General features: G+C 31.0%; 116 protein-coding genes, 2 tRNA genes and 1 other annotated feature (2 of these 119 only partly in view). Of the genes, 102 read left to right on the top strand and 16 right to left on the bottom strand.

From position 1 onward, the window contains the following. From BN1865_RS11150 to BN1865_RS11320, 37 genes are all read left to right on the top strand, one after another. Positions 1-1,460 carry the 3' portion of a PP2C family serine/threonine-protein phosphatase gene (locus BN1865_RS11150; RefSeq protein ID WP_050637316.1) on the top strand. Its footprint begins 727 nt before the window's first position, so only the last 1,460 of its 2,187 coding nucleotides appear in the window; its start codon lies beyond the left edge, outside the window; it ends in the stop codon at positions 1,458-1,460. Positions 1,461-1,532: 72 nt separating this feature from the next. After that, positions 1,533-2,768 (top strand): tRNA lysidine(34) synthetase TilS, encoded by a 1,236-nt coding sequence (gene tilS, locus BN1865_RS11155; protein WP_050637317.1) that lies wholly within the window; start codon positions 1,533-1,535, stop codon positions 2,766-2,768. Positions 2,769-2,798: 30 nt separating this feature from the next. Continuing rightward, positions 2,799-3,329: a hypoxanthine phosphoribosyltransferase gene (hpt, locus tag BN1865_RS11160; protein WP_050637318.1), complete on the top strand. Its 531-nt coding sequence runs from the start codon at positions 2,799-2,801 to the stop codon at positions 3,327-3,329. Positions 3,330-3,342: 13 nt separating this feature from the next. Beyond that, a complete protein-coding gene (gene ftsH / locus BN1865_RS11165; RefSeq protein WP_050637319.1) occupies positions 3,343-5,310 on the top strand; it encodes an ATP-dependent zinc metalloprotease FtsH in 1,968 nt (655 codons plus the stop codon). Between the two features lie 131 nt (positions 5,311-5,441). Continuing rightward, the gene (gene hslO / locus BN1865_RS11170) at positions 5,442-6,320 is read left to right on the top strand and encodes an Hsp33 family molecular chaperone HslO (RefSeq protein ID WP_050637320.1); all 879 of its coding nucleotides are present in this window, start codon (positions 5,442-5,444) and stop codon (positions 6,318-6,320) included. A 452-nt stretch (positions 6,321-6,772) separates the two neighbouring features. Next, positions 6,773-7,774, top strand: coding sequence for a tRNA dihydrouridine synthase DusB (gene dusB, locus BN1865_RS11175; RefSeq protein ID WP_050637321.1), 1,002 nt, complete (start codon positions 6,773-6,775; stop codon positions 7,772-7,774). Positions 7,775-8,060: 286 nt separating this feature from the next. Further along, positions 8,061-8,621 (top strand): hypothetical protein, encoded by a 561-nt coding sequence (locus BN1865_RS11180; RefSeq protein WP_050637322.1) that lies wholly within the window; start codon positions 8,061-8,063, stop codon positions 8,619-8,621. Positions 8,622-8,751: 130 nt separating this feature from the next. After that, positions 8,752-9,594, top strand: a complete 843-nt coding sequence (gene licT, locus BN1865_RS11185; protein ID WP_050637323.1) for a BglG family transcription antiterminator LicT — start codon at positions 8,752-8,754, stop codon at positions 9,592-9,594. Positions 9,595-9,698: 104 nt separating this feature from the next. Further along, a complete protein-coding gene (locus BN1865_RS11190; protein ID WP_050637324.1) occupies positions 9,699-11,549 on the top strand; it encodes a beta-glucoside-specific PTS transporter subunit IIABC in 1,851 nt (616 codons plus the stop codon). A 14-nt stretch (positions 11,550-11,563) separates the two neighbouring features. After that, the gene (locus BN1865_RS11195) at positions 11,564-12,400 is read left to right on the top strand and encodes a PHP domain-containing protein (protein ID WP_050637325.1); all 837 of its coding nucleotides are present in this window, start codon (positions 11,564-11,566) and stop codon (positions 12,398-12,400) included. After that, the gene (locus BN1865_RS11200) at positions 12,397-13,155 is read left to right on the top strand and encodes a tyrosine-protein phosphatase (RefSeq protein ID WP_050637326.1); all 759 of its coding nucleotides are present in this window, start codon (positions 12,397-12,399) and stop codon (positions 13,153-13,155) included. The genes BN1865_RS11195 and BN1865_RS11200 overlap by 4 nt, the downstream gene beginning before the upstream one ends. 22 nt (positions 13,156-13,177) lie before the next feature. Continuing rightward, on the top strand, positions 13,178-13,825 hold the full coding sequence (locus tag BN1865_RS11205; protein WP_050637582.1) for an MgtC/SapB family protein: 648 nt from the start codon (positions 13,178-13,180) through the stop codon (positions 13,823-13,825). A gap of 69 nt (positions 13,826-13,894) precedes the next feature. Continuing rightward, positions 13,895-14,126 (top strand) — a binding site (T-box leader). Positions 14,127-14,161: 35 nt separating this feature from the next. Beyond that, positions 14,162-15,649, top strand: coding sequence for a lysine--tRNA ligase (gene lysS, locus BN1865_RS11210; RefSeq protein WP_050637327.1), 1,488 nt, complete (start codon positions 14,162-14,164; stop codon positions 15,647-15,649). 388 nt (positions 15,650-16,037) lie between these two features. Next, complete coding sequence (locus tag BN1865_RS18970) at positions 16,038-16,160, top strand: hypothetical protein (RefSeq protein ID WP_255351761.1); 123 nt, start codon at positions 16,038-16,040, stop codon at positions 16,158-16,160. 375 nt (positions 16,161-16,535) lie between these two features. After that, positions 16,536-16,706, top strand: a complete 171-nt coding sequence (locus BN1865_RS18415; RefSeq protein ID WP_157844120.1) for a hypothetical protein — start codon at positions 16,536-16,538, stop codon at positions 16,704-16,706. Positions 16,707-16,720: 14 nt separating this feature from the next. Continuing rightward, on the top strand, positions 16,721-17,089 hold the full coding sequence (locus tag BN1865_RS11215) for a hypothetical protein (protein ID WP_050637328.1): 369 nt from the start codon (positions 16,721-16,723) through the stop codon (positions 17,087-17,089). Positions 17,090-17,302: 213 nt separating this feature from the next. Then, positions 17,303-17,512, top strand: a complete 210-nt coding sequence (locus BN1865_RS11220) for a DUF4177 domain-containing protein (protein WP_050637329.1) — start codon at positions 17,303-17,305, stop codon at positions 17,510-17,512. Between the two features lie 36 nt (positions 17,513-17,548). Then, complete coding sequence (locus tag BN1865_RS11225) at positions 17,549-18,058, top strand: hypothetical protein (RefSeq protein ID WP_050637330.1); 510 nt, start codon at positions 17,549-17,551, stop codon at positions 18,056-18,058. A gap of 61 nt (positions 18,059-18,119) precedes the next feature. Further along, positions 18,120-18,599: an imm68 putative immunity domain-containing protein gene (locus BN1865_RS11230; protein ID WP_050637331.1), complete on the top strand. Its 480-nt coding sequence runs from the start codon at positions 18,120-18,122 to the stop codon at positions 18,597-18,599. Positions 18,600-19,065: 466 nt separating this feature from the next. After that, positions 19,066-19,515, top strand: coding sequence for a GNAT family N-acetyltransferase (locus BN1865_RS11235; protein ID WP_050637332.1), 450 nt, complete (start codon positions 19,066-19,068; stop codon positions 19,513-19,515). A 43-nt stretch (positions 19,516-19,558) separates the two neighbouring features. After that, positions 19,559-20,074 (top strand): GNAT family N-acetyltransferase, encoded by a 516-nt coding sequence (locus BN1865_RS11240; RefSeq protein ID WP_198527276.1) that lies wholly within the window; start codon positions 19,559-19,561, stop codon positions 20,072-20,074. 79 nt (positions 20,075-20,153) lie between these two features. Continuing rightward, positions 20,154-20,783, top strand: a complete 630-nt coding sequence (locus tag BN1865_RS11245; RefSeq protein ID WP_050637333.1) for a CPBP family intramembrane glutamic endopeptidase — start codon at positions 20,154-20,156, stop codon at positions 20,781-20,783. Between the two features lie 98 nt (positions 20,784-20,881). Beyond that, on the top strand, positions 20,882-21,292 hold the full coding sequence (locus tag BN1865_RS11250) for a DUF3795 domain-containing protein (RefSeq protein ID WP_050637334.1): 411 nt from the start codon (positions 20,882-20,884) through the stop codon (positions 21,290-21,292). Positions 21,293-21,526: 234 nt separating this feature from the next. Further along, positions 21,527-22,015, top strand: coding sequence for a hypothetical protein (locus BN1865_RS18765; RefSeq protein ID WP_232780379.1), 489 nt, complete (start codon positions 21,527-21,529; stop codon positions 22,013-22,015). Between the two features lie 206 nt (positions 22,016-22,221). Then, positions 22,222-23,019 (top strand): MurR/RpiR family transcriptional regulator, encoded by a 798-nt coding sequence (locus BN1865_RS11260; RefSeq protein ID WP_050637335.1) that lies wholly within the window; start codon positions 22,222-22,224, stop codon positions 23,017-23,019. 110 nt (positions 23,020-23,129) lie between these two features. Continuing rightward, the gene (locus BN1865_RS11265; protein WP_050637336.1) at positions 23,130-24,524 is read left to right on the top strand and encodes a glycoside hydrolase family 1 protein; all 1,395 of its coding nucleotides are present in this window, start codon (positions 23,130-23,132) and stop codon (positions 24,522-24,524) included. Then, positions 24,524-25,825 carry a PTS sugar transporter subunit IIC gene (locus tag BN1865_RS11270; RefSeq protein ID WP_050637337.1) on the top strand — a complete coding sequence of 434 codons (1,302 nt, stop codon included), beginning with the start codon at positions 24,524-24,526 and terminating at the stop codon, positions 25,823-25,825. The genes BN1865_RS11265 and BN1865_RS11270 overlap by 1 nt, the downstream gene beginning before the upstream one ends. Next, positions 25,818-27,086 (top strand): glycoside hydrolase family 1 protein, encoded by a 1,269-nt coding sequence (locus BN1865_RS11275; protein ID WP_050637338.1) that lies wholly within the window; start codon positions 25,818-25,820, stop codon positions 27,084-27,086. Before BN1865_RS11270 ends, BN1865_RS11275 begins: the two co-directional genes overlap by 8 nt. A 210-nt stretch (positions 27,087-27,296) precedes the next feature. Then, positions 27,297-28,181 (top strand): MurR/RpiR family transcriptional regulator, encoded by an 885-nt coding sequence (locus BN1865_RS11280; protein WP_050637339.1) that lies wholly within the window; start codon positions 27,297-27,299, stop codon positions 28,179-28,181. Between the two features lie 128 nt (positions 28,182-28,309). Continuing rightward, positions 28,310-29,764, top strand: coding sequence for a glycoside hydrolase family 1 protein (locus tag BN1865_RS11285; protein WP_050637340.1), 1,455 nt, complete (start codon positions 28,310-28,312; stop codon positions 29,762-29,764). A 69-nt stretch (positions 29,765-29,833) separates the two neighbouring features. After that, a complete protein-coding gene (locus BN1865_RS11290) occupies positions 29,834-30,115 on the top strand; it encodes an ArsR/SmtB family transcription factor (RefSeq protein WP_050637341.1) in 282 nt (93 codons plus the stop codon). 71 nt (positions 30,116-30,186) lie between these two features. Beyond that, positions 30,187-31,191, top strand: coding sequence for a permease (locus BN1865_RS11295; RefSeq protein ID WP_050637342.1), 1,005 nt, complete (start codon positions 30,187-30,189; stop codon positions 31,189-31,191). A 13-nt stretch (positions 31,192-31,204) separates the two neighbouring features. Beyond that, on the top strand, positions 31,205-31,540 hold the full coding sequence (locus BN1865_RS11300) for a thioredoxin family protein (RefSeq protein ID WP_050637343.1): 336 nt from the start codon (positions 31,205-31,207) through the stop codon (positions 31,538-31,540). Between the two features lies 1 nt (position 31,541). Continuing rightward, entirely contained in the window at positions 31,542-31,943 is a 402-nt protein-coding gene (locus tag BN1865_RS11305) for an arsenate reductase/protein-tyrosine-phosphatase family protein (protein WP_050637344.1), read from the top strand. 82 nt (positions 31,944-32,025) lie between these two features. Further along, positions 32,026-32,784: a hypothetical protein gene (locus tag BN1865_RS18770; protein ID WP_232780380.1), complete on the top strand. Its 759-nt coding sequence runs from the start codon at positions 32,026-32,028 to the stop codon at positions 32,782-32,784. A gap of 1 nt (position 32,785) precedes the next feature. Continuing rightward, positions 32,786-33,241 carry a GNAT family N-acetyltransferase gene (locus tag BN1865_RS11315; RefSeq protein WP_050637345.1) on the top strand — a complete coding sequence of 152 codons (456 nt, stop codon included), beginning with the start codon at positions 32,786-32,788 and terminating at the stop codon, positions 33,239-33,241. Positions 33,242-33,354: 113 nt separating this feature from the next. Continuing rightward, positions 33,355-33,939, top strand: a complete 585-nt coding sequence (locus BN1865_RS11320; protein ID WP_050637346.1) for a helix-turn-helix domain-containing protein — start codon at positions 33,355-33,357, stop codon at positions 33,937-33,939. Between the two features lie 193 nt (positions 33,940-34,132). On the opposite strand, the gene BN1865_RS11325 is transcribed toward BN1865_RS11320, so the two are convergent. Then, positions 34,133-35,005 (bottom strand): LysR family transcriptional regulator, encoded by an 873-nt coding sequence (locus tag BN1865_RS11325; protein WP_050637347.1) that lies wholly within the window; start codon positions 35,003-35,005, stop codon positions 34,133-34,135. Between the two features lie 127 nt (positions 35,006-35,132). Between BN1865_RS11325 and BN1865_RS11330 the strand changes: the two genes are divergently transcribed. From BN1865_RS11330 to BN1865_RS11350, 7 genes are all read left to right on the top strand, one after another. After that, a complete protein-coding gene (locus BN1865_RS11330) occupies positions 35,133-35,363 on the top strand; it encodes a hypothetical protein (RefSeq protein ID WP_050637348.1) in 231 nt (76 codons plus the stop codon). Positions 35,364-35,375: 12 nt separating this feature from the next. Continuing rightward, positions 35,376-36,554, top strand: coding sequence for an iron-containing alcohol dehydrogenase (locus BN1865_RS11335; RefSeq protein WP_050637349.1), 1,179 nt, complete (start codon positions 35,376-35,378; stop codon positions 36,552-36,554). A gap of 307 nt (positions 36,555-36,861) precedes the next feature. After that, a complete protein-coding gene (locus tag BN1865_RS18775) occupies positions 36,862-37,533 on the top strand; it encodes a flavodoxin (RefSeq protein WP_050637350.1) in 672 nt (223 codons plus the stop codon). Positions 37,534-37,568: 35 nt separating this feature from the next. Beyond that, positions 37,569-37,694, top strand: a complete 126-nt coding sequence (locus tag BN1865_RS18975; protein ID WP_255351762.1) for a hypothetical protein — start codon at positions 37,569-37,571, stop codon at positions 37,692-37,694. A gap of 2 nt (positions 37,695-37,696) precedes the next feature. Beyond that, positions 37,697-37,873, top strand: coding sequence for a hypothetical protein (locus BN1865_RS18780; protein ID WP_232780381.1), 177 nt, complete (start codon positions 37,697-37,699; stop codon positions 37,871-37,873). After that, complete coding sequence (locus tag BN1865_RS18785; RefSeq protein ID WP_050637351.1) at positions 37,852-38,121, top strand: aldo/keto reductase; 270 nt, start codon at positions 37,852-37,854, stop codon at positions 38,119-38,121. The genes BN1865_RS18780 and BN1865_RS18785 overlap by 22 nt, the downstream gene beginning before the upstream one ends. Before the next feature lie 57 nt (positions 38,122-38,178). Continuing rightward, positions 38,179-39,114, top strand: a complete 936-nt coding sequence (locus BN1865_RS11350; RefSeq protein WP_050637352.1) for an AEC family transporter — start codon at positions 38,179-38,181, stop codon at positions 39,112-39,114. A gap of 81 nt (positions 39,115-39,195) precedes the next feature. On the opposite strand, the gene BN1865_RS11355 is transcribed toward BN1865_RS11350, so the two are convergent. The 5 genes from BN1865_RS11355 to BN1865_RS11375 form a co-directional block, all read right to left on the bottom strand. Next, positions 39,196-39,828, bottom strand: a complete 633-nt coding sequence (locus tag BN1865_RS11355) for a CatB-related O-acetyltransferase (RefSeq protein ID WP_050637353.1) — start codon at positions 39,826-39,828, stop codon at positions 39,196-39,198. A 120-nt stretch (positions 39,829-39,948) separates the two neighbouring features. Beyond that, positions 39,949-40,215 carry a CD3324 family protein gene (locus tag BN1865_RS11360; protein WP_050637354.1) on the bottom strand — a complete coding sequence of 89 codons (267 nt, stop codon included), beginning with the start codon at positions 40,213-40,215 and terminating at the stop codon, positions 39,949-39,951. Between the two features lie 346 nt (positions 40,216-40,561). Further along, complete coding sequence (locus BN1865_RS11365; RefSeq protein ID WP_050637355.1) at positions 40,562-41,749, bottom strand: ABC transporter permease; 1,188 nt, start codon at positions 41,747-41,749, stop codon at positions 40,562-40,564. Then, a complete protein-coding gene (locus BN1865_RS11370) occupies positions 41,746-42,648 on the bottom strand; it encodes an ABC transporter ATP-binding protein (RefSeq protein WP_050637356.1) in 903 nt (300 codons plus the stop codon). The genes BN1865_RS11365 and BN1865_RS11370 overlap by 4 nt, the downstream gene beginning before the upstream one ends. Beyond that, entirely contained in the window at positions 42,648-43,559 is a 912-nt protein-coding gene (locus tag BN1865_RS11375) for an ABC transporter ATP-binding protein (protein ID WP_050637357.1), read from the bottom strand. Before BN1865_RS11375 ends, BN1865_RS11370 begins: the two co-directional genes overlap by 1 nt. Positions 43,560-43,692: 133 nt before the next feature. On the opposite strand from BN1865_RS11375, the gene BN1865_RS11380 reads away from it, so the two are divergent. The 24 genes from BN1865_RS11380 (at position 43,693) to BN1865_RS11490 (ending at position 74,887) form a co-directional block, all read left to right on the top strand. After that, on the top strand, positions 43,693-44,283 hold the full coding sequence (locus tag BN1865_RS11380) for a TetR/AcrR family transcriptional regulator (RefSeq protein WP_050637358.1): 591 nt from the start codon (positions 43,693-43,695) through the stop codon (positions 44,281-44,283). A 122-nt stretch (positions 44,284-44,405) separates the two neighbouring features. Next, positions 44,406-45,245 carry a Cof-type HAD-IIB family hydrolase gene (locus BN1865_RS11385; protein WP_050637359.1) on the top strand — a complete coding sequence of 280 codons (840 nt, stop codon included), beginning with the start codon at positions 44,406-44,408 and terminating at the stop codon, positions 45,243-45,245. A 170-nt stretch (positions 45,246-45,415) separates the two neighbouring features. After that, positions 45,416-46,231 (top strand): helix-turn-helix domain-containing protein, encoded by an 816-nt coding sequence (locus tag BN1865_RS11390; protein WP_050637360.1) that lies wholly within the window; start codon positions 45,416-45,418, stop codon positions 46,229-46,231. Between the two features lie 241 nt (positions 46,232-46,472). After that, on the top strand, positions 46,473-46,715 hold the full coding sequence (locus BN1865_RS18420; RefSeq protein WP_157844121.1) for a hypothetical protein: 243 nt from the start codon (positions 46,473-46,475) through the stop codon (positions 46,713-46,715). Next, positions 46,684-47,502, top strand: a complete 819-nt coding sequence (locus BN1865_RS11395) for a tyrosine-type recombinase/integrase (RefSeq protein ID WP_232780382.1) — start codon at positions 46,684-46,686, stop codon at positions 47,500-47,502. Before BN1865_RS18420 ends, BN1865_RS11395 begins: the two co-directional genes overlap by 32 nt. A gap of 461 nt (positions 47,503-47,963) precedes the next feature. After that, the gene (locus BN1865_RS11400) at positions 47,964-48,773 is read left to right on the top strand and encodes a LytR/AlgR family response regulator transcription factor (RefSeq protein ID WP_050637362.1); all 810 of its coding nucleotides are present in this window, start codon (positions 47,964-47,966) and stop codon (positions 48,771-48,773) included. A gap of 14 nt (positions 48,774-48,787) precedes the next feature. Continuing rightward, on the top strand, positions 48,788-48,979 hold the full coding sequence (locus tag BN1865_RS11405) for a hypothetical protein (protein ID WP_050637363.1): 192 nt from the start codon (positions 48,788-48,790) through the stop codon (positions 48,977-48,979). Between the two features lie 30 nt (positions 48,980-49,009). Next, the gene (locus tag BN1865_RS11410; RefSeq protein ID WP_050637364.1) at positions 49,010-50,782 is read left to right on the top strand and encodes an EAL domain-containing protein; all 1,773 of its coding nucleotides are present in this window, start codon (positions 49,010-49,012) and stop codon (positions 50,780-50,782) included. A 22-nt stretch (positions 50,783-50,804) separates the two neighbouring features. Next, positions 50,805-51,437, top strand: a complete 633-nt coding sequence (locus BN1865_RS11415; protein ID WP_050637365.1) for a signal peptidase I — start codon at positions 50,805-50,807, stop codon at positions 51,435-51,437. Between the two features lie 94 nt (positions 51,438-51,531). Continuing rightward, entirely contained in the window at positions 51,532-52,170 is a 639-nt protein-coding gene (locus tag BN1865_RS11420) for a hypothetical protein (protein ID WP_050637366.1), read from the top strand. A 133-nt stretch (positions 52,171-52,303) separates the two neighbouring features. After that, a complete protein-coding gene (locus BN1865_RS18790; protein ID WP_050637367.1) occupies positions 52,304-53,818 on the top strand; it encodes a carboxypeptidase-like regulatory domain-containing protein in 1,515 nt (504 codons plus the stop codon). Continuing rightward, a complete protein-coding gene (locus BN1865_RS11430) occupies positions 53,815-54,321 on the top strand; it encodes a signal peptidase I (protein ID WP_050637368.1) in 507 nt (168 codons plus the stop codon). Before BN1865_RS18790 ends, BN1865_RS11430 begins: the two co-directional genes overlap by 4 nt. Beyond that, complete coding sequence (locus BN1865_RS11435; protein ID WP_157844122.1) at positions 54,299-54,817, top strand: hypothetical protein; 519 nt, start codon at positions 54,299-54,301, stop codon at positions 54,815-54,817. Before BN1865_RS11430 ends, BN1865_RS11435 begins: the two co-directional genes overlap by 23 nt. A gap of 14 nt (positions 54,818-54,831) precedes the next feature. Continuing rightward, a complete protein-coding gene (locus tag BN1865_RS11440) occupies positions 54,832-55,671 on the top strand; it encodes a hypothetical protein (RefSeq protein ID WP_050637370.1) in 840 nt (279 codons plus the stop codon). Positions 55,672-55,681: 10 nt separating this feature from the next. Next, the gene (locus BN1865_RS11445) at positions 55,682-63,568 is read left to right on the top strand and encodes a leucine-rich repeat protein (RefSeq protein ID WP_050637371.1); all 7,887 of its coding nucleotides are present in this window, start codon (positions 55,682-55,684) and stop codon (positions 63,566-63,568) included. A gap of 188 nt (positions 63,569-63,756) precedes the next feature. Continuing rightward, on the top strand, positions 63,757-64,896 hold the full coding sequence (locus BN1865_RS11450; protein WP_050637372.1) for a glycerate kinase family protein: 1,140 nt from the start codon (positions 63,757-63,759) through the stop codon (positions 64,894-64,896). 104 nt (positions 64,897-65,000) lie between these two features. Next, positions 65,001-65,312 carry an ArsR/SmtB family transcription factor gene (locus tag BN1865_RS11455; protein WP_050637373.1) on the top strand — a complete coding sequence of 104 codons (312 nt, stop codon included), beginning with the start codon at positions 65,001-65,003 and terminating at the stop codon, positions 65,310-65,312. Positions 65,313-65,391: 79 nt separating this feature from the next. Continuing rightward, positions 65,392-66,333, top strand: a complete 942-nt coding sequence (locus BN1865_RS11460; RefSeq protein ID WP_050637374.1) for an alpha/beta hydrolase — start codon at positions 65,392-65,394, stop codon at positions 66,331-66,333. A gap of 214 nt (positions 66,334-66,547) precedes the next feature. Continuing rightward, the gene (locus tag BN1865_RS11465; RefSeq protein ID WP_050637375.1) at positions 66,548-69,619 is read left to right on the top strand and encodes an ABC transporter ATP-binding protein/permease; all 3,072 of its coding nucleotides are present in this window, start codon (positions 66,548-66,550) and stop codon (positions 69,617-69,619) included. A gap of 324 nt (positions 69,620-69,943) precedes the next feature. Continuing rightward, complete coding sequence (locus BN1865_RS11470; RefSeq protein ID WP_050637376.1) at positions 69,944-70,618, top strand: LytR/AlgR family response regulator transcription factor; 675 nt, start codon at positions 69,944-69,946, stop codon at positions 70,616-70,618. 520 nt (positions 70,619-71,138) lie between these two features. Beyond that, positions 71,139-71,873, top strand: coding sequence for a sensor histidine kinase (locus BN1865_RS18425; RefSeq protein ID WP_198527277.1), 735 nt, complete (start codon positions 71,139-71,141; stop codon positions 71,871-71,873). 81 nt (positions 71,874-71,954) lie between these two features. Then, positions 71,955-72,233, top strand: coding sequence for a lactococcin 972 family bacteriocin (locus BN1865_RS11480; RefSeq protein ID WP_255351765.1), 279 nt, complete (start codon positions 71,955-71,957; stop codon positions 72,231-72,233). Between the two features lie 12 nt (positions 72,234-72,245). Then, entirely contained in the window at positions 72,246-74,258 is a 2,013-nt protein-coding gene (locus tag BN1865_RS11485; RefSeq protein ID WP_050637379.1) for a hypothetical protein, read from the top strand. After that, the gene (locus tag BN1865_RS11490; RefSeq protein WP_050637380.1) at positions 74,255-74,887 is read left to right on the top strand and encodes a putative bacteriocin export ABC transporter; all 633 of its coding nucleotides are present in this window, start codon (positions 74,255-74,257) and stop codon (positions 74,885-74,887) included. Before BN1865_RS11485 ends, BN1865_RS11490 begins: the two co-directional genes overlap by 4 nt. A 24-nt stretch (positions 74,888-74,911) precedes the next feature. On the opposite strand, the gene BN1865_RS18430 is transcribed toward BN1865_RS11490, so the two are convergent. Next, on the bottom strand, positions 74,912-75,283 hold the full coding sequence (locus BN1865_RS18430; RefSeq protein ID WP_082189979.1) for an SWIM zinc finger family protein: 372 nt from the start codon (positions 75,281-75,283) through the stop codon (positions 74,912-74,914). Positions 75,284-75,431: 148 nt separating this feature from the next. Further along, entirely contained in the window at positions 75,432-75,575 is a 144-nt protein-coding gene (locus tag BN1865_RS18435; protein WP_157844125.1) for a hypothetical protein, read from the bottom strand. Between the two features lie 206 nt (positions 75,576-75,781). On the opposite strand from BN1865_RS18435, the gene BN1865_RS11495 reads away from it, so the two are divergent. From BN1865_RS11495 to BN1865_RS11510, 4 genes are read left to right on the top strand one after another with little or no spacing between them, the layout of a single operon-like run. After that, the gene (locus BN1865_RS11495; RefSeq protein WP_232780383.1) at positions 75,782-76,216 is read left to right on the top strand and encodes a nucleotide triphosphate diphosphatase NUDT15; all 435 of its coding nucleotides are present in this window, start codon (positions 75,782-75,784) and stop codon (positions 76,214-76,216) included. A 1-nt stretch (position 76,217) separates the two neighbouring features. Next, positions 76,218-77,057, top strand: a complete 840-nt coding sequence (locus BN1865_RS11500; protein ID WP_050637381.1) for a Cof-type HAD-IIB family hydrolase — start codon at positions 76,218-76,220, stop codon at positions 77,055-77,057. Further along, on the top strand, positions 77,047-77,580 hold the full coding sequence (locus BN1865_RS11505) for a methylated-DNA--[protein]-cysteine S-methyltransferase (RefSeq protein ID WP_050637382.1): 534 nt from the start codon (positions 77,047-77,049) through the stop codon (positions 77,578-77,580). The genes BN1865_RS11500 and BN1865_RS11505 overlap by 11 nt, the downstream gene beginning before the upstream one ends. A gap of 1 nt (position 77,581) precedes the next feature. After that, entirely contained in the window at positions 77,582-77,893 is a 312-nt protein-coding gene (locus BN1865_RS11510; RefSeq protein WP_050637383.1) for an MGMT family protein, read from the top strand. Between the two features lie 3 nt (positions 77,894-77,896). On the opposite strand, the gene BN1865_RS11515 is transcribed toward BN1865_RS11510, so the two are convergent. Next, positions 77,897-79,795 carry an EAL domain-containing protein gene (locus tag BN1865_RS11515; protein WP_050637384.1) on the bottom strand — a complete coding sequence of 633 codons (1,899 nt, stop codon included), beginning with the start codon at positions 79,793-79,795 and terminating at the stop codon, positions 77,897-77,899. Between the two features lie 252 nt (positions 79,796-80,047). Between BN1865_RS11515 and BN1865_RS11520 the strand changes: the two genes are divergently transcribed. The 4 genes from BN1865_RS11520 to BN1865_RS11535 all read left to right on the top strand — a co-directional run bounded on the left by BN1865_RS11520 (position 80,048) and on the right by BN1865_RS11535 (position 87,478). Continuing rightward, a complete protein-coding gene (locus BN1865_RS11520; protein ID WP_050637385.1) occupies positions 80,048-80,584 on the top strand; it encodes a hypothetical protein in 537 nt (178 codons plus the stop codon). Between the two features lie 29 nt (positions 80,585-80,613). Further along, complete coding sequence (locus BN1865_RS11525; protein WP_050637386.1) at positions 80,614-81,963, top strand: transglutaminase-like domain-containing protein; 1,350 nt, start codon at positions 80,614-80,616, stop codon at positions 81,961-81,963. Positions 81,964-82,031: 68 nt separating this feature from the next. After that, on the top strand, positions 82,032-83,192 hold the full coding sequence (locus BN1865_RS11530) for a winged helix-turn-helix domain-containing protein (RefSeq protein WP_050637387.1): 1,161 nt from the start codon (positions 82,032-82,034) through the stop codon (positions 83,190-83,192). A 65-nt stretch (positions 83,193-83,257) separates the two neighbouring features. After that, positions 83,258-87,478 (top strand): EAL domain-containing protein, encoded by a 4,221-nt coding sequence (locus BN1865_RS11535; RefSeq protein ID WP_050637388.1) that lies wholly within the window; start codon positions 83,258-83,260, stop codon positions 87,476-87,478. Here the strand turns inward: BN1865_RS11535 and pdxR are convergent, their stop codons facing one another. After that, positions 87,479-88,873 carry a MocR-like pyridoxine biosynthesis transcription factor PdxR gene (gene pdxR, locus BN1865_RS11540; protein ID WP_050637389.1) on the bottom strand — a complete coding sequence of 465 codons (1,395 nt, stop codon included), beginning with the start codon at positions 88,871-88,873 and terminating at the stop codon, positions 87,479-87,481. It abuts the gene before it with no gap. 116 nt (positions 88,874-88,989) lie between these two features. Between pdxR and BN1865_RS11545 the strand changes: the two genes are divergently transcribed. Together BN1865_RS11545 and BN1865_RS11550 are read left to right on the top strand one after the other, a co-directional pair. Beyond that, on the top strand, positions 88,990-89,577 hold the full coding sequence (locus BN1865_RS11545; RefSeq protein ID WP_050637390.1) for an ECF transporter S component: 588 nt from the start codon (positions 88,990-88,992) through the stop codon (positions 89,575-89,577). Positions 89,578-89,614: 37 nt separating this feature from the next. Continuing rightward, positions 89,615-89,691, top strand: a tRNA-Thr gene (locus BN1865_RS11550). A 346-nt stretch (positions 89,692-90,037) separates the two neighbouring features. On the opposite strand, the gene BN1865_RS11555 is transcribed toward BN1865_RS11550, so the two are convergent. Beyond that, on the bottom strand, positions 90,038-90,370 hold the full coding sequence (locus BN1865_RS11555) for a hypothetical protein (RefSeq protein WP_050637391.1): 333 nt from the start codon (positions 90,368-90,370) through the stop codon (positions 90,038-90,040). A 644-nt stretch (positions 90,371-91,014) separates the two neighbouring features. Between BN1865_RS11555 and BN1865_RS11560 the strand changes: the two genes are divergently transcribed. From BN1865_RS11560 to BN1865_RS11585, 6 genes are all read left to right on the top strand, one after another. Next, a tRNA-Thr gene (locus BN1865_RS11560) sits at positions 91,015-91,091 on the top strand. A gap of 197 nt (positions 91,092-91,288) precedes the next feature. After that, on the top strand, positions 91,289-91,627 hold the full coding sequence (locus tag BN1865_RS11565) for a hypothetical protein (RefSeq protein WP_050637392.1): 339 nt from the start codon (positions 91,289-91,291) through the stop codon (positions 91,625-91,627). 51 nt (positions 91,628-91,678) lie between these two features. Then, the gene (locus BN1865_RS11570) at positions 91,679-92,176 is read left to right on the top strand and encodes a DUF3795 domain-containing protein (protein ID WP_050637393.1); all 498 of its coding nucleotides are present in this window, start codon (positions 91,679-91,681) and stop codon (positions 92,174-92,176) included. Between the two features lie 72 nt (positions 92,177-92,248). After that, the gene (locus BN1865_RS11575; protein ID WP_050637394.1) at positions 92,249-92,614 is read left to right on the top strand and encodes a hypothetical protein; all 366 of its coding nucleotides are present in this window, start codon (positions 92,249-92,251) and stop codon (positions 92,612-92,614) included. A gap of 189 nt (positions 92,615-92,803) precedes the next feature. Then, on the top strand, positions 92,804-93,196 hold the full coding sequence (locus tag BN1865_RS11580) for a MarR family winged helix-turn-helix transcriptional regulator (protein WP_050637395.1): 393 nt from the start codon (positions 92,804-92,806) through the stop codon (positions 93,194-93,196). Between the two features lie 111 nt (positions 93,197-93,307). Then, on the top strand, positions 93,308-94,147 hold the full coding sequence (locus BN1865_RS11585; protein WP_050637396.1) for an HAD family hydrolase: 840 nt from the start codon (positions 93,308-93,310) through the stop codon (positions 94,145-94,147). Between the two features lie 146 nt (positions 94,148-94,293). Here the strand turns inward: BN1865_RS11585 and BN1865_RS11590 are convergent, their stop codons facing one another. Next, entirely contained in the window at positions 94,294-95,478 is a 1,185-nt protein-coding gene (locus tag BN1865_RS11590; RefSeq protein ID WP_232780384.1) for an O-antigen ligase family protein, read from the bottom strand. A gap of 106 nt (positions 95,479-95,584) precedes the next feature. Here BN1865_RS11590 and BN1865_RS11595 point away from each other — a divergent pair, with 106 nt between their 5' ends. Next, on the top strand, positions 95,585-96,514 hold the full coding sequence (locus BN1865_RS11595; RefSeq protein ID WP_232780385.1) for a TRM11 family SAM-dependent methyltransferase: 930 nt from the start codon (positions 95,585-95,587) through the stop codon (positions 96,512-96,514). A gap of 35 nt (positions 96,515-96,549) precedes the next feature. Beyond that, a complete protein-coding gene (locus BN1865_RS11600) occupies positions 96,550-97,407 on the top strand; it encodes a diacylglycerol/lipid kinase family protein (RefSeq protein ID WP_050637399.1) in 858 nt (285 codons plus the stop codon). A gap of 9 nt (positions 97,408-97,416) precedes the next feature. On the opposite strand, the gene asnB is transcribed toward BN1865_RS11600, so the two are convergent. From asnB to BN1865_RS11615, 3 genes are all read right to left on the bottom strand, one after another. Next, positions 97,417-99,249: an asparagine synthase (glutamine-hydrolyzing) gene (gene asnB / locus BN1865_RS11605; RefSeq protein WP_050637400.1), complete on the bottom strand. Its 1,833-nt coding sequence runs from the start codon at positions 99,247-99,249 to the stop codon at positions 97,417-97,419. 94 nt (positions 99,250-99,343) lie between these two features. Then, complete coding sequence (locus BN1865_RS11610; protein ID WP_050637401.1) at positions 99,344-99,535, bottom strand: hypothetical protein; 192 nt, start codon at positions 99,533-99,535, stop codon at positions 99,344-99,346. 76 nt (positions 99,536-99,611) lie between these two features. Continuing rightward, on the bottom strand, positions 99,612-100,052 hold the full coding sequence (locus tag BN1865_RS11615) for a GNAT family N-acetyltransferase (RefSeq protein ID WP_050637402.1): 441 nt from the start codon (positions 100,050-100,052) through the stop codon (positions 99,612-99,614). Between the two features lie 284 nt (positions 100,053-100,336). Here BN1865_RS11615 and ftsE point away from each other — a divergent pair, with 284 nt between their 5' ends. Continuing rightward, positions 100,337-101,029, top strand: coding sequence for a cell division ATP-binding protein FtsE (ftsE, locus tag BN1865_RS11620; protein ID WP_050637403.1), 693 nt, complete (start codon positions 100,337-100,339; stop codon positions 101,027-101,029). Beyond that, a complete protein-coding gene (gene ftsX, locus BN1865_RS11625) occupies positions 101,016-101,921 on the top strand; it encodes a permease-like cell division protein FtsX (protein WP_050637404.1) in 906 nt (301 codons plus the stop codon). Before ftsE ends, ftsX begins: the two co-directional genes overlap by 14 nt. Before the next feature lie 135 nt (positions 101,922-102,056). On the opposite strand, the gene BN1865_RS11630 is transcribed toward ftsX, so the two are convergent. Further along, positions 102,057-102,524: a chemotaxis protein CheW gene (locus tag BN1865_RS11630; RefSeq protein ID WP_050637405.1), complete on the bottom strand. Its 468-nt coding sequence runs from the start codon at positions 102,522-102,524 to the stop codon at positions 102,057-102,059. A gap of 366 nt (positions 102,525-102,890) precedes the next feature. Here BN1865_RS11630 and BN1865_RS11635 point away from each other — a divergent pair, with 366 nt between their 5' ends. The 14 genes from BN1865_RS11635 to ppaX all read left to right on the top strand — a co-directional run. Continuing rightward, positions 102,891-103,397: an AAA family ATPase gene (locus BN1865_RS11635; RefSeq protein ID WP_050637406.1), complete on the top strand. Its 507-nt coding sequence runs from the start codon at positions 102,891-102,893 to the stop codon at positions 103,395-103,397. A 65-nt stretch (positions 103,398-103,462) separates the two neighbouring features. Further along, entirely contained in the window at positions 103,463-104,020 is a 558-nt protein-coding gene (locus BN1865_RS11640) for a CDP-alcohol phosphatidyltransferase family protein (RefSeq protein ID WP_050637586.1), read from the top strand. Positions 104,021-104,087: 67 nt separating this feature from the next. Next, positions 104,088-105,029 (top strand): ABC transporter ATP-binding protein, encoded by a 942-nt coding sequence (locus tag BN1865_RS11645; RefSeq protein WP_050637407.1) that lies wholly within the window; start codon positions 104,088-104,090, stop codon positions 105,027-105,029. Further along, positions 105,029-105,766 carry an ABC transporter permease gene (locus tag BN1865_RS11650; protein ID WP_050637408.1) on the top strand — a complete coding sequence of 246 codons (738 nt, stop codon included), beginning with the start codon at positions 105,029-105,031 and terminating at the stop codon, positions 105,764-105,766. Before BN1865_RS11645 ends, BN1865_RS11650 begins: the two co-directional genes overlap by 1 nt. A 2-nt stretch (positions 105,767-105,768) precedes the next feature. Beyond that, on the top strand, positions 105,769-106,707 hold the full coding sequence (locus tag BN1865_RS11655) for an ABC transporter permease (protein WP_232780394.1): 939 nt from the start codon (positions 105,769-105,771) through the stop codon (positions 106,705-106,707). Positions 106,708-106,723: 16 nt separating this feature from the next. Then, entirely contained in the window at positions 106,724-109,225 is a 2,502-nt protein-coding gene (locus BN1865_RS11660) for a helix-turn-helix transcriptional regulator (protein WP_050637410.1), read from the top strand. Positions 109,226-109,274: 49 nt separating this feature from the next. Beyond that, positions 109,275-109,676: a hypothetical protein gene (locus tag BN1865_RS11665; RefSeq protein WP_050637411.1), complete on the top strand. Its 402-nt coding sequence runs from the start codon at positions 109,275-109,277 to the stop codon at positions 109,674-109,676. A 30-nt stretch (positions 109,677-109,706) separates the two neighbouring features. Then, on the top strand, positions 109,707-109,889 hold the full coding sequence (locus BN1865_RS11670) for a hypothetical protein (RefSeq protein WP_050637412.1): 183 nt from the start codon (positions 109,707-109,709) through the stop codon (positions 109,887-109,889). 103 nt (positions 109,890-109,992) lie between these two features. Next, a complete protein-coding gene (gpmI, locus tag BN1865_RS11675) occupies positions 109,993-111,510 on the top strand; it encodes a 2,3-bisphosphoglycerate-independent phosphoglycerate mutase (protein ID WP_050637413.1) in 1,518 nt (505 codons plus the stop codon). Between the two features lie 99 nt (positions 111,511-111,609). Further along, positions 111,610-112,119, top strand: a complete 510-nt coding sequence (locus BN1865_RS11680; RefSeq protein ID WP_050637414.1) for a thioredoxin family protein — start codon at positions 111,610-111,612, stop codon at positions 112,117-112,119. 3 nt (positions 112,120-112,122) lie between these two features. Continuing rightward, positions 112,123-112,929 carry a zinc ribbon domain-containing protein gene (locus BN1865_RS11685; RefSeq protein WP_050637415.1) on the top strand — a complete coding sequence of 269 codons (807 nt, stop codon included), beginning with the start codon at positions 112,123-112,125 and terminating at the stop codon, positions 112,927-112,929. 85 nt (positions 112,930-113,014) lie between these two features. Beyond that, entirely contained in the window at positions 113,015-113,803 is a 789-nt protein-coding gene (locus tag BN1865_RS11690; RefSeq protein ID WP_050637416.1) for a Cof-type HAD-IIB family hydrolase, read from the top strand. Further along, positions 113,803-114,861 carry a histidinol-phosphate transaminase gene (gene hisC, locus BN1865_RS11695; protein ID WP_050637417.1) on the top strand — a complete coding sequence of 353 codons (1,059 nt, stop codon included), beginning with the start codon at positions 113,803-113,805 and terminating at the stop codon, positions 114,859-114,861. Before BN1865_RS11690 ends, hisC begins: the two co-directional genes overlap by 1 nt. Positions 114,862-114,937: 76 nt before the next feature. Beyond that, positions 114,938-115,343, top strand: partial view of a pyrophosphatase PpaX gene (gene ppaX / locus BN1865_RS11700; RefSeq protein ID WP_050637418.1) — the 5' portion only. The gene runs 239 nt beyond the window's last position; the window shows 406 of its 645 coding nt (coding positions 1-406); its start codon is at positions 114,938-114,940; its stop codon lies beyond the right edge, outside the window.

The raw sequence follows: 115,343 nt of genomic DNA on the forward strand, positions 1-115,343 counted from the left end.
CAGCTCTGTATTTTGTTTCACATTTAATTTTGCCTTTCTTTTTAGAATTTTCGTATACATATCATGGTCTTATAGTTGCGATGAGTGGGTTTATTTTCTTAATATTACCTATTCATAAAACAAAGCCATTATTATCATCGAGTTATCAGGAAATGACCATGAAACAGCAGTTATCAAAACAAGTGGATTCTTTTTGTCGTTTATTTGAACAGATGACATCATTATTTACACAGACACCTTCTCATAATCATTCTTTAGAGTATATTGGATATGTTTATGAAGATATGTGTCAGAATTGTTCTAGTCAGGAAACATGTTTTAATAAGAAATACGGACCAAATCGACTTGTGAAGTTAATGAATAAAGGATTAAAAGAAACATATAATGCTCATGATGAAGATTTTATTTATCAATATTGTTTAAAACCAGAACAATATCTTGAAACAATGAAAGGTTATCAAAAAGATTATCGTAAGCTTAGTCGAGTTCAAGAAGAATATATGACTATGAAAAAAGATCTTTATCATCAGTTCTCATTGTTAAATAATGTTTTTCATCAGTTTTCTTCACAATTAAAAATTGGACATATTGAAGAAACACATATTTATGAACATATGGAAGGTTATCATTTTCAGATAGCCCATCTTAAAAAATATTATGAATCTCAATCTGTATACTATATAGAAGTTGGTCTTTATGAAACAACACGAGAAGAAGTAGAGAATGAATTTATCCCAATTTTAGAGGATTATCTTAATGAATCACTAGATATTGAAGTCATCAAAACACCGATGCATCAGTTGGGTTATACTTATTTGGTTCTTAAACATCATGCACGCTATTATGTTCAATATGGTATTTCACAATGTGCAAAAGATTCAGTGGCTTGTGGTGACAGTTATAGTGTATTTGCAATGGATGAAAATCAGTATTTTGCTGTGAGTGATGGTATGGGACAAGGACAAAAAGCAAGTGATGATTCTTCTTTGACACTAGATGTTATGAAACAATTGATTGTTAATGGTATTTCTTTAGAAGATACGCTTCAGTCGGTTAATGCTTTATTAAAGATTAAGAATCGTAATGATATGTTTACGACTGTTGATATGATCCAGGTGAATTTGGTTTTAGGAAATGCGACAATGATTAAGTATGGGGCTTGTCCAACTTATATTTTAAGGGATCAGGATGTTATTGAAGTGAAATCTGAATCATTGCCAATGGGGATTGTTTCACCAATTGAAACATCAGTTGAGAAATTTCAATTAATGGAAAATGATATTATTTTTATGGTTACAGATGGATTTACAAATCAATTTGGTGAGTTCTTAGATGAAAATAAGTATTTGATTGATGAAGATCATCCTAAAGAAATCGCCCATTTATTAACACATTTGGCTAATGATGAAGATAAAAATGATGATATGACACTTATTGTTTTAAAACTTTGTAAGCAATAATCCCAAAATATTGGGATTTTTGTTTTTGAATTCACATTTCTTTGATATAATGGGCTAGTGGAAGTGATAAAAGTGAATGTACAATTATTAAATAAATCTTTATATTATGTTATTGGTGTATCTGGTGGATGCGATTCAATGTATCTTTTAGATACTTTACAAAAAGCAGGATATCATTTATTAGTAGCACATGTGAATTATAATTATCGCCATGATAGCAATGTTGATTATGAACTTGTTTGTGATTATTGTGCAACTTATGGCATACCTTTTTATTATAAGGAATTTCATAGTGAAGATTATCATCACGGGAATTTTCAGGATGTTGCCAGAACATTGCGTTATAATTTTTATAAAGAAATATATAGTCTTTATAAATGTGATGGGTTGATTCTTGGACATCACTTAGATGATCACCTGGAAACAATCTATATGCAGCTTTCGCATCATAATACGATTCATTATTTAGGTATCAGAGAAGAAAATTATGTTCAGGATATGCGTGTTATAAGGCCTTTAATGGATTGTTATAAGGAAGATATTTTACAGGAATGTGCGCATTATCAAATTCCTTTTCATGATGATTATACAAATTTTGAAGTTGATTTTGAAAGAGATAAGGTCCGTAATACTATTTTGAATCAATATACAAAACAACAAAAAGAAAACTTGCTGTTAAAGGCAAATGAGCATAATCAAAGAATTCATGAATTAGAGTTTAAAGTGAAACCTTATTACCAACAATATATAAGTGATGGACAGATCTATTATTATTATATTCCTCGAGATTTAAGAGAAATCTTTTTGTATTTAATTTTAAGAGATGTTATGCATCCAAAATTAATTTCACAATCTTTAATTGAAGAAATTAAACATCAGATAGATAGTGTAAAACCAAACATTCAAATGAATTTACCAGTTAATTATCTGTTCATAAAAGAGTACGATAATGTCTATATCATTGATAAAGAGAAAACCAAAGGTTATTGTTATGAATTTAAAGAATTTATTCCTTTTGGATGTGAATATTTTCATTTATTGGATAATGGTCATATCAATGAAGGTGTTTATTTAAGTCAAGATGATTATCCTATTACAATACGAACAATTCGTGAAGGTGATAGTATCATGACTTCTTCAGGAACAAAGAAGTTATCTCGATTGTTTATAAATGCAAAAATACCGGCATTAAAGAGAAAAACATGGCCAGTTGTTCTGAATAAGGATAAAACCATTATTTTAGTTCCACATATTGCAAAAAACATTGATTATTTGACTACAAAACCTAATGTATTTGTGATAAAATAGGATAACCATTATAAGGAGTGAAAAAGAAGTATGCATAAAGATGTCAAAGAAATTTTATATACACAAGATGAAATTTCTCAAAAATGTAAAGAATTAGGCAAACAAATTATGAATGACTATCATGATAAAGATTTGGTTTTGGTTGGGTTATTAAAGGGATCTGTTCCTTTTTTAGCTGAACTATCTAAATATGTGAATCTTGATGTCACTTTTGATTATATGGATGTCAGTAGTTATGAAGGTGTAGAGTCTCGTACCATTACAATTAAGAAAGATCTTGACCAGGATGTGAAAGGAAAAGATATTTTATTAGTTGAAGATATTCTTGATACGGGAAAAACTTTATCAACAGTTAAGGCAATGTTAGAAGAACGTGGTGCAGCCAGTGTGGAGATTGTCACAATGTTAGATAAAAAAGAGGGGAGAACATTCCCAATTGAAGCGAAGTATGTTGGATTTGAAATTCCTAATGCATTTGTTATTGGATTTGGTTTGGATTTCAATGAAAAATATAGAAACTTACCATATGTTGGTATTTTAAAAGAAGAATGTTATCAATAATAAAGGAGATCGTATGAACAATAAAAATAAGAGCTTATTTAAAGCGATAATGCCTTGGTTAGTTGTTATTATTCTGTTGAGTTCATTAGTCCCCCTATTAAATGGTGGGAAATCTAGTGAAGTGAATTACAATCAGTTTGTTCAGATTGTAGATCAGCAAAAAGTCACAGAGATGACAGTTATGCCTGGTATTTATGTTACAAGTGTAGAAGGAAAATACACAAAAACAGAAGATGGAAAAGATGTTGCTTATACATTTAAGACAAATGTTCCACAGACAGATGAGGAATTAAATTCACTTATTCAATTATTAAAAGATAAGGGAATTAGCGTGAAAATCTTAGATGCTAAAAGCGAAAATATGTTGATGGATACTATTATTGGATTATTACCATATGTATTATTAATTGGTGTTATGGTATTTGTCATGAGAAGTATTGGTGGTGGCGGAGGAGCCAATGCCAAAGCGTTTGATTTTGGAAACTCACGTGCCAAACTTGAAAAAGATAGTAAAACAAGATTTAGTGATGTAGCAGGTGCCGATGAAGAAAAAGAAGAATTAACAGAATTGGTTGATTTCTTAAAAAATCCGAAAAAGTTTGTGAATATGGGGGCTAAAATACCTAGAGGTGTCTTACTTGTTGGGCCACCGGGTACTGGTAAAACATTATTAGCAAGAGCCGTTGCAGGTGAAGCTAATGTGCCATTCTATTCTATTTCTGGTTCTGAATTCGTAGAAATGTTCGTTGGTGTTGGTGCTGGTCGTGTGCGTGATATGTTTAAGAAAGCAAAACAAAATGCGCCATGTATCATTTTCATTGATGAAATTGATGCTGTTGGACGTCAAAGAGGAACAGGTGTCGGTGGTGGACACGATGAACGTGAACAAACTTTAAATCAGTTATTAGTAGAAATGGATGGATTTAGTGGAAATGAAGGAATCATCATCTTAGCAGCAACAAACCGTGCTGATGTTTTGGATCCTGCATTACTTCGTCCTGGACGTTTTGATAGACAAATTCAGGTTGCTAATCCTGATAAAAGAGCAAGAGCAGAGATTTTACGTGTTCATGCTAGAAATAAAAAGTTTGCACCAGATGTTAACTTTGATAATGTAGCACAACGTACACCTGGTTTCTCAGGAGCTGAACTTGCCAATGTCTTAAATGAATCTGCATTGTTAGCAGTCAGACAAGGACATCAATTAATTACACTTGATGATGTTGATGAAGCTATTGACCGTGTTATTGGTGGACCAGCTAAGAAGTCACGTAAATATACAGAACATGAAAGAAAAGTTGTTGCTTATCATGAAGCAGGACATGCAATTATTGGATTAACTTTAGAACATGCCAATAAAGTTCAAAAAGTAACAATTATCCCACGTGGAAATGCTGGTGGATATAACTTGATGACACCTAAAGAAGAGACATACTTACAAACAAAATCTCAATTAATGGCAAGTATTACAGGTTATATGGGTGGACGTGTAGCTGAAGAAGTTTTCTTTGGTGATGTCACTTCAGGTGCTCATAATGATATTGAACAGGCAACAAGAATTGCACGATTAATGGTTACAGAACTTGGTATGTCTGATTTAGGACCAATTAAATATGCTTCAGGTCAGGATGCTGTTTTCTTAGGAAGAGATTACTCATCACAAGATAATTCACATTCTGGTCAAATTGCTTTTGAAATTGATCAGCAAGTTCGTAAGATTATTGATGGATGTTATGCTGAATGTAAAGAAATTATTGAAGCACAAAAAGATAAATTAGTTATTATTGCTAATGCTTTATTAGAACATGAAACTTTAAATAATGAACAAATTGAATCATTATATAATACAGGTAAGATGTTAGAAATGCATGATGGTAAAGTCAGTGATTATGATGATCACCATGATATTACTTTCCCAGAAGCTCCTAAAACACCTGATCCTGTAGATTTAGATGATGATTTACTAGATGAAATGAAATAAGCGCATAGCGCTTATTTTCGCATAGGAGAAAACAAATGAAAAGAAGTACAATGAGTAAAATATTAGTATTTATTCTCGTGTTATCTATGATTCTACCTTTGATTAGTTATTTTGCATTTGGAGGATAGACGATGAAAGATTATTTAGTAAGAGGAATTGTAAATTCTAAAAACTGTCGTGTCATGTGTTGTACAACAACACAGCTTGTTGAAGTTGCACGTCAAAAACATGGGTTATGGCCAACTGCTTCAGCAGCATTGGGACGTATGATGTCAGTGACACTTATGATGGGTGCTATGAATAAAAATAAAGAAAAAATGACAGTAACTATTAATGGTGGTGGACCGATTGGAACAATGCTTGCCACAACAAATAGCGATGGCAAAATCAAAGCTTTTGTAGCCAATCCAGAAGTTCATTATACTTATAATGACACAGGAAAATTAGCTGTTGGTGTAGCAGTAGGGAAAGAAGGAAGTCTACAAGTTATTAAGGATATGGGGTTAAAAGAACCATTTGTTGGAACTGTTCCTTTACAAAGTGGTGAAATTGGTGATGATTTCTCATATTATTTTATGGTTTCTGAACAAATTCCATCAGTTGTTTCAGTTGGTGTTCTTGTGAATGATACAAATGAGATTTTAGCTAGTGGTGGTTTTATTATTCAACTATTACCAGAGGCTACAGAAGAAGATATTCAGTATATTGAAGAAAAAATGAGAAATTTCCCACCAGTTTCTTCTTTAGTAAATGAAGGAAAAACACCTGAAGAAATTCTACAAATGATATTTGATGATGTGGAAATATTGGAATCACAGGATTTATTTTTTGAATGTGATTGCAGTAAAGAAAAGATGCGTTCAACCTTAATAACAGTAGGAAAAGATGAGATAGAATCAATGATTCATGAGGATCATGGTTGTGAAATCAAATGTCAATTCTGCAATGAAGCATATCATTTTAATGAAACTGAATTACAAGAGTTATTAGATGAAATGAATGAATCATAAATATTTTTAAATAGCTGTTTTCAAAAATTGAAGATAGCTATTTTTTGTCATTGAATGAAATGAAAAAGAAGACACGGATGGGGGTGTGCCTTCTTCTTCTAGGTTTACCAATATTAGGAATATAACTAATCGATAACTTACATCTATTTTAATGGGGAGGAAAAATAGAGGGGAAAAGTGTAAGCTATCTGTTAATATCATTGACAATCTGAAAAGTTTTATACAAAAAAAGTAAAAAGACAGTTGAGGGGAGAGGGAAAACAACTGTCTTTTCTATTATTTTATGAGTAACATCAAGGTTGGGAGGGAAGATGTTACTGAAATATCATGAAAAAATTATTTGCGATTTTTATCTGAATTTTTTAAATATCACCTCCTACAAGATATAATATATCATTCATTTGTCTTTGTTTTATAAAAAAATTATGTTATATTGTGTTATGGTGAAAAAAATGAAAATAGGAAATGTAGAATTAGAAAATAGAATTATTATGGCACCATTAGCTGGTATTACAAATGTTGCCTTCAGAAAAATTATTAAAGAGTTTGGTGCTGGGCTTGTTGTTAGCGAAATGGTGAGTGATAAGGCTTTATGTTATGGAAATCAAAAAACAATAGAAATGCTTAATGTTGATGAAAATGAGCATCCTATGAGTATTCAGATTTTTGGTGGAGAAGTGGAAACAATGGTGAAGGCAGCACAATTTGTTGATCAAAATTCAAATTGTGATATTATCGATATTAATATGGGTTGTCCTGTTCAAAAGGTTATCAAAGCACATGCCGGTAGTTATTTATTACAACATCCCCAATTGGTATATGATATTGTTAAGAATGTTGTTGAAGCTGTAAGTAAGCCAGTCACAGTCAAAATAAGAATTGGTTATGATTTTGATTCAATAAACTGTATTGAGATTGCGCAAATGATTGAGCGTGCTGGAGCGAGCGCAATAGCTATTCATGGTAGAACACGTTCACAGATGTATGAAGGACATGCTGATTGGTCTTGGATAAAAAAAGTAAAAGAAGTAGTCTCTATTCCTGTTATTGGAAATGGTGATGTTAAAACTGCTCAAGATGCTAAACGTATGTTAGATGAAACAGGCTGTGATGCGGTGATGGTAGGTCGTGCTGCCTTAGGGAATCCTTGGGTAATCAGACAGATGGTAGAATATGTTGAACATGGAATCTTGTTAGATGAACCAACCATCGATGAGAAGATTGATCAATGTCTAAAGCATGCACAAAGATTAATTCCAGTTGAGGGTGAAAAAAATGCCATAAGACAAATGCGAGGACATGCTCCATGGTATATTAAAGGATTGAAATCTGCTTCTCAAGTTAAAAATCGTTTATCAAAGATTGAAAGTTATCAACAGTTGGAAGCAATTTTAGAAGCATATCGTGTTTATCTACATACTGGGGATAAAACTGCATTTGAAAAATTTGAATAAAGTGTTTCTATATTTATGATCAATTCCTACTTATGTTGATATATGAGATATTTAAATTTCATATATTGATTAGGTAGGATTTTATTATAATTTTTCACTTCATCAAAGATTAATATAACACTAACATAGAATGTAAAGATTCATATGATAATTTTATATATAATGGGTTTATATGAGGAGAATTAACAATGAAAAAATATTTAAGTTTAGTTTTAATAAGCCTAATGTTATTTATGAATGCAGTATCATCGCATGCTTTGGATAGTAGTGTATCTGAATATTTATTATGGAAATAAATATATATAATGAATATGGTAATATTATTATATTCCCTAATTTATTATTTTTAATATTAACTGTGATTATTGGAGTTTGTGCTTATAAAATGAAAAAGTATTCATCAGTAGGAAGTTTATTGTTAGGTCTGTATTTATCATTTATTATTTGTACACTTTTTTTCCCAATAGTGATTGACTGGGGAGATGCATATAATTTTCGTGATGATTTTCAATTCATGATTGTTCGTTATCGACCGATTGATCGCATTTTATCTAATCCACTTTATTCATTTTATCATCTGATAATGTTTATTCCTTTAGGATATATCATGAAAAAAGAAATGACTCTTAAAAAGACAATTTTTTGGTATATTATTTTGGTTTTGGGTTTAGAAAATATCCAGTTACTGATTAATTTAACATGTCATTATGTACAATATACTTATGATACGTGTGATATGATTTTTCATTTTACGAGTTTAATTGTGGGAATGCTATTCAGTTATATCCCTATAAATAAAATAAGAAATCAATGGAATGAAAAGAAAAATATAAAATGTAAGCGTTGACAATAAAAATATAACATGCTATGATGATAGTGTAATTTATGGATTGTTATAGCAAAGATATGGCTACACAAAACCTGTTTACAGATACTTTTTCTGTGACGGGTTTTTCTTTTTGGAGGGAGAGATTTCAATGATTATTAAGAAAATTTTAAATAATAATGTCGTGATTACATTAAATGATCAACATGAAGAAATCATTGTGATGGGAAAAGGTTTAGCTTATGGGAAAAGACCAGGAGAGACAATAGATTCTCAAAAGATTAGTAAAACCTTTGAAATGAGCCTTAAAGAAAGCCAAAGAAAGATGATTGATATGTTAAAAGATATTCCTATTGAATATATGGAAATATCTGATCAAGTGATTCAAAAAGCGAGAAAAGAATTGAATAATGATATTGATGATTCTCTCTATATAAGTTTAACAGATCATATTCATACAAGTATCGAAAGATATCGTGAAGGAATTCTTTTAAAAAATCAATTGTTATTAGAAATTAAGCATTTTTATAAAAAGGAATATGAGTTAGGGTTATGGGCACTTTCGTTAATTGAAGCAAAATATCAGATTCATATGGATGATGATGAAGCAGGATTTATTGCATTACATATTGTGAGTAGTGAAGTTGGTAAGAATATTAGTGATGTTTATGAAATGACAGGGTTTATTCAAGGAATATTAGAGTTGGTAAAAAATTATTTTCATAGAGATTTTGATGAAGATTCTTTATCTTATTATCGTTTTGTAACACATTTAAAGTTTTTTGGATTAAGAGTTTTTAATCAAACGAAACATAATCAGGATGAATCTTTAAATAATGATCTTTTAGAAATTATGAAAGAAAAATATGTTCAACCTTATTTATGTGCTTTGGAGATTAAATCATTTATTGAAAGAAAGTATGATTATTCTTTAGAGGATGAAGAAGTTTTATTTTTAACGATACATGTAGCAAAAATCATTTCTAATAAGTAAAGGAGGATAGTGGTGAAGAAATGATTGATTAATAGATGGGTGGTGACATTCAGTTGGCCAAACCTTCATGAATTGAAGTTTTCAAGAAAATGGAGGATAAGAAAATGAAATATGAAAAACTTTCAAGAGAAATTATTGAGGCTGTAGGTGGTAAGGATAATATTATATCTTTAGTTCATTGTGCAACACGATTACGTTTTACTTTAAAAGATGAAACATTGGCTAATGATGAAAAAATTAATCATATTGAAGGGGTTTTATCATTAGTAAAGAAGGGTGGACAATATCAATTAGTTATTGGTAATTATGTTCATGATGTTTATTTGGAAGTTGTTAAACTTGCAGATATTCATGAAGAAGGAGATATCTTAGAAGCTCCTAAGAAAAAACAAGGTATTATCAATTCTATTTTTGGAGCAATTATTGGTAGTGTAGGACCATTAATTCCACCACTTGTTGCAGCAGGGTTAGGTAAATGTATATTAATGGTTTTAACATTAACAAAGGTTTTATCAACAGATTCACAAACTTATTATATTTTTAATTTTATTTTTGATACAACATTTACATTTTTACCTGTTTTGATTGCTTTTTCAGCAGCGAAACAATTTAAATGTAATCCTTACATGGCAGCATTTTTAGGCTGTATGTTAGTTCATCCTAGTTGGGCTGAAATGGTTGCATCAGGGAAGCCAATTCAATTATTTGGAATAATTCCAGTGGTTGCTATGAAATATACATCTACCATTATTCCAAGTATTATGATTGTTTGGGTCATGAGTTATGTGGAAAGATTCTTTAATAAACACATTCATGCAATGATTAAGAATTTTATGGCACCATTATTAACAATTTTAATTATGGCTCCATTGTCATTTGTTATTTTAGCTCCTGCAATGACAGTGATTTCATTAGGAATTAGTAAAGTTATTATGTTATTTTATAATCAATTTGGAATGATAGCTATTGGTGTTTCTTGTTTATTATATCCATGGTTAGTGTCTACTGGAATGCATGCAGCACTTGCATTAGCAGGTATTGAAATGATTGGAAAATCAGGTTTTGATCCATTTACAAGAACTTTGACTTTATGCCATAACATGTCACAGGGCGCTGCCTCATTTGCAATTGGATTAAAAACAAAGAACAAGGAATTTAAGAGTACATGTTTTTCTTCAAGTTTAACAGCTTTTTTAGCAGGAATTACTGAACCTTGTTTATATGGTGTGACATTGAAATTAAAGAAACCTATGTATGCCTGTATGATTGGTGGCGGTGTGGCTGGGTTATATGCTGGTTTTGTTGGTTTAAAGGCTTATGCTTTTTTAACTCCAGGATTATTTAGTTTACCAATGTGGATGACTGAAAATAATGGTAATAACTTTACAAATGCTTTAATAACAATTGCAATTTGTGTAGTTATAACATTTATTGCAACTTTAATGATTGGTTTTGATGATCCTGTGGAAGAAAAGGAAACAGTCAAAAAAAATATAAATAATGAAATTAAAAGATTGGCAAGTCCAATTGAAGGAAAGTTAATTGATTTAGATCAAGTTGATGATGAAACATTTGCTAGTGAAGTGATTGGTAAAGGAATTGCGATTATGCCAACAAGTGGAAAAGTTTATGCGCCAGCTGATGGTGTAGTGAGTGCAACGTTTGAAACAAAACATGCGATTGGATTAACAACTGATACAGGAATTGAATTATTAATACATATTGGAATTGATGCTGTTAAACTAGGAGGAGAATGTTTTAAAGAGATTGTCAAAAAAGGTCAACGTGTTCAAAAAGGAGATTTACTTCTAGAATTTGAATTAGATAAAATGGCAGCATCAGGAGTTGATCCAACAACAATGGTCATTATTACGAATAGTCAGGATTATTTAGAAATCTTACCAGTTAAAGATAAAGAGGTCCATTCTTTAGATCAATTATTAACAGTTATATAGAAGGAGTGAACAAAATGGTTTATGCAGATTTACATGTTCATACAAATCATAGTGATGGAACACAGGAAATACGTGATGTTTTAATGATGGCTAAAGCAAAAGGAATACAAACAATAGCAATTACTGATCATGATACAATCAACCATTTAGATGAAGTTGAACAGATTGGAAAGAAACTAGGAATAAGAACTATTCGAGGTGTAGAAATGAGTTGTTATGATGAAGAAGTTGCTAAAAAGATTCATGTTGTAGGTTTATGGTTAAATGAAAAGGCACCTCATGTAGAGGCACTTTGTCAAAAAACATTAGCATGTAGAGATGCATATCATCATAAACTGATTGAAAATCTTTCTTTAAAGGACTATCATATAACTTATGAGGATGCAAAAAAATATTCCCCTTATAATATCGTCTTTAAAATTCATATCTTTTTGGCATTAATGGAAAAATATCCTAAAGACATGACACCGCAAAAATATCGTGAACTGTTTGCTTCAAAGACATCAAAGGAAACAGATTTGCAGATGGGCTATATAGATATTCGTGAAGGAATAGAAGCAATTCGAAAAGATGGTGGGATTGCCATAATTGCACATCCTTGTGAATATAGTAATTATGATGAAATTGCGAAATATGTTGAATATGGATTACAAGGGATTGAAATATCCCATCCTAGCATGAAAGAAGAGGATTATCCTTTAGTGCAGAAATATGTGAAAAGATTCAATTTGTTTCAAAGTGGGGGAAGTGATTTCCATGATCCTCGTTTAACACAGATGGGTCAATATGGACTAACTCAGCAACAGTTTGAAGAGTTAGAAAATCATATGAGAAAGGTGAAAGAGTTATGAGAGAGTTACGGATAAGAAATTTTAGAGATGTCAGTGGTTATCAAAATGAATATGGTGAAGTCATGGAATCAAATATGATTTTTAGAGGGGCGTCGTTAGACGCCATCTCTTTTGATGATGCGAAGTATATGGAAGAACAATTAGGTATCAAATATATTCTTGATTATCGTGATGAACAGGAAGCAAGTCTTGCAAAAGATATCACTTTTCCTAGTGCCAAGTATATACGAATTGGGGCATTGCAATTGAAAGAACATAAAGATAATGGTTTTGATTTTGGAAGTATGTTATCAGGGAAAATGACACCTGATAAATTGAAATTTTTAATTCAATATATTCAGGAAGGTTATCGAACAATGGCTTTTGATAATCCTGCCTATCATCAATTGTTTGAATTGTTATTGAAGGATGATGGACATGTCTATTTTCATTGCTCAGCAGGAAAGGATCGAACAGGGGTCAGTGCTTTTTTAATTATGATAGCATTAGGTATGAGTGAAGAAGATGCGATTGATGAATATTTGTTATCTAATGAGTATTTACATGATTTTGTAGAAGGATTTTATAAGGAACATCATATTCCTAAAATGTTTAGAAAGTATTGTGATCCATTATTGATGGTTCAAAAAGAAAATATTTTACTGACGATTCAATCTATTAAAGAAAAATATTCAGATTATTATGAATTTTTAGAGAAAGAGTATGGTATTGATGAAGAGAAAAGGAAGGTATTAAGAGAAATATATTGTAAGTAGGGGGGTGAATATATTGGCAACTATGATTCATTGGGAGTGGTTTTTAAGAATTATTTTAGCAGGATTATGTGGTGTTTTGATTGGGTATGAAAGAAGAAATCGAAATAAGGAAGCAGGGATTAGGACCCATGCAATTATTGCTTTAGGTGCAGCATTAATCATGATTGTTTCTAAATATGGTTTTCCTGATGTGAAAGAGTACGATGCTGCACGTATGGCAGCACAAATTGTCAGTGGTGTTGGTTTTTTAGGTGCTGGTGTTATATTTGTGAGACACGGGACAGTATCAGGATTAACGACTGCAGCTGGTATGTGGGCAACTGCTGGGGCTGGAGCTTGTATTGGTGCAGGACTATATGATGTTGGTATTATGGCAACGCTATGTGTAGCTGGATTGCAGTTCATATTCCATAAGGGTGTTTTTCGTAAGTTTACGAATCAAGGTCAAATTATACAAATACAGGTCACTCAGGATGCTTCTGCTCTCGCTGATATTCAACATACTCTTAAAAAACATGGCGTTGCAATTCAGTCAATGAAAGTTGAAGTCATAGATAGAGATACTTTGTTTATTGAAGTTGATGGTATCACACCACAATCATTTAATCGTGAGGAATTATTAGAAGAAATGATGGATAAGAAATATATGAAGATGTTTAGTTATGCCTAAAAAATAGCGATAAATGCTTAGAATTTCTTGACAAGAACTATCATTATTTATATAATACAAAGCGTATAGAAAAAGGCTATGAATAGATAAGTAATTATTTTGAATCATGTTTAGAGAGTCCTGGTGGTGAAAATGGATGATGATAGAAATAATGAATAAAGACTAGGAGCCGTATTTTGGATCAAACGTGATAAAATAACGTGTGCCGCGTTACAGGCTAGACTCTGTTAGGAGTTGAAAAGGTTGTTATAGTGATATAACAATAAATTAGGGTGGTAACACGATGACTCTCGTCCCTTGCGGATGGGAGTTTTTTATTTGGAAAAGGAGAAGACAATGGAAGAAAGACAATTTAGTGAACAAGAGTTAGTCAGAAGAGAAAAGTTAGATTTTTTAAGAGAAAGAGGTATTGATCCTTTTGGACAAAGATTTGATGTAACACATTTTTCAAAACAAATTAAAGAAGAATTTGCTGGGAAAACACATGAAGAATTAGAAGAGATGGCAGTACCTGTTAAAATTGCAGGAAGAATTATGACAAAACGTCGTAAAGGAAAAGTCTGCTTTATGCATATTCAAGATAGAGATGGACAGATTCAAATCTATGTGAGAAAAGATGTTATTGGTGAAGATGAATATGAAGTTTTAATTAAGAGTGATATTGGTGATATTGTTGGTATTGAAGGGACTGTCTTTGTAACAAATACTGGAGAATTATCAGTCAAAGCAACAAAGTATATTCATTTAACAAAAGCATTACGTCCTTTACCTGAAAAATATCATGGTTTAAGTGATGTTGAAGAAAGATATAGAAGAAGATATGTTGATTTAATTATGAATGAAGAATCAAGAAAGATTGCCTTTGCAAGACCTAAGATTATTCGTTCTATTCAAAATTTCTTAGATAGTCAAGGTTATGTTGAAGTAGAAACTCCAGTCTTAAATCCTATTTTAGGAGGAGCTGCTGCAAGACCATTTACAACGCATCATAATGCTTTGGATATGAATTTCTATTTAAGAATTGCGACTGAATTATCATTAAAGAGATTGATTGTTGGTGGTATGGATGCTGTTTATGAAATTGGACGTTTATTTAGAAATGAAGGAATGGATAGAACACATAATCCTGAATTTACAACGATTGAAGTTTATAAAGCATTTAGTGATTTAGAAGGAATGATGGATTTAACTGAAGGTATTATTTCTAATGCTGCTATGAGTGTATGTGGTACATATGATTTAGAGTATAAAGGAAATAAGATTTCTTTAGCACCAGGTTTTAAACGTATTTCTATGACAGATGCTATTAAGGAACAAACAGGTATTGATTTTGCAACTGATATGACTTTTGAAGAAGCTAAGGCTTTAGCTGAAGAAAGACATATTGAAGTTGAAAACCATTTTGGTTATGGTCATATTATTAATGCTTTCTTTGAAGAATATGTAGAGGAAACAATTGTTGAACCAACATTTGTGTATGGTCACCCAATTGAAATTTCACCACTTGCTAAGAAGAATTTAGAAGACCCACGTTTTACTCAACGTTTTGAATTATTCATTTGTGGAAATGAATATGCAAATGCTTTTACTGAATTAAATGATCCAATTGATCAATATGAAAGATTCGCTAACCAGTTAAAAGAAAAAGAACTTGGTAACGATGAAGCTAATGAAATGGATTTAGATTATGTAGAAGCATTGGAATATGGACTACCTCCAACAGGTGGAATGGGTATGGGAATTGATAGACTTGTTATGTTACTAACTGGTCAAGAATCAATCCAAGAAGTGATTTTATTTCCACAAATGCGTCAAAAAAAATAAATTTTTATAGAACACATTGTTAAAATAGTGATCAGATGATTATATAGGTTAAAAAAGTGATGTCGCTTCACTCCACAACAACGGGCAACGCCCGTTGTTTCAAGAAAATAAATAAAAAAGGCGTCAGTATGAATATTAGTGTGTTTGTTGTGGCGTCATATGTATTAATAAACATTAGTGAACCAAAGATATTTAGGGTGATTAATAACAGTTCATTAGAATATAATTGGTAGAAACATGTAGAATATGGAAATGTGAAATGAAATAATTAATAACGGAACAGCAATAGCGGTAGGTGGTTAGCCTTGGTCGTGAGACCGATGGTACGTAATCTTCGTTGACATAAATATCCAATAAGTTGGAAATATGAAAAACGGAGGTGATTGACATGACTACATATGAAACAGTTATGGTGATGCTGACTTGTTTGGCATTTGTTATGACTGTCGTAGGAATAATTGTCAAATTGCTTCTTGTCATTATAGATAAGGAATTTAAAGCAAAAAAATAACTACCTCATGCGTTTTGGTCGACCGTGAGATAGTTATTTCATAGTTGTAAATCCAAGGCATAACCGCTTATCGGCTGTTCCTTCTCTCACTTACATTATAGTTTATACAGAAATGAAAGTCAAATACTCTTTTTTGTTTAAAATAATAAAAAAACCAATGAAACCTTTCTCGAATGGGAGAGGTTTTATTATGTTTTTTATTAGAGTACCTCTGTTTTCATTTCAAAAAGAATGAAAAATGATTATCATAAAAATTACTTTTGGGTATATTCAGTTTTGAATATAATAAAGCCATATTAACTGCAACTTGATTATGGTGAAATGAATAGATGAATATGATATAATATTTGCAGAAAGTATCTTTGGGAGAAGTAGATGAGTATGAGTGAAGAAACAAGAAAAATCATTGATGAAGTCGATGCAACAATGCGCCTTGAAGGTATGCCTTTGACAGCTGATGACATGGAAATGCTGAGGCGATGCTTAGAGAAAGAATCAAGTTTTGATGTTGAAAGACAAAGAATTTTTAAGGAGATCGCTCTTTAAAGTGGAGGTAGAAAATGAATATTCGAAATTATTGGAAATATTCTCTAGAACAAAATGCGGAAGAGATGAAAAAGTATTTTCATGATAATGCATATATCAATTGGCATAATACAAATGAACATTTTACTGTTACTGAATTTATTCAAGCAAATTGTGAATATCCGGGTAAATGGAATGGTGAGGTTGAACGTATTGAATTAATAGATAATCTAATTATTACTGTTGTTCATGTTTATTCATTAGAAAAAAGATTATCATTTCATGTAACCTCATTTATAAAAACAGAAAATGATTTGATAATATCTATTGATGAATATTGGGGTGATGATGGTATAGCACCTCAATGGAGATTGGATAAGAAAATAGGAGTTTCTATAAAATGATAATATCTAGATTATCTAACTCAAAAAGTAAAAAATAGAACTAAATCAATTCCAATTTAAAAATAACACAAAATTAGATGCTTTATTAACTATGATAGATAGTATTATTATTTCATTATACAATTATAGAGAATGGAAGACTAGAGTTTAGAAGATTTGAGTTTAATAAAATATTTGTGTCCGTGCGCAAAGCGTGGGGAAATGGAGGAATATATGAAAAAATATGAATATAAGTTTATTGAAGTCAATGCAAAAAGAGGATTAAAAGATAAGGCTGGAGATACATTTGATGAATGTAAACGTATTATAACTGCAGAAAGTGAAAATGGTTGGAGATTGAAACAAGTAGTGACACCATTTAATGAAAAACTGGGTATAAATAGTGCAATGGGGTATCAAATTATTTTTGAAAGGGAAATTTAAACAAGTTAGAAAAAGGGAGTTTGAGAAGGAGATTACATGAAGAAAATTCTAATTATGTTTATAATGTTGATTTTACTTGTTGGTTGTAAGAAAGATGAGTTTTCTAGTTTTAAGGATAACTATATAGAAGAACACGGTATTACAGATATTGAGGAAATAACATCATATGGAGATAAATCATATATTGAAGGCATTATTTTTAAAGGACTTTTTCATGGTACTGAAGAAGAACTCTATTTTTGTGAAGGGTTGCCAGGTAAAGGGGATGGTATATTTTCAAATGGAGAGTATGGTGCTGGGCCTCTTTCTATTGAGGAAGGGATGAGATATCGAGTTTATGATGGAAAAGATTTTGGATATGACAGAAGTTATTTTGTAGCAATGGTATATAGAAAAATGAGCGTTGTTTATTATAAGGGAGAGAGTATTGATTTTAAAACAGTAGATGTTCAGTTAAATGATAAAGATATTACGTTAACAGTATGGTTAATGCCATTTAGTAATGGAGATGAAATAAGTTTATCTGATTTTGAATATCAAGAGTAGATTGTAGTTTGTAGAAGTCATAAAGAGTGGTAAAAATGAGAATTGATAAGGAGAAAACAAAATGTATATTGAAAAGTATTGGGATAATTATATTGGTGGTACAGATGACAGTCTAACATTGCTAGATTATCTAATTGATAAACAGAAAACCGAAATATCTCTCAGCGAAATATTTGCGGACACTGGTTTAGATAAGCTAAACTGGGATTTTCACAATACAGAGATAGATCTTGAGTACATAGACCATGATGGAAGCGCACATGAATTCGACTTTGCTATTGATTTGTTTACCGATTTAGCAGCCTTAATGTTGGAGTGTTCTATGAATGGAAGTGTGTCTTTGGGGGAACTGTTGAATGATGAGAAAGAAAATATTGTCCGTATTACTTTCACCCAAGAAGAAAAGAAAGCCATAAACAAAGCACTGGATGACTTTGTTAAAAATCCGCTATCTTATGATCTCCATGAAATGGTTCCAGAAGATGATATGCAAGAAATGGCACAGGACTGTGAAAGTATCCGCAAGGAACTGTGTGAATAATTCTTATTTATTAGGGAGTTAAATTGAATGATAAATTAGAAGTTGAAGGAGGCTTGCCGATTAGATGGATTATAAAATAGTCAGGCTGATAGATAGACCGGAAATAAAGGAACAGGCGGCACAATGGTTTCATGAGAAATGAAATATTCCAATAGAAGCGTATCTGGAAAGTATGGAAGAGACTGTCTGCGAAGCATAAAATCAGTTCCACAATGGTATGTGGCAATTTCTATGTGGAAAGGTACATGAGAGGGATGAAGCAAAGTTAGTCTCTTTAAAATTAGTATTTGACTTAGATAATTCTGTTGGCATTCTAAAGGACATACCTCGTGGTTGTTATGCCGAAAGAAAAACTGAAAATGATGATTGGATAATAAAAAAACAATAATGTTTAATTTTGCCAGTTCTGATTTGTAAAAGTCATAAAGTGTAGTAAAAATTAGAATTTATTGAAAGGTGATATAGAATGAATATTAGAAAAGCAAGAATTGATGATTTATCAAGAATAGCTGAAATATATGTTTTTAACAATAGGATGAATTATTTTCCTATATTTAAAGATGAGAGTTTTTCATTTGGTGAATTACAAGTTGTTTCATTGGCAGACAAATATTTTGGAAAAGATGAAATAATGAAAAATATATTTATATATGATGATAATGGTTTAATTAAAGGCTTTATACAAATGGATAAGACAGAAATTTGTAAAATATATGTAGATACATTTTTTCAAAGTGAAGGAATTGGCAATATGATGATAGAGTATGCAATAAAAGAATTCCATGCAGATAATCTATGGGTATTAGAAAAAAACAGTAGGGCTATTTCATTTTATCAAACGCATGGTTTCTATCCAACAGGAGAAAAAAAGTTTGAAGAGGATACTACTGAATACCTTTTAAAATTAGTAAGATAAATTCCAGTTTATTAAATAGAAAAATTAGAATTTGGAGAGGATTATGAAAACAATAAGTATCGAAAAGTTGTCTAATAAGTATCAAGTACGAATGTTAAGGGAAGAGGATATTGAGGATATTTATGAATTATCTATTGGAAATCCTCTGTATTTTCATTACTGTCCACCTACAGTTACAAAGCAAACTATTTTAGTTGATATGAATGCACTTCCTCCTGGTATGACAATTGAAGATAAGTTCTATATGGGATTTTATGAAAATGAAGTTCTTGTTGCAGTTATGGATCTAATAACAAATTATCCTAATGAACAAACAGCATTTATTGGTTTATTCATGGTAAATAATAGGTGTCAGAATAAAGGAGTTGGAAGCAAGATTATTCGAGAATTAAAAGAATATTTGAAAGTAGTGGGGTTTGATTATATACGTTTAGCATATGTGAAAGATAATCCACAAAGTAAAATATTCTGGAAAAAAAATCATTTTATGCCTACAGGAGAAGAATTTGACCACGATTTATACGTGGTTGTAGCTATGCAATATATGTTGAATCAGTAACTGAAATCTCAGTTTGTAGAAGTAATAAAGAGTGTTAAAAATAAGCATTTCAAAAAATTGAGGGGAGGTTAAACAAACCGTGAACAAAAATATAAAAAGTAATCTATTTATTATAGGTGTTTTGTTGTTTTTAGGATTGATCTCTACTCTACTGAATACATGCACTTATATTGAAAGACGAATTCTTGGAATATTGATAAGTGTTATTGAAGTGTTAGTTGTCTTAGTTTTAGCAAAAAGACAAAATATGACTTTAAGAGATATGGGATTGAGGAGGCCTATAAAACCTATTGCATGGGTAATAGGAATTGTCGTTGCTTTAATACCAATGTTTTTAATAGTTATACTTAATAGTGGTAATCTTGAAGTTATGTTTCCTCAAAAAGTATCTTTAACAATTTGTGTGATACAAACTATTTATTATTTTGTTATTGTTGCACCAACAGAAGAAATAATATTTAGAGGATTTATTTTAGAAAATTTTAATAAAACTTTTACTGAAAATATGAGTATTTTATTAACATCATTTTTATTTGCATTTATACATATTTTTAATGGTAGTATAATGAATATTGTAATGGCTTTTATTATATCTGTACTTTATTGTAAAGCGAAGTTACTATCTCATAATCGTTCTCTTTATCCATGTATGATTGGTCATGCATTCAATGATAGTCTTAATCAATGGTTACCCTATTTCTTATTATAACTTTTCATTTGTGAATATTTAAGAGAGATAAAATAGTTATTTCTCTTAAACATATATTCAATAAAATCAGAAATTGCCAGAAAAGGAGGAACCCTTTTATGAAAATGCCTGAAAATATAAATGTTGTGATGTTTGCATCATGCGGTATGAATTGTAAAGTTTGTTATAAACACTGTTATCATAAAAATCCTTGTGAAGGTTGCTTGAAAAGCGATGTAGGCAAACCTGAACACTGTCGGAAATGTAAAATAAAGGATTGTGTCAAAGAAAAAGGATTAAGGTATTGTTTTGAGTGTAAAGAATATCCATGTAAATTTATAAAAAATCTTGAAAAAAGTTATAATAAGAGATATCAGACAAGCCTTATGGATAACAGTATTTTTGTCAAAAAATATGGCTTAGATCAATTTATGGAACAACAGAAAATCAAGTACACCTGCTCTAAGTGTGGTGGCATCATTTCTATACACGATGGAGAATGTAGTGAGTGTCAAGAAAAAATGAAATAGATAAATAAGAATGGATGTAGTATGTTTGCATGTAAATGAATGAATTCAAAAGATGTTTAGAAAGTAAATTGCAATTATTTGAAAGAAGTGATCAGAGTGAATAAACATGGTATATTAAAGACAAACGATGTTATCCATAAATATGGGAATTATATTTTACTTTGTGTACTCTTGGTTAACGTGATTTTGATGATTGTTAAAAAGTATGTATATATTGAATGTTTCACAATCTCTATGATTAGCATGATCTTATTACTTAGAAATAAAATTCATATTATAGATTTTTATATCAAACCAATTATCATGTCAATTCTTGTTATTGTAATTGCTTTAGGATTAGGTTGTTCTCTTCTATACGATACTCATAACTTTTTATATCTTGTTAAGGGATATGTGGAATGTGTTGTTTTAGAATCAAATGAGTATTCACTTTTATCTGTTTCAGCTGCTGCTGATAATGATGGAAGATATAGTATAAATAAGTCAACACAAATGATTTATAGAAATAATGCTAGAGATTTTTATGAACGATATATGATGAAGAATAATCAATCATTGGATGAGGATTTCATGATTATAGAAAAGGTTGTTGGTCAAATAAAAGAGTATAAGCCTGTTTCAGATAATGTATATTATCTTGAATTAAAAGAGGGTGGGGGAATATTTGTTGTTATAAATAAATATTCAAAATTCACTATTTTCAAATTTATAGTCAACTCATAATCATATGTATGTTTATTTAAAGAAGATATCTTATAACAAACTGAATAACTCCTCAATGTTTTTCTTTCTATTTAAAATATACTCATTTATAATAATATAGGATATATCAGTAATAATTTATATTGAAAACGAATAGATGTACTCGTAGTTACATGAAAAAGTAAGAGAGATGCAGTTACAGATGAGTATATGAAGGGGGAATTTTTATGCCAAAAGGAATATCAATCATGTCTCAATTATTAAGTTGTGTAAATTATGGTGATGAAAAAGAAATAAATAGAGATATTGCAAAAATTATTTTAACGAATTACTATAAAATACCAAAATTAACAATTTATGATTTAGCAGATTTATGTTATGTATCTGCTTCATCTATCACACGTTTTATTCGTAGTATTGGCTATGACAGTTATAAAGTCTTTAAAAATGAGATTAGTAATAGTTTGGATATAGATGTTGATTATTCTAAAAATATCAATATAGCAACATCAGAAGATTTAAAACCTATTTACCAGCGCTATACAGATAATGTGATTGAAAATATTCGTTATACATTTGAACATATTGATTATGAACAATTTCAACGAGTTACTGAAATGATTTATCAGGCTAATGAAATTGCATTATTTGGTTTAGAATATGCAAATTATGTGGGAATTCATTTTCAAAATAAAATGGCAAGTTTAAACCGTTTTATTCAATTAGGGGTTACTGATGAAAAACAATTGGAATTAGCTAATCAGTTATCTGAGGGTTCATTGGTTTTTATAGTAACATTAGAAGGAAGTTATTTCTTTAGACATAGTGAAGTACTTGATATTTTAGTGAAAAAGAATTGTAAAATTGTTGCTATTTCTATGCTGACATCAGGGAAGTTTATAAATTATTGTGATGAAGTGATTTTATGTAATAAGACAAATAGTGATACAGAAGGTCGAATTACATTAATGTATATGATTGAATTAATTATTATGGTTTATTATATTAATTATAGTCATTCATAAAAAATTTCATAATATGAAATTAAACTAGGAATTTTGAAATTTCTAGTTTTTTTTGACGAAAAATTTAATGTGTTCACATGTTAATATAGAACTGCAAGGAGGAAAAGAATATGAATACAAAGAATCAATTTCCCGAAAACTTTTTATGGGGAGCATCCACCAGTGCCTTTCAGGTAGAGGGGGGATTTAATGAAGGAAGAGGTGTTGCCAATAGTGATATGCGTTATGTTCCTCAGGGACTAGCAGATTATAAGGTTGCATCTGATCATTTCCATCATGTGAAAGAGGATGTTGCTTTAATGAAAGAACTTGGTATAAAGGTTTATCGTTTTTCTTTCTTTTGGTCACGTATTATGCCAGATGGAGAAAATGTGAGTCAAGAAGGTTTACATTTCTACCATGAATTGATTGATGAACTTATTGCTAATGATATCAAACCATTTCCAACACTTTATCATTTTGAAATGCCTTATGCATTACTTGAAAAAATGGGAGGCTGGAAAAGTAGAAAATGTGTTGATGCGTATGTTAAGTATGCGAAAATATGTTTTCAGGAATTTGGTAGTAAAGTCAAGATGTGGGCAACTATTAATGAACAAATGTGTGCGACTGCACCTGATGATATGAATGGGAATCTAGAAACAGATAATCATTTAAGACAAATGAATTTATATCAGATGAGCTATCATATGACACTTGCTGAAAAAATCGCAATCAATACATTTAAACAAATGGTACCTGATGGAAAAATAGGTCATGTTGTTGCTATGCAAGTGATTTATCCAGCGACTTCATCACCAGAAGATATTTTGGCTGCGCAAAATGCACAGGATGAACTACAATGGAGTTTTCTAGATCTTTCAATTAAGGGAAAATATTCAGACCATTTTAAAACATTCTTGATAACACGTGATATTTATCCCAAAATATCAGCAGATGATGAACATTATCTTGTAGAAAATCATCCGGATTTTATTGGCGTTAATTATTATGCAAGTTGTACTGTCCGTGCGAAACAAACAAATGATGATGACTCTAAAATGCCACCATTTTATCAGAGTGAACAATTTACGGTTGTCGAGAATAACTATCTTCATCCTACAGAATGGATGCACTTTGGGATTGACCCAGATGGATTGTATATTGGGTTAAGACAATTATATGATAGATATGAATTACCAATGATTATCACTGAAAATGGGATGGCATATGCAGATAAACTTGAAAATGATGGTTCTATTCAAGATATTTATCGAATTGATTATTTACAAAAACATATACAACAGTGTTTAAAATTTGTTTTAGAAGGCTATCCATTAATTGGGTATTGTCCATGGTCACTTATGGATTTAGTGAGTTCTCATGAAGGTTTTCACAAGCGTTATGGACTTATCTATGTAGATCGTACAAACACGGATCCTAAAGCATGCGAACGATATAAAAAGAACAGTTTTTATTGGTATCAGAATATAATTAAAAATAATGGATTTAAAGGAGAAGAATAATGGATTTATTTATAAGTTTTATGGAAAAAAAGTTTATTCCAGTTGCAACAAAAATTTCTAATAATAGATATTTAAAAGCTATTTCTAGTGGTTCTATGTCACTGCTTGGTATTATTATGTTAGGTGCTATATTTTCAGTATTAACATCAATTACATGGGCACCTTATCAAGAGTTTTTACAATCTACAGGTTTACTTACAATTATTAATTATGTACCAAATGTAACTACAAATCTGATTGGATTATATATGTCATTCTCTATTGCTTACCATGGGGCAAAGATTTTTGGAATAGAAAACAATGCTTTTAATACAGGAATTGTCTCACTTGTTTCTTTTGTTTTGCTTTCACCAATAACAGTTAACGATCAAGTTATGCCTGCTGCTAATATGTTTGATGGAACTTACTTTGGAGCAAAAGCAGTTATTTCAGCTATATTTGTTTCATTAATTGTTATTCAAGTTATGAAATTCTTTATGAAAAAGAATATTACAATTAAGATGCCAGAAGGTGTACCACCTATGGTGAGTAATTCTTTTACTTCATTAATTCCTGCTGTTGTGATTGTGGTTTTCTTTGGTTTGATGAAATTTGGTTTTGAAGCAACAACATACAAGACATTAAATGATTTTATTTATACAATTATTCAAACACCATTACAATCATTAGTAGGTAGTTTCCCAGCCTTTCTTTTACTTATTATCATTGCTCAATTATTATGGTTTTTTGGTATTCATGGTTCACAAACAGTATTACCTATTTTATTACCTGTATGGTTAGGTTATATGGCAGAAAATTCAGCCGCAGTTGCAGCTGGTACGGGGGTTGTCCATACGATTAATTTTGGCTTATGGGATTTGGCTTGTATTGGCGGATGTGGAGCGACGATTGGTTTGGTTATCGTTATGTTCTTTAAATCTAAGAGTAAGCGTTATAAGGCATTTGGTAAATTGGCTTTACCTTGTGGAATATTTAGTATTAATGAACCCGTTATTTTTGGAATGCCTTTAATGTTAAACGTTATGACATTAATTCCATTCATATTATGTCCAGTTGTTGTTTCTTTAATAGGTTATGTATTAATAGAACTTCATATTATTGCACCATATATTGGTATTCTTGGAACAGGATCATTGCCACCTTTTATTCATGGAATGGTAAATGGCAGTATAAGTGCAGGAATTTATGAATTATTTGCAGTTGTGATTTCAACATTGATTTGGTATCCATTCTTTAAAATTATTGATAAACAAGCATATGAAGAAGAAATGGCATTAGAGGAGACAAAAACAAATGATTAATATTCTTGAATATCATGATATAGAATTTCCAGAAGATTTTATGTGGGGAGCAACGACTGCCGGTCAGCAAATAGAAGGAAATAATCATTCGTTTTATGATGATGAACGTACTGCCCCTCAGTTTGCTTATGGTGGTGTACCTTATGTAATGGCTAAAAAAGCATGTAATAGTTATGAAATGTATAGAGATGATATTGTGTTGCTTAAACAAATGCATCTTAATACATATCGTATGTCAATTGAATGGAGTCGTATAGAACCAAATATTGGTGAATTTAATGATGATGCTATTGAACATTATATTGATGTTTTAAAAGCATTAAAAGAAGCAAATATAAAGGTATGTCTAACATTACATCATAATTCACATCCAGTATGGTTTCATCAATTAGGAGCATTTCAATCAATAGAGAATATGAAATACTTTTTACGATACGTCGAAAAAGTTGTACCAATTTTAGATGATTATGTTGATTATTGGTTAATCATTAATGAAATGAATATTATATTTGAATATACAATTGAAGAAAGTATTAACCTTCTACAATATCATGCAAAGGCATATCATGTCATTAAAAAATATTCTTCTAAACCAGTATCATCACCTATGAATTATGCAGAAAAGAAGCCAATGCGAGGTGTGATGGATAAACCAGATCAGATTATGGCTGATTATATTGATTATATGGAAAATGAATTTTTCTTACACGCTATTCGTACTGGTGAAATTGTAGTCCCTTTCCATGATGCTATTGTTATACCTGAACTCAAAGATACTTGTGACTTCTGGGCAGTCAATGTCTATACACGACAGCTTATCAATAGTCGTAAGGAAGCATTTCGTTTTGATCGCTATGAAGCTTCAAGTATTCATGCATTAGATGTTCCTTATTTTAGTGATGATATTTGTCCAGAAGTTATTTATCATTGTTTGAATCGATTGAAAGATAAACCTATATTGATAACAGAAAATGGGATTGCATGTAAAGATGATCAATATCGTATTATTTATATTGCCAGTATATTACAGGCAGTCCATCAGGCTATGAATAGTGGTGTCAAAGTGATTGGTTATTTGCATTGGAGTTTATTAGATAATTGGGAATGGGGAACATATGTTCCAACCTTCGGATTAGCAAGTGTTGATCCACATACATTTGAGAGAATTCCTAAAACGAGTGCATATTTTTATGGTGAGATTGCAGAAAATGGATGTCTTCGCCAGGATATGATTAGAAAATATTATATAAGAAAACCATAACAAGGTTATATTTCATTTTAAAAGACTGCTTAATTTGGGTTAACAGTCTTTTTTATTGCTCGTTTTTGTATATATTCATTTTATTTTTATAGTCTCTATTTTGTAAGTGTTTAGACATATATTTTATAAAAAGATTAAAATTTAATTGTGGGAAGAACTTAGGTGCAGTATTATAAAATAAAGGAATAAAGATTGATAGGAGAAGATGATATGCTTATTAAAGATAAATTAAAAAAGTTAACCAATATCACTATTGTCCAAAAACAAATTATAGAATTTATGCTCAATGAACAATATAATTTAAAACACTTAACAATGACCCAAATAGCGCATAGAACTTATACTTCTCCTGCGGCATTGAGTAGATTAGCTAAAAAAATGGGATTTAATGGCTTTGTAGAATTTAAAACGGCTTATTTAGAAGAATTAGAGTATCTTGATTCTCAAAAAGATAGTATTGATGCTAATATTCCTTTTAAAGGTAATGATAATATTATGACTATATTAAATAAAATTGCTCAACTTGAAGAAGAAAGTATTAAAGATACAGTTCAATTCATGAAACATGATGAATTAAGAAAAGCAGTTAATATATTGAGGGATAGTCAAATTATTCATTTATGTGGTGTCAGTTTCAATTGTTTTTTAGGAAAGAATTTTGCTTTAAAGATGTCAAGAATTGGGAAGAGAGTAGAAGTCTGTGATATTCCTAATGAATTTCTTTATACAAAACCGCTTATCCAAAAGGGTGATGTAGCTATTGTTATTTCTTATAGTGGAGGACATGAAATCATTCATCAAATGATAGATATGTATGAAAAAATGGGAATACCTATTATTGGTATCACTGCATATGGTCAATCTTATTTAAGAGATCATGCAACTGTCACATTAACGGTTTCAACAAAAGAAAAAATGTATAGTAAAATAGCAGGATATAGTAATGAAACATCTATTAAATTTATTTTGGATACATTGTATTCATGTTATTTTGCATTAAATTATGACTATCATTTCAAAACGAAAAAAGAATTATCAAGATATATAGAATCAGATAAGAAAACTGATATATCAGTCATAGAAGAAAATGATTAGCGAAAAGACTTTTCGATAAAAGTATCTATAAAGATAAAAAATCGAAATGTCTTTTTTTTATGTATTCATATGATGGTGTTTATAGACTTATTATTGTTTAATATAAAAAAGGTAGGAGGAAATAACATATGAGTTTTAAAGAAGGTTTTTTATGGGGTGGAGCAATTGCTGCAAATCAGTGTGAAGGGGCATGGAATGTCGATGGGAAAGGTCCGAGTATTGCAGATACAGCACCTTATTTTGGTGAAAATCAAGATCATGATAATTATGTATGTTTTCAGGATATGTCTAAGGAAGATGTATATGCCTGTTTAAATGATCAACAAGGGATATACCCTAAAAGATGGGGAATTGATTTTTATCATAGATATAAGGAAGATATTCAAATGTTTGCCGAAATGGGATTTAATGTTTTACGTATGTCCATTGCATGGTCAAGAATCTTTCCTAATGGCGATGAAGAGTTCCCAAATGAAAAGGGATTACAATTTTATGATGATGTTTTTGATGAATGTTTAAAATATGGAATTCAACCATTAGTAACATTATCTCATTATGAAACACCATTAGGATTATCGCTTCATTATGGAGGGTGGCTTAATCGTAAGACTGTTTACTTTTATGAAAAGTACGTTACAACAGTTTTTAAACGATATCAAAATAAAGTCAAGTATTGGATAACTTTTAATGAGATAAATAATATTTTGAGTGGTTTATATGTTGGTGGCGGTATCTTAAAAGATTATACAACAGATAATCGCAAACAAGATACATATCAGGCAATTCATCATTTATTTTTAGGGAGTGCTCTGGCTGTGAAAAAATGTCATGAAATTATTCCTGATGCAATGATTGGCTGTATGATAGCAAGAAGAGAGTCATATCCAGCAAGTGCTAAACCTGAGGATAATCTTGTATGTTTTGAGGAAAGTCAAGAGAATTTGTTTTTTACTGATGTCCAAATGAGAGGTTATTATCCAAGTTTCATTTATAAAACTTGGCAAGAAAATCATGTCAATATTATAAAACAAAAAGAAGATGATCAAATTTTATTAGATGGTAAATGTGATTTTGTTTCTATGAGTTATTATATGACTGTTGTATCACAAGCTAAGATTGATGAGAATACAAAAATGGTGAGTGGAAATGATATGCATGGTATTAAAAATCCTTATTTAGAATCCTCTTCTTGGAATTGGCAAAAAGATGAGATAGGATTAAGAATTGCTTTAAGAAGATTGTATGATAGATATCAAAAACCTATATTTATAGCAGAGATAGGTTTGGGTGAAAAAGATGAAATAGCTCCAGATGGTAAAATTCATGATTCATATAGGATTGATTTTTTGAGAGATTATATTCGTATGGCTGGAAAAGCAGTTGATGATGGGGTAGATCTTTTTGGTATAACATGCTGGGGATGTATTGATTTGGTTTCTATGTCTACAAGTGAAATGAGTAAACGTTATGGATTTATTTATGTGGATGTGGATAATTATGGCAAGGGAACCTATCGTCGTATGAAAAAAGATTCTTATTATTGGTATAAGAAAGTTATTCAAAGTAATGGAAAAGAATTATAAAGTTATATTGACGAATATCGATATGTATGATAATATCATATCGATGATTGTGAATGTGAGGTGTATGAATTGGAAAAACAATATGAAGAAGAAGCAAAGAGATTTAAAGCATTCTGTGATCCTAATCGATTGAAAATACTCGATATTTTAAAATCAGGTGAACATTGTGCATGTAAGTTACTCGATATATTGGAAGTCAGTCAGTCAACACTATCACATCATATGAAAATACTTGCTGATGCAAAGATAGTTAATGTGAGAAAAGATGGTAAATGGTCTCATTATTCCTTATCTGAAGAAGGAATACAATGGATGATAACATATTTGCAGCAGTTGAAAGATCATTGTTAAAATAAGCTACCTACAAGGTAGCTATTATGAAAGTATATATATCGATATTTATCGATATAAGAAGGAGGCTTATGAATCAAATTTGGTTATTTTTTCAAGATCAGATTCTTGGTATGAAATGGTTAAACGAACTTATTGAAATGTTATTGATGAGTATAGGAATAGATATGAATCAACAGTTAGGAAAAATATTACAGTTTTTTATTTATGATACGCTTAAGATATTTGTTTTGTTGGCAGTATTAATTTATATTATTTCATATATTCAAAGTTACTTTCCACCAGAAAGAAGTAAGACAATTTTAGGTAGGTTTCATGGAATAGGAGCGAATATTATAGGAGCATTACTTGGGACTGTGACACCATTTTGTAGTTGTTCATCAATACCTATTTTTATGGGATTTACAAGTGCTGGATTACCATTAGGTGTTACGTTTTCATTTTTAATTTCTTCGCCCATGGTTGATCTAGGCTCACTCGTCTTATTGATGAGTATATTTGGATGGAAGATTGCAATTGCTTATGTACTGGTTGGATTGGTTATATCAGTTGTTGGTGGAACAATGATTGAAAAGTTACATATGGATGATCAAGTTGCTGACTTTGTTAAGCAAGCTCAAAATGTAGATGCTCATTATGCCGAATTGACTTCAAAAGAAAGACATCATTTTGCTATGGAACAAGTATTGGAAACAGTCAAAAAGGTCGCAATTTATATCTTTATAGGTGTTGGAATAGGTGCGATTATCCATAACCTAATCCCAGAACATTGGGTTCAATCAGTCCTTGGAGGTCATCGTTTTTATTCCGTTCCCCTTGCGACTTTGACAGGTGTTCCTATGTATGCTGATATCTTTGGAACAATTCCAGTCGCAGAAAGCTTATTAGCAAAAGGTGCGGGACTAGGAACGGTCTTATCATTTATGATGGCAGTAACAACTTTATCATTACCATCAATGATTATGTTATCAAAGGCAGTTAAGAAGAAACTGATGATTGTTTTTGTGAGTATTGTGACGATTGGCATTATAGGCGTTGGGTTTTTGTTTAATATTTGTGCATTTTTATTTATTTAAAGGAGAAAAGAAAATGAAGTTGTTTAAGAAAAAAGAAGAGAAAAAGAATTGTTGTACTTGTAGTGAAGAATCAATGCAAAATGCATTAGAAAAGCAAGATATAGGAACGAGAATAAAAGTCTTGGGATCAGGTTGTGCTAAATGCCAAACTTTAGAACAAAATGTGAAAGATGCATTAAGTGAAATGAATAAGCAAGAAGATATAGAACATGTTACTGATTTTTCTATCATAGCAAGTTATGGTGTAATGACAACACCTGCGTTAGTTATAGATGGTAAAGTTGTATCATTTGGTAAAGTATTAAATAAAGAAGAAGTAATTCATATATTGAATGAAATAGGTTTTTAAAATGAAAAAGAAAGTTGCATTTGTATGTGTTCATAATTCATGTCGTTCTCAAATTGCAGAAGCATTAGGAAATCATTTCTTATCTGATAAATATCACTTCTATTCATGTGGAACACAAATAAAATCACAAATCAATCAGGATGCTGTGAGGTTAATAAAACAAAAATATGGAATTGATATGGAAAAAACACAGTATAGTAAATTAATGAAAGATATCCCTGAAGTAGATATTGTCATTTCTATGGGATGTGAAGTAGAGTGTCCTTATATTGGAAGAGATTTTGATGACAATTGGCAGTTAGAAGATCCAACTGGAAAAGATGATATCTTTTTTGAAAAAGTGATTGAACAGATTGAGGAAAAATTAAATTCTTTAAATGATGAAAAAGTGGACTATGAATAAATTGTTCACTTTTTTGATGTGAATTTTCATTGTGAATTAACTATGAATATAGTAACATGAAGATAGTAAAGAGGTAAAAATTATGGACAATCAAAAAAGAGAACTGGAATATGATATATCTGATGAAGTATGGCATGTTTATCAAAAAGTTTATATAAAAGACAAATGGAGTTTTTGGGGAAAGATAGATATGAGTCATCCTATATTTAAGAAAGCAAGACGTTATGCTTGTATAGATACTTCAGTAAATGATTATATTGAATTTAATGAACATAAAAGTTTTTCAATGAGTGGAGAAACTGATTTTAATTTTCATAAAAATAGTAATGGGCAAGCTCAATACAATGTATATCTTAAATACTTAAAAAGAGATTTTAAAGGTGAAGAACTTCTTCACTATATTGATGCATTGAATAGATGTAAAGAGAATTATCATTCTATTCAAAACTGTTCTTTAATGCCTTGTAAAGGAAATTTACAAGGTGTCAAAGGAGCTATAGGAAAAGATAGGTTAGATACATTTGTATATATATTAAGTCTATATTATAGTCAAGAAAAAATAGAAATCGTGCTTAATAAATCAAGTTATGAAAATTGTGAATCATTAAGACTCTATCTTAATCAATTTAAAGATATCTATGATTATTGCCAAAAAATATATTTTATCTCACAATCACTTACTGATCAATTAATAGAAAATGGAAAAAAGGCTATCACTTCAGGAAAAGATGTTGTCACATATATGGAGTTAGCTAATCAGTTTTGGCAAGAAAAAGCCCAATATTATAAGAGCATGGGTATCGACATTGAATATATCGATATATATACTAGGGAGAAATAAAATGATAATACAAGCAAATCTTGAACAATTAGAATTAATTAAATTCATAACTCAAAAGACAATTAAAGAAATCTATCCACACTATTATCCAAAAGGTGCAGTAGAATTTTTTCTTTCTCATCATAATGAGAGTCATATCCGAGAAGATATTGAATCTGGTCAGGTATTTATCATATTTAACGAGGAAGAAGCCATTGGAACAGTAACTATTCATAATAATGAAATATGTCGCTTATTTGTCTTACCGCAATATCAAAATCATGGTTTTGGAAGCCAACTTTTAAAGTTTGCTGAAGATAAGATTCTCAAAAATAATAAAACAATTGTATTAGATGCTTCATTACCCGCTAAAAGTCTTTATTTAAAAAGGGGATATGTGATTGTTGAAACACATTCTATTGAAACTGATAATCATGATTATTTGTGTTATGATGTTATGTATAAACAACCAATTTGATGATATAAGATGTGTCAAAAACTTTTGATATGTAGATAATAAGCCAATGTCAAAGACTTTTGATAGCGCAAAAACCTTGAATCACTTAGAATGAAGTCAGGAGGAATACCAACATGGAAATGAGTAAACAAATTAAGAAATACAGATTGCAACTTCATTTATCACAAGAAGAGTTAGCTGATAAGATATTTGTAACAAGACAAACAATATCCAATTGGGAAAATGGAAAAAATTATCCTGACATCAACAGCATTGTCTTATTAAGTACACTCTTTGGTATTTCTCTAGATATTCTCGTGAAAGGAGATTTAGAGGAAATGAAAGAGTGTATTAAAAACGAAGATATTCAAAAGCTTCAAAAGGATGGCATTATTTTTTCAATATTACTGGTTGCAACAGTTGTATCTGTTGTTCCATTATTTTTAATGGTTGATGGTTATATAGGTATTGTTGCTTGGGTCGTATTATTTGGCATATCAATGTATTATGCGTTGCGTATTGAAAAGCAAAAGAAAGTTCATGATGTTCAAACTTATAAAGAAGTGATTGCTTTTTCAGAAGGAAAACGTCTTGATGAAATTGAAAGAAATCGTGAATATGGGAAAAGACCATATCAAAAATTATTATATGCTATTGTATCTGGAATCATAGGGTTTGTCGTGACAATGATCTTGCTAATAGTATTTGGTTATCTATAGTTAAAAAGGACAATTCACACGAATTGTCTTTTTATCTGTCAAGGAATTTGAAAGTATAATGGATATTTCAATGTTGATGTGCTTGTTAGGATGATAATGACTGCATCAACATATAGAGAAAAATTCACTTCTTCAAGCATTGGATAAATTGATTTTGTCCTTTTTTAGAATAAAATTTTAAATTTGGTGTAAGTTAGAGAGTATTTTTGAATTCATCTAACAGTATTTGAGCAATTGGGGTAAATATTTGATATTTTTTCCAAATAATATACATCTTTGTTTCAAGAGTGGGTTCAAGCGGACGAAAGCAAAGTTCACTATCATTGCTGGTATTTGCTAAATGGTTAAATGTCAGCATATATCCTAATCCTTCTTGAACGAAAACAGAACCATTATAAAATAGGTTGATTGTCCCTGAAATGTTGAGTTGATCAACTCTTTCACCACACCATCTGGGAATATCCTCAATAAGTGATTGACCAGAACATATAAGAGGCAAACCTTTTAGATCATCAAAAACTATTTTTTCTTTACTGGCTAGAGGACTATCTTTTCTCATTAAGACACCCCACTTATCAGTCTCAGGTAGAACAATATAGTTATATTTGCTTAAATCAGGTGGTTGGACAATGACAGCAAAATCTAACAAGCCTTTATTTAAACGTTCAGTTACATGCTCAGTGTTTCCACTTGATAAGTGATATCTTAAATCTGGATATTCTTTTTTTAATTTTTGAATAACTTGTGCTAAATATTTGATTTGATAGGATTCAGCACAGCCTATCTGTACATCACCACCAGTTATATTATCTAGTGAGTTAAATTCATCTGTTGTTTTATCAACCATTTCTAAAATATCTTCAGCCCTTTTACGTAATAACATTCCTTCATCAGTAAGATTGAGACCAGAACTTGTTCGTATAAATAGTTTTTTTCCTAATTCTGATTCTAAATCAGTCATTTGTTTAGATAAAGTAGGCTGAGAGACATGGAGAACTTCAGCGGCTCTACTCATATTTCCTTCTCTTGCGATTTGAATAAAATAACGTAATACACGAATTTCCATAAGTATTTCCTCTCTTTTTTCTTATTATAGCAGTCAGTATTATTCCTTTCAAGAATAATACTTTATAGATTATAAGTATTTGCTATGATGTAGATAAGATATTAAAATGAGTACAGGAGGTGATGGAATGGCTGAGGCATCAGACACATACGCGATTCTTTATCAAAATCTCGTTGATGCAGGTTGTGATGAACAAACTATAGAAAACTGTATGATTCTTTATAAAAAAGATAGGAAACAAATGATTCCATTACTATTAAAGCGAAAAGAGTCACTACTTGATACTGTTCATGATAGCCATAAACAGATCGATTGTCTTGATTATTTGATTTATAAACTTAAGAAAAATTCAATTTAGGAGGTACTTGAAATGAATATGAATTTTAATTTTAATAATCCAACAAATATTATTTTTGGAAGTGGATCTTTATCACAATTAGGAAATCAGGAATTACCTGGGAAGAAAGCTCTTTTATTAATTTCCAATGGAAAATCTACCAAAGCGAATGGTTATCTTGATAGAACGATTGAACAATTAAATAATGCTGGAGTGACTTATGTTCTTTTTGATAAGATCATGGAAAATCCATTAAAAGATGTCATTATGGAAGGTGCTGCTTTTGCAAGAGAAAATCAGTGTGACTTTATTGTTGCATTAGGTGGTGGTGCTGTTTTAGATTCATCTTCTGCTATTTCAGCAATGGCAACTAATGATGGAGATTTATGGGATTATCAGATGGAAGGAACAGGTGGAAGAAAACAACTAGGACATCCAGGACTTCCAATTGTATCAATAACAACAACTTCAGGTACAGGTTCAGAAATTAATGGCTTTGGAGTTATTTCTAATCCGGAAACAAATGAAAAAATGGGATTTGGAGGTCATCCAAGTCTAGTGCCTGTTTTAGCAATTGTTGATCCAGAGTTGATGTTAAGTGTCCCAGCACAATATACAGCTTATCAGGGATTTGATGCATTATTCCATAATACTGAAGTCATGATGAGTAAAGGTGTTAACATTTTAAGTGAAACAATTGCATTATCAGCCATTGAAAGTATTTATCAGTATTTACCAATTGCTATAAAAGATGGCAAAAATTTAGAAGCAAGAGAACATGTTGCTTATGCTAGTACAATGGCAGGAATAACAATGCAATTAACTTCAACAACTGCTCAACATTCAATGGAACATTCAATGAGTGCCTATCATCACAATTTACCTCATGGAGCGGGCTTAATTATGATTTCTAAAGAGTTTGCACAATTCTTTATTGAAAAACATGCTTGTGATAAACAGTTTATGAAAATGGCACGGGTTATGGGAATTCCAGATGCTAGTAAACCGGAAGATTTTATAACTGCTTTGACGGTATTGCAAGAAGCATGTGGGGTAGCGGATTTAAAAATGAGTGATTATGGATTTAAAAAAGAAGAGGCAATGACACTTGCCAAAGGAGCACGTTCAATGCAGGGAGGCTTATTCTTAGCAAACCCTTGTGAAATGAGTGATGAAGAATGTGCAGCAATCTTTGAAAAATCATTTCAATAATCAATATTATTAAAAACAGGATATCATATGGAATATATGATATTAAACAATGATGTAAAAATGCTTCTTTTAGGTCTTAGAACATGGAACTAAAATGGAGATGGGATTATATATTAATCGTCATGAATTCTTTATAAAACGAAAATATATTGCAAAGTCATAGTTATGAACAGTTAAACTGTCAATTAATGATTTGTTGAGAATATCAATATATTTGATTTGAAATTAACACAAGAGGAAATTCAATCCATTAATAGAAATACGACATTGTTTCTTTGGATTGAATGCTTTTAGGGAGGTGTCATTATTGAAAGACAAATTAAAATATATGACAATTTTGGGTATTATAGGAATTGTCATTCTTAGTAGTATATATGTTTGTTATCGAGGAAATAGTGCTAATGATTATTCTAGTGCTGATATAAATAAGGAGAATCAAACACACGATAACAAAATTTTAGTTGCTTATTTTTCAGCAACAGGAACAACTCAATCCATTGCATCTTATATTTCAGAATCTTTAGATGCTCAGCTTTATGAAATCGTTCCTCAAAATATGTATAGTGAAGCAGATTTAGACTATAACAATAGTCAAAGTCGAGCAACTATTGAACAAAATGATAACAGTGTCCGACCAGCTATTGATCAACCATTAAAGAGTATAAGTGAATATGATATTGTCTTTATTGGTTATCCTATTTGGCATGGTCAGGCACCACGCATTCTTTCTAGTTTTTTAGAAAATTATGATTTTTCTCATAAAACAATTATTCCATTTTGTACTTCATATAGTAGTGGAATGGGAACAAGTGCTATTAATCTTCATTCACTTGTGGATAAATCTGCAAAGTGGATGAAAGGAAAAAGATTTACAGGTAAAGAGAATTTACAGGACTTAAAGCAATGGACAGAAAGTTTAAATTTAAATAGAGTGAGTTCTATTTTTGATTTATCTAAGGGTAAAATGGAAAAACTTTAACAGTTAAATTAAACAGTGGTTATGATATACCGATTGTGGGATTAGGAACTAATAGCCTTGAATGTATCAACTCAGTTGTTTCTGCTTTAAAAAGTGGATATCGTTTCATTGATACAGCGTATATATATGATAATGAAGAAAGTGTTGGAGAAGGCGATTGAAAATGACAGGATACGTTCAATTGGGTTATTGGTATATAGAAGAGATGGAAGCATTTCTTACTCAAATTACAATAACACCTATCATTGTTCAAAATGAAATTCGTCCATATTATCAAGAAAGTGAAGTATTGATTATATGCATAAAAAAGGTAATGTTATGGAAGGGTGGTATCCATTAAGTGGTAGAGGTCATATCAAAGAACTGCTTAATGATTATAGGATTGTTGCTATAGCAAATACCCATCATCGTACAGCTGTTCAGGTGATTCTAAGATGGAACTTACAAAAAGGTGTTATTGTTATTCCAGGGTCTAGTAACCCAGACCACATACTAGAAAATATATCTATATTTGATTTTGAATTAAGCCAAGAAGAAATGGACAAAATGAATTTATTGAATCGTGATGAAAAGCACGATTGGTACTAAAAGAGTTATAAACAAGAATTTCTATGTATATAAGAATAAAAATTATGAGGAGGCAATATGTCAGCATTATCAACTTTATTTCCTGTGTTTTTTATGGTCCTGTTAGGATTTATATCAAGAGTTAAAGGATTTGTCACACCAGAACAAAAAGAAGGAGCAAATAATATAGTATTCAATGTATTATTTCCTATATTAATATTTAATATATTATTAACTTCAAAAATAGAGTCATCAGCAATTCTTATTGTTGCCTATGTATTTATTGCATTCTGCTTAACAATGGTTATTGGTAAACTATTATCAAAATTCACTGGAAAAAAATTTTCACATATTTCCTATTTCATGTTAACAACATGTGAAGGAGGAAATGTTGCATTACCACTTTATACTTCAATTGTTGGAGTCGCATATGCAAGCAATACAGTTATATTTGATTTGGCTGGAACTTTAATTGCATTTGTAGTGATTCCTGTTATGGTTGCAAAAATGAGTGCAGGACATACAAGTGCAAAGCAACTTGCTAAAACTATATTTTCAAATTCATTTGTTATTGCAGTGATTTTAGGATTGGGTTTAAACTTATTAGGTTTTTATAATATGTTATCAAACACAATATTGATTGATGTATATACAAATACCATAACAATGGTAACGGGTCCTATTGTTGGATTGATTTTATTTATTATTGGTTACAATTTAAAAATCAACTTAAGTACATTAGGATCATTATTAAAACTATTAATTGTAAGAGTTATCTTATTTGTATTTGTTATTATTGGTTTCTTTGCTTTCTTCCCACATCTCATGGCAGATAAAATTTACATGATAGCTGTTCTTCTTTATTTTATGTGTCCAACAGGATTTGCTTTACCCATGCAGATTGCACCACTGTTTAAAAGTGAAGAAGATGGAAATTATACATCAGCATTCATTTCATTAAATATGATTATAACTTTAATCGTATATACAATTATTGTTATTTTTATTGCTTAATAAATTTGTATAAAACAGGATAAGTTAATAAAATACATTATAGTCATTTGAGGCTATAATGTATTTTTTGAATAAAAAATCTTAAATATTTTTGAGTTGATCCATATTCCCTGATTGTATTGCTTCAATATTCTGAGCGATTTTCTCAGTTGGCCAGTTCCACCATTTCATATTTAATAAATCAGCAATCGTTTTATCATCGAAACGTTTTTTTATCATTTTAGCAGGTATACCACCAACAATTGTATATGGTGCTACATCTTTGGTAACAACAGCACGTGCTCCAATAATTGCACCATCTCCAATCGTAACACCAGCAAGAATAATTGCCTCATATCCAATCCAAACATCATTTCCTATAACGATATCACCCTTATTATCCCACGCATCTGTCACATTGTTCTTGTTTAGGTGCCATTCTTCAAAAAATAATGGAAAAGGATATGTTGATAATGAACTTAAGGTATGATTTGCACTATTAAAAAGAAACTTTGCGCCACAAGCGATTGAACAAAATTTTCCAATTATAAGATTGTCATGATTGATAGGATATTGATAGAGTACATTATTTTGTTCAAAGTCTTTGGGATCATGTACAAAGTCATTATACATAGTATAATCACCCACTTTTATATATGGTGATGAAATGACATTTTTAAGGTAAATTGTCTGTTTATCCCCTGTTCTTGGATAGATTGTCTTTGAATGAACCATTTTTGTTTTCCTCCTATTATTCAAAAGTATATATATATTTTATCACATCCCTTTGATTTCTCTATATACTAGATAAGACAGACGTAATGAGTATAAAAAGAGTTGCCTTTTAAGCAACTCCTATGTTTTTTGATATATAATTTTCCTAATAGCATATACCGATAGACAATACTCATATGCAAGTTTATCAATAGAAACACCATTTTGATATTTAGTTATGATTGCTTCGTTGCGCATTTTGAGTTCTTCTCGATATCCAGATAATTCTCCCCATGATTTATGGTGCTTGTCTTTAGCCGGAATATAAATATATCCAGCCTGCACATAATTTTGAAGTTCTTCAACCAATGCATCAGGAAGAATTGTCGTTGCGTTGATATATTTCATGTCGGCTTCCTCCTTGAATAATATTGTCAAGTAGCAAAGCCAGTCATTGGCGACTTACAATTCTCCACACAAATGTCGCTGTTTAAATTGGCTTTGCGTGGAGATAAGCATCATTGCTTTGGGTTTTCTTTGAATACATACTTTCACCTCCAATTTATCAAAAGTTTATTCACTTGTATATATTATAACAAGTTCAAAATACTCCATCAACTCTACATATATATAATTTTATTGACTGAATTGAATATTGTTATTAAAGAATGTATTTTTGATATAATATAAAAAAATAAGAATAGAAAGAGACACATCATAATATGACATGTCTCTTTAAGTGTTTTTTAAGATATTATAATGGTAAATCCTTTGTCTTAAATTTCATAAATCCAGCGACATAGAAAACAATCGCAACACCTGCTAAAATTGCAAACTTCCAAATAAAAGCAGTATCCAAAGCTCCTGATCCAATCGTTGCTATAGAATTCAAATCATATAATCCAATTAATGTGAGCTTATTAAAAATATTCAATGATTCAACACCCATTCCCATATCAACAAGTGATGGTGAACCAAACATACCTAGTAATGATGCAATAAAAAACCAAACAGTTAAACCACCACCAAATGCCATTGAGTTACGACTACGATTAAAGAAACAACTACCAAAATAACAAATAGCGCCAATTGCTTCTACAAGAATATACATTCCGACATAAGATACAATAATCTTTGCAACATTGACTTCATCAAAGAAAACAAATGAAGAAGCGATACGTGTTGCACACACAATCGCAACTACAAGAAGCGGAACAAAAATCATAAAAATAGCTTGCGTTAAAGCAACTGCTGAACGCTTTGTAGGTGTAGAAAGAACATAAGCCATTGAACCTTTATCAACTTGATCTACAATCAAAGCATTACCCATAATGACTATCAAAATAAATATAGGTAATAATCCCATAACTGTAAAATACATTTGATTTAACATTGTTGTCATATCCATATTACTCATATTTTCAACCAACTCAGAAGAAACACCCATAACTTCAAACATCGTGGTCATCATATCCTGAATATTTAAATCTTCCCCACTAAAACATCCTTTTACTTGTCCAAGTGCATAAGTATATTCAAATTGATGAATATATGTTTCAATAGGAACATCAGATTTTTTCATATCTTCTGATACTTGTTTGAATTGATTGACACTTAAATCCATATCTGATTTTTGTTTCATCATATCAAAAACAACTTGATATTGTTTTGTATCTTCAGAATGAATAAAATCATCATAAGATAAGTGTGTTCCTGCCATTTCATTATAAGATGCAAAAACATAGAGATAAGAATAAAAATCTTTTTGTGTTTCCTCAATATTTGTATCCTTATTTTGTTCTCCCATAACACTCATAGCCCCATTAATAACTGTACTCATCATACACATAATAAGGATAACGACAATAATCAATATACGATTAGATTTTATATTTTGTTTCATTAATGGTTTAGAAAAGAATCTTGTTATTTTCTTATTCATTGCTGTTCCTCCTGATAAGTCTCTTTAAAATATTGTTCAAGTGTAAAATGTTCTTCTCTTAAAGAGCGTAAATGATATTTTTTTAATGTCTTAAAGAAATGATCAACAAGTTCAGTTGCCATTTTTATTTGACAATGATAATGTTCTAAATCAATACTTTCAACATTTTTCCATTCACTTGTAAAATCCATAAGATCATCATGCGACGCAAAAGTAAGATCGAATTTTTTGGTTTTCCAATGACGAATCTGCCATAAGTCAACAATGTCTAGTATCTTACCATCTTTAATCATTGCAACACGATCACAAACTTCTTCTATTTCTTCAAAAATGTGACTAGACATAAAGATTGTTCGACCTTTTGCTTTTTCTTCTTTGACTAATTCTAAGAAAGTATCACGCATTAAGGGATCTAAACCTGTCGTTGGTTCATCTAAAACAAGGATATCTTTATCACCCATTAAAGCAGCCACAATTGCTGTTTTTTGTTTCATACCCTTTGACATACGTTTGAGATTAGCAGTTGGATCTAACTGCAGCAATTCAATCACATGATTCATATAAGTCAAATCTTCAACACCTAAATACTCAGCTTGTAATTTGAGAAAATCAGTTCCTGAGGCAAGCGAAGGAAAAGCAATTTCACCAGGGACATAACTGACTTTGTTCATAATTTCAGAGGAATGTTGCCATGAGTTTAAACCACAGATTTCACTTTCACCACAATCTGGTTTAATAAATCCCATCATTTGCCGAATCGTGGTTGTTTTTCCACTGCCATTTGTACCAATATAACCAAACACTTCACCTTTTTTCACTTCAAAGTTAATGTCAAAGACACCTCTGTTATGACCATAGTCTTTTGTTAAATGTGAAACCTTGATAATCGTTTCTGACATTATTTCACCCCCTCAAAAACACGCTCTTCTTTATAAAATTTCATAAAATATTGTTCTAAAGTAAAAGGAATTTCATGAAAATCTTCAACATTTAATTTAGCAATATCTTGAATGAGCTGATCTAATTGTTCATCACAAATTGAAATTCTGGCACGATTTTTAGCTTCGTTTTGGGAAGTAAACTGATAAGGTAATGTAATAAATTGCTGATAAGAATCTTTATCTTGAAATGTGACACGATAAGTTTTCATTGTTGTATTTTTCAGCTCATCTGATTGAAATTCTGAAACAATCCTTCCATCTTTAATAATCGCAATCCGATCACAAGTGGCATCAATCTCATGAAATATATGTGAAGACAAGAAAATTGTTTTTCCTCTTTTTTTCTCAGAAACAATATAATCAATAAAGACCTGTTGCATAATAGGATCTAATCCTGAGGTTGGTTCATCTAAAATAAAAATATCTGGATCATGCATAAATGCTGTGACAATCGCCAGTTTACGTTTCACTCCTAAACTCATTTGCTTTGTGTCAATGTTAGGATCTAATTCAAATTTATCCAATAACATTTGGCAATAATCATCATTTTCAATTCCGCGCATCTCTTTCATCATTTTTAAAAATTGAGATCCACTCATACCATTAGGTAATGCAATTTCACCTGGCAGATAACCAATATGACTTTGAAGATAAGCCGCATTTTGCCAGCTATTTTGACCAAGAATAGAAGTTGTTCCAACTTGTGGCTTAGAAAAGCCCATTAAATGTCGAATTGTTGTTGTTTTTCCAGCACCATTAGGTCCAAGAAAGCCAAAACATTCACCTTTTGAAACAGTCATATTAATATCAAAAACACCTCTGTCATGACCATAATCTTTTGTCAAATGACTCACTTCAATAATTGACATGAAATCACTCCTCGCTTTCATTATAAGAACATATTGTTTTAAGCAACAACATGTTGTATAATATTTATACTACTAATGATATCAACATTCAAGCAACAATAATTTATAAATTGTTGCCTAAAGGAGAACCGCTATGAATAAACATGAAGAAATGGTTATGAAGACAAGAAAAAATATTTTAAATTCATTTATTGAATTATGGAAAGAAAAAGGTTTGGAAAATATTACAATAGGTGCTTTAACAAAAAGAGCTCATCTCAATAGAGGAACATTTTATAAATACTTTGATGATATATATGATTTAATGAATCATTTAGAAGATGAAACAATTCTTTTTGTTAAAGAATCAATTAATGAAAGATTTCAAAATGGATTACCTGAAGATTTTGATGAATTTTCAGCAGGGTGTGCTCAAATCTTTGCTCAAAATGAAAGTACTTTAATGCTATTGTTAAATCTCCCAACTTTTACAAATAAATTAAAACAAGAGCTTGTTCCCTTATTTATGGCTAAGAATCCTTTGTTAAATAACACACCCTATCCTGAGTATATTGAAGTCTATGTTTTTTCAACTATGACAGAAATGGTTAAATATTGGTACTACCATGATCGTCAGATGGACCTTAAGGAATTATTTCATTTGATGCAATCATTAGTTTTAAATGGGATTATGTTATTTTCAGATACAAAGAGTTTTAAAGATATCCAAAAACAATCTATATAAGAATATATTTTATTTCCTTTATAAAAAGAATCAAACATTATTTTTGCTGATAAGAAAAAGTAGTCAATCGGTTTTGTTTTTTGTATAATAAAACTAATAAGACAAGAAAAGGGGATAATGATATGAGTAAGATAATATTTTTAGATGTTGATGGAACATTGATTGACTATGAAACAAAATTACCTGAATCAGCAGCAAGAGCTGTTAATCAGGCCAGAGCAAATGGTCATAAAGTATATATTTGTACAGGGTGTTCTAAAGCCGAGATTGAACAAAGACATTTATGTGATTTAGATGGAATGATTGGTGGTAATGGAGCCTACGTAGAAGATGCCGGAAAGGTCATTATGCATCAGGGTTTATCAAAAGAAGATGTTCAACATATTGTTGATTGGTGTAATGCTAGACATTTAGGTTTTTATTTAGAAGCGAATAGTGGTATGTATTGTAATGATTATATGCTGGAACAAGGACCAGAAGTGATGATAAAATATGCGCAAGGAAAAGGTGCTAATTTATCACAGGCTAAAGAACTTTCTGAACAATTTGTTAATAGTTTTATTCATTTAAAAGGTCAGGATTTATATCGTGATGATGTTAATAAAATCAGTTTTATTTTAAGTTCTTATCAAGATCATCTTGATTCAAAAGAAGAATTTAAGCATCTCATAGCAAATACTTGGGGTGGAAAAGGTGAAGTTGCATTATATGGGGATTTAGGACCAGCTGGAATTACAAAAAGACATGCTATTGAAGTATTATTAGAATATCTTGGAGCAGATGTTAAAGATACAATTTCTTTTGGTGATGCTAAAATTGATTTATCAATGTTTGAATGTTGTCATTTCAATGTTGCGATGGGGAATGGTGGCGATGAAATAAAAGCTGCAGCTAACTATATTACAACTGATGTGAATGATGATGGTTTATATAATGCTTTTCAATATTTAGGGTTAATTTAGTAACTGAATATATAAAAAGATGTTATGTCATTGTATTTTTTTAATAAAAGAGGAGCTTTTTGTATGTCTCCTTTTTTATTGTGTTTAAAATAATGAACAAGATGTTAAAGAATCTGACTTTGCGAAAGGAATAAAAAGTATATAATAGAAATAGAAAGTGAGGTATATCTATGACAACAGGTGAAAAGATTAAGCAATTAAGAAAGAGGGATAATTATTCACAAGAAGATTTGGCTGAAAAATTAAATATTTCTAGAACGACACTGTACAATTGGGAAAATGATAATGGATTACCAGATGGTAACAGTATAGCAAGATTATCAAAATTATTTCATGTTTCGACTGACTATTTATTAGGACTTTCAACAAAGCAACCATATATTGAAAATACGTATACTTATCAACATAACATAAATAAGGAAAAGCTATTAGAAGTCTATCGAAAACTTATAGAGATCATTAGTCTTTATGAAGAAAGTCAATGTTATAATATGATTCCAGAACGTTTTCATGTTGATAATCAAGAGGCATGGGATTTTTATGAAAGAATGATTAATGATGTCAGGTTAGATGTGAATACTTATTTCTTAGGTGATGATGAGATATTTAATAAACTTATAACAATTATTGATGAAACAGAATACTTTTTAAAAATCTATGAAATGCCAGGAGTTTGTCAAAGATGGCAACAGTTGAATCCAGATATTATGTATTTTGATTGTACTTTTGATATTCTTGAAAAAGAACCTGAATTATATGAACAAATTAAGGCTGGTAAATACCATAATATTAGTTTGAATTATTATCCAACAGAAGTTGAGGCATCTAAACGAAAGAAATATTTTCAAAAACGAAAAGAAGATAATGATATTCTAAACTATCGTTATAGTAAAGAAAGATGGTTTCAAAATGAATTGTTACATACTTTACAATGTGTATTTAAAAATGATTTTGCTGATATATTAATTTCATGGAAGAATCTATGAATAACAAAGCAATTAAAATAAAGATTAATGAATGGATATGGTATGAAGAAAATTATTGAATTTTCTGATGTGCTTATACAAGAAGAATATCCAAAATATGCAGATAAAATATTTGAGGAAAACAAGTTTTATTTTATAGATATAATTGAGGAAGACATTTAATTGTTAAATGAGAATCTTGGAACATTTTCTAGGATAAACAAATGATTGAAACACAGGGACAATCTCTATATTATAAATTATGAAAATCAAAAAGGTTATTGTAGGAATAAAATTCTCATTAACCTTTTTATATTTGTTATTTTATACATTTGGAAAAAATTACCAGAAGTATTGTCATGGGGATTATGCTAATATTGAGAATATACCAACATTTAACAAAGTGAGGAATGCAACAGATGAAGAAAGTCATACTAACCGAAAAAACAATCAGCAGATTCAGGATATTCATGATGGAAGAAGAACGCAGCAAGGCGACAATTGAAAAATATATGAGAGATATTCATCACTTTTATGAATATCTTCCTGAGAATAAGACAATCACAAAAGAAATCGTGATTGCATTTAAGCAGTCGCTTTTAGAGACATATAAGGCAACGAGTGCCAATAGTATGCTGACAGCAGTCAACAGTCTGCTTGCCTACATGGGACTTAGTGAGTGTAAAGTAAAATTACAAAAGATTCAAAAAAGAATCTTTCAAAATGATAAATACAATTTAACAAAGCAGGAATATCAGTGTTTGCTGAATACAGCAGTAGCAGCCGGCAACATGCAGTTATTCATGCTGATGCAGACAATCTGTGCGACTGGAATACGTGTGAGTGAACATCAGTATGTCACAGTAGAGGCATTGAAGCAAGGTTCAGCCTGTGTGCATAATAAAGGAAAAATCAGAGAAATTATTTTTCCAAAAAAACTAAAAAAAGCATTATTGCAATACTGCAAGGAGCGTCATATCAGTAGTGGACCTGCCTTTGTTACAAGACACGGAAATCCATTGGATCGCAGTAATATCTGGTCTATGATGAAGAAACTGTGTGCAAAGGCAGGAGTAGATAAGGAAAAGGTGTACCCACATAATTTACGCCATCTTTTTGCGTTCACTTTTTATGCCATCGAAAAAGACCTTGTCCGTCTTGCGGATATACTTGGTCATTCCAGTATTGAAACAACACGTATCTATACAAAAACATGTCTGAAAAAATGTCAGAATATTCTCGATCGGATGGGATTGTTGTCGAATAATAATCTGGATTTTGCAATATCATAAAAATACAACATAATGAGTATTATGTTGTAGAATGTTTTCATATCGGCAAAAGTCCTTTTAAATCGCCGTTTTTCTGTATGGTTCTCTATCATAAAAATATAGGCAACAATTCCATGTATGTAAAATTGTAACCGTTTTACATAAAATATCTTACCATTTTGCATCATCCTCAACAATAGATATTGGTAAACAATAAAATATTTTGGGGAAACCTCATTTATATCACTTTTTATGTGATATAAATATGATAAAGCTGAAAAAAAGAGCGCAAAAAAGCCATGAAAACGGCATATTCAAAAAAACATATACTGATTCCTGATGAAGCTTTCTGTCATATAATTATTCAATCGGCATCCATTCGTGATGCCTTTTTTGTGTTTTTTTCATGTATATTCTATCTGTCTGGATAGGGTCTACAACATAATACTCATTATGTTGTTCAAATCAGAGGGAGATAGAGTATGAGAAAGGAAGACATCAGTCATTGTATAGAATTGACTAAGGAGATCATGATCCGTCATTACCGAAAGGATGATGATTTTGCAATTGGATATTTACATAGAAGCTGTATCTGGATCGGTTCCTGTGCAGAGGAATTTTATGTCGGTAAACAGACAATAGCCGAAGTCCTCAAAAAGGAATCAAAGGAACTGCCGGATATTGAACTAACCGCCTTTGATTATGTGTGCGTATCCAATGATACGCATGAATGTGTTATTACAGGAAGACACACAGGTCATACAACATGCACATCTGGTGAGATCTACAGTGATATGCAGAGGATCACTTTCGTATGGAAAAAGATGAAAGATGAGCTCCTCATCATGCATATCCATGTATCCAATCCAATGAACAATCTGCAGGAGGGTGAGATCTTCCCGCATAAGATAGGCAAATATACAAAGGGATATTTTGAAATGCTGGTCAATCGTGATATTAAGAAAAATGGGTCTATTACCATTAAGGATCAGAAGAACCGATACCATATCATCAATATCCATGACATCCTGTACTGTGAAGCGTTTGATATGAACTGTATCATCCACCTTGCAAAGAACGATGTCTTTGGACGCATCACGCTGCTTGACTTTGAACAGAAGCTGACTGAAAAAAACAAAGATATGTTCAAGCGAGTACATAAGAGTTACTTAGTCAATCGCTATCATACGAAGTCTTTAGCACGCTATGAGCTGATGCTGGAACATGAAATCAGAGTACCGGTATCACAGGAGCGCTATAACGATGTAAGGGATTGGCTGAATCATTGCTAATGGGAGGGAAATCAATGAAAAGAAAGATCGTGGCAAGACTGCCGGATATGTTTACACATGAGCAGTATCGGAGTGCCGGTGTTGCACATCTGGTTAATATGGATCAGGAGATTGAATTTTACTATAGGGGAAAACCGATAACAAAGGAACAGGCAAATGAAATGGTGATAGAGCATTATAAAAGAAAGAACGCTCTGTCAAAATGAACACAATGAGGATGGCAGGAGTGATAGGATGTGGCGACAACAATAACGGATCAACTTGAGGTGTTGACAGAACGCCTGGCGGAATTATATTTCATCAAGCGTGACTATACAGGACTTTCAGGATTCTTATCGGATCAAATCAGCTGGATAGGAACGGGAGTCAATGAGATATGCAGCAGTAAGAAAGAAGCAGTCATGTTTTTTGAGGAGGAATCCAGAATCTATGACGGATATTTTCTGATAGAGAATGCATGGTTTCATGGCATTGAGATCAGCAGTGATCTGGGGATCGTCATGGTAACGCTGACTGCTAAGACCCTGCCGGATGCTTCCTGCGTGATGAAGATGCCTCTGCGATTTTCTGTTGTATGGCATAAGGATAATAATCTGTGGAAGGTCATTCATGTGCATAATTCCATAGCGGATACCGACCTGAAGGAACATAACTATTTCAATATCGAGGCAGCGCAGTCGGCCTATTCACAGATGAATGAAAGACTCAGCAATGCTGTCAATACCGATCCGCTGACAGGCATCAGCAATATGACAGGATTCATCCATGATACAGAAAAGATATTCAAGAAATATCCTGATGATTCGTATGCCATCATCAAGTTTGGCATCAAGAACTTCCGCTATATCAATCGGGTTCATGGATATGGCATGGGAGACAAGGTACTGCAGAACATTGCGAAGAATCTGAAAAAGACATGCCGGGAGGGAGAAACATGCGCAAGGATAGAGAAGGACATCTTTGCGATGACCTATCGTTTCCTTACAAAGGATGAAATGTCGTATCGAGAGAAGAAGGTACGAACGAAGCTCATTGACAGGCGTATCAGCAAGAAGATCAACATGGACATCTGCTTTGTTGCAGGCATCTATCTGCCGCAGGACATCCGACATGAGCATGTCATTGACATGCTGGACAAGGCACTGATCGCCCAGCAGAGCGTTCCCAAGAACATCACAGGAAGCCGGTCAGTCTATTATGATGATGCAATGATGAATAATATGATCCAGAAGAATGAACTTCTGGAATCGGCAATCCCAGCGATGCAGAACGATGAATATAAATTATACATACAGCCTCAGTTTGATATTCAGACACATCGCATCATATCGGGAGAGGCGCTGTGCCGATGGCAGAAAGATGACGGAACACTTATCCCGCCCAATGACTTCATACCGGTATTTGAGGAATATGGAATGATCATCAGCTTTGACTTCCATATGCTGGAACTGCTCTGCAGACAGATGAGAAAGTGGATGGATGAAGGACTGGAACTGAAGCCAGTATCCATCAATCAGTCCCGACTGCACATAGAAAATGAAGCATATCTCGAAGATTTCTGTTCAACTGTGGACAGATATGGCATTCCTCATGAGGACATTGCCTTTGAACTGACAGAATCAGCGTTCGTAGAACAGCAGGACGAAATGCTGAAGCTGGCATCCAATCTGCATAAGCGTGGATTTCAGCTGGCTATCGATGACTTTGGAACAGGGTATGCCTCCCTCAACTTCCTAAGTGTCGTATCAGCAGATATTCTGAAAATAGATAAGTGCCTGCTTGACGGGATAGAAAATAATAAGCGTTCCCGTTCGATCATAGAGAAGACAATCGAGCTGGCACATGAGATCGACATGACAGTCATCTGCGAAGGCATAGAAACAGAAGAACAATTAGAATACCTCAGCAGAATCGGCTGTGACATCGGACAGGGCTTTCTGATTGGCAGGCCGATGGAATCCAGGCAGTTTGAAAAGCTGTGGATGCAGGATAAAGTATTATCGAATTAAAGAAAATGAAGGAGAGGAAGAAATGAAAAGAATCAAGCCATCCAGCGTGATAGGAATCATAGCCTGTATCATATTTATACCGATCATCGTTGTCAATCTTGCAATCATCTTTAATGGATTTCAGGATAATGAAAATATGCCGGGGTTCATGGGCTATCGGCCTGCGATCGTCTTATCAGGATCCATGGAACCAACCTTTGATGCAGGAGATGTCATCGTCATAGAAAAAGCAGAAGATACAGGGAACCTGCAAAAAGGCGATGTCATTACATATCTGGTATCAGGCAAGGCGACAACGCACAGGATCATCAGCGTAACGGAGCATGAAGGAAAGACAGCCTATGTGACAAAGGGAGACTACAACAATGTAGAGGATAGACTGGCAGTGTATCCGGAACAGATACAGGGTATCTATAAGGGATTTCGCATCCCCAATCTGGGAAATATCCTGATGTTCATGCAGAGCACACAGGGAATGCTGGTATGTCTGGGAATCCCATTTGCGCTCTATATCCTGTATGACATCTTCAAGCGAAGAAAAGACAGCAGGAAAGAGAATGAGGCACTGCAGGATCAGCTGAAGGAAAAGGAAAGACTGGAAGCAGAACTAGCGAAGCTGAAGGCAGAGAAGCAGCAGATAGAAGAGACAGAATAGATGAAATGAAATCGTTGTAATACACATCTGATAGGTTGGCACAGAACATTGGATGATGTTTACATATAAAAGAAAAAAATGGAGGAAAGAAGAAATGAAAAGAAAGAAAAGCATAGCCGGACGATTAGGCATGGCAGCTTTTGCGCTGACTCTGGTAACGACATGCATTTCCGGAGGAACGCTTGCGAAGTATGCCAGTGAGGTAACAGGTACAGGAACTGCGGTTACTGCAAAATGGGCATTCAAGGCAGGAAGTACAGAAGGTGCAGAATCAATCACAACTTTTAAATTAGGAGAGACGGATAATTCCGCTACTATTGCCAAAGAAAGAATCGCGCCAGGCAGTACTGGGACCGTTCCACTTTACTATGATCTGAGCGGCACTGAAGTCAAGACAAATCTCAAAATTAGTATCAAGGTAGATGATGTTAGTGAACTACCAACGAATTTCAAAATCACATGTGATGGTGTAACTAAGGGAAAAACAGATTTCACAAACGATACTTATGTAGATTTCATGTCAAAGGATATTTCTGTAGATACATCAACAGGTGTTCTGACTGCAGCGGATGCAAAAGCACAAAAAGATATCACATGGGCATGGGCATTTGAAACAGGTAATGATGACTCAGCAAAGAAAACAGGAAACACAGCTGATACAGCAGATGGAAAAGCAGCGAATACAGTCAATTTCACAGTCAAGGTAGAAGCAACACAGTTAGCAGGGTCATAAATACGGTCAGTATCTTATATCAGATCAAGGCACAAAAACTAGGGAGCAGTGTCCTGTGCCAGCACTGCCCTTTAGCAAAACCCACAGAATACTCTGTGAGCTTTGCTAAGGGAAAAAGAACAGGAGAATGATTATGGATGATAAATTGAAAGATCAAAGTACAACTGAACAGATCAATCAACAGGATGAAGGGAAAAAGCATAAAAAACTGATTCTTTTATTACTGTTGCTTTTACTTTTTTCCAGTGTCGGTGTCAGTCTCATGCTGAATCATCATACAGAGGAGCTTCCTACTGTCGATACCATAACGATCGATCCTGTCGAGAAACGTAATATACACGTATCCGGTCAGGTTATGTATTCTGATGGAAGAGTCTATCAGAACGGTCGTGTACAGCTGCATTCCGACGTCATGGAAACAAAGACAGATGAGAATGGATGGTTTCTGTTCAAAGATGTCGATCCTGCAGAACATACGCTATCGGTACTTGATAAGGATGGTAATGTCATAGCAAAAGCACTTATATCTGTGGAACAGAAACAGAAGGGACAGAATTTCAATATCACGAAGAATAAGGACGGGGAATATGTTGTCCATTTATCAGCAGCGATTCGCTACCTGGAACTGAAAGTTGAGGTCGATGGAGATAAGCTTCTGCTGATACCGGAAAGCAGCTATGCAGTAACAGATAAAGGAAATGTCTTTACACAGGATGGACAGCTAAAAGTCGATGATGGACAGATCGTACTGCCATCAGGAACCGTTGTTCTGGAAAACAATAATATCGTGCATTATCCATACATGGTGAAGCCGGACAATACAATCATCAGCATTCCTGAAGATGGCGTCAAACTGGAAGATGGAACAGTGATACAGGGGGACGGAACGATCGTATTCCCTAAGGATGATGTAGAAATCAACGATGAAAGAGATGAAGTCACGAATGGTAATGACGGAACTACTCATGAGATACCAAAGGATAAGCCGTCAAATGTGAAGCCGGATGGTGATGTAGAGCCAATCGTGCCTAGTGAACCAGACACACCAACGGATCCCGATAAACCAGTCGATCCGGATACTCCGATTGATCCAGACAAGCCAACAGATCCGGATACGCCAGTAGAGCCTGATGATCCACTTTCCCCTCCAGAGGGCTATACCGTGAGAGGAAACAATAAGGCAGGCTGGACAAGTCCATGGAATGTGACAACACCGTTAACTGCACTAGACCTTTTTGATACAGGAAAGATAAACAGTGAGAATGTGCCTGTCATACAGCCGGGATCAGAAGGCAGCTACATCTTCTGTCTGGAAAACAATCGTTCTACCAATCTCTCGGTAAAGATCTATCTTGAAAAGGTATCAAAGGTTGAGTTTCCACTGGAATACAGACTGTCTGAAATTCAGAGCATCGACAGTGTGGTAGATGACAATGTGAAATGGCAGAGTCTGAAGGATGGAGAACTGACGCTTTCTGCAGATGGAACCATTGGTCATAAGAGTACAGATAATCGAAAGCTATACCGTCTGGAATGGAAATGGCCATTCGATAAAACAAATAGTAAAGATACAGAACTTGGAAAGAATCAGTCAAAGTTTGAAATCAAGCTAGGTGTCCGTGTAGAAGAACTGGTAAAAGAGAAATGAGAAAAATAATCACAAAAGGCGGAACATTGGTGCTTGGTATTCTCGTATGTCTGCTGATCATCATACTTGGCATTCAGGCATACAACAAACTCATTGTTCATGATGAAACTGCCGGCATTCTGGGCTATAACTACAAGACAGTTCTGACAGGTTCCATGGAACCTGTAATACCAGTTGGCAGCATCGTCATTACAAAAGAACAGAGCAGTTATGAAATGGAAGATATTATATCCTTTCAGGAAGAAGGAAGCGTCATTACACATAGAATCATCAGCATAGACAGGGAACGATACATAACAAAAGGCGACGCCAACAATGTGGCAGATACAGAAGAAGTCCAGCAGAAACAGATATTAGGGAAAGTGATTCTGACGATACCGCTGCTTGGCTATCTGGTCATGTGGCTGATGTCACCAGTCGGAATCATCAGTTTATTTATCATCATGGGAATCTGGTATATAGCGACAGGAAGAAACAGAGGTGCAGGAAATGAAAAGGAATAGGACAACATTAAGGAAAACAGCAATCGGATTAGTATTCATACTGCTGGTTATGGGTGCTGTGACACTTGCACGCTACACTTCCTCCATACAGGGACAGGGTACTGCAACGACTGCCTTATATCAGAATAATGCTACTTTTACCTTGACCGGTGATGACATTCCTACTCATCCCAATGACAGCAGAACTATTGAATTTACCGTGTCAAATACCAAAGATAACAAAACAGCAGAAGTTGCACAGATTTATGAATTCATGATTCAAACTGCTGAGAACATTCCATTCAAATTTGAGTTATCAAAAGATAATGGATCAACTTGGAAAGAAGCTACAGCAAATGTAAAAACAGATTATAAAGATAACATTCTTAACTTGAATGAGCAAACAGATACATGGAAATTAAAGATTACATGGCCTGATTCTGCAAGTGAAAGTACCTATACAAATGAAATTGACTATGTACAAATAAAAGTGCTGATGGAACAGAAAACAAGTTAAAGGAGGAGCATTGCATGAAAAGAAAGAAAAAATACAATAGTAAAGCAATACAGAAAAAACTCCTTAGGATACTTGTTGTTTTAGTGCTGATTGTTCTCACATTAGGCAGTCTTACTCTGGCAAAGTATATGAGCCAGTTGAATTCAGATAAGATCATAGGCAGACCGGATGGTTTTTATTTTGAAAGTGATTATCTGACTGTGAACAATTCTCCTTATGAGATGCAGAACTGGAACAGAGATAAAGATTACAGCTTCATTGTGGACATTCGAAATTTTCAGGACTCATTGAGAGCATCAGAAATGGATGTGTCCTATAAACTCGAAATATCTGAGCTGGGATCAAACGTGACGGCATCATTGAATGGAGATAATGTAACAAGTAATACAACTTTTACAATGTCAGCGGATCAGACCGTTACGGATCAGTTGTTGATTACTGTACCAAAAGGAAAAACACCATCCAACAACAAAATTCAGATAAAAGCTACGGCAGTCCCGGAATCATCGAATGGATATTCCAAGGAAATCAGTGCTGTGTTTACACTTATAGAAAACTCATCCACATTTGAGCTGCAGTTGGAAAATCACAAAGATTATTATGATCTGCTGATAGGTGTTGCGAAGTCAGGTCAGACCATGACAATAAACTGGCCAAGTGGCTTTACACCGGATAGCACTGTTACAGAGTTAAAAAGTGCAAGCACTACATCTGCAAGCTATACAACAAATGGGGATGATACAAGTGTCAGGCTGCGATTCTTTGTGACAGGTACGATTGATAAAACAAAATCATTCTCTGTAAAGGACAGCAGTGGAAACGAAAAAGCTGTCAAGATCAGTAATGCACAGTAAGGAGGAACATATGAAGAAATTAAAATTTAAAAAGGACGTATTACATAAATTAAAAGTATTTATTTCTCTCTTTATTGTAGGAACAATGATGATCCAGTTTTTGAGTAATGACTATGTACTGGCTCATACGCAGGACAATGTCATTGCAACCTATGATATTGGTGTGGATAAAGGGAATGTGACAGCTACATTAACATCGGATGGTAAATTAACGATCAGTGGAACAGGTGATATTAAAGATTATACAGAAACAACAATGCCCTTCTCTGATAACATAAAATATATTTCTAGTTTGGTTATCGAGGATGGTATCACGTCTATCGGTGATTATACATTCTTCGGATGTAAAAATCTGAACGATAAACTGGAGCTTCCTAAGACAATAACCAGCATAGGAGACTATGCATTCAGCGGCTACAGCAAAGAGACAGCGCCAGCATTTACCTATATTACAAATGAGTTTACATCAGCAGATATTACTGTACCGATTCCAGAAACGAAAGAAGATAATGCTGAGGAACCAGTAGCAGATAAGAAAGAACAAGAACAGCAAAACAGTGAAGACACATCTCATGAAAATGCTAATGTTCAACAGAATGCAGAAAACGTCGCTTCGGATTCAACTGAACCTGCAGGCGATGATCAAGCTAATGTGAATAATGAGGAAACATCTCAAGTTGAAGATGAAAATAAAACTCCTCAGACTTCCGGTAAAATGGAAATCAAAACAATTACAGAACAAGAAGTAGGAAAAGACATCTTCTTTCCAAATCAAACAGGTGGATATAAAGCGAAAGAAACAAATAAAAGTTTTAGAACAGCTTCGGAGAATGCAGGGTATATTGAAGCAGATCGTTTTTTGACAGTGAAGCTTGATAATATCATCACACAACATCTTCCAGTTAAAAATGGCAAACTGATTGTGCCTAATCGACCAAATTATGGAATCGAATCACCAGTACCTGATGATGCCTATATGATACATACATTTAAGGGCTGGAGCATAGATAACCAAATAGTGCAGCCTAAGGAAGAATATGCAATTACAGATAATTTAGATGAAATCACATTAACATCTCAGTGGAATACAGAGTGGAGCATCAATCCTCAGATTAAGACAGAGGCAAAAGAAGATGTATCTGTTTATAGTATAATTGATGGAAATACACAGAAACCATTAGAACAAGCAGAAGGATATGTCTTATCGGTACAGTGGCAGATCAATAGTAAGGATGAGAAAGATGATGCGGCATGGGAAGATATAGATAATGCAACCTCTCTTACCTATGAACGAAAGGTGCAGGCAAAGGATACTTCTAGCTTCTTTAGAGCAAAGATAGCAATCGCAAGACAAACAAAGTTAAGAACGGCTGCCGAAATAAATGAAATAACAACAGAAGCAGTTAATGGTATCAATTCGCTTACTCCTATTACAGTGACATATAATGCAGGAGAAGGTGGAACTGGTATTATTGAAAACAAAGATCTTAAAGATGGTGATAACTATAAGCCAGAAGAAAACACTTTTACTCATCCAGATGGCAAAGTGTTTACAGGATGGAAAGTAAGTTTAACAAATGTTACTGCAATTAGGAATGATGGTACTGCAATAAATGATGGAGATATTGTACACTCATATGATCCTATTACAATATCTTTATCCAATGTAGAATCAGGGTCAATCACTTTAACTGCCCAATGGGATACACAAACAGTTATTTATGTGGATAGTACGATATCTTCTAGTGGTGATGGATCAACACCCGAGACAGCAGTGAAAACAATAAATGAAGCATATAATCTATTGTCAAGTACGGGTACAATAGATACTAATAAAATAGTTTTATGCAGTAACTATAGTTTTAGTGGTGTTACTCAATTAGGCGATAAAGCTACCGCTATTACCTCTTTAGATAAAATAAATCCTGTTACTTTAAATACAGGAATAACTAATGGAGCAAATAAATCTCCGACAGCAGCATTAGTAGCGCATGCAGATTTGAAATTTGATAATATCATATTATCTTCAACTAGAACTGCGTTACAACATTATGAAACTAATGCACTTTTTATGATGGGGTATCATCTTGTTATAGGTGAAAATGTATCAAATGTGAACTATATATCTATTGTAGGTGGTGGTTATACGACAAGTCACGTTTTTGATGAAACTAATATTGACATTTATAGTGGTAATTGGGGATATATTTTCGGCGGTGGATATGCAGGTACTATAACTGGTGATGCCAATATAAATTTATTTGGAGGAAGTGTAAGATATATATATGCTGGATGTGGTTATGGTAATCTTGGGAGTGAAAATATAAATAATGGTACAGTAAATGGATCAGCAAACACATATGTATATGCAGGAAGTGCAAGCATGTATCAAGGGGCAAGAGGTGGAAGAATAAAGGGAACAGGACATGATTATAGTAATAAGTTAATCATGTATGGTGGTGTAATAGATGGAATAAGAGGAGGACCAACACAACCTAATTATGCTAATTTTGAGAAGAAAACGATTATTGAAATTCATGGGGGAAAGATCACTGATACTGTTTTTTTAGGTTCTGGTGATGGCTCTACAAAAATAGGTCAAAGCAATGGCGTGGATATTAGTATTTATGATGGAGCTATATTGACTAAAGATTTATATTTAGGAAGTAATGATAATATTACGGGTAGTTCAACAGGAATCACTCTTGTTGGTGATAAAAATCTTACCATGTATGGTGGAGAAATTTATGGTGATGTTTATGGTGGATGCAATTTAGGTAGCACAAAAGATGGTAATGTTAATATTACTATAAAAAGCGGTGTCGTTAAGGGAAATATTTATGGAGGTGGAAGAGGAAGCGATAAATACACTGCTCAGATAATTGGCAATACTAATATAATAATAGAAAATAATGCAATTATAGAGAAAAATGTTTATGGTGGTGGTTTCTATAGAACTCAAAACCAAGGTAATATAATCATCAATATTGATGGAAGAGTATCAAATGTTTATGGAGCAGGTAATGGTACATTAACAAATGTCACAGGAAACTCAACAGTGAATATATCATCAAGTGCAATAATAAGTGAAAATGTATATGGCGGTGGAGAGGAAGGAAAAGCGAATACTACTTTCATAAATATATCGGGTGGAAAGATAGGCGATACTACAGCAAAGGAAACGGGAAATCTATATGGTGGTGGAAATAAGATTGGAGTATCTGCTTCAAATATAACGGTAAAAGGTTCTCCTGTTATCAATGGTAATATCTATGGCGGAAGCAATGCTTTAGGAACAACCACAACGTCAAATGTGAATATAGAAGGTACAGTTACAAATGATGTTTACGCCGGAGGCAAAGGTAGTGGTACTACTGTAACTACAGCAAATCTGAATATCAATACAGGAGCTGATATTAAAGGGAATGCCTTTGGTGGTGCTGAAGAAGGTGCTGTAGGTGCTTCTAATATTAAAATCGCTGGCGGTAAAGCAAATAGTGTTTTTGGCGGTTCCGATAAGGCAAGTATCTCAGGTGCTGTTAAGATAGAATCTAGTACAGGTTCATTTGCTAAGGATATATATGGTGGATGTAACTCTTCTGGATCTATTGGTAGTTTATCTATGAACCTTGCAGGTAAAGCTGACAATGTATTCTTAGGTGGTAATGCAACTCCTACTGAAAGTAAAGATATAACTGGAGAAGCAAAGATAGATGTTACTACGAATGAAGCAAATAGCATCGGTAATATCTATGGTGGTTCTAATTCTACTGGATCAGTTACATCTCCTGCTATCAATATCAGTGGCTATGTTACGAATGTCTATGGTGGTGGTAAAGGTTCTTCCACAACGACTAATACTCCTAGTGTTACAATCAAATCAGGAGGTCATGTCACAGGCAGTGTTTATGGTGGTGGAGAAGAAGGTATCACACATGGAACAACTGTGACTTTAGATGATGGAAGCATCGTTAATGATGCTTTTGCCGGTGGAAATAAAGTGGGTGTTGATGGTACTGTTGCAGTCATTGCATCTACTGGCTCTAAGGCTAATAATATCTATGGTGGTTCTAATAATTCTGGAACTATGGATAAACCTACTGTCACTATCAAAGGCGAAGCAGAAAATGTATACGGTGGAGGTTATGGTGCTGATACAACAACAAGTAATCCTATCGTAAATGTAGAAACTGGAAGTAAAATAACAGGTAGTGTATTTGGTGGTGGTAATCTAGGGCAGGTAGAAAATCCTACAGTTAACCTTAATGGTGGTACTGTGAATAATGCATTTGCTGGAGGAAATGCAGTAGGTGTAACCGGTACTGTAGCTCTTAATGTAAAAGATGGAGTAACCGCAACAAATATTTATGGAGGATCAAATTCATCAGGCAATGTAGATAATCCTTCACTTTCAGTTAAGGGAGGAACCATTACAAATATCTATGGTGGAGGTTTTGGTGGTGCATCTAATGATGGCAATAATGGAACCATCACATCTAATCCTAATATCACTATAGAAAACGGAACAATCGATAGTGTTTATGGCGGTGGCGAACGAGGTGTTACAACAAAGACGAATACAATATCAGTAACTGGAGGAACACTGACGAATATCTATGGTGGCGGAAACAAAGCACAAGCGGAGAATACAGTTATCAATTTGAATAATACAATGGGTTCAATCACAAATGTGTATGGAGGATGTAACAATAGTGGTACTGTTCAAAGCTCAAAGATATATATTGATGGTACGATCACCACTGTATTTGGCGGTGGTAAAGGTCAAAATACAACCGTCAATGAATCTTATACCAAGACAGAAGCTTCTGCGAAAGTCACAGATATTTATGGTGGTAGTGAAAAAGGTACAGTTACCAATGCAACGCTTGTGGTTCATGGGCCAGTGGAAGGCAGCATCTATGGCGGTGGTCTTGGTGCGACTTCGGTCATTAAAGGCAATACATGGGTATATGTATCTAATAGTGTCAAAGGCAATGTCTATGGCGGAGGAAATCAGGGGAAAGTTGTTGGTAATACACACGTGGATTTAGCATCTGGTACGATTGGTATAAGTACCAATGATGATGCGACAGGTAATGTTTTTGGCGGATCGAATCAAGCCAAAGTTGAAGGCAACACACTTCTTCATATTGGAAGCTATGTCGTCAAGGCTCCTGAAGGCGCTGTACTTCCAGAAGGTGATGAGAAAAGTCTTATTGTTTATGGCACTGTGTTTGGTGGCGGGAATACCACTTCAACAGGAAAAGATTTTGATGCCTCTGATCCCTATGTAATGGGGACTGCAACAGTTGAAATTGGTGGTACAGGCTATAAAAAAGTTGATATTCAAAAGAGCATCTTTGGTGATGGAAATAAATGTGTTACCAATGGAGATAAAACCATTGAAATCAAAGATTATAAAGCATTGACAAGCAATGCAAATAAATCTATTCAACGTGCAACAACTCTGAAAATCATAAACAGTGATATCGAACTGATTGGAGAAAAGGATACTGCTAACTTAGTGACGACGATTGATTATTCATTAAATCGTATTGATAATCTCATACTAAAAGGTGGAAGTCTATTGAAATTACAAACTCCAGTCAATCTGGTTATGGGATTTGAAAGCCAGAACGAGGATGGCTCATTACAAACGATTGAACAGGCTAATAACGATACAACAGGAAATAGACTCTATGTACAGCAGGGACAGCATATCGAATTGAGAATAAATGAAGATGTTAGCCGTCCGGGATATGGAGATGTGAAAGGTTTTGCGCAATTAGGAAGATACTATATAGATGGTCAATCTCTTGATAAGGACGCACAGGGTGTCTATGTCATGGGTAGTTATTACAGTGATGAAACTAATAATACAAATAGTGGCTTCATTGTCGCAGAAGCAGAAAACTTTGTTGATCAGACTGAGCTTAAGAAAGGGGATGTCATTACACCTACTACAAATTCCACATCATGGAGAAACTGGTTGTTAGGTTCATCTATTAAAAATGTAGAAAGGAATATGGTCATTTCTGATGAACCTGCTGATGGAAAAACAGTACAGATTAAAGAAACATGGTCAGCAGATGGATCCATCTATCGAATTGATCCAGGTAGTGTCGAAATGAGTGGAGATAAATACACGATCGTCAATCCTGATGAAATCACTTCGTCAAGTAATCAGAATACGATAGGACTTAGCATTGAAACTGGACAGACTGGTTGGCTGGAACAAGTCAAAGCAGGATATATAGATAGTGCGACGAAATCAGTTATTCCTTATAAGACAGATACGACTTTATCTGTAAATAATAGTCTGGATATGCGTTCTCTTGTAAATCCTACTCAGGAACCTATTATTAATATAAAACTATATAATGTTGAAAGTATAACTTCAACTGATTCTGATTCTCTTGTAGTGACATTCACGATTGATCGTATCATCCAGCAGACAGATGGATCTGAAGTCAAGATGGGTTCCATCATAGTAAAATTGAACATTACTAAGAAAGCGACACAGACATATTCTAATGTTCTTGTTTCACAAGGAAAGACCTATGATCGAGGAGAACAGTCTTATAACTATGATACTGCAAGTGATAAGATTGCGACTACAGTATCGGGTAAAAGTTCTATTACAGCACAGTTTGCTGAGAAATCGGATACTGCAAAATCTGTTTCAAAATATGAACTTGTTTTAACAAATGGATCGAGTGGAGGATATTCAACACTTCCTAAAGGAACAAAGGTATTGATGATAGATAAAAGTGGAAGCACTCCAGTGTATTATAACTATACCGAAGAAGCAGGAAATACATCTGTAGAATTAACCAAATTTAAAAAGAATGGTACAGATGAGTATTATAAGATTCCTACATCAGCCATTACAAAGTCAAATTTCATTTTTGTATTTGATTTTGCAGATGTTAGTAATAATGATAATGACTTTTTAGTAACATTTAAATCCACTTATTCGAATGGATCACCATCGGAAAAGAAATTAAGATTTGCTGTAAAAGGTGATCCAAGGACATATGATCTGAATAGTCAACAGGATAACAGTTCTGCAACTGAAACTGCGATTCCTTCATATCGAATGAATGGTTCCTTTGGAATCAATCTGAATACAACTGCAACAGCAACAGAGGGTGCTGGAACGGATACAACAGGAACTGATATGCAGATGGCAGCGAAAGTACAACTGAAGCTGACGAATATGATCACTGGAACCGTGTTGCCAATTCCAAAAGGCTGGCTGATACAAAGCAATGGTACTCGTTATTCAACAAGTGGAGATAGTGCAACGATTATTCTAGCAAATTGTCTGACTGCAACAAGTTCTGATATTTATGTCATCATGAGTAATATGGGTGATGTATCTGCTGGTGATTATAAGTTGGAAATTTCTCTTGTTACTGGTGCAATGGCAAATTATCCATTTGCAACATTAAGCAGTAAAAACATCATTTATAAGTTTAAACTAACTGATGATCGTTATTCAATTAAATCAACTATTCAGGATGAAAGCAAACAGGTTATTACAAAGGATAGCACAGATAAGACACTTACTTATGATGTGATCCGTGTAAAAGATAATTCATCCTCTACCTCAGATATAAAAACGAAACTAACGCTATGGAAGAAAGAAAATGGTATATATAAAGAGGTTGATTTTGCAGATTATATAGCTAATGTTAAAGATGTGACAACAGGAAAAGACATTACAAATCAGGAAATACCTTGGTCAATCTATAAAACAATCTCTGTACAATTGAATGATAATATATCTGTAGGAACGTATCAGTTAAGATATGATATTATTCAAAACACTACAGGTAGTGGAAAGCAGACTATAGCAACTGAAATTAATTCATTTATTATTGCTGATAATTAAAATGGAATCTAGTTGAAAAAACTTAATTTGATTTAAATATCAAATTAAGTTTTTTATATCCATTATCTGCAGTGTATTGTTATTGATTGAATAAACGAAATATAATATTCTCGTTTCTAAAATTGAAAGAATATGATTCATGAAGTGAAAAATGTTATGCTATGATAAAGATGTAAGGAGGTAATGTCATGAAAGTAGTTGTTGCAATTGATTCATTAAAGGGCAGTTTAAGTTCAATTGAAGCTGGAAATGCCATTAAAGAAGGAATTCAAAGAGTAGACCGAAATGTTGAAGTTGTTGTGAGACCTTTAGCTGATGGTGGTGAAGGTAGTGTTGAGGCACTTGTTGAAGGATGTCAAGGAAAGCTAGAGACAATTACTGTTAGTGGTCCACTAGGTAAAAGTGTCAAAGCAAGTTATGGGATACTTCCAAAAAGTCATACTGCTATTATTGAAGTGGCTTGTGCTGCTGGCATAACATTAATTGATGAAAAAGAGAAAAATCCAATGTTAACAACAAGTTATGGTGTTGGTGAAGTTATTAAAGACGCTATTGATAAAGGAAATCGACGTTTTATTATTGGCTTAGGTGGAAGTGTAACAAATGATGGTGGAGTTGGAATGTTACAGGCATTAGGATTTGATTTTTTAGATGAAAATAATCAGCCCATTCCACTAGGAGCACAAGGTTTAAAAAAATTAAAAAGAATTGATCAGCAACATGCTTTAGATGTTCTTAAAGAATGTGAGTTCATGATAGCTTGTGATGTGAATAATCCATTGTGTGGGAAGCAAGGTGCAAGTGCTGTATATGGCCCACAAAAAGGTGCCACTCAAGAAATGGTAGAAGAATTGGATCGGCTATTAGATCATCTTTCCATCATAACAAAACAATATTATCCATCATCAGATGCGACTCTGCCTGGTAGTGGTGCGGCTGGTGGTTTAGGGTTTGCTTTTTCAACTTTTTTGTCAGGAAAATTACAATCAGGAATTGAATTGATTTTACAAGAAACAGCTTTAGAATCTTATTTACAAAATACAGATATAGTTATAACTGGGGAAGGTTGTTTAGATTTTCAAACATCTATGGGAAAAGCACCTATTGGAGTTGCTAAACTTGCTAAAAAATATCATATCCCTGTTATTGCTTTTGCCGGTTGTGTAACTGAGGATGCACATGAGTGTAACCGTCATGGTATTGATGCGTTTTTTCCGATTTTAAGAAATATTATGACATTAGAAGAAGCATTGGATAAAGAACAAGCAAAAATAAATATGATAAATACAGTTGAACAAGTTTTTCGTTTATGGCAAATGAAAAAGTAATTTCAAAGTCAGAGTCACGATTGTAAGTAAAAAATGCTTGTTATATGGTAGAAACGATGATAATATATGTTTAAACATATAAACCTATATTGAAAGGAGTTCTTATGAGCAAAAAGACAATGCTTTATATGAAAGAGTGTGCTCCAATATTTTCAATGTTACAAGATGAAAGAAGACGGGAAATTACACAACTTCTATTTGAAAACCAAGAAATGAGTGTTTCAGCATTAACTGAACAATTATCACTTTCTCGGCCAGCAGTTTCTCATCATTTAAAACTTCTATTAGATGCTAAGTTGGTGACTGTACGTCAAGATGGGAAAGAAAGATATTATCGTTTAGATTTAAAAAAAGCTTTAAATCTTTTAAAAGAGTTGGTTGCATCTATTGAAAATGATATAGAACAGAGTTCATAACATCTCAATAATTAGAGATGTTATTTCATACAACATACGTTTACATGTTTAAACTTATAAAATTAAAGGAGCGAAATATATGAATTATTCAGAACAAACAAATTGGAAAAAGATTATGAATTATCTTCCTGAAAAGTATCATCTGACAGAAGACACATTACCTAAAGAAGAATATTGGTTATGGCATGGTCATCGTGTTCATTTAGATACATACAGAAACCCAAAAGCAGAAACAAAAATCATTTTATTTCATGGTGTAGGAACAAATGGTCGACAAATGAGTACTATTATTGGATATCCTCTATCAAATGATGGTGTTGAAGTGATTGCTATAGATATGCCTTTATATGGTATGACAGAAGTGAATGCGAAAAAAACTGTGAGTTATGATGATTGGGTACAACTAGGTAGTGATTATATTGATTATGAATTATCAAAAGATAAGCGTCCTATTGTCCTTTATGGTTTATCAGCTGGAGGAATGGAGACATATCATATAGCATGTAAGAATCAAAGAGTAGATGGTATTATTGGAATGACATTTCTTGATCAAAGAGATCAACAAGTCCGAAATGAAACAACAAACAATCTCTTTTGGGCACATATGGGAACTCCTCTAGCAGGAATTTCAGTAAAATTAGGACTAGGAAGAATGCGAATGAAAATGTCAATTTGTTCTAAAATGTCAGCATTATGTAATGATACAAATTGTTTAAAAGAAATGCTCGCAGATAAAACATCAGCTGGAAATAGTGTTCCAATGAAGTTTATTTATTCATATATGACTTATCTTCCATCAATAAAACCAGAAGATTTTCAAGTCTGTCCTATTTTATTGACACAACCTGAAAATGATCGATGGACACCACTTCATTTAAGTCAGTCATTTTTAAATAGAATTAAAAACGTTCCTATAACAATAAAAGAACTTCAAAATGGTGGTCATTATCCTATTGAAGAACTAGCTTTAGAACAGTTGCATCAGTATATCTTAGAATTTATTCATAAGCTAAAAAAATGATGAAATAAACATTGTTATTATGTTTTTAACTGCCTCATATTCATATGTATTATATGGTTTTTTTGAAAATATTGAGATGATATGATGATTTATTGAATGATGGAGTAAGTTATATAAAGAATATTTCAAAAATAAAGTCATAAAATGAATATGTTCATCTTGTATTCAAAAAACAAGGACTATAATATATACAAATAGAAAAGGAGGCAAACAAATGCTTCAGATAAAAGATATACACAAAGAATATAAAACAGGGAATTTAATTCAAAAAGCACTTGATGGAGTGAGTTTGAATTTGCGTGATAATGAGTTTGTGGCTATTTTAGGGCCTAGTGGATCAGGGAAAACAACGCTTTTAAATATTATTGGTGGACTTGACCGTTATGATCAAGGGGATTTAATTATTAATGGAATTTCAACTAAAAAATATAAAGATCGTGATTGGGACTCTTATCGTAATCATACGATTGGATTTGTTTTTCAAAGTTATAATTTAATTCCGCATCAAACAGTTTTAGCGAATGTAGAACTTGCATTAACGATATCAGGTATTTCTAAAGCAGAACGTCGTAAAAGAGCAGAACAGGCACTTGAGCAAGTTGGATTAGGAAATCAAGGACATAAGAAGCCAAATCAAATGTCTGGTGGACAAATGCAACGTGTTGCAATTGCTCGTGCTTTAGTTAATGACCCTGATATTCTTTTGGCTGATGAACCAACAGGTGCATTAGATAGTGATACCAGTGTACAGGTTATGGAATTATTAAAAGATGTTGCAAAAGATCGTTTGGTTGTTATGGTTACACATAATCCTGAACTAGCTGAAACATATGCAACACGTATTGTTGAATTGCGTGATGGAACAATTCGTAGTGACACAGATCCATATGAAGTAAGTGAACATGATTTAGAGAAACCAAGACATGAAAACATGGGAAAATCTTCAATGTCTTTTATGACTTCACTGTTGCTAAGTTTTAATAATTTAAAAACTAAGAAAGCGCGTACCATTTTAACATCTTTTGCTGGTTCGATTGGAATTATTGGGATTGCATTAATCTTATCTCTTTCAAATGGAGTTAATGAATATATTCAATCAATAGAAGAAGAAACTTTATCTGAATATCCTTTACAGATTCAAAGTTCTGGTTTTGATATTACTTCTATGATGACGGATGTTAATCCTCATCAAAAAGAAAAAGATGATACAAAAATCCAAGTTTCACAAATGATTACCAATATGTTTTCTAAGATTGGATCTAATGATTTAACATCATTAAAGGAATATCTTGATAGTGGTAAAAGCGATATAGCTAAGAATACAAATTCAATTGAATATACTTACAATATTGCTCCCCAAATATATAGTGCTGATACAAATAATGTAAGACAAGTCAATCCTGATAAATCATTTTCATCTCTAGGTTTTGGTTCATCAACAAGCAGTAATAGTATGATGTCATCAATGATGAGTACAGATACTTTCTATCAAATGCCTAGTAATGCAAAACTATATGAAGATCAATATGATATGAAAGCAGGAAGATGGCCTAGCAATTATAATGAATGTGTATTGGTTTTATCAAAAAATGGAAACATTAATGATTTTATGTTATATACATTAGGACTTCGTGATTATTCTGAATTAGAAAAGATGATTCAGCAGTTTTCTAAGGAAGAAGATGTTGATGTTCCAGATAATATAGAATCATTTACTTATAATGATATGCTGGGTATTACATTTAAGCTTGTGAATGCGACTGATTATTATCAATATGATAAGTCATATAATGTTTATAAAGATAAAACAGATGATCAAAAATATATGAAAAATCTTATTCAAAATGGAGAAGATATAAAAATCGTTGGGGTTGTTCAACCAACAGAAAGTGCTTCAGCAACAATGTTAAAAACAGGAATTGGTTATCCTGCAACATTAACAACACATGTCATTGAACAAGCCAAATCAAGTGAAATTGTTCAAAAACAATTAGAAAATACAAATATTGATATTTTCACTGGTAAAGAATTTAGCAGTAAAGAAAATAACAAATTAGATATGAATTCATTGTTTACAGTTGATGCTAAAATGCTTCAAAAAGCTTTTACATTTGATCAAAGTAAATTAAAATTTGATATGGGTAATCTTGATTTAAGTCAATTACAATTAGATACTTCAACATTACCAGCATTAGATTTTAACAGTATCTTTAAAGATATGAAGATTAATATTTCTCAAGAACAAGTTAATGCCATGAGTCAAAATATTATGACTCAATTTCAACAATATGTTAAAGATAATGGATTTACGAATCCAGATGAAATGAATAGCTATTTTATGAAATATTTACAAACAGAATCTGCTCAATCACTTATTCAAAGTGAAATGACAAAACTTTTACAGGAAAGTGGTTTAACAGAACAATTCCAGACTCAACTGCAAAAACAAATGCAAACAATTATGGCACAATATATGTCAACCATTACAAAATCAATGCAAGAACAAATCAGTGCTCAGATGACTAAACAAATGGGAAGTTTAGCAGCAAGTATGCAAGATGCGATTAAAATTGATGCCAGTGCATTTGGTAAAGCCATTAAAATGAATATGGATACAGATGAATTATCAGAATTAATGATGTCATTAATGACAACAGAAACATCATCTTATGATGGAAATCTGAAAAATTTAGGATATGCTGATTTTGATAAACCAAGTGGTATTAATATTTATCCAAAGGATTTTGAAAATAAGCAGAAAGTTATTGATATTTTAGATAATTATAATGAAGATATGAAAAAAGTAGATGAAGATAAAGTGATATCATATACAGATTATGTGGGAACTCTTATGTCTTCAGTTACAGATATTATTAATGTCATTAGTTATGTTTTAATTGCTTTTGTTGCAATATCATTAGTTGTTTCTTCAATTATGATTGGAGTTATTACTTATATTAGTGTTCTTGAACGTAAAAAAGAAATTGGAATATTACGTGCAATTGGTGCATCCAAGAAAAATATATCTCAAGTCTTTAATGCAGAAACATTTATTATTGGCTTGTTAGCAGGTGTTTTAGGAATTGTGATTACTTTGATATTATTAATTCCAAGTAATATGCTTATCCATGAAATTGCTGGTAACGTTGATGTAAGTGCGACATTACCAGTTGCTGGTGGGGTTATTTTGATTGTCTTAAGTGTTATTTTAACATTGATAGGAGGATTAATTCCATCTAAAAAAGCGGCTCAGGAAGATCCTGTTACAGCACTTCGTACAGAATAATATATTTTATTATTTATCAATAAGATTAAAAGCCAACAATTTTGTTGGCTTTTAATCTTATTGAAACAAAGACTTTAATTCTTATCTTCAAGAACATATTGACTCATGTTTTGATTTTTCTATCAAATCATTTAAATTCATTACTCATAAGTGAATTCATTGAAATACGTCTTATTTTAAAGTATATAATACAACATAATCAGAACACTCATAATAAATAAAAACTTATAAGAATAAGGAGTGTTTATGTGATTTTGTTTGATTTGTTGAAATATAATAGTTCATATGATAGTATAAGAGCACTAATTATTTCTGGAGGAAAAGATGAGAATAGGTATACTAGATGATGATGAAGTTTGGCAAAAAATACTTTATAAACATATTTCAAATTTATCAATCAAATTAAATATGAATATCGAAATAGAAGTATATAGAAACTATAATGAATTAAAAGATTATCCTAAAAAAATTGACATACTTTTATTAGATATAGATATGCCTGAGTTTTCTGGAATAGAGATTAAAGAATCCCTTCCAAAATATGTATCAAGAATTATATTCGTGACCAATTATGATAAATACATGCTAAGAGCTTTTGGAGATAAAGTTTATGGGTTTGTCAAAAAAGATCAACTTGAATTATTAGATGAATATATTCAAAAAATATATGAACTAGGAAGTTATGCAAATAAAATACTTGTAAACAATGAGTATATAGATCTTGAATCTATATATTATTTAAAATCAGATAATATATACACGATTATTGGTTGCTCGGATGAAATAATGATAAGGAAAGGATTAAGTGAATTTGAAAATGAATTAAGAAAGGATATTTTTGTAAGAGTGCATAGGTCATATATTATTAATTTTCAGCATGTTGTATCTATTAGTTGCAAGGGTATTGTTTTAGATAATAATATGTGTATCAAGATAAGACGGGGATATGTTAAAGAGATAAAGAGAAAATATATTGAATATATGTTGGGGTCTCAATGAAATGTTGATTACTATTAATGTGTTTAAATACTCTATTGAATTCGTTGCTTATCTTATTTTTATAATACATATTTTAGAATATAAGAGAATTGATTCTAAAATAAAAATAGGATTGATAATTTTGATGTTTAGTATACTCAATGTCACTTTCTCTCAATATATTTATGGAAATTTTTTGGTTGGTTTCATATTTTTATGTCTATTGATAAATGAAAATATAATAAAACGTATTTTTAGTGCTTTGATGTCAATTATAAGTATATCTACACTTACTTTTATACCGTATTATTTTATTAAAGGGAAAAATGAAGTTATACAAATTATTGCAGAAATATTAATATATCTATTTATTATAGTGTTAGTCTATTTAGTAGAAAAGATGAAAATTGTTGAAATATTAAGAACAAGACCTCTTATTGGTACATTAAATATAATAACACTATTATTTTTTGTTTTTTCATTATATGTTTTTCTCAATAGAAACAATATTATATTTGGAAGAGTCACTTTTTTTAATCTTATGTTATCTATAATTTTGTGGTTAGCAAGTATAGTATATTGCTTAATTTATACATCTCATGAAAAAATGAAAATAAGATTAGAAAATGAAAACTCACAAAAAGATTCTATAATATATATGCAGGAAACTTATTATCAGTCAATTTTAGAAAATTATGAAAATCTTAGAAAGTTTAAACATGACATAAGTGCATATTTGGCAACTGTTCAATATTTATTGAATAATAAGAATTACAGTGAACTTAATGATTATCTTAAAAGTTTTAATCAAGAAATATCTGAAATGCAAAATGACCATTTGACAAATAATGATATGATTAATGCTGTTATTATGCAATTATATAATCATATAAAGGATAATAATATACGATTTGAAATTCATGATTACACAGAACGTGAAATAAAGATGGAATCTATAGAAATTGTGTCATTGTTTTATAATTTATTGAATAATGCAATAGAGGCTGCTAAACAATCATTGAGTAAAGAAATAACAATAACAATAAAATCAAGTAAAAATAGTGTAGCAATAAAATTAGAAAATAGTGTTTCGAATGAATTTAATATTGAAGATATATATAATTATAGGACTTCTAAAAATGATAAGAAAAATCATGGGATTGGTTTGGTAAATATGAATAAGATAATAGAAAAATATGATGGTTTTATTAACTATCATGTAGAAGAACAATTAATTAGTGAAATCATAATATTTGATGGAAAAAATGCACTTTAGAACATATTTGTACGTTTAACAACAATATGATTTTTAATTACTCTTTTTTATAGTATGTTTTCTCTATAAGAAGAAAAAATAATTGCATCTTTCGCAGTTGTCATGACGTTGATAACGGCAGTATCAAATGTAAATGCTTTAGTTGCTATTGATACATCAACACAGAAATGGGAAAAAGGTGTGGGAACGAATTTTTATGTTTATTATTGGCATAAAACAAAACGACACTACGCAAATGCAATGATGAATGATAAATACAGTGATAGGGTTTATGCAAATAAAAATGTATGGGCTAAGGCATCATCTCCAGGATCATGGGGAGGGTATAGTTCAAACCATTCGAATTATGGTTATGATTAATTAGGAGAATCTATGAAAAAAACATTAAGAATTTTGGTTGCTATTTATACAATTGTTTTATTTGTTCCTCAATTTGCACAGGCAGGGATTCGTGATTTTGAAAATAAAATATATGCAGAAAAGCAGTTTGAAAATGTAATGACAATTCAGATTGGACAAGATATTAAGACACAAAATTCTCAAAATGTTTTAAGTCATATTAAGGGTGTTATGGATGAATATCATTCTAGCATCTTTTTTACTAAAAATGAGAGTAACAAATATCATAAATATATTTATACGAATAGTCAAGACTACTTTCAAAAATTGGGAATTAATGGATATCAATCTATTGATTTATTACAATCACAATATAGTCTGGATATTCAGCCATTAGACAATATTGTAGAGAAGCATTCTGTAAATGGTGAAGCAGTCATTGTATGTAATCAAACTCAATCAAAAAGAATTAAAGAGGCTTTGGAAAATGTTTTAGACACTCAAATTGATATTGTTAATGATGAGATGAATACAATGGATTATTCAATGTTTGCAATATTGATTATGATTTCATTCACAATTTTGTTATTATTAATCATTATTTATGATATGTATCAAAAATATAAATTATTTTCAGTTAAAAAACTGTGTGGTTTTTCACATGGAGATATTTGGTTAGATGAAATAACGCGGTTATTAATGACTTGTATTTGTATTTTATTTCCAGGATATACTTTTTTGACATTTATTATGACTCAAAAGTTAAATGATGATGTTATACAATTTTTAATGACAAGTTATCAGATGGTGATTATAGCAATTGTTTTGATTTTTGTTTTTGCTTCTGTAGCGATATTGATTTTTTCTCATGTGAAAATAGGTGAATATTTAAAAGGGAAGAGTATTTCTGATTCATTTTTATATTTTAATCAATTCATAATGGCTCTTTTGATTATGGTTGGAATTATGTTATCTATGAATGCAACATCCTATATTGAATCGATTATGGCAAGAATTTATAATTCTAGTCAATGGGAAACTATGCAAAATTACTATATTATTCCTACTATTCAACAAACAGAAGGAGATGAATCAATTGCCCAATCAGAATGGTTAAAAAATAGTAAAAAAGCATTTATTGAATTAAGCCATCAAGGGACAATATATGCGGATTTTAATGATTATTTTGATGATGGAAGTATTGAAGAGGGATATTATTATCAATCAAGGATTCCTATTGTCAATAATGAATATCTTAAAGTTAACAAAATTGTAAATAGTCAAGGAAAAGTTATTTGTATTGATGAAAAAGAAGAAAGACAAGTGCTTTTAGTTCCAGATGATGATAAATATGATAAAGTACGACTGGCAGAAGATATTAAAAATATAGGTTATGAAAAAAATGATGATGTTATTTTTGTTTATTATAAATGTCAACAAAGTTTTTTTAGTTATAATTCAAGAGTTATTCATGACTATACCAATAGTTTAAAAAATATTGTTGTTGCAGTTCGTACAGAAAATAATGGTGATGATATAGACTATGATCGGATAATGGGATATAAAGGAAATCCATTAAAAATAAAAGCAAAGGACAAAAATGAAGTGATATCTGTACTTAAAAAATATGGATTAGAAAAATACCCAGTCCAGGTTATATCTGCTTACGATGACATGGCGGATTTAAATAATAATGAAATGATAACAACAATATGTTTGATTTTAACTATTGGTTTGTTAATAGTGTTGATGGGTAAGGCTATTTATCAAGGACTTTATTGCTATGTTAATATAAATCAAAAATTAATTGCTGTAAAAAAACTACATGGTTTTTCTCTATTAAAACAATATGATCGTTATTTTCTGCTTAATTTAAGTATGTTCTTTTTCATTGCATTTGCCTTAATTTTCTTACAGTATCATATATTAATGGTTTTACTTTTTGTTATGTTCGCAATTTTATACTGGATTACGCTTTTTGTCATAAAAATAAAGAGGTCAAAAGAGTATTATACATCATCAATTTTAAAAGGAGAATCGTTATGATAGAGGTAAAAAATATATGTAAAGCTTATGGTGAAAATATAATATTTAATCATCTCAATTTGAAGATAGAGACTGGAAGTATGAATGCGATAGTTGGTAAAAGTGGGAGTGGAAAAACGACACTTCTAAATATTATTGGTTTGCTAGAAGATTTTGATGAAGGTGAGGTACTTATTGAGGGGCAACCTATTGTTTTTCAATCAAAAGAAGCAACTATGACGTTAAGATTTAAGATTTCATATTTATTTCAAAATTTTGCTTTAATAGATTCTATGAGTGTCATAGATAATTTGAAAATTGCTTTAGAATATAAAGATATGAAAAAGAAAGAGAAAATGAAGTGTATAAAAGAAGCGTTGGAGAAAGTTGGATTAGCAAATTATGAAAATAGAAAGATCTATACATTGTCAGGAGGACAACAACAACGCGTTGCAATAGCAAGAGTTATTATTAAAGATAGTCCGATTGTTTTATGTGATGAACCCACGGGCTCTCTTGATCATGAAAATGCACAAGATATTATGAATATTTTAAAAGAAATGTGTTATCAAGGGAAAACAGTTGTAATTGTGACACATGATAATCATATCTCTCAACAATGTGATCGCATTATTGAATTATCTAAATGATTAAAAGCCAACAATTGTTGGCTTTTAATCTAATTGAAACAAAGTCTTTAAATCTTTATCTTCAAGAATACGTTTAGATTTCTGTTTTGATTTTTCTATCAAATCATCTACATTTTCACCTAATGCTTTACTAATAAGTGAATCCATTGAAATGCCTCTTAATTTAAAGAATAAAGAAGGATCATTATCTAAAATAATACTGGTAGCATAAAGAATAGATGCAGCATGTTTACATAACACAGCATAATCAGGACAGTCACAATAAATTTGAATTTGCGATGGTGATGGGAAGAGACCATGATCTTGAATGAAGAAAATATCTTTTAGTTGATTGAAAAATATCCCTGATATTAATTGTTCTAATGAATCAATATGATGTCCACAAGCTTTTTGAATTTTCTTCCAATCACAGGGTCCATAGAATCAGTTGTTATTTTAACATGATAGATTTTTCTGCCACTTCCAGATATATCACCATAAATATAGCCTTCTTCAATTCCAAAATCAAAAATAACTTCAGCTTTAATGTATTTCTTATTACGTCCTAAATGATTCTCATAATTAGCATATCTAAGAGTTGATCATTTTTTTCTCCAATTGTTCCTTCACAGATAAACATACGGATAATGACATGTGATGCCTTTATTAAATTTAAACCAATGCCACCCGCTTTAATAGATAAAACCATATAAGGAATATAATCATCACTTTGGAATAATTCAACAGCTTCTTTTCTGAAAAACTTTGAATGAGTTGAAATGGCTGGTAGTTATTGATGAAAGTTGTCAATAGCATTATCTGGATTTTTAAAATAGCATTTAGAATTTGATTGCAGAATTCAGTTTTTATATTGATTGAAGAATATGATTCATGTAAGATAATGGAGAGGTGATCATGGTGAATGAAATGATTAAAGTTGGAATAGGTGTCATGATTTTAAAAGAACATCACATATTATTAGGACATCGTGTGAAGAATGGTCAAGATACAGGCGGTATTTATGAACCGGATAGTTGGTGTTTGCCAGGAGGTAAACAGGAATATAATGAAACGATATTTGAATGTGCACAAAGAGAAGTAAAAGAAGAAACGAATTTGGATATTGATGATATGATGGTATTTGGTGCTATAGATGATATTCAGCCAAATAAACATTTTGTAACAATCTGGGTTATTGCTAAAGAGTGTCAAGGAACTTTACAGGTTATGGAAAAAGATAAGCAAGATGCTTGGGCATGGTATTCTCTTGATGAATTACCAGAATATTTATACTCACCATCACAAAAATTTATTGATGCGTATCTTAAAAGTATGAAAAAGGAGCTATAAAATGAAAACACTGTATGTATCAGATTTAGATGGAACATTATTAAGAAGTGATGAGAGAACATCTGATTATACTAATCAGATTATTAATGAATGTGTTAAAAAAGGAATGTTATTTTCATATGCAACGGCTAGATCATATCATACTTCGCAAAAGGTCACAAAAGGACTTAATGCTAAAATACCATTGATTGTATATAATGGTGTTTTCATTAAAGATAATGTTACTGGTGAAATTATTAAAGCACATTATTTTAGTGAGGATATCAAATTATTAATAGATGAATTGCTTGAAAATCATATTTATCCGATTGTTTATGCATATATTGATAATCAGGAAAAATTCTCATTTGTAGAAGAAAAGTCAAGTCAAGGCATTATGAATTTTGTTATGACACGTAGTGGAGATTCAAGAATGAATCCTATTTTAGAACAAGGTTTATTATATGAAGGAAATATTTTCTATATTACTTGTATTGATGATTATGAAAAATTGTTACCTTTTTATAAAAAATATCAAGATCAATATCACTGTGTTTTTCAAAAAGATATTTATACTCAAGAACAATGGCTAGAATTTATGCCAAAATCAGCATCTAAAGCGAATGCAGTTCAACAATTAAAAGAATATTATCAATGTGATCATGTTGTTGTTTTTGGTGATGGATATAATGATCAAGATATGTTTCAAATTGCTGATGAATGTTATGCAGTGAGTAATGCAGTAGAGGAATTGAAACAAATGGCAACTGATGTTATAGGGCATCATGATGAAGATGGTGTGGCTAAATGGTTAAAACAACATACCATTTTAGATAAGGAGGGGCTTTTAAATGATATATAAAACAGATTATGATTCACCCATTGGGAAAATGATTTTAGCAAGTGACGGACAAGCACTTATTGGATTGTGGTTATATAATCAAAAATATTTTTTAGGTCAATTACATGAAGAATTGGTTGAAAAAGATGATTTGAATGTTTTTCATTTAACAAAACAATGGTTAGATCAGTATTTTAATCAGCAAAAGCCATCAATCACAAATCTTCCTTTAGCCCCTAGAGGAAGTAAGTTTCAAAAAGATGTCTGGCAAATTCTTTGTGAAATCCCTTATGGAGAGGTCGTTACATATGGGAGTATCGCTAGCCAGATGGCACAAAAAATGAAGCGTGAAACAATGTCAGCACAAGCAGTAGGTGGAGCAGTTTCACATAATCCTATTTCTATTATTATTCCTTGTCATCGTGTTGTTGGATCAAATGGGAATTTAACTGGATATGCTGGCGGAATTGATAAGAAAATCAAATTGCTAGAATTAGAAGGTCTCCATATTGTCCATGAAAAGATTTGTAAAAAAGGACGATAAGATGAGCACATTGAATGAAGAATTTATTTTTCAGATTTTATCTATTGTGAATGAAATTCCTTATGGCTGTGTTGCAACTTATGGTCAAATTGCAAAATTATCTGGTCATGATAAAAATGCACGATTAGTTGGAAAAGTCTTAGGTTTATCTGAATATTATGGACGTTTTCCTTGTCATCGTGTTGTTAATAGTTATGGGCGTTTAGTCCCTGGTTGGTTAGAACAAAAGCCATTATTATTAAATGAAGGAATTACATTTAAAAACAATGGCTGTGTTAATATGACGAAACATCAATGGAAAATTGGAGAATAGTCACTATGTATGATTTTTAATAAAATGAATTAATTCATTAGCTGGTAAAGGTTTTGAATAATAGTATCCTTGTAAGCTATCAACTTGAAGATTGCTTAAAAAATGGGCTTGTGCCTGAGTTTCTACCCCTTCTACAACAATATGATAATTTAATTTTTGAAACATAGATAAAGTTGTTGTTAAAATAATTTGAGATTTATCATTTGTCAAAGCGGTATTTAATAAGGTTTTATCAATCTTGATAATTTGAAAAGGAAGACTAAGAATATATTGCATAGATGAATAACCAGTGCCATAATCATCTAGTGAAAAACATATTCCAAAATCAACTAGCTTTTTCATATTTTCAATACATATATTTTGTTCTAATATTGATGCTGTTTCAGTTAATTCAAAACATAACCGCTTAGGATTTACATTTTTTTGCTGACAAAGCTGAATAACATCATCAGCAAAAGTTTCCTGCATACATTGAATCGCTGATAGATTGATTGAAACTTTTTGGATATCTTGAAATTGATAATGCTTCATAAAATCAAAGACTTCATTCATAATTAAATACCCTAAATCAATAATAGAGCCATTGCTTTCAGCATAATGAATAAATTCATCTGGCGGAATATACCCATATGCTGGTATATGTAATCTTGCAAGTGCTTCTAAAGAAGTATAAGTTTGTTCAATAGGTGAATAAATAGGCTGATAATGCATTTCTAATGTCTTGTTCTCAATCGCAAGATGAATTGCTTTTTCTATTTCTGTTTTGCGTTTAAGAGCCATATTGACAGCTTCATCAACTCTTATCAGATGACCATGTTCTCTTTTTTTAGATTCAATAATAGCATAATCAATCATCTTAATGAGTTGAGTAGGATCTTGTGGGTATAGCTTTGAATAAAGCAAACAAATAGATATGCTTAAATGAATATTCATATGATTAATAAACCAAGGTTCCTGAAAACGATCTTGAATATTTTTTAAGATTTTTTCTGTTAACTGTGTTTTAGGAATAATTAAAGTAAAAATATCTCCATTAGTACGATATAGTTTTTGATGTGGTGTTACTGTCTTAAGATATTGAGCCACATTTTTTAATAACATATCGCCACTATCAACCCCAAATATATCATTGACTGATTTAAAATCATCAATTGAAATAACCAAAAGATGAAATTCATTCATTAATAAATACATATTATTTAATTCACTAATAAACGCATTACGATTCATTGTATTAGTAAGTGCATCAGTAAAATAATCAGGATTTTCAAAACTAAAATATAAAATCAATAATGACATGACTAAACCAATACCAGTCATTAATAATTCACGATGAAAGAATTGAATGAGTAATCCAATAACAGTAATCAGTGTAATGCTCAAGATTGTGACAAAGAGATATTTGTCCATCTTTTTTTTATAAAAAATTGAAATAACTAAACCAGCTAACATACAAAACGCACCATTAATATAAAGTAAAATTTGCCAGTTACCTTGAGTATATACATTCATAGCATCATAATAGAAAATAGCATGAGACCAGGGGTTTGTAAATAAGAAAGCTAAAGTTATAAAAGTTGGCAAATAGAAGATCCAAATGATTTTCTTGTAATGAAAACGTGTTAAAGTAATAATATATGTCAAAAAGATCACTGGTAAAATGATTTGTAGAAATTGATAAGACCAGTTTAGTAAATAGTCAATACTATGAGGAATGATGTGGGAATAATATGAACTCAAGACAGTTAAAATATCTAAAACAATATCAAAAAAAATAAGTAAAAGATAAAGAGCATAAATTTTACTTCTTTCTTGAACATGTTGTCTTTTTATGAAAAAGTAGATAATCAAAATAGATAAGATGACTAAAGAGCTTATTTCAAAATCAATATTAAAATGCATGATTATACCCCACCTTCTTTCTTTATTTTACTTGTGAATTGAAATGAAAGCAAATCATTTTTAAAAATGAAAAAATATTGCATTAAGCAAATGATATGATATAATAAAAATAGAAGATGACTTTGAGCAGAAAAGAAATGTTACAGGATGAAAAACCTGACGAGAGCTGGAATAAACCAGGGTTTCTTGGATGTTAGAGAGGTAAGGATCAATTTGATTCTTACTTTTTTTAATTATAACTAGGAGGATATTATGGCACAGTATGTTTATGTAACAATAGCAACCAAAATAGTAGTGAAGAAGACAGGACATTATTATTTTGGTGGAATGGAGTATACAATGGAACAAATTAGAGAAAAACTGGAAAATACTTTTAATTTATCATTGTATAATATTTATGAGAATAGTGAATATGTAGGCTTTGTTATGAAACCAGAAATTATTAAACAATATCTTTATGATTTTTTGTATGAACAATCATTTCATTTATTGTGTGGTGATGAGATAAGAAATGAATTAGAAAATATTCGGGATCTAGATGAAGAAATGATCGTGTATATGTTAAGAAATAATCAATTAAAGTATATCCATTATATAGATTTTGATGTGATGAAGTCAGATTATATAGCATATGATCTAGAAATATATTTAGAAGGTGTTAATTATTTAAGTGATGGTAAGATAAAAATGGAGTTATATGCTGAATTATTTCAGTATATTAATCAAATGATTAGAAAAAGTTCTACGAATCCATTAAAAGATGCAGTTTATATTATGATTGTGGGATAATCATGATATAATATTATCGAGGTGATTTTATGGATATAAAAACATTAAATATTCCTTTGCCAGAAGATTTAATGAAATTAAAGTGGAATGGACAATTTGATTTATTGAAGGAAATGATTGATATAAGAGTCAAAAAAGATATTCCTTTACAATTAAAAGAACGATTATTATTAGAAAAAGAAATTATTGATGATTTGAAAAGAGAATATATTTATACAAGAGATGAAGCTATAGAGATTCTTAAAGATAAAATAAGAGATTTTCAGGAAAGTGAATTTGATGAATTGTTTAAAGAGAGTGCTTTTGAATTTATATTTGAAGAAGGCATCATGAAATTCAAGAATGATTTTTATGATAATTTAATAAAAACAAGAAAAGCATATGCACAAAGACATAAAGAGGAAATATCTTATGCAAATTATGAATTGTTGGATCAAGTCATTACAAAAATGAAAGAGGAAGGTGAACTTTCATATAAAATACATGTGAAAGTTGCATTGAAAATAAAACCAGAATATGAAAAGATTGGGAAAGTGATTCGTGTTTGGTTGCCAATTCCAATAGAATATGCTCAGGTTGAAGAATTTCATATTATAAAAACAACGCCAGAAGCGACACTTATTAATGATTCTCATACAAATCATCGAAGTGTTTATTTTGAAGTACCATTAGAACATAATCAAGAGTTTAGTGTAGAATATGAATTTATTAATCATTCTATTTATCAGGAGTTGGATGCTAATATTGTAACAGATGAACATCCTGATTGCTGTTTGGATGAAAAACTTCCACATGTTGTTTTTTCACCCTATCTTTGTGCTTTGGTAAAAGAAGTTGTTAAAGAAGAAACCAATCCACTATTAAAAGCTAAAAAAATATATGAGTATATCACAAGCCATATTATGTATTCATTTGTGAGACAATATGTAACTTTACCTCCTATACCAGAATATGTTGCAACTGGGTTGAAAGGGGATTGTGGTGTACAGGCAATTCTTTTTATAACAATGTGTCGTATTGCGGGGATACCAGCAACATGGCAGGCAGGACTATATGCAACACCACATGAAATTGGAAATCATGATTGGGCTAGATTTTATATTGCACCTTATGGCTGGCTCTATGCAGACTGCTCATTTGGTGGTAGCGGATATCGTAATGGTTCAAAGTTACGTCGTGATTTCTATTTTGGACATTTAGAACCATTTAGAATACCTAGCGCATGTGAATTTCAATGCGATTTAAACCCATCAAAGCAGTTTTTAAGAAGAGATCCTTATGATCATCAAACTGGAGAAGTGGAATATATTGATGAATTGATTCCACAAGATCACTATGAGATGACACAAAGTATCATCGAAATTAAAGAAAGTCATTAAAACTGTATTTGTAATACAGTTTTCTTTATTTTATGAGACAGGAAGATAATAAGCGAGGAGGAGTAGATTTGGAAAATCGCCCAGTGATAAAAATATCATTATTTTCTAGATTGGTTATGATTTATAATGATAATGAAATTATTCTGTCGGATTATTTGGGGAAACAGTTACTTATTTTATTGGAAATGTTAATTTATTATCGTCAAAATGCTTTTTCTAATGATTTGATTATTGAAGCTATTTGGTCTCATCATAAAAATCCTCGTAATGCAATGAAATATTCTATCCATAGATTACGCATGAAATTAGTGGAGATACCAGGATTAGAAAATTTAGATTTTATTGTGACTGCAGCAAATGGTTATATTTTAAATCCAGCATATACATATCAGGTGGATTGTGAAGAATTTTTTAAACTGCATCAAGTTTTAAAGAATAAAAAAATAAATCAGGAAACAGAATTAACGGCTTTAAAACTTATTTATTTATATCAGGGACAAATTTATCAGTCTCCAAAAATACAATGGGCTATTTATATTAATGATTTTTGTAAAAAAATATATCTTTATTATGTAGAAATACTCTGTGAATATTTTTTAGAACAGGAAAAATATACATGTATCATTAGAATAACACAACATGCTGCAGCAATGGTACCAGAGTATGAAAAAGCCTATTACTACCATTTTAAAGCACTTATCAGTCAGCAAAAATTTCATGAAGCAAGAGAATACTATGATGTGACAATTAAGCAATATGCACAAAAGTATAAACTTACATTAAATCAGGAGTTTAGAGAATTGTTTCATCAGTTAATGTTAAATAATAAAAAGACGACGGCTATTGATGACATCTATACAGAGTTATTGACTGTAAAGCAGCGAGACAATACTTTCTTTTGTGAATTTGATGTGTTTGAATATATTTTTGAAAAAGCAATACGTGATCAAAAACGTTATCATTTATCATATTATCTGATTTTATTTTCTTTAGAATCATATCCAGAAAATCAAGAAATGAAAATTATGTTAAAACTAAAAAAAATTATTTTTAAAACTATGCGTTCTACTGATTCATTTACTAGAATCAATGAATTACAGTTTTTAACATTGATTACTTGTAATGAGGAAGAAGATGTTCATACAATTGCACAACGTGTGATTCAAAGATTCTATCGTGTGAATACAAGTAGTTTAGTAAAAATAGGTTATTCTATTAAAAAAGTTTAATTTATCAAAAAACTCAAAAATATGTGATATAATGAGGTAATCATTATAATAGAAGGAGAATCATTATGGACTATCAAGAACATATTTTACTGATAAGTAAAGATTTGAAAGTATTAGAATTCATAGATCAAGCATGTCATTTACAGTATATTATTGATTGTGTAGATAATATGGCAGATGCTAAGGATATTCTAATCAATGAACTTTCATTAATGTTAATGATAGTTGATATTGATGATTTTCCAGATGGTTTTGAACTTATACGTTTTGTAAGACAATATCCACGTTTTATGAATTTATCTATTTTGATAATAGGAGAATTATATCCAGATATTGAAAAGCAAATGGGGCTTTTAGGAATTATGGGACATATGAAAAAGCCAATAGAAAAAGATGAATTTGTAGATACGATTCAAGATATGCATAAAAATCAAGGTTATCATTTGTTTGAAAGAGATGCTTTAACTGGTGTTTATAATAAAGAATTCTTTTTAAGAAAGGCTGCAGATATTCTTCAAAGAGATATTCATAAGGATTATGATCTTGTTTGTTTTGATATTGATCGTTTTAAGTTGATTAATGATTTTTATGGAACGGCCGAAGGAGATAGACTTTTGTGCTATATTGCCAAGCTTTTTGCAAAAGTATCTATTGATTATCATTGGTTATTAGGACGTTTACATAATGATGTTTTTGTAATTTTGATGGAACATGGGAGTATGACATATGAGGATTTGACAAAGATTGTTGATCGGCAATTAGAGGCCGTTTCAAAAGATATGAAAATTATTTTGAGTTTTGGCATATATCCAATCACTGATAAGTCTTTATCTGTTAGTGTTATGTGTGATAGAGCTTTATTAGCTTCTAAAAAGGCTAAAGGTAATTATTCAACGTCTTATACTGTATATCAGGAAGTCTTAAGACAAACAATTATGGATGAACAATCAATGATTAATGAAATGGATGCCGCTTTAGCAATGGGACAATTTGTCCCTTACTATCAACCTAAATATAATATTGAAACAGGTCATATCATTGGTTTTGAAGCTTTGGTTAGATGGGTTCATCCAACTAGGGGACTCATTCCTCCACAGGAGTTTATACCATTATTTGAATCAAATGGTTTTATATCACAAGTGGATTATTATATTTGGGAAGAAGTGTGTAAAGATTTAAGAAAATTACGAGATGCAGGGTATGATGTATTACCGGTTTCAGTGAATGTATCTAGAATGGAATTATATCTTAATATTGAAAGTCAATTATTAGGACTTATGAATAAATATCAGATACCAACAAAACTATTTAGGTTAGAGATTACTGAAACAGCTTATACGAAAGATCCTCAACAGTTGATTGAAGTTGTTGAAATATTAAGAAAGCGTGGCTTTTTGATTTTAATGGATGATTTTGGAAGTGGTTATTCTTCGCTCAATATGTTAAAAGAAGTTCCAGTAGATGTTTTAAAAATTGATTTACAGTTTGTTCAGGGAATTGAAACTTCTGGAAAGAGTGAGAAAATATTAGAATCAGTTGTTATTATGGCTAGAAAATTGAATTTAGCAGTGATTGCTGAAGGTGTCGAAACAAAAAAACAAGTTGATTTTTTACTTTCAATTGGATGTTTAAGAGCACAGGGATATTATTACAGTCATCCAATTTCTCGAGAAGAAATGTATGCTATTTATGATAATCCTGCTATTTATAAAGGAGATTCTAAAGATAATATTGAGAAACTGATTAATATAGATGATATTTTAAATCATATTCAGCATGTTGATGATGTGAATTGGTATAGAAGTGCTATTTTAAAGTTAGATGCTCAAATTTTTGAATACGACTTTAAAACAGGAAGTATGCGCTATTATGATTCTCATGTTAATCAGAAAACAGGAGAATTGAATAAAATCGAAGTACCTAATTATATTCAAAGAATTAAAGAAGGATATCATATTTATCCTGATGATTTAAAGATTGCTTTAGAACTTCTTTCAGGGCAAGAAGAGTATAAATGTCGTTTACGTGCAAAACCTTATTTTTCTAATCAGAGTTATCAATGGTATGAAGTTATTTCACGAACGATTTATGATGAATACCATCAACCGATACTTGCAGTGGGTGTTTTGCGTAATGTGACAGATGAAAAGTTAAATGAAATGGTTTTACAATCTTTGTTAGCAATTGATGCTCAAAATGCTCTCTATCAAACAGTGACACAAGTATGGGCAAATATTGGAAAAGCACTTTATTTTGATATGGTTTATTCAGTGAATAGAATGCATCAACCAATAAAATGTTATCTTCATTATCAATTGGATGAATTAATTAAGATGCCTGTTCATATGAAGAGTTTAGATGTACATCAGTCTCAAAAAATTTGTGATATTTATTATCAAAATCAAGGGATTATACATTTGACAGATGAATATGATAACTTTAATGAGTGGCAGGATTATATACAGGGTGGTATTACAGATGTGTATTGTTTACCTATTTTCAATAAAAAACAATATATTGGAGATGTTGTTTTTGCTTCAAGAGAAAAAAGACAATTATCTGATCATGAAAAAGCAGTGTTGATTGAAATTGGAAAATATATTGATACATATAGAGATATACAGATTTTAGCAAAGGCATTGCAGGATAAAAATGCACTTTATAATATGATTATGGATAATATTTTTAGTGCTGTTCTTCTGATTGAATTGAATGAGCATAAAGCAGAGGCTATTATAGCAAATAAGAGTTTTTATCAGTTATACGAAATAGATGAAAAACAAGCTATTCAGGATATTGATATTATGAGTTTATTGGATGATAGTGATCGAACGTTGATTGAAAATGCGCTTTGGCAGACAGTTCATCAAGGACAGGTACAAATTCATACATATCATGGTATTCGTACTGATGGAGAAGTGTTGACATTAGAAATGAGAGCACATTATTTATCACGTAAACAAGAGAGTCATCTTGTTGTTGTGACAATTAATGATATATCTGAAAGAATAAAACACGAAAAGGAAGTGGCTTTATCAGAAATAAGATATCGCTTAGCATTTGAACAGACATCATTACGTCTATGGGATTATAATATTAAAACAAAACAGCTTTATCGTTCTGCTGCTGTACAAAAAGATGCAGGATATGAAGAGATTATTGATGATGTTCCAGCTTTCTTTATTAAAAATAATATTATTCATCCTGATTATCAAAAAGGATATCAAGAATTTTATGAAAAGGTTTCTCAAGGAAATGATTGTGATTATCTTTTTAAAAGCATTCATAAAGATGGAACTTATAAATGGATGCATATTTCTTATCGGGTTTTATTTGATGAACAGGGTCAACCTGATCATGCGATTGGTATAGGTGAAGATATCAACGAAGTTTATAAAAATAAACTTAAAATTCAACAAGAACAATATTACGAATCTCTCTTTCATCATTCACGAATTTATTATGATATTAATTTATCTCAAGATAGTATCGTTTTTAATGATGAACGAGACTTATTCCATGATATAAGCAATTATACTTTTACAGGATTTCTTGAATTTACAGTTAAAAGACTTGTTAGTCCTCAAGATGCCAAAAGATTTATGACAGAATTTAATATAGAAAAATTAAAAGGGCTCTTTTATAAAGGTCAAACATTTCGCTCCTATGAATTCCAATTAGGAAATAAACAGAAGTGTTGGTATGAAATAGATGTTAATCTTTATACCCCTACTAATAGTCATGATATTTGTGCATTTGTCACAGTGAGAGATATAGATGAGCGTAAACGTTATGAATTATCATTGGAGTTTAATGTTCGTCATGATGATTTAACTGGTTTATATACTCGTCGATTTATTCGAGAATATGTGGAAGAAAAAGCACGTCATCAAAAAATAGCTTTGTTAATGATTGATGTTGATGATTTTAAATTAATCAATGATACATTTGGACATGATTATGGTGATGAAACTTTAAGAAATATTGCAGATGTCCTTGTACAAGTTGTAGGTGAAAAAGGAATTGTTGCCCGTATTGGTGGTGACGAGTTTGTTATGATTATAGAAACCTTTGATAGTGAGCAGGATGTTATGAATATTGCTAAACGTATTAATGATAATATTCATTTAAGTTTTACGGTTAATAATGAGTGTCATACGTTATCATGTTCTATTGGTATAGCTTATTCAAATGAGCATGATTATACTTTTAAATCATTATTTAATAAGGCTGATCAAAATCAGTATAAAATGAAAAAAAGTCATAAAAATAATGAGATGAATTGATTAATTCATCTCATTATGATTTAAAAGCTGATTAAGTAATTTGACAGCAATAGGTATTTGCTGTAAAGAAAGTCCAGAATAATTAATAACAAATGTATGTGAATCATAGGGATGTTCATAAAATTGAGAAAGCGTACTAATATGTAAACCTATTTGTGACGCTTTTTTTATTATGTCGTTATCATGATAGTGAGATTGATAGTGAAGAAGAAAATGAAGACCGGCATTTTCTTCAGTAATTTCAATTTGTTTGGCAATGGAACTTTGATTTAATTGATATAAAAATTCATCCCGAATGAGTTTATAAGAATTACGCATACGATTGATATGTTTTTCAAAATAGCCTTGCTGCATGAAATAAGCAAGAATGATTTGTTCAAAACTGGAGACACTACAAGCATAAAAATGTAGTTTCTCCTGAAAACATTGAACAAGATGAGGAGGTAAAACCATATAGCTTATACGAAAAGAAGGTGCTAGAGTTTTAGAAAAAGTATTCATATAGATGACTCTTTCATTTTGATCGATTTGATATAAAGTGGATATAGGCTTTCCTCTTAAACGAAACTCACTATCATAATCATCTTCAATAATATAATGTTGTTGATCATTTGCCCATTTAAGAATATCTAATCGTCTTTTAATTGGCATAGTAATACCTGTGGGATAATGATGTGCAGGGGATATATGAACAACTTGGGCTTTGCTTTTGGTGAGTTCTGAAATACTTAAGCCATTTTGGTCTAATGGAATATATTGATAAGTAATATCATTAAGTTGATAAACTTTAGAAATACTTCGATGACCAGGATCTTCTAAAGCATAAATCAAATGACGCCCAAGAAGCTGAATGACAAGATTATATAAATATTCTGTACCAGCCCCAATAATGATTTGTTGGGGCGATACATTCATTCCAGAAAATGCATAGAGATGCTTGCTGATAGCCTCTCGTAAAGATAGACAGCCTTGTTGCGGAGGTCTTGCAAGTAATGAAGGTTCTTGTGATGACAAGACTTGTCTTGTTAATTTAGACCATGTAGAAAAAGGAAAATGCGTAGGGGATACAGAATTGGTTTTTAAGTCAATTATAAAAGGATGTTCTTTTTCTTGCGGTAATTGTACCTTTTTTTGGGTAGCAGTTGGTGGATATTGAATTTCACTGACAAAATATCCTTTTTTCTCAATAGCATAAATATACCCTTCAATGAGTAATTGGTTATAAGCATTTTCAACAGTAATTAAACTTACATTTTGATTTTTAGCAAACGCTCTTTTAGATGGGAGTTTTTCATGGGGATTAAGTTTTAGCTCAATAATATCTTTTTTTATACATTGGTAAAGATATTCATACATACTTATATGCATATCACTAGGGAAAGAATAAGTTAACATAAAATCACCTCTGTTTTATTATAACAAATCTGGTCATATAAAAAAATATAAAACTGGATATTTTCATATAACCACAATAGATATATACTTGTCCCAAGGAAGAGGGGGAATTCATTATGAATAATAAAATATTAAAAATTGTTATGATTGGTTTAATGTCTGCTTTGTGTTATATTGCATTTACTTTTATGCAAATTAAAATTCCAACACCAGGTGGAGCAACATCTTTTCATTTAGGTAACACATTTTGTGTTTTGGCGGCTTTATTACTAGGCGGTATTCCAGGAGGGGCAGCTGGGGCTATTGGTATGGGAATTGGAGATTTATTAGACCCAACTTATGTTATTGTTGCACCAAAGACAATTATTTTAAAAATGGGGATTGGTATTATTACAGGATTAGTAGCACATAAAGTCTTTCACATTCAAAAATTAGAAGGACAACGTTTATATAAAGCAGTTATTCTTTCAGCACTTGCTGGAATGTTGTTTAATGTTGTTGGTGAACCTATTTTGTCATATTTCTATACAACATTTATTTTAGGAGCACCTGAGAAAGCAGCAAAAGCATTAGCTTCTTGGAATGCTATAACAACTGCGACAAATGCTATTTTAGCAGTTATTATTTCATCAGCTATATATATTGCTATTGCACCTAGATTAAAAAATAATGGCATTTTAAGAAAATTAGCACCAAAGGAATAGTGGAAATCTATTCCTTTTTGCGTTATAATAAGTACATGCCGACATAGCTCTAACTGGTAGAGCAGGCCACTCGTAATGGTCAGGTTGCAAGTTCGATCCTTGTTGTCGGCACCATTTTTTAAACGGTGAGTTTCATCGCAAATTATATTTTTATTGTTTCGATGAATTTTAAAGGTTTATATATTAAAGGGTTTAGAGGATCTTCTAAACTTTTTATTTATAAAATGTCTGCTTAGAGTGTATAAAATTATACATCTTTTTTTGTATATGAAGAAAAAAACGATGTTTTTTTGATACGGGTTTTCTAACAAAATTAACCCATATCTAACAGAATATAAAAGATAGAATAAAAATATCTGATATATGCAATCAGCTCAAAGTTATAGAATAACTTTGAGCTTTAACCATAAACATTGAAAATACACTTGCAATAAATATAAATCAAAAAATCACACTTCCCTTAATTTGTTGACTTTAATTTCTTATAAACCTTATATCCAAAATAAGTAAAGAAGAATACTGATAAGACGCCATCATAAATATAGGCAGTGGTATTAGTAGAATGATTAAACAAAGCTATAATCAATGGAACAACAATCACAAGTCCTGTAAAAAGTCCCCAGATATAATAAAACCAAGTATCAATAAAATAGGTGAAAGTAATGGACATAATACAAAGGGCTAAAATTGCAGGTTCCCGCATAAAGGAAAAATAATACGTTTCAATTGCCATAAACATTTCAATCATCGCAAATATACTAATCATTACGAATGTCATCTTGGGACTTTTCATTATATTGCCTCCTTAATTTATAGTAATACTATTATTTCGTAAAATTTTTAAATAATTTTCTCATTTTATTATTTACTTTATATTATAAGTGTTTTAAATGCTTATGTTTTATCATACTCTATCTATTTTTAAATTATCATCAAAAAATTTATGATGTCAATAATAATATTGATTTCAATTAATGTTTGTGAATCAAATATGATAGTGTCTTAATGGTCAAAGTTGATTTTGTCTTAAATAGTTATCACATTATTAATATTTATGTTACACTTTAACTTCATATCTATTTGAGGAGGTTATTATGAGAAGGGTTGATCTAAGAATGAACGAATAATATAAATATGACATTATTAAAAATTTAGTTGATAATAACGGTAATAAGAAAAGAGTTGTCATCAAACTTAAATGCTCAACAAGAACCATTGACAGACTTACTATTAAATACAGGAATGAAGGCGAGAAAGGGTTTATTCATGGCAAACTCGGGATCTAACACCATCCAATAGAAATTAGAAAATTTCACAAAAATTCCAGACCAATTATAAAAGACAAAAACAAACCAGAGAAGACAGAACAATTTGAATAATCTTTATTTTATAAGGGTTTCGGGGATTTGAAAAGGAAAATTTAAGACTAAAAAACTTGCCGATATAGCTCTAACTGGTAGAGCAGGCCACTCGTAATGGTCAGGTTGCAAGTTCGATCCTTATTGTCAGCACCATACTCACAAATTGAAACTGGAATTGTTTGGATCTCAGTTTTTAAATATTGAAAAATATGCACGTATGTGTTTTTATGTAGTTATGATATAATACAATTGATAAGATAGATTAAGAAGTTGTGAATATATAAGATTAATTAATTGATTAAAGAATTGAATGAGAGAATCATAGAAAGTAGAATTTATAGAGGCAAGATATGATTAAAACTGAATTTGGAATTATAGAATGTTTTGATAATGGAGAATATGTGATAGATGAATCAATGAAACTTGTTTATATTGATGATGATAAGTATATTGATGATTGGTGGAATCAATTGCTAACAATAAAAACATATTTTCATAATTTAAATCAGCCATCGCAGGCACTTGATAGATGGGGAATCACATTAATTCCACCAGAGTCTTTACCAGCTTTTCAAGATATTATTTTGTCAGATAAAAGAATAAATGAAGATATACATTTATTAGAACTAGCAAATTTAATAAATATAGCGATTGATGAAAATAAATTTATAATACATTTTGGAATATAAGTTATAAGAAACATTACAAATTTGATTTGAATTTTCAAAGGAGGTGCTGCCATGTACGATTTACCTTATGGATATTGTGGAATTATGTGTGCTTTATGTAATCGGCATATCGTGAATGGGAGTAGTGCGTGTTCTGGTTGCTCTCAAAATGGTTATTATTCTGAACCATGTAAAATTGCTAAATGCTGTAAGGAAAAGGAGATACTTCATTGTGCGTTATGCAAAGAATTCCCTTGTGAGAAAGTAAAAAAAATCGGAGATTTCAGTGATCTGAATACGAATGAACATTATGCTAAGGTTTGTAGTTGTATATTAGAAAATGGATTTGATGTTTGGTATCAAGAATATGAAGAACGGAAAATTCTGTTAATGATAGCTTTAGAAAAATATAATAATGGCAGAATGAAGCGATATTTATGTGAATTATTTATGAGAGAAGATTTAGTCGTTTTACAAGAGATAATGGATGCTGCTAATAATCTAATTGGTACACCTAAAGAACTTTCTATTCAATTTAAATCTTTAGTAGATCAAATTCTTAAATTATAATTTATGATGAAAGAAGAAAGATGAAGATTCTTGGAAAGTCTATCAGGATATGTTAGAAGAGAAGGTGTTAAAATGGTAAAGTCGAAAAAGATGATATGTTTTCTAGTTTGTGTGCTGGTATTTATTGGTTGCCTTGTATTTTTAGATCAACAAACGACTTATCTTGTTGTTGTCCATCAAAATGATGTTGAAGTTCTTAATGGAAATATTATAATAGAAATGAGTTCAGCGACTTCAGTAGGTTATTTTAGGAAGGTTATATTTGAAGAGATAGATAATGGTATTTATAGTATTGAGGCCTATTTTTCGTTATTATCTGGGGAATATTCTGGATATAAATACAAAATTGATAATTCAGACAATTATATTAAAGAGATAAGACAATATAGTTTAGATAGTTCAGGTGACTATACTGTTATCTATCAGAATAATAATTAAAATAGAAGTATATGTATATAACAAATTTCTATTACAAGAGATATTACACCCTTTAGATTATAAACTAATGAAGATATTGAAACTATTGAATTCAAATAATCGATATTATATAATGATTATACAAAGTGATGATAAGTTGATTAACATTCAATTCATCTGCTTAGTCTATAATGAAAACGGGTGATAAAAATGGATAGAATTGAAAAGAGGATTGCAATTCTTTATTCTTTAAGAAAAAAACGTATTAATGAGTTATTAAAAGATTATCATTTAACACATGATGATTATCAAATTGTAATGGCTTTACATTATGCTGAAGGTATGTCAATTGAAGAAATGATAAATGAAACGAAAATTGATGCAAGATTAATTCAACATATCTTAGACCATCTTGTTAAAAGAGATTATATAGAGATAAAAGATGGACAACTTTATTTGACAGATTCAACAAAAAAACTATACCCACAGATAAAAAGAGTTATTAAAAAAAGCAATGATGAACTTATACGTGATATCACTTTAGATGAATATCATGAAATTATTGAGATATTAGATAAATTAGTTGAAAGTTATGAAATGTAATCAATGGGGAAGTGTTAATTAGACACTTCTTTTTTTGTCTTTTCGTTCATAAAATGAAAGAAACTTCCTTTTTCTTTAAAAATCCTATATACTAATCAAAGAGGTGAGACTATGAATAAAAAAATTATATTTTTAGATGTTGATGGAACACTCACATTACCAACTGGTGAGGTCTCTTATAAAGTTAAAAATGCAATATCACAAGCAAGAAATAATGGACATTATGTTTTTTTATGTACAGGAAGAAATAAGGCAGGTATACGTTCACTATTACCTATTGGGTTTGATGGTGCGATTTGTAGTGCTGGAGGTTATATTGAAATTGCTGGTCAAAAAGTTTATGAGTCTTGTTTGAGTCATGAAGATTTAACACTAGCAAGATCAGTATTTGATAAAAATAATTTAATGTATAATTTAGAAGCAACAGAAATGACATTTCAAGATGATGAAATGAATAAAGAGTTTGTTAAACATCATATAGCAAAAGAAAATATGAATTCGGAATTACAGAGATTGGTAAATGAACAAAAGGAACGTTTTAATGTTCATAGTATAGAAGAATATGAAATAAACCCTGTACCAATTCAAAAACTTTGTTTTATGTGTCGTGATGAGAAAAACTTAGAAGAACCTCGAGCATTATTATCAGAGCGTTTTAATTTTATTGTTCATGATATTTTTTCTAAAGATGTTATTAATGGGGAAATTATAGTGAAAGGTACAAACAAAGGAAAAGCTGTTGAATATGTTGTTAATCAATTAGGTCTTTCAATAGAAGATACAATTGGATTTGGTGATAGTATGAACGATTATGAGATGATTCAAACTTGTCAACATAGTGTTGTTATGGGGAATGGAACAGCAGAATTGAAGAAACATGCAACAACTGTCTGTGAGAATGTTGAAGATGATGGGGTTTATTATGAATTTAAAAGACTAGGATTGATTTAATAAAATATGATTAAAATCATTTAAAAAGGTGGATGATGGATATGAGAATCTGTTCTCATTTTCTTTATAAAAACTTTCACATAAAATAAGCAAATACATTTGAAATGTTTCCTTTTTAAAGTGATCCAAGTAAAAGAGAGCCTGACTTAGTCAAGGCTCTCTTTGTATACATCAAATGAACTTGCAATTAATAAATAAAGGAATCCTGTTTGAACAAAGAAAATTGTATAATCAAGAACACCATGGATAAAAATCATAACGGTAAAAGCAATCATTAATGCAACCATTGTTTTATCAATTTTCTTTTTCCATAATAAATATAATCTTTTGATATTGCTCCAAATAAATGGAACAATTGTTAATAAACCAATAATTCCAAAACATAATACTGGATCTAAATAGATACTATGAGCATGTTCAGTAGGATGCCCATGATAAAGTGGATAGATATGCATATAAGTCATTGGCCCTTCACCAAATAAAGGATGGGTTTTAATATTCGCAATAGCGACTTCCCAAATATTCTGTCGTGTCATAAAATAGGCAACAATATTATCAACACGTGGGAACTGAGAAGGATTAAAAAGGAAATAAAGACAAACCAGAAGAACCCCTCCAAAGATAAAAGCACAGGTCTTATAACGTTTATCAATAATTAACATAATCATAATCCCTCCCGCAATAGCAGGCCAGGCAGTTCGACAGGCAGTTAATAGAAGCATAAACAAATTAATACCAATCACACATAGGTAATAAGCAAATTTTTTCCATTCTTTTTTTATATTTTCAATTTTTAATATTTTATAAAAAGTTAAACAAACAAAGAATTCAATCATCATAGCATAATAATTCGCATTAAAGAATACTGAATTAATACGATCTTGAGGTTTATTAAAAAAACGTATTTCTAATTGATCTATATCAAACTTATTTAAAATACCAATGTATTCAATCAAAGCATACATGGCTGCAAAAACACTTAAAACAATAATACAGTTCGTTATGAATTCAAATAATTCAGGTGTAATATGCTGACGATAATACAAAACAAAAGACAAAATAGCTAAAATCCCAATCGAACAAGCAGCACCATAATAATTCTGATAAAAAAGTGATACAATCAGACTCAAACCACTAAAATAAAGAATAAATTGACTCTTTGGTGTATTTCGATAAGCTTCTTGTATTTCTCCTTTTAACAATAAACGAACTGTTAAAAATATAATAACAGTCGCACACATATAAAACGGTAAAAAGAGTGATAAGATTGCGACGATAATATATCTTTGGTTATGAGTGAAATGTTTTTTTAAATAATCAATTCCAAACATAAGCTTCACCTCCCAAAATGTATCTTCATTTTACAACATTTCATAATTTATGTATACTATAAAAAACAAACATAACAAAAATGTAAGAAATAGAAAGAGGAAAAACATGAAAAAATACCTATATTTTTATAATTATGCACCAAATGAACAAGCCATATGTGAAATGGAATTTAAACAGTTGTTTCATGAAAAAATGATTTCTAAGTATTATTTGACTCATCAGTGTTTTGATTATACAAGAAGTGTCTTTATAAAAGGTCGACTAGATATTATAAAATCGTCAAATGATTTTGATGAAATTATTCAATATATAAAAGATAAAAAAATGTGTTACTATGAATTTAAAGTGATTTATCTTAAAAATGAAATAACACATGTAGAGTATCAGGAGTCATTAGAAAAATGTCGACAAATTGCTTTTCCTATAGATGGTTCAGTCAATATCCAAAACCCTGAAATCATTTTTGCGATTACAAAGTTAAAAGATATATGGTATTTTGGTATTTATCATAATCAGACAAATTGGAATGAATATTACGAAAAACCTTATTCATATTCACATTCTCTGAATATTAGAGATGCTAGAACATTGGTCAATATTGCAGTTGGTCATGATCTTTCATTGAAAGTTGTTGATCCTTGTTGTGGAATTGGAACAGTCGTTTTGGAAGCGTTGAGTATGGGAATTGATATTAAAGGATTTGATATTAATCGTGAAGTCTCTTATCAGGCGAGAATGAATTTGGAACATTTTGGCTATCAAGGTGAAATCATCCAAAAACAGGATATGCGTTTTCTCAAAGAACATTATGATGTCGTTATTTTGGATATTCCCTATGGTGTTTATAGCCCTTTTACACATCAGCAACAAATAGATTTATTAAAAGGGGCAGTGTCTTTAGCACCAGTGATTACTTTGGTTAGTCATATCGATATGAATGAAGATTTAATAAAACTTGGGTATCGAATTATTGATCAGGCGACCATTCAAAAAGGAAATTTTTTGAGATATATGACTAAGGCTATTCAGCAATAGAAATTTTCGATATAATAAAAATGAGGTGAGGGGAAATGAAACATATTTTTATGATGAAATATACAAAAAAACATCACGATTTTGAGCAAGTTATTCATAAAATCATGAAAGATTATGATTATGAGATTGTTTATCGAAATTCTTTACAGGATAGTCAAAAATACATAGAACAATTAAAACAAACAGTCCGACTTTATATAATTGGTGGTGACGGAACAATTAATGGACTGATACAAAAACTTGTTTTGACATCACATGAAGTTGTTATCATTCCATTAGGAACAGGAAATGATTTTTGTCGTACACTTACAAAAGAAAAAAATCCATCTTTTCTTTTACAACAATCACTGACATTGCCTGCTAAGAAGATAGATGTCATACAATTAAATGAGACTTATTATATCAATGCTGCTTGTTTTGGATTAGATAGTGTGATAGCCAATCATGTTCATGATACACCTCATATTCCTTTTGTACCTGATTCTAAAAGTTATATTATATCTATTTTACAAAATACATTACGTTATGATAATCATCAGGTTAAAGTGACTAGTGATAATCAATTGCTTTATCAGGGAGATATGATTCTATGTACAGTTAATAATGCCCAATATTATGGTGGTGGATTCCAAATTATCCCACATGCGATTATTGATGATGGTTATATGGATATATGCATTGTAGATAAAGTTCCTAAATGGAAAATTCCATATATGGTTGAAAGATTAGTCCGACGTAAATTAGATGGGCGCAAGGATGTTCATTATTTTAAAGTCAAAAATGCGAAAGTGACTTGTGAATATAGTTGTAATGTAGATGGTGAAGAAGTGAACTATGAAAAATATGATTTTTCAATTGTTCCACAGTGTTTAAATATTGTTAAATATAACTAAAAAGCAAGCCTAGGCTTGCTTTTGATATTCTTCACTAAAGAAAACTTGATGCCATAATGAGAAACAATAGACTGTCCAAATCTTCTTATAATAGTCATGTTTTTGACTTTGGTGGTCATTTAACATTGATATTAATTTTTGATCATCAAATAATTCTTTAATAATTGGTGTTTGTAAACCATCATAAACTTTTTGATAAAGATCATCTTCCCTCATCCATTCTCTTAAAGGAACTGGGAAACCAAGTTTCTTTTTCTTATAAGCTTCATTAGGAATAACTTTTCTAGCTGCTTCTCTTAAAAGAACTTTTGTATTTTCTTTTGTGACTTTTTGATTATCTTTTAATTGGCTTGCTACATCAAAAACTTCTTTATCAGTAAAAGGAACACGACTTTCAATCGAATGAGCCATAGTCATTTTATCCCCTTTTTGTAAAATATCTTTGATAAACCATGTTTGTAAGTCTACATTTTGTCTCTTTTGAATCGGTGTTGCTTTTCCTAGATTTTTAAATAAAGGTGCAACAATATCCTGTTGAGTATGTAAGTGTGATGTATCACGTAACAAATGCTTACAATCATTTTGAGAAAAAACTGGATTAACACCTACATAATAATCTTCAATACGTTCACCATTTCTAATTAAGAATGGAATACCTCTTATTGTTGGTAAATGTTTACATATTTTAGAAATAAGATGACGAATTCCAAAAGGAATTTTACCATACCAGCCACTATCAATATCACCACGATAGGTATTATATCCACCAAAAAATTCATCTGCACCTTCTCCAGATAAAACAACTTTAACATCTTGGCTTGCGAGTTCGCTTACAAAATATAAAGCAACGGCAGCAGGATCAGCTGTTGGTTCATCTAAGTGATACATAATTTTTGGTAAAATATTTAAATATTCTTCTTTTGTAATAATCTTACTTTTATTCTCAATACCTAACTGCTCTGTTAAATCTTTGGCATAACCAATTTCATTATATCTTTCATCATTATAACCTACAGTATATGTATGCTGTGGTCTTGCTAATGAAACAAGATATGAAGAATCAATACCACTACTTAAAAATGAACCAACTTCTACATCAGCAATTAAATGATGTTTAACAGAATCTTTCATAATTTGATCAATCATATCAATCATTTCTTGATCATTTTTGTATTGATCTTTAAACTGAATAGAATAATAACGTTTCATTTCAATTTTTTGATTCTTATAAATCAAATAATGACCAGGTAATAATTGTTTTACATTTTTAAAGAAAGTGTCTTGACCAGCCACAAAATTCATTTTTAAATAAATATCTAAAACATCTTTATTTAATTCCTTTTTAAAATCTGGATGATCTAAGAAAGCCTTAATCTCACTAGCAAATAAGAAATGCTGTTGATCATAGTAATAGTAAAAAGGTTTAATTCCAAAATGATCTCTTGCACAAAATAATTCATGTGTTGATGTATCATACAGTGCAAAAGCAAACATTCCTCTTAAATGATTAACAATATCATAATGATATTCTTCATATCCATGTAATAGCACTTCTGTATCGCTATTTGTTTGAAAGTGATGCCCTTTTGCTTCTAAATCCTTTTTTAATTCTAAATAATTATATATCTCACCATTAAATACCACAACAAGATGATTGGTTTTCATTGGCTGGTTACCACCAGCTAAATCAATAATAGATAAACGGCGATGCCCTAAAGCAACATAATCATCAACAAATTGCCCTTCACCATCAGGTCCTCTATGAGCAATACGGTCCATCATCTTTTTCAGTATATCAGATGCATTTTCATTCACTGGAGCGAATCCTACGATTCCACACATTTATATCACGTCCTTTGCGAAAGCATTATAACATTTTTTTAGGAATAGGTGTAAAAAAGATAACAAAAATATGAAATTAAATGAAAAGAGGACCTTAATCCTCATCCACATCCACATAAAACTCAACATAACCACAAATTTTACAAATAGCAGCTTTCAAAGGATGATTTATTTTTTTGAAATTTTCATCTTTTTCTACAATTGTGTAATCACTAATTGCTTGTGCTTCATCCTTTAAATAACAATCTTCTTTCATTTCCTTATGACATCTTGGACATTTTCTCACATTTCTCACCTCTCCTTATTATTATACAAAAAATATGTATTAAAACAAATATCTATCATCAATTTATAAAAATAATTTATGGTTTGATGACTTTTAAAGGGTGAATTGCTTTGTTTCTATAAAATAAATCATCTCGAATAATAAATCCATTTTTTTCCCAAAACTGATTACCCACCTGATTATCAGCGAAAGTCACTAATGCAACTTTATGAATCCCTTCATATTCAAGAGCATCCATGGCAGATTGTAAAAGAGTTGAACCAATTCCTTTATGACGCTGATGAGTAGCAACTGATAAATGATAAATAAACCCTCTACGTCCATCATGACCACTCATGATAACACCAATAATCTGATTGTTTTCTATCGCAACAAAAGATGTATGAGGATTTCTTAATAAATATTTGTGAATTCCTTTTTTTGAATCATCAATATGATTTAAGCCCATACCAGGAGTATTTAACCAGAGCTGATAAACCATATCATAATCATCGATTGTCATTACTCTTATTTTCATAAAGACCTCCTTTTCTATGCGAACAGTAACATCTCTTTATCACTTTGTCAATAAGTTTAAAATACACGATTTGCTTTCATTAAATGAGAATAGAAATTGAACTCTTGTAAAAATTAAAAAAACGAGACATGAGGAATTCATAAACATATTGTAGAATCATGAAAGATAATATATAAAGATGATTGTATGGGAAAATATGGGTAAATTTATAAACGTCAAAAAACCGTTATTTTCCATTTTTTTAGACAAAATATGTGTTATAATGTACAAAGGAGCGTGATAAGATGATTAAACTCGAAAATGTTACAAAAGTTTATAAAACTGGTGTAAGAGCCGTTAACAATATGAATGTTGATATTGGTCCAGGTGAATTTGTTTATGTTATTGGACCAACAGGAGCAGGAAAATCTACTTTTATTAAGTTGTTATATAGAGAAGAAAAACCAACATCAGGTAAAGTAATTGTGGCTGGACAGGATGTTTCTAAAATTAAAGACCGTAAGGTTCCTTATTTTAGAAGAAATATTGGAGTAGTTTTTCAAAATTTTAGATTATTGCCAAAGAAAACAGTCTTTGAAAATATTGCTTTTACTTTAGAAGTGACAGATACACCAAAAGTAGAAATAAGAAAAAATGTTAGAAGAACATTAGAATTGGTTGGATTAGAAGATAAGGCCAATGCTTTTCCACATGAGTTATCTGGTGGACAGCAACAGCGTGTAGCCATTGCAAGAGCGATTGTTAATAACCCTAAAGTTTTAATTGCTGATGAACCAACAGGTAATTTAGATCCAGATACATCAATAGAAATCATTGAATTGTTAGAGCGTATTAATGAAGTCAATCATACAACGATTTTAGTCGTTACACATGATAAAGAAATTGTTCAAAAATATAAAAAGAGAACAATTTTAATTGAAGATGGATGTATTAAGACAGATACAAGTTCAGGAGGTTATGTAGATGGAATTAATTAGTTGTATTAAAAACTTCCCAAAACATTGTAAAACTGCATTTCAGAATATTTGGAGAAATGGTGTAATGTCTGTTTCATCAATCTTTGCAGTTACAATTACATTGGTTTTAATTGCTGTGATTAGTGTGGTTGCGATTAATATTCAGGATATGACTTACAGCATTGAGGATAGTTTAACTATTTATGTGAAAATGGATCGTAATGTTAAAGATGCTGATGCTAAAAAATTACAGCCAACTATTGAAAAGATTGATGGCGTGAAAAAAGCAACTTTCTCTTCAAAAGATGAAGAATTAGATAAAATGATTGAATCACAAAATGATGATGGTAAAAAGTTATTTGAAAGTTATCGTAAGAATAATCCATTAGGAGCAGCTTATGTGGTAGAAGTCAAAGATGCAAAACAACTTGATAAAGTTTCTAAACAAATTGCAGATTTAGATCATGTTAATGAAGTGAATTCAGGAGGAAGTTCAACAAACTCACTTGTTAATACTTTGGAAACAGTCAGAAATGGTGGTGCTATCTTTGTTGTTGGATTAACAGTTGTTGCCTTGTTTATGATTGCCAATACGATTAAGATTACAATTACATCAAGACAAACTGAAATTAGTATTATGCGTATGGTAGGAGCAAGTAACTGGTATATCCGTTTACCATATATGTTAGAAGGTATATTTATTGGTGTTTTAGGTGCAATTGTTCCTATTCTTGTTGTTTATTTTGGTTATAACATGGTTTACCAGGGAGCTGTAGGATTGCTTCCATCGATGTTGTCATTAAGAGAACCATTCCCATTTATTTGGCAATGTTCAGGATTATTGGTAGCTTTAGGTAGTGGTGTTGGCTTGATTGGAAGTTTTGTATCAGTTAGAAAATTCTTGAAATTTTAAAAGAATGATTTATTTCATTCTTTTTTTATGGAAAGAGAACTCTATAATTGATGAAAAGGATCCAACTTTTGTTAGTGTTTTTGAGTATCAAAAAAGACCGTGCAACTATATACGGCCTTTTCTACCTCTAAGAACTCAAATAGATTGAGTAATAGCCTCCAATTGGTCGACGCTGAGGATTTTCTGTGTGTTCAATAGTAGTATGACCTTGTTGTCATGCTTAGTAATACCTGTTAGATAAACGCTGTCCAAATCATGAGAGACTTGCGGAGGCTGGAGAATATCTTCATCTGGAATATCAGTGACCTCATTGATACTATCAACAATCATACCCAACAGATGGTCATCAATCTTAATAACAATAATGCACGTATGCTCGTCATAGAATTTTTCTTTTTTCCCCAGGTACAGGCGTATATCGACAACAGGGATGATGTTACCCCGCAGGCTAATAATACCTTTGACATATATTGGGAATTCTGGAATCTCCGTGATTTCCTGGATGCCAATAATCTGCACAACATCAATGCATGAAATGCCAAAAATCTGTTTATCTGTCCAAAAGGTAAGATATTTTCCCTCTATTTCATTGTCTATTGCCATTACAATACCTCCTCATTTTGCCCACCTCAGCTTCATCGCTAAAGCCGCCATATGGGTGGAATTATTAGTTAGATTACGCTATATAATCACGTGGTAAAGAAATGATATATAATATATATTTTATAATACTGTTTAGGATTATGCAAGTTAATAAAACCGAGTGATTTGTTCGCTATATAATATATTATGCATCAGGAAGAATTACTACAATCTTATAACACATATGTCATAATTATGGTTCGGTAGATGGGTGTGGGTGGTGACGATAGTTGGGGGCACCAGTTCTTCCACAATATTGTATTTCAAGTCATAAAGATGTACAATATTTATATATTATTAGTCAATGTGACTAAAGGAGTGTCATAAATGAAGAACCTGATGTTAATAGGTGGAACAATGGGAGTTGGAAAAACAACGACCTGTCAGCAACTCAAATATAAACTTACGAATAGTGTTTTTTTAGATGGTGATTGGTGTTGGGATATGCATCCTTTTATTGTCAATGATGAAACCAAAAGAATGGTAATGAATAATATTATTTATCAATTGAATCAGTTTATAAAATGTTCAGCAATAGAAAATATTATATTCTGCTGGGTAATGCATGAACAATCCATTATTGATGAGATTCTTTCAAGATTAGATTTAACTGATTGTCATGTTTATTGTATATCTTTGGTTTGTCAATCATCAATTTTAACTGAAAGGATTCAAAAGGATATTGATTTAGGTATTAGAAAACAAGAGGTTCTTTCAAAGAGTTTAGAAAGAATGGATATGTATGAAAACCTCCAAACAATCAAAATTGATGTTTCTTCTCTGTCTGTAGAAGAGGCGGCTGATATGATTTTTGCTTTGATAAAGCAAGACTAAGATATTCGTTTGACTTCAACATGTATTTTCCTTATAATAGGGATTATATGAAGGCAGGGACAGTTATGTTTACAAAAAAAGAAATCTTTAGTATACCAAATATATTATGTTATTTTAGAATTGCATTAGTACCAGTATTTTTGTATACCTATTTTAATGCTGAAACGAGTGAAGGACATATGTTGTCAGCGGGAATATTGATACTTTCAAGTTTGAGTGATTTCTTTGATGGTTATATTGCAAGAAAGTATGACATGATTACAGAGTTAGGTAAATTAATTGATCCTGTTGCTGATAAATTAACACAGTTTGTAGTGGCTTGTACATTGATGTATACATATCCTGCTTATGCCTGGTTAGTTGCTATCATTGTTTTAAAAGATGGTATGTTGCTATTTGTGGGATGGTTTATTTATCGTAAGAAAGGTAGACATTTGGCACAGGCGGAGATGCCTGGTAAAATTGCTACAGCAGTTTTCTTTGTTGTTTCTATTTTATTAATTGCTTTCTATATTCCTAATACAACGGTTTCTGCAGTCATGATTTATTCAACTGTTGTATTAATGTTGATTGCGATGATTTATTATGGACAAGGGCTATATTATTTATATAAACAAGATTAAATCAACCTTTTGGTTGATTTCTTTTTTTTAAAATCTTCTATGATAGAGATATCAGGAGGATAAAGGAATGAAGAAAATAGTAGAAGTGTCTGATTTGACAAAAATATTTCAACAGATATGTGTTGTTGATCATATTCATTTTTCAATATATGAAGGAGAAATTCTTTGTTTGTTAGGACCTAATGGTGCTGGGAAAAGTACAACTATTCATATGTTAAGTGGCATTATGAAAAGAGATGCAGGAAAAATGAAATATCTAGGTCAAGATATTCAAGATAATTTGCGACAGTACCAGCAGATTCTGGGATTTGTACCACAAGATATTGCGTTATATGAAAATTTAACGGCACAGGAAAATCTATCTTTTTTTGCTTCGTTGTACGGACTAAGAGGCACTGAACGGAAACAGGCTGTAGAAAAGGCATTAGGGTTTGCTGGCCTAACGAGTCGTCGTCATGATAAAGTGAAAACTTTTTCTGGTGGTATGAAGAGGCGTTTGAATATCGCTTGCGCTATTGCCCATCATCCACAATTTGTTATTATGGATGAACCAACAGTAGGAATTGATCCGCAGTCTCGTAATCATATTCTAACTTCTATTAAAAAATTAAAAGAGGCTGGGATGACAGTTCTTTATACGACCCATTATATGGAAGAGGTCGAAGAAATTTCTGATCGGATTGTGATTATGGATCATGGGAAAATCATAGCTAGTGGGACTAAGGAACAGTTAAAAGAAAATCTTTCTAAGGAAAGGCAGTATATTATTGAATTAAATCATAACCAATCTGTAGATTTAGATGCATTTTATAAAATTATTGGAATCCAAGAAGTAAAGCAAGAGCATTATCAATTACAATTAACAACTTTAAAAGATATTGAAAATCTTAATGCTATTATTGAAGAGTTATTAAAACAAAAACAATGTATTCAAAAAATAACTTTAAATGAAATCAACCTAGAAACAGTTTTTTTGAATTTAACAGGAAGAAAACTGAGGGATAAATAATGAAATATATAAATGTTTTATGGTTAGATATTAAAAATTTATTTACGAATATTGCTTGGCTTTTTTATGGTATTGTTTTTCCTTTATTGTTAATTATTATTTTAGGATATTTAACTCATAATGATTATGGGAATTCAATACGTTCTTATGATTATTATGGTGTGACATTGATTATCTTTTCTATTTTAAATACAGGGACAATTGCTGCTAATAGTTTTATGGAAGATAAAATGAAAATGGGAAACATGCGTATTGTTTTTTCTCCTATTCATCTTTCATGGGTTTATATATCAAAGATTATAGCATCAGCATTTTTTAATCTTATTTGTCATTGTTTTGTTGTGATAATATTACTTATTGGTTTTCAATTAAACTTAGGATTACATATAGGCACTCTATTTATATTAATGATGATTGGTGAATGTTTTGGAGCTACCTTAGGCGTTTGCATATGCTGTGTTTTAAAATCTGAAAGTCTTTGTAATCAAATATTAAGTCTTGTTATTCAATTGGCAGCGGCGTTAGGAGGAGTGTTCTTTTCTTTAGATCGATTCGGAGATATTTTTACGAAATTGAGTTATATTTCACCTATAAAATGGATGATTCAGGCATGCTTTATGTATATTTATGATGGTCAGAGTGGACCGCTTTATTTATGTATGGGGGTACTAATCATTGGAATATTGATATGTCTGTGGGTTTGTCAAAAAACATGGCATGGGGAGGATTGTTTGTGAAAATGTTATTAAAAAATCATTTTTTACGCTTGTGGCAGGATAAAAGAATCTTGTTTTTGTATGCTTTTTTAACAGCTGGAAGTATCATTGTTGCTGTGATGATTTCTTCTCAATCAGCGAAATTTGCTAATGTAGCAGTGATAGATGATAAGCGATTACCAGTTTTGAATGATCAAGATGTAGATATACATTATTTGGATCACATGCCTTTACAGACAGATTTAGTGACTCAAAAATATGATGCATTTATTGAGATGAAAGATCAACTGATTGTACATACATATAAAAATGAAGATTTCAAAAAACAATTATTATTTCTATTAACAACCAATCATGAGCCATTTATGCAAATGGCTCATCAGGGAGAAACAATTTTTGGATTTATGATTATGTTTGTCATGATGCAAGCATTGTTTTATACAACATTATATGGTGAAGATAAAGAAAGTCATATGTTAGAAAGAATACATATCAGTGGTTGTTCATTGTTAAAATATTTATTATCACAATCTATTATTACTATTGTATTATCATGGAGTTCGACTTTTTCTATATTGGTTATTCTTCACATTAGCGGTTTTAATATTGGTTTTTCCTTGTATGAATATGCTTTTTTACTCTCGCTTTTAACACTATTTTCAACAGCTTTTGCTATTTTAATGAATTCTTTATTTGACAAGGAAACAACAAGTTTAAGTGCTTCAGCGATTATTGTATTAAGCTCACTTTTATCTGGGACTTTCTACTCATTTATTAAGGATGATGGTATAATTGGATTATGTATTAATGTTTTGCCCCAAAAAGTTTTGTTGGATTTATCAAAACATCTTACGCATTTTCAACAGTCACAATGGATGGGTTTGGTTTATTTAAGCAGCTTAATTTTTATTTTCTATAGCATTGCTATTGTGAAGGAAAGAAAATCTATGAGTCATCATTGAAATTAGAGGAGCTATCATGAAAAAGAATATCATTATATCAGCAAAATTGAAAAGACCTATTCCAAGAAAGGATTATATTATTAGAAAGCCATTATTTGCTAAATTGGATACAATGGATGAATATACTTTTGTCATGATTGAAGGAGCGGCTGGAAGTGGTAAAACAACATTAATGAGTTCTTACATTGATTATCATCAATTAGAAACGGTTAAATGGTTAACATTAGATAAAAACTTTAATGATCCTTTTTTATTCTTTCAATATTTTATTGAAATGTTTCATGTAGAAATAGATTTAACAGCATATCATTATTTATTAACAGATAACTTTATGAAAGAGAGTCTTTATCAAATTGTGGATATGTTATGTTGTGATTTTCAAAAATTAGAGAAACACTATCTGGTATTGGATAATGTTCATTTTTTGAAAGACTCTTTTTTATGTGAATTGCTAGATATGTTATTTAAGGAATTACCACAACATATTCATGTTATTATGTTAGGAAGGAATTTACCTCAAATTCATTTGAGTCATTATTATGCAAATCATCAAATTTTAACAATTTCATCAGCTGAATTGATTATGAGTGATGAAGAAGCTGAACAATTTTTAACCAAAACACTACATGCTCCTTATAATGGTGAACTGATATATTTAGCTCATGGATGGGTTGCAGCCTTAGCCCTTCTTTACTCGTTTTCGGTGGAATTGCATGACCAAGTCATGCAGATGGATTTATTAGAAGATTATATTGAAAAAGAATTTTTAAAAGAATGGGATACATCTGTTGTAGAATTTATTCAATTAACAGCTGTTTTAGATTTCTTTGATGAAAACTTATGTGAATATCTGTGCCCCCAAATTGCTTTTCAACCCACAATTCAATTATTGATGCACCATCATGTTCTTCTTATACAATTAGATGAAACCACATATACATATCATGATCTTATTAAAGAATATTTTATAAAGAAATTTGAACAAGAAAATAAAAAGCAGAAATCTCAATATTTGGGCCGAGTTGCTCAATATTATGAAAATAAAAAGGATTATGATGAGTGTTTAAAATACTTGTTATGGAAACAGGATTATGAGAAAATGATGGAATTAATTGTACTTATTCCTCAAAATGGTAAGACTCTTGCTTATTTAACAAAAGTACCAGTTGATGAAATTATGAAAAATGCTGATTTTGCTATTCAATATTTCTTTTATTTTTATGTGAATTCAGATGAACTTACATGTCAGAAAATTTATCAGCATACAAGTTCTTATATTCAAGAGTATCCTTCATTAACGGTTTTTAATAATTTGAAATTGTTTGTTGAAGATCGTATTAAAACACGTATCAATCCAATGACATCATTATCAGAAATCATTGATCTGAATTTAAGTGAAGTCACTTTAGCAATCGTTCTTTTAAAAGATATATTTTTACTTTATTTAAAAGATGAAATAGAAATGGCAAAAAAATATATTGCTAAAGCACATGAACTTATACAAAAACATCCTCATAATTATTTGCGATATTTTTATTTTATAACATGTGCACAATTTTATGAGTATTTAGGTGAATATACAGTTTCTATCCATTATTTTAAGCAAGCGTATACTTATTTGTATAGTTCACCTCATTTAGAAATTGGATATTATGTGGGTATAGCAGGAGTCTATATAAAACAGATGTATCTTAAAGAAGCGCAAAGTTGTTTTGATCTGATTGCTGAAAAAGTTGAGAGTCAGCCTCATCGTATGCAAGTAGCTTATTATCATACTTATATACAGTTATTATATTTACAAGAACATTATGAACAGGCAAATCAGTTATGGATAACTTTTTTTGAACAATGTGATCCTTTAGAAATTGTCTATTTAGCACATATATTGCAAATGCGTTATTCGTATCATCAATATGAATTTATCTTTGATTTATTTAAAAAAGAATATCAATTAACAAATTCAGATGAATTGGATAGCGATGCTCATATTCTTTATGCATTGATTGATTATCATCAGCATAAAGAAGAACAAGCACGTCTTTTGCTTGAAAAAACACTTATTTATTGTCGTAAGAAAATGCTACGATTAAATCTCATTGAAATAAATCTTTACCTGATTCTCTATTTTCACCAAAGTTATACTGAAAAAGAAATTGCTGATTTGTGGAAAGAAGCAATTCATTATATCATTAAGGAGCATGTTTATTTACCATTCTGGTTGATTCGTCATGATTTTCATCAGTTTGTTGAAATATGTCATCAATATCAACTTTTTGCATTGATTGATTCACAGGAAAGGTTAATCATTCAATCATTATTACCTCAGCCAATGGTCTTAACAGTGCGTGAAAAGGATGTTATGAAAATGTTGCAAAAAGGATATACCAATAAACAAATTGCTGAAGCATTAAATATTTCATTAGCAACAGTCAAAACACATTTGATTAATATTTTTTCTAAACTTCATGTTAATAATCGGGTTGAAGCTTTAACAAAATATCAGGAAATATATGAATAAACATATATTTCCTATTTTATTTTTAGTATAATGAATACAGGTGATAAGAATGGGAAATAAAAGAGAACTGAAGCAGTTATGTTACATGGAAGCATTAGAAGATAGTGTTGTTTCAGTAGAGATGATTTTAAATAGATTAAATCAGATTGAACAAAAGAAAGGTGTTTTTGATGCGTATATTTTATCTCATGATCGCACAAAGACAATTTTAGATTTAGAACTATCATTAGCGACTTTATGTATTTTATTACGTAAGATGTCTGAAAACTTATTAATTGTGACACCAGAAGAATTAAGAAGAGATATGAATAGTATTATTCATTCTAATCGTTTTGAATATAATCGTTTGGAAGTGATTGTTTATTCTCAAAAGGGAAAAGAACAGGTTGATTTAAATGGATTAATGGCTTTTTGTCATAGAGTTCTTTCAAGTGACAAAGTTCGTAAATGAGATAAGTTATAATCTTCTTGGGTGATGAAAATGAATCTAAGAAAGAATATTGGTATTATAATGATGATGTTAGGTGTATTGTTGACGATTAATCAGGGACAGAGTCAAAATGAGTTTTTAAAACAGATTGAAATGACATTAAAAACATATTGGCCTTTAATCATTAGTTTTATTGGGATTTATATGATTTCAACACCAAAAAGAAGAAGATAGCGGGAATTTGATTCCCTTTTTGTTTTATCGTAAAAAATTACATTATAACTTTATTTTTTGTCTATAATTTTGTATAATGAGCGCATATGGAGGTATATAGAAAATGAAAAAGAGACCAGTGGTTTTATGTATTATGGATGGTTATGGTTTAACTGATAGAGTTGATGGAAATGCAGTCAAGTTAGCGAATACACCATGTTTAGATGATTTAATGGCAATGTATCCAACAACAACTTTAAAAGCAAGTGGAAATGCAGTTGGATTGCCTGAAGGACAAATGGGTAATAGTGAAGTTGGACATTTAAATATTGGAGCGGGAAGAATTGTTTATCAATCTTTAACTCTCATTAATAAAGCTGTTGAAGATGGAACATTTTATACAAATGAAACATTCTTAAAAGCAATTACACATGCAAAAGAAAATAATTCTAAATTACATATTTGGGGATTATTATCAAATGGTGGTGTTCACTCTTCAAATGAACATATTTATGCATTATTAAAATTAGCGAAAGACCAAGGATTAGAAAAAGTTTATGTTCATGCATTTTTAGATGGTAGAGATGTTGCCCCAGATAGTGGAGCAGACTTTGTACAAGAACTTCAAGATAAAATGAATGAAATTGGTGTTGGTCAAATTGCTTCTGTTTCTGGTAGATATTATGCAATGGACAGAGATAAGAGAATGGATCGTGTAGAATTAGCTTATAATGCATTAGTTGGAAAATCAGGTGAAACATATGGTGATCCAGTTCAATATGTTAAAGATTCTTATGCAAAAGAAGTTTATGACGAATTTGTTATTCCAGGATATAATCCAGCAACTGATGGAGCAATTTCAGATAATGATGCTATTATTTTTGCAAACTTCAGACCTGATAGAGCAATTCAAATGTCTAATGTCTTTACTGCTGATGTTTATGAAGACTTTAAACCAACTGATAAACCAAAGAATATTTTCTTTGTATGTATGATGCGTTATGCTGACACTGTTAATGGTGAAATTGCATTCCATTCATTAGATTTAACAAATACTTTAGGTGATTATTTATCAGCTAAAGGAATGAAACAATTAAGAATTGCTGAAACTGAAAAATATGCCCATGTGACATTCTTCATGGATGGTGGTGTAGATAAGGAAATTGATGGAGCAACACGTGTTTTAATTAATTCACCAAAAGTTGCAACATATGATTTACAACCAGAAATGAGTGCGTATGAAGTCAAAGACGCATTAATTGCTGAATTAGATAAAGATATTTATGATGTTGTTATTGTGAACTTTGCAAACTGTGATATGGTTGGACATACTGGTATTATTCCAGCAGCGATTAAAGCAGTTAGTGTTGTTGATGAATGTGTTGGTGAAGTTTATGAAAAAGTTCTTGAATTAGGTGGAACAATGTTAATTACTGCTGATCATGGTAATAGTGAGAAATTGTTAGATGAGGAAAATAATCCATTTACTGCTCATACAACAAATCTTGTTCCATTAATTGTAACAAATACACATTTAGATTTAAAAGAAGATGGAAAATTAGGAGATTTAGCTCCAACTATCTTACAGTTATTAGGATTAGCAATTCCTGCTGAAATGACTGGTGAAAGTCTATTGAAATAAGCGATGTATATATCGCTTTTTCTTTTACAAAGATAATCTATGGTTACTTCTTTCCTTTTTGAAGAGTTTATGATATATTTAAAAAAATGGAGTGATTCAATGAAAAAAATAATGTATTGGCTATTGAGTTTGTTTTTATTAGTAGGATGTTCACAAACTTCAGTAGAAAAGATAAAAATAAATGGCATTGTGCCTATTCAGTATCAAGAGTTAATACAGAATTTAAATTCAGATGTTAAATTTATATTATATATTGGTAGACCTGATTGTGGTGATTGTCAGGAATTTTATCCAATATTAGAAGATTATATCAATCAGCATGAAGGAACAGGCATTTATTATTTAAATATTAAAGCGTTTAGAGATCGTGCCAAAGAAGCAGATGCAAGTCAGGAAGAAAAAGATTTTTATGAAAATTTATATCATGAATTGCATTTTGACTGGACACCAACAATCCATATTATTTCTCAAGGAAAGTTTGTCAAAACTTATCAATATCTTGATGAAGAATATTTTAATATAAGTGATAGAGAAAAACAAAAAAAACGCCGACAAGAATTTTTAGATGAATTTGTTGTGTTTATGGATGCATATTTTAAGGAGGATTAAACCATGAAGAAATGTCCAAGATGTGGATATGATGTGAAAGATGATGAAAAGTTTTGTCCACACTGTGGGTTAGATTTACAAGATCGTTATAGAGCGATTAAACCTAAAAATAAATCAATGACATATTTATTATATGTGATTATCTTTTTCTCATTTATTACAATACCATTATTATATAGTCGTTTTTTAAATGATGTGAGTGAGAATTTTGTTCAGTCATCAGATAAGAAAGTAGAATTAAAGAAAATGACTGATGAAAAGCCAACAGGGTTATTTGCGTCTTTTGATACATTGGCTGATTTTAAGAATCAGTTTACAAATGTTGATGGGATCGTTGAATCAATTACGCAAAAAGAAAATGAACTTCTTGCAAAAGGAAATTACGTATATGATAAATCATATAGTATTCAGGTTTTAGATAATTATGATATTTTATATCGTTTTATTTATACTGCCCAAATTAATGAACAATTAAGTTTACAAATAGAACGTAAATATGATCGAGGTCATACTTATAATACAGAAATTGTGACATTAAAGAAAACAGGTGCAAAGACTTTTGAACAATTGTTTTTAACTAATGAAGAAAAAGCAATTATGCATCAGTTTATAGGTGATGAAGATGTCACTGAAAAATTAATTGCTGATTTTTCTAAACGACAGGATGAATTTGAAAAGAAAAAGAAAACATTAGGACATTATGGAATTGGAAATTATAATGGACAATCTTCTTTTGTGGCATATAGACAACAGGACAGTTATTATTCTGAACTAAAATATAGTCATGAATTAAGTGATTACATGAGTTAAGCAAACATTCGTTTGCTTTTTTCAATTATTATCTTTGTTTTTATTTTGATATTCGCTATAATGTATAAAAAGTGAGGTGGGGGATTTGAAGATTTTATTTAGTGATATGGATGGAACATTGATTGATCATAATATGAGTATTTCTGATCAAAATATTAAGAAGATGAAGGAATTAAGAGAACAAGGTCATTTGATTGCTTTATGTACAGGAAGAAATCTAATGGAAACAAGACAGATTACAGATTATATTGATTTTCCATTTGATTATCTTGTTTTAAATAATGGAGGACATATTTTAAATAAAAATTATGAGACTTTATTTGAAAAGAAAATAGATAAAAAAATTGGGATTGATATCCTTAAACATACAACAAGTTATCCTGGGATGTGGTCATTCTTTTGTGATGGGAATGTGAATTATGGATATAAAGATGGTATCACGATTAATCATGGAAGTGTTGATAAAGAAGTGATTGATATTGATTTTATAGATGCTTTTAAAGAGGCTGATCATTTTCAAATTATTGCATTTAATCAGGATGATGAAGGTGTTGAAGATGCCAAGGTATGTTTTGATTATATTCAACAACAATATGGGGATTATGTTGAAGCGTATTTTAATACCCATTATGTAGATGTGGTTCCTAGTGGCTGTTCAAAAGGAACAGGTGTTTTAAAACTTTTAGAATTGATATCTGAAACAGTAGATGAAGTTTATGCGATTGGGGATTCGTATAATGATTTATCAATGTTAGAAGTAGCAAATTATGGCTATACATTTTATCATGCACATGATGATATTAAAAATGCGACACCATATCATGTTGATTATGTTTATGAAGTGATTGAAGATATGTTAGGGGGAAGAAAATAATGAGTTGGCAAGATAAATTAAGAAATGTGGAACCATATCAGGCTGGAGAACAGCCCCAAATTAAAAATTTAATTAAACTCAATACAAATGAAAATCCATATGATCCAGGGACAAAAGTGAAGCAGGCTATTTTAGATTTTGATTCATCGTTGTTACCACTTTATCCACGTCCTGATGCGGATGAGTTAAAACATAGCTTAGCATTGTATCATGGACTTGCAGATGATCAGGTCTTTATAGGAAATGGTTCTGATGAAGTTTTGGCATTGACTTTTTTAACATGTTTTAATGGGGAAAAGCCAGTCTTGTTCCCTGATATTAGTTATTCTTTTTATCCGGTTTATTGTGAATTATATGGTATCAATTATCATAAAGTTCCATTAAATGAACAATTAGAAATTGTTAAAGAAGACTATTATCAGGAAAATAGTGGGATTATTTTTCCTAATCCCAATGCGCCAACGGGATTGCTTGTCACAAGTGAATTGATTGAAGATATTTTAAAACATAATAGTGAGAGTATTGTCGTAATTGATGAAGCTTATATTGATTTTGGTGGAGAAAGTGTTGTACCACTTTTAAAGAAATATCCAAATCTTTTAATTACTCAAACTTTTTCAAAGTTTAGATCTTTAGCTGGTATACGCCTTGGTGTTGCATTAGGAAATACAGAAATTATTTCTAAATTGTATGATGTGAAGAATTCTTTTAATTCTTATCCAATTGATAGTTTAGCTCAGGTCATTGGTCTGGCAAGTATTGAGGATAGTGATTATATTCATGATAATGCAAAAAAGATTATAGAAACAAGAGAGTATACAAAAAAAGAACTAAAGGCACTTGGCTTTGTTATGCCTGATTCATATGCTAATTTTATCTTTGTTAAGCACCCTCAATATGATGCAAAAGATTTATTTATTAAATTAAGGGAAAGAGGAATCTTAGTTCGTTATTTTGATAAACCGAGAATTGATCAATATTTAAGAGTAACTATTGGAACTCAAAAACAAATGGAAACATTTGTTCAAGTGATAAAAGAAATTTTAAGCCTTCTTTAAAGAAGGTTTTCTTATGGGTATATATATTTGAGAATGAATATGAATATGTTATAATGAGAAACGTTAGGAGATATTTATGAAGAAAGATTTAGCTGTTATATTTGATTTGGATGGAACATTGTTAAATACTGATTTGTTAATTAGAAAATCTTTTGAACATGTTTTTCAACATTATAAACCTGATTATAAGTTAAGTGATGAAGAACATCTCTCTTTTTTAGGACCAACTTTAAAAGATACTTTTGAAAGATATTTCCCAGAGTCAATGACAGAGGAGTTAATCGAATATTATCGTGAATATAATCATAGTCATCATGCATTATATGTCACAATTTATCCAACTGTCAAAGATACTTTAGAATATTTAAAAAATCACAACTATCCACTTGGAGTTGTGACAACAAAATATTCACAGGCTGCCTATATAGGATTAGATTTGTTTAATTTAAGACAATATTTTGATATTGTTTTAGGAATGGATC

Origin of the sequence: Candidatus Stoquefichus sp. SB1 (assembly GCF_001244545.1) — a bacterium.
Classification (GTDB): domain Bacteria; phylum Bacillota_I; class Bacilli_A; order Erysipelotrichales; family Coprobacillaceae; genus Stoquefichus.

What these genes read in the sequence shown, in the direction of transcription:
- BN1865_RS11655 (WP_232780394.1), top strand. Translation starts at nt 105,769, where the DNA reads ATGTTATTAAAAAATCATTTTTTACGCTTGTGGCAGGATAAAAGAATC.
- hpt (WP_050637318.1), top strand. Translation starts at nt 2,799, where the DNA reads ATGCATAAAGATGTCAAAGAAATTTTATATACACAAGATGAAATTTCT.
- BN1865_RS11390 (WP_050637360.1), top strand. Translation starts at nt 45,416, where the DNA reads ATGACAACAGGTGAAAAGATTAAGCAATTAAGAAAGAGGGATAATTAT.
- BN1865_RS11380 (WP_050637358.1), top strand. Translation starts at nt 43,693, where the DNA reads ATGAATAAACATGAAGAAATGGTTATGAAGACAAGAAAAAATATTTTA.
- BN1865_RS11355 (WP_050637353.1), bottom strand. Translation starts at nt 39,828, where the DNA reads ATGGTTCATTCAAAGACAATCTATCCAAGAACAGGGGATAAACAGACA.
- BN1865_RS11600 (WP_050637399.1), top strand. Translation starts at nt 96,550, where the DNA reads ATGAAACATATTTTTATGATGAAATATACAAAAAAACATCACGATTTT.
- BN1865_RS11220 (WP_050637329.1), top strand. Translation starts at nt 17,303, where the DNA reads ATGAAAAAATATGAATATAAGTTTATTGAAGTCAATGCAAAAAGAGGA.
- BN1865_RS11350 (WP_050637352.1), top strand. Translation starts at nt 38,179, where the DNA reads ATGTCAGCATTATCAACTTTATTTCCTGTGTTTTTTATGGTCCTGTTA.
- BN1865_RS11295 (WP_050637342.1), top strand. Translation starts at nt 30,187, where the DNA reads ATGAATCAAATTTGGTTATTTTTTCAAGATCAGATTCTTGGTATGAAA.
- BN1865_RS11260 (WP_050637335.1), top strand. Translation starts at nt 22,222, where the DNA reads ATGCCAAAAGGAATATCAATCATGTCTCAATTATTAAGTTGTGTAAAT.
- BN1865_RS11335 (WP_050637349.1), top strand. Translation starts at nt 35,376, where the DNA reads ATGAATATGAATTTTAATTTTAATAATCCAACAAATATTATTTTTGGA.
- BN1865_RS11450 (WP_050637372.1), top strand. Translation starts at nt 63,757, where the DNA reads ATGAAAGTAGTTGTTGCAATTGATTCATTAAAGGGCAGTTTAAGTTCA.
- licT (WP_050637323.1), top strand. Translation starts at nt 8,752, where the DNA reads ATGATTATTAAGAAAATTTTAAATAATAATGTCGTGATTACATTAAAT.
- BN1865_RS11685 (WP_050637415.1), top strand. Translation starts at nt 112,123, where the DNA reads ATGAAGAAATGTCCAAGATGTGGATATGATGTGAAAGATGATGAAAAG.
- asnB (WP_050637400.1), bottom strand. Translation starts at nt 99,249, where the DNA reads ATGTGTGGAATCGTAGGATTCGCTCCAGTGAATGAAAATGCATCTGAT.
- BN1865_RS11535 (WP_050637388.1), top strand. Translation starts at nt 83,258, where the DNA reads ATGGACTATCAAGAACATATTTTACTGATAAGTAAAGATTTGAAAGTA.
- BN1865_RS18415 (WP_157844120.1), top strand. Translation starts at nt 16,536, where the DNA reads ATGAGTATGAGTGAAGAAACAAGAAAAATCATTGATGAAGTCGATGCA.
- BN1865_RS11230 (WP_050637331.1), top strand. Translation starts at nt 18,120, where the DNA reads ATGTATATTGAAAAGTATTGGGATAATTATATTGGTGGTACAGATGAC.
- BN1865_RS11385 (WP_050637359.1), top strand. Translation starts at nt 44,406, where the DNA reads ATGAGTAAGATAATATTTTTAGATGTTGATGGAACATTGATTGACTAT.
- BN1865_RS11500 (WP_050637381.1), top strand. Translation starts at nt 76,218, where the DNA reads ATGAAAACACTGTATGTATCAGATTTAGATGGAACATTATTAAGAAGT.
- BN1865_RS11375 (WP_050637357.1), bottom strand. Translation starts at nt 43,559, where the DNA reads ATGTCAATTATTGAAGTGAGTCATTTGACAAAAGATTATGGTCATGAC.
- hisC (WP_050637417.1), top strand. Translation starts at nt 113,803, where the DNA reads ATGAGTTGGCAAGATAAATTAAGAAATGTGGAACCATATCAGGCTGGA.
- BN1865_RS11330 (WP_050637348.1), top strand. Translation starts at nt 35,133, where the DNA reads ATGGCTGAGGCATCAGACACATACGCGATTCTTTATCAAAATCTCGTT.
- BN1865_RS11575 (WP_050637394.1), top strand. Translation starts at nt 92,249, where the DNA reads ATGGTAAAGTCGAAAAAGATGATATGTTTTCTAGTTTGTGTGCTGGTA.
- BN1865_RS11280 (WP_050637339.1), top strand. Translation starts at nt 27,297, where the DNA reads ATGCTTATTAAAGATAAATTAAAAAAGTTAACCAATATCACTATTGTC.
- BN1865_RS11525 (WP_050637386.1), top strand. Translation starts at nt 80,614, where the DNA reads ATGGATATAAAAACATTAAATATTCCTTTGCCAGAAGATTTAATGAAA.
- BN1865_RS11485 (WP_050637379.1), top strand. Translation starts at nt 72,246, where the DNA reads ATGAAAAAAACATTAAGAATTTTGGTTGCTATTTATACAATTGTTTTA.
- BN1865_RS11300 (WP_050637343.1), top strand. Translation starts at nt 31,205, where the DNA reads ATGAAGTTGTTTAAGAAAAAAGAAGAGAAAAAGAATTGTTGTACTTGT.
- ftsX (WP_050637404.1), top strand. Translation starts at nt 101,016, where the DNA reads ATGGAATTAATTAGTTGTATTAAAAACTTCCCAAAACATTGTAAAACT.
- BN1865_RS11615 (WP_050637402.1), bottom strand. Translation starts at nt 100,052, where the DNA reads ATGAAAATAAGAGTAATGACAATCGATGATTATGATATGGTTTATCAG.
- BN1865_RS18770 (WP_232780380.1), top strand. Translation starts at nt 32,026, where the DNA reads ATGGACAATCAAAAAAGAGAACTGGAATATGATATATCTGATGAAGTA.
- BN1865_RS11415 (WP_050637365.1), top strand. Translation starts at nt 50,805, where the DNA reads ATGAAAAGAATCAAGCCATCCAGCGTGATAGGAATCATAGCCTGTATC.
- BN1865_RS11420 (WP_050637366.1), top strand. Translation starts at nt 51,532, where the DNA reads ATGAAAAGAAAGAAAAGCATAGCCGGACGATTAGGCATGGCAGCTTTT.
- BN1865_RS11440 (WP_050637370.1), top strand. Translation starts at nt 54,832, where the DNA reads ATGAAAAGAAAGAAAAAATACAATAGTAAAGCAATACAGAAAAAACTC.
- BN1865_RS11660 (WP_050637410.1), top strand. Translation starts at nt 106,724, where the DNA reads ATGAAAAAGAATATCATTATATCAGCAAAATTGAAAAGACCTATTCCA.
- BN1865_RS11520 (WP_050637385.1), top strand. Translation starts at nt 80,048, where the DNA reads ATGGCACAGTATGTTTATGTAACAATAGCAACCAAAATAGTAGTGAAG.
- BN1865_RS18780 (WP_232780381.1), top strand. Translation starts at nt 37,697, where the DNA reads ATGACAGGATACGTTCAATTGGGTTATTGGTATATAGAAGAGATGGAA.
- BN1865_RS11495 (WP_232780383.1), top strand. Translation starts at nt 75,782, where the DNA reads ATGGTGAATGAAATGATTAAAGTTGGAATAGGTGTCATGATTTTAAAA.
- pdxR (WP_050637389.1), bottom strand. Translation starts at nt 88,873, where the DNA reads ATGTTAACTTATTCTTTCCCTAGTGATATGCATATAAGTATGTATGAA.
- BN1865_RS11370 (WP_050637356.1), bottom strand. Translation starts at nt 42,648, where the DNA reads ATGTCAGAAACGATTATCAAGGTTTCACATTTAACAAAAGACTATGGT.
- BN1865_RS11275 (WP_050637338.1), top strand. Translation starts at nt 25,818, where the DNA reads ATGATTAATATTCTTGAATATCATGATATAGAATTTCCAGAAGATTTT.
- BN1865_RS18765 (WP_232780379.1), top strand. Translation starts at nt 21,527, where the DNA reads ATGATTAGCATGATCTTATTACTTAGAAATAAAATTCATATTATAGAT.
- BN1865_RS11515 (WP_050637384.1), bottom strand. Translation starts at nt 79,795, where the DNA reads ATGCATTTTAATATTGATTTTGAAATAAGCTCTTTAGTCATCTTATCT.
- BN1865_RS18420 (WP_157844121.1), top strand. Translation starts at nt 46,473, where the DNA reads ATGAAAATCAAAAAGGTTATTGTAGGAATAAAATTCTCATTAACCTTT.
- BN1865_RS11240 (WP_198527276.1), top strand. Translation starts at nt 19,559, where the DNA reads ATGAAAACAATAAGTATCGAAAAGTTGTCTAATAAGTATCAAGTACGA.
- BN1865_RS18790 (WP_050637367.1), top strand. Translation starts at nt 52,304, where the DNA reads ATGGATGATAAATTGAAAGATCAAAGTACAACTGAACAGATCAATCAA.
- BN1865_RS11250 (WP_050637334.1), top strand. Translation starts at nt 20,882, where the DNA reads ATGAAAATGCCTGAAAATATAAATGTTGTGATGTTTGCATCATGCGGT.
- BN1865_RS11400 (WP_050637362.1), top strand. Translation starts at nt 47,964, where the DNA reads ATGAGAAAGGAAGACATCAGTCATTGTATAGAATTGACTAAGGAGATC.
- BN1865_RS18785 (WP_050637351.1), top strand. Translation starts at nt 37,852, where the DNA reads ATGGAAGGGTGGTATCCATTAAGTGGTAGAGGTCATATCAAAGAACTG.
- ftsE (WP_050637403.1), top strand. Translation starts at nt 100,337, where the DNA reads ATGATTAAACTCGAAAATGTTACAAAAGTTTATAAAACTGGTGTAAGA.
- BN1865_RS11635 (WP_050637406.1), top strand. Translation starts at nt 102,891, where the DNA reads ATGAAGAACCTGATGTTAATAGGTGGAACAATGGGAGTTGGAAAAACA.
- BN1865_RS11555 (WP_050637391.1), bottom strand. Translation starts at nt 90,370, where the DNA reads ATGAAAAGTCCCAAGATGACATTCGTAATGATTAGTATATTTGCGATG.
- BN1865_RS11465 (WP_050637375.1), top strand. Translation starts at nt 66,548, where the DNA reads ATGCTTCAGATAAAAGATATACACAAAGAATATAAAACAGGGAATTTA.
- BN1865_RS11490 (WP_050637380.1), top strand. Translation starts at nt 74,255, where the DNA reads ATGATAGAGGTAAAAAATATATGTAAAGCTTATGGTGAAAATATAATA.
- BN1865_RS11545 (WP_050637390.1), top strand. Translation starts at nt 88,990, where the DNA reads ATGAATAATAAAATATTAAAAATTGTTATGATTGGTTTAATGTCTGCT.
- BN1865_RS11565 (WP_050637392.1), top strand. Translation starts at nt 91,289, where the DNA reads ATGATTAAAACTGAATTTGGAATTATAGAATGTTTTGATAATGGAGAA.
- BN1865_RS11365 (WP_050637355.1), bottom strand. Translation starts at nt 41,749, where the DNA reads ATGAATAAGAAAATAACAAGATTCTTTTCTAAACCATTAATGAAACAA.
- BN1865_RS11670 (WP_050637412.1), top strand. Translation starts at nt 109,707, where the DNA reads ATGAATCTAAGAAAGAATATTGGTATTATAATGATGATGTTAGGTGTA.
- BN1865_RS11430 (WP_050637368.1), top strand. Translation starts at nt 53,815, where the DNA reads ATGAGAAAAATAATCACAAAAGGCGGAACATTGGTGCTTGGTATTCTC.
- BN1865_RS11215 (WP_050637328.1), top strand. Translation starts at nt 16,721, where the DNA reads ATGAATATTCGAAATTATTGGAAATATTCTCTAGAACAAAATGCGGAA.
- BN1865_RS11505 (WP_050637382.1), top strand. Translation starts at nt 77,047, where the DNA reads ATGATATATAAAACAGATTATGATTCACCCATTGGGAAAATGATTTTA.
- BN1865_RS11460 (WP_050637374.1), top strand. Translation starts at nt 65,392, where the DNA reads ATGAATTATTCAGAACAAACAAATTGGAAAAAGATTATGAATTATCTT.
- BN1865_RS11585 (WP_050637396.1), top strand. Translation starts at nt 93,308, where the DNA reads ATGAATAAAAAAATTATATTTTTAGATGTTGATGGAACACTCACATTA.
- BN1865_RS11270 (WP_050637337.1), top strand. Translation starts at nt 24,524, where the DNA reads ATGGATTTATTTATAAGTTTTATGGAAAAAAAGTTTATTCCAGTTGCA.
- BN1865_RS11235 (WP_050637332.1), top strand. Translation starts at nt 19,066, where the DNA reads ATGAATATTAGAAAAGCAAGAATTGATGATTTATCAAGAATAGCTGAA.
- BN1865_RS11445 (WP_050637371.1), top strand. Translation starts at nt 55,682, where the DNA reads ATGAAGAAATTAAAATTTAAAAAGGACGTATTACATAAATTAAAAGTA.
- BN1865_RS18435 (WP_157844125.1), bottom strand. Translation starts at nt 75,575, where the DNA reads ATGGTTTTATCTATTAAAGCGGGTGGCATTGGTTTAAATTTAATAAAG.
- BN1865_RS11630 (WP_050637405.1), bottom strand. Translation starts at nt 102,524, where the DNA reads ATGGCAATAGACAATGAAATAGAGGGAAAATATCTTACCTTTTGGACA.
- BN1865_RS11360 (WP_050637354.1), bottom strand. Translation starts at nt 40,215, where the DNA reads ATGAAATATATCAACGCAACGACAATTCTTCCTGATGCATTGGTTGAA.
- BN1865_RS11665 (WP_050637411.1), top strand. Translation starts at nt 109,275, where the DNA reads ATGGGAAATAAAAGAGAACTGAAGCAGTTATGTTACATGGAAGCATTA.
- BN1865_RS11580 (WP_050637395.1), top strand. Translation starts at nt 92,804, where the DNA reads ATGGATAGAATTGAAAAGAGGATTGCAATTCTTTATTCTTTAAGAAAA.
- BN1865_RS11590 (WP_232780384.1), bottom strand. Translation starts at nt 95,478, where the DNA reads ATGTTTGGAATTGATTATTTAAAAAAACATTTCACTCATAACCAAAGA.
- BN1865_RS11595 (WP_232780385.1), top strand. Translation starts at nt 95,585, where the DNA reads ATGAAAAAATACCTATATTTTTATAATTATGCACCAAATGAACAAGCC.
- BN1865_RS11570 (WP_050637393.1), top strand. Translation starts at nt 91,679, where the DNA reads ATGTACGATTTACCTTATGGATATTGTGGAATTATGTGTGCTTTATGT.
- BN1865_RS11325 (WP_050637347.1), bottom strand. Translation starts at nt 35,005, where the DNA reads ATGGAAATTCGTGTATTACGTTATTTTATTCAAATCGCAAGAGAAGGA.
- BN1865_RS11320 (WP_050637346.1), top strand. Translation starts at nt 33,355, where the DNA reads ATGGAAATGAGTAAACAAATTAAGAAATACAGATTGCAACTTCATTTA.
- BN1865_RS11405 (WP_050637363.1), top strand. Translation starts at nt 48,788, where the DNA reads ATGAAAAGAAAGATCGTGGCAAGACTGCCGGATATGTTTACACATGAG.
- BN1865_RS11305 (WP_050637344.1), top strand. Translation starts at nt 31,542, where the DNA reads ATGAAAAAGAAAGTTGCATTTGTATGTGTTCATAATTCATGTCGTTCT.
- BN1865_RS11470 (WP_050637376.1), top strand. Translation starts at nt 69,944, where the DNA reads ATGAGAATAGGTATACTAGATGATGATGAAGTTTGGCAAAAAATACTT.
- BN1865_RS11645 (WP_050637407.1), top strand. Translation starts at nt 104,088, where the DNA reads ATGAAGAAAATAGTAGAAGTGTCTGATTTGACAAAAATATTTCAACAG.
- hslO (WP_050637320.1), top strand. Translation starts at nt 5,442, where the DNA reads ATGAAAGATTATTTAGTAAGAGGAATTGTAAATTCTAAAAACTGTCGT.
- BN1865_RS11315 (WP_050637345.1), top strand. Translation starts at nt 32,786, where the DNA reads ATGATAATACAAGCAAATCTTGAACAATTAGAATTAATTAAATTCATA.
- BN1865_RS11190 (WP_050637324.1), top strand. Translation starts at nt 9,699, where the DNA reads ATGAAATATGAAAAACTTTCAAGAGAAATTATTGAGGCTGTAGGTGGT.
- BN1865_RS11285 (WP_050637340.1), top strand. Translation starts at nt 28,310, where the DNA reads ATGAGTTTTAAAGAAGGTTTTTTATGGGGTGGAGCAATTGCTGCAAAT.
- lysS (WP_050637327.1), top strand. Translation starts at nt 14,162, where the DNA reads ATGGAAGAAAGACAATTTAGTGAACAAGAGTTAGTCAGAAGAGAAAAG.
- BN1865_RS18970 (WP_255351761.1), top strand. Translation starts at nt 16,038, where the DNA reads ATGACTACATATGAAACAGTTATGGTGATGCTGACTTGTTTGGCATTT.
- BN1865_RS11200 (WP_050637326.1), top strand. Translation starts at nt 12,397, where the DNA reads ATGAGAGAGTTACGGATAAGAAATTTTAGAGATGTCAGTGGTTATCAA.
- gpmI (WP_050637413.1), top strand. Translation starts at nt 109,993, where the DNA reads ATGAAAAAGAGACCAGTGGTTTTATGTATTATGGATGGTTATGGTTTA.
- BN1865_RS11195 (WP_050637325.1), top strand. Translation starts at nt 11,564, where the DNA reads ATGGTTTATGCAGATTTACATGTTCATACAAATCATAGTGATGGAACA.
- ftsH (WP_050637319.1), top strand. Translation starts at nt 3,343, where the DNA reads ATGAACAATAAAAATAAGAGCTTATTTAAAGCGATAATGCCTTGGTTA.
- BN1865_RS11640 (WP_050637586.1), top strand. Translation starts at nt 103,463, where the DNA reads ATGTTTACAAAAAAAGAAATCTTTAGTATACCAAATATATTATGTTAT.
- BN1865_RS11265 (WP_050637336.1), top strand. Translation starts at nt 23,130, where the DNA reads ATGAATACAAAGAATCAATTTCCCGAAAACTTTTTATGGGGAGCATCC.
- BN1865_RS11205 (WP_050637582.1), top strand. Translation starts at nt 13,178, where the DNA reads ATGATTCATTGGGAGTGGTTTTTAAGAATTATTTTAGCAGGATTATGT.
- BN1865_RS11510 (WP_050637383.1), top strand. Translation starts at nt 77,582, where the DNA reads ATGAGCACATTGAATGAAGAATTTATTTTTCAGATTTTATCTATTGTG.
- BN1865_RS11180 (WP_050637322.1), top strand. Translation starts at nt 8,061, where the DNA reads ATGGAAATAAATATATATAATGAATATGGTAATATTATTATATTCCCT.
- BN1865_RS11455 (WP_050637373.1), top strand. Translation starts at nt 65,001, where the DNA reads ATGAGCAAAAAGACAATGCTTTATATGAAAGAGTGTGCTCCAATATTT.
- BN1865_RS11650 (WP_050637408.1), top strand. Translation starts at nt 105,029, where the DNA reads ATGAAATATATAAATGTTTTATGGTTAGATATTAAAAATTTATTTACG.
- BN1865_RS11395 (WP_232780382.1), top strand. Translation starts at nt 46,684, where the DNA reads ATGGAAGAAGAACGCAGCAAGGCGACAATTGAAAAATATATGAGAGAT.
- BN1865_RS11680 (WP_050637414.1), top strand. Translation starts at nt 111,610, where the DNA reads ATGAAAAAAATAATGTATTGGCTATTGAGTTTGTTTTTATTAGTAGGA.
- BN1865_RS18425 (WP_198527277.1), top strand. Translation starts at nt 71,139, where the DNA reads ATGTTATCTATAATTTTGTGGTTAGCAAGTATAGTATATTGCTTAATT.
- dusB (WP_050637321.1), top strand. Translation starts at nt 6,773, where the DNA reads ATGAAAATAGGAAATGTAGAATTAGAAAATAGAATTATTATGGCACCA.
- BN1865_RS11225 (WP_050637330.1), top strand. Translation starts at nt 17,549, where the DNA reads ATGAAGAAAATTCTAATTATGTTTATAATGTTGATTTTACTTGTTGGT.